The organism is Pseudomonas sp. NPDC047961 (assembly GCF_050272435.1).
Taxonomy (GTDB): Bacteria; Pseudomonadota; Gammaproteobacteria; order Pseudomonadales; family Pseudomonadaceae; genus Stutzerimonas.
In genome coordinates, this window is the sequence record NZ_JBNNMD010000002.1 from 842828 (window position 1) to 957878 (window position 115051).

Consider the following 115051-nt stretch of genomic DNA (forward strand, 5'->3'; position numbering starts at 1 on the left):
CGTGTCGGCGAGGAGGTGTTCGTCCGCTCGATCTCGCAGATTGACTTCGCCAACGAGCGCGTGCACCTGTTCTGCGACGTCGCGCCCGGTGAGGAGCTGATCATGGTCAAGCGCACGCCGCTGGCCGAAACCACCCGCCGCGACTACCAGAAGTTCATGCAGAACAAGCCAGGAAAGCCATTGGTGGGCATCCTCAACGACTGCATCCTGCGCCGGCTGAACAACGAGCAGGCACTGGGCGGCATGGACCCAGTATTCGATGACGTCCCCGTGGCCGGCTACTCGACCTTCGGCGAGATCCTTGGCCTCAACCTCAACCAGACCCTGACCGCGGTGTTCTTCTTCCGCACCAACGGCAAGGATGAGTTCCACGACGAATACACCGACAACTTCATCGCCTACCACGGCGAGTTCAAGGCGTTCTTCCTGCGCCGGCAGATCAAGAAGCTGACCGGCCTGAGCCAGGTGGTGGTCAAGCAGATCGAACAGTTCAAGCGCCAGGACTACAGCAGCGCGGTGGACATCAACGGCCTCGACGAACATATCCGCCCGGTGTTCCGCGGCCTGGCCGACCTTGGCCAGGTGCTGTCCCAGGCTGATCATGAGCGGCAGTCCATGTCCGAGCAGCTGAGCCAGTGCGCCAACGAGCTGCACGGGTCGATGGACGACCTGACGCTGAACATCAACCAGCAGGGCACGGTCATCGAACAGGCTGGCAGCTCGGTCAAGCAGATGGTCCACCAGGCCGACGAGGTAGTCAGCAGCGCCCGCGATCTGGCGCAGTCGAGCCAGCGCATCCAGTCGGTGGTGCAGACCATCCAGCAAATCGCCGGGCAGACCAACCTGCTGGCGCTCAACGCGGCGATCGAGGCAGCGCGCGCCGGCGAGCAAGGCCGCGGGTTCGCGGTGGTCGCCGACGAGGTACGCAAGCTGGCCGAGATCACCGGCAAGAACGCCGAGGAAATCGGCACCGACATCGACCGCCTGGCCAGCGAGATTCGCGCGGTCGCGCAGCATATCGAGACCCAGTCGGCGGGTGTCGGCTCGCTCACCGGGCTGCTCGATGCGCTGGAAAATTCGAGCAACCTCACCGCCGGCACCTCACGCCAGACCAAGGGTGTCGCCGACCGGCTGATTGGCCTGACCGCGCGCTGAGGCGCTTCGCCGGTGGTTAGCGCGTCAGGCGCGCGCGAACCTCAGCGTAGGGATAGGCCTCCAGCGAGGCGAAACCGGGGATCTGCCGCGCCTTGAGTTTGGTGAACACTGGCACGCTGATACCGCAGAGAAAGCGCGTCAGGCATTCGGCGCTGGGCGCATCGCCCTTGAGCTGCGCGTAGCGCTGACTGAATTCGGCGCAGCGGGCGCCGACCTCCATCTCGCCCAGCGGCGCTAATGGCGGCGGTTCCGGCAATTTCGCGACCTGTCCGTTGCAGACAGAGCAATGCCCGCAGTGCTGCGGCGCCTGCAAGTCACCGAAATACCCGGCCAACCGCTGGCTCAGGCATTCGCTGGATTCGAACAGCGCCAGCATGTTGTCGATGCGGGTGATCTCGCTCGCTTCGTGCTGCTTGAAGTATTCATGCAGCTCGATGCTCAAGCCCTCTGCGTCGAAATTCGGATCGAGCAGCGCATAGACGTCGGTCATCTGCTTGCTCTCCAGCTCGATCCAGCCCTTCTCCTGGAAGTACTCCAGCGCCTTGACGACCCGGCTACGGTCGGCGCCGTGTTGCTGATAGAGCGCGTCGAAATCCAGCGTGCACCAGGTCCTTGCCCGCGCCGAGGTGTGCACGATGGCCTCGACGAACTGGCGCCGCTCGCCTTCGAATTCCGCCACCAGCACCTTAGGTTCGAGCAGGTACTTGAAGCGGTACTCGGCGAAATAAGCGAAACGTGGCGCGATGATGCCGCGCAGCTCCAGCTGTACCAGCAAGGTCTTCAGCGGCAACTGGCGGATGTTGCTCTGGTCCGACAGCTGGTTGAGCATCAGCTCCCACTGTCCGCCTGAGCCCGCCTGCAGCAGCTCGTCGAGCACGCAGCGGATGCCCTCGCGTTCCGGCGTGTCGCCATAGACGAAATTCTGCAGCACGCTGAGGCTGTCACGATTGGCCAGCACCAGGCAGTCCGATGGCTTGCCATCGCGGCCGGCACGGCCGATCTCCTGGCTGTAGTTCTCCACCGACTTGGGCAGGTCGTAGTGCACCACGTTGCGGATGTCCGCCTTGTCGATGCCCATACCAAAGGCAATGGTGGCGACGATGCAGTTCAGCTCGCCAGCCATGAAGCGACCCTGGATCGACTCGCGCGCCTCATGCGCCATGCCGGCGTGATAAGCGCTGGCCGGAAAGCCTCGCTGCGCCAGATGCTCGGCGACCTGCTCGGCGGTCTTCTGCTGGGTGACGTAGACGATGGTGGGCTGCCCAGTCTTGTCCTCTAGCCATTCGACCAGCCGGCGCTGCTTGTGGAAACCGCTGACCGGCTCTACCAGCAGATTGAGATTGGGCCGGTAGAAGCCGGTAGTCACCACATCATCCGCGGCGATGGCGAATTTGGCCTGCATGTCGGCGATCACCGGCGGCGTCGCCGTCGCGGTCAGCAGCAGCACCTGGGGAATATTGAACTGGCGCTGATAGTCGGGAAGCTTGAGGTAATCTGGACGGAAGTTGTGCCCCCACTCGGAAATGCAGTGCGCTTCATCGACGACCAGCAGCGAGATCGGCACCTGGCTGATGAAGTTACGGAAACGCTCGTTCTTCAACCGCTCCACCGAAATCATCAGGATCTTCAGTTCGCCGGACTTGGCCCGCGTCATGGTCTCGCTGGCCTGCTCGCGACTTTGCGCCGAATCGATGCTGGCCGCCGCGATGCCGTGCCGATGCAGGAACGCCAGTTGATCCTGCATCAACGCCAGCAGCGGCGAGACGACCAAAGTGAGATGCGGCAACAGCAGCGCCGGCAGCTGATAACACAAGGACTTGCCCGACCCGGTGGGAAAGATCGCCGCCGCCGAGCGCCCGGCCACCACGGCGCGAATGGCCTGCTCCTGGCCGGGACGGAAGCCGTCATAGCCGAATGTCTGTTTAAGCGTCTGTTCGATCATGCTGAGTCACTCCTTTGACTGGAGGCCGGAGGGTAGCAAAAGGAGGGAGACGGTACTGCAAAGCGGCGGGAGGGTAACGGTCAGCCGTCTGGAAAGCGCATCGAGCCGGCCCTACGAGGAACGCAGAACAGACAACAAGCGAAACGGCCAGGTTATTCGGTCAATCGCCTGGATTGGAATCGGCAATTATCGTTAGCAAGCTAGCAAATTTACGATGGCCGGGCTCCTGAAAAACAAGCATAAGCGCCGCCGGATCAGGTGATCCCGCCCGCGAACAGGAACGGACCTACGAACCAGATACAGGATCTCCTGCCATGCGCGTTACCCTTGCTACTGCTGCCCTACTCCTCTCGGCCGCCTCGCTTGCCCATGCCGACAGCGGCGAACCCGAACCTTACACCTACGGCTCCCGACTCGATATTGCCTCGGTGCTTTCCATCAAGATCGAGCCGACACCCTGTTGCGAGGTGACAGATGCCGTCATGACTTATCGGGATTCTGCCGGAGAAGTCCGTAGGCTCGCCTACCGAACGCTTGCCGACAGCTGCAAGAACCAGAACTGACCAGCTACAGTTCCGAACTGGCAGACGCCGATCCGCCTTCAGGCCGATCGGCGCGCTTCGCATCAGACGTAAGCTTGTCCGAGACGATCAGAAACGATTGCGGATGACCACTTCCTCAAGCGGCAGCTTGCCAACACGTGGCTTAGGATCGGCAGCCCGCTTGCCCACCGCGACCATCATCGCGATCACATGGTTGGCCGGCAGGTTGATCAGCTTAGCCACGGCGTCGAAGTCGAAGCCATCCATCGGACAGGAATCCAGGCCTTTTCCACGTGCAGCAAGCATCAGGGTTTGGGCCATCAGGCCGCAGCTGCGCATGGCTTCGTCACGCTGTACTTGGGGCTTGTCGCGGTAGTAGTTGTCGATGGCGCCTGCCATGTAGTCCTGCACTTCGGCCGGAGCACCGTCCCAGACGCGACGGACATTCTTTTCCCAGCTATCGACCTGAGCGCAGACCACCACCAGCATCGAGGCATCGGTCATCTGCGCCTGGTTCCAGCCCACCTCGCGAATCTGCGCGCGCAGTTGCGGATCACTCACCTCAACGAAGCGCACGTGCTGCAGGTTGAAGGCGGACGGGGCTAGGAGTGCCAGTTGCAGCAGCTCGTCCTTTTCTTCACGGCTGAGCTCAAAGCTGGCGTCATAGGCCTTGACGGCGCGGCGGGTCTGGATGGCTTCTTCGATCTGCATGATGTGGCTCCAATAGGGTTTAAACGTGGCCGTTATGCTATGCGCCAACATGCATCGAATCCATCCATGTTGGTTGATGGAAGTTATCAACCGAACCGATGAAGGGTTCGGGTAATGCCTCGCGGTTAGGGACCGCCGCGTTCGCAGCCAACGCGTCAAGGGCGACTGACGCCCATCGGCCATACCGAACTGGCAGAAAGACGCCCACGAAAAAGCCGCCCTAAGGCGGCTTTTTCCATGGCTTAGCGCTACAGCTTAGAGCTGCGGGCCAGCGGCCTTGATGGCGTCAGAGACGTCGAACTTCTTGAAGTTCTCGACGAACTTGTTCGCCAGCTCCTTCGCGGCCTCGTCGTAGGCATTGGCATCGGACCAAGTGTTGCGTGGGTTAAGCAGCTGGGTGTCGACACCAGCGACGGCCTTCGGCACGTCGAGGTTGATGATCGGCAGATGCTCGGTTTCGGCACCGACCAACGCACCGCTCTGGATCGCAGCGATCACGGCACGAGTGGTTGGAATGTTGAAACGCTTGCCGACGCCGTAGCCACCACCGGTCCAGCCGGTGTTGACCAGATAGACCTTGGAACCGAACGCCTGGATGCGCTTGATCAGCAGCTCGGCATAGACGCCGGCCGGCCGTGGGAAGAACGGCGCGCCGAAGCAGGTGGAGAAGGTCGACTTGATGCCGCTGCCCGAACCCATTTCGGTGGAACCCACCAGTGCGGTGTAGCCGGAGAGGAAGTGGTAAGCCGCCTGCTCTTCGTTAAGGATCGAAACCGGAGGCAGAACACCGGTCAGGTCGCAAGTCAGGAAGATCACCGCGTTCGGCTCGCCGCCAAGGTTCTTCTCGGAACGCTTCTCGACGTATTCCAGCGGGTAGGCGGCGCGGCTGTTCTGGGTCAGGCTGTCATCGGTGTAGTCGGCGGCGCGCTCGCCGTTCAGTACGACGTTTTCCAGCACGGTGCCGAACTGAATGGCTTTCCAGATGACCGGCTCGTTCTTCTCGGACAGGTCGATGCACTTGGCGTAGCAACCGCCTTCGATATTGAACACCACGCCGGTGCCCCAGCCGTGCTCGTCGTCGCCGATCAGATGACGCGATTCGTCTGCCGACAAGGTGGTCTTGCCAGTGCCGGAGAGACCGAAGAACAGCGTCACGTCGCCATCGTCGCCAATGTTGGCGGCGCAGTGCATCGGCAGTACGTCTTTTTCCGGCAGCAGGAAGTTCTGCACCGAGAACATGGCCTTCTTCATCTCACCGGCGTAGCGCATGCCGGCGATCAGCACTTTCTTGGCAGCGAAGTTGATGATTACGCAGCCATCGGAATTGGTGCCGTCACGTTCGGGCACGCACTCGAAGTTCGCCACGTTGAGTACCTTCCACTCCTCCTTGCCGGCCGGGTTGTAGGTTTCCGGGTTGATGAACAGTTGGCGACCGAACAGGTTCTGCCAAGCGGTGGCGGTGGTCATCTTGACCGGCAGGTAGTGATCCTCGGCGGAGCCAACATGCACGTGAGAAACGAAGAAGTCCTGGTCGCGGTTGAACGCCTCGACGCGATCCCACAGCGCGTCGAACTTGTCGGCCGGGAACGGACGGTTGATCGGCCCCCAGGCAATGGAGGCCCGGGTGCTGGGCTCCTCGACTATATAGCGGTCAGCTGGCGAACGACCGGTCCGGTGGCCGGTTTTCACGACGAGCGCGCCAGTGGCGGCCAATTCACCTTCACCGCGCTTGATGGCTTCTTCGACCAGTTGAGCGGTGCTGATGTCGATGTATACGGCGTTAGTGGCTTGCGTCATGAGTTTCCCGTCGGCCCTGGGCCGATTCCTCCATGCTTTGAAGCCCACAGAGTAGTGGACTACACCGAAAAAAAGTGCGCGCGATTATGACAGAAATGACGCTGCGCTGGGTATGAGGGCGTGATGGCGAAAAGGTTCCTAGGCCCGGAAAGCCTTCAATGCCGCGTGCCGGATGGACCTTCCGTTCCCGCACCGGCAAAAAGCTGGGCGATGTCGGCCGCGTCGAAGCGGTAGCTATGATTGCAGAATTGGCAATCGATGGTGATGGCCCCGCCCTGCTCCGTCAGCAGCAGTTCGGCGTCGTGCTGGCCGAGACTGACGACTGCATTGGCCGAGCGTTCACGCGAGCAGCTGCAACGGAACACGATCGGCCGTGGGTCGAACAGCCGAACCTGCTCTTCATGATAAAGACGATGCAGGATGGTCTGGGTATCGAGCCCCAGCAACTCTTCGGTCGACAGGGTATCGGCCAGGGTGCGCAGGTGTTGCCAGCTGGCTTCGCGCTCTTCGCCGTCACGGATGCGATCAGCTGGCAGCTGCTGCAACAACATCCCGCAAGCACGGCGGCCATCAGCGGCTAGCCAGAAGCGCGTCGGCAGTTGCTCGGAGGAGGCGAAATAGCTCGACAGACTTTCTGCCAGAGTCGCCCCGTCCAGGGCAACGATGCCCTGATAACGCTGGCCGTTGGCCGGGTCGATGGTCATGGCCAGCACGCCATCGGGCATCAGCTCGGACAAGGTCGCGCCGGCCGTCAGCTGTGCTTCGTCATAACGGGCAATGCCACGCACTTCGCGATCACTCGAACATTCGACCATCAGCAGCGGTACCGCGCCGGCCGAGCGCGCCTGCAAGACCATCAGGCCGTCGAACTTCAAGGTGCCGACCAGCAACGCCGCTGCCGCCAGCAGCTCACCGAGCAGTTGGGCGACGGGCTCCGGATACGCATGCTTAGCCAGCACCTCGGCATAGCTGCGCTCCAGCCCGACCCATTCGCCACGCACGTCGGTGTCATCGAAGAGAAAGCGTTGGGTGTAATCGGAATCGAGCATGGGCATGACCAGAGCAGAGGGCAATCGGGTTGGCGATCAAGACAGACTCAGCGGAACCGCAAAGCCTGACCGGCGCCTAGAGAAGGGACCGCATTCTAGGGTGAAAGTGGCGACCGTCCAACCCGCGGTCATCAACCGGCGTCCGAACGAAATCGCTGCAAGGCGCGACGCTGTTTCTTGCTCGGCTTGCCGTCGGTCTCGACACCCAAGGCGCCGGCCTTGCGCATGGCCGCAGCGTTTTCCCGGCGGGTCAGACTTTCGGCGGTCTCCTCGTAAAGCAGCTGTGCTTCCGGCGCACCTTTGCGCACCGCCGACAAGGCGCGGACCACCACGGTACGCTCATCAAAACCGGCGCGAATCACCAGCTCCTCACCGAGTTTGGGTTCCTTGCTCGGCTTGCAACGCTCGCCCTTGCAGTGCACCTTGCCACCCTCGATGGCGGCTTTGGCCAGGGCCCGCGTCTTGAAGAAGCGCGCCGCCCATAGCCACTTGTCCAGACGGACTTTGCCGTCGTCTTTTTCAGTCATCGTTCAACTCTGCCTAACGTCTCGTTGTCATAGGTTCGTACAGGTAGATGCGGTTGTCATGCACCCCGTCTAGAATGCGCGGAAATCTACTGGATACGTCTTTTTGAACAACCCCGACCCCCAGACAATCCTCGGCTTGCGCGAGTGGATCGCCCTCCCCGAACTCGGCGTGGTCGGCCTGCGCGCAAAGATCGACACCGGCGCCAGCACCTCCGCCTTACATGCCACCGATATCAGCGAATTCAAGCGCAATGGTGAGCGCTGGGTGCGCTTCACCGCCCATCTGGGGACGCTGGTGCAGAGTCGTCACCGCTGCGAAGCGCCGCTGGTGGCGCGCAAGATCATCAAGAGCTCCAACGGACACGTCCAGACCCGCTACGTGGTACGCACATTGTTGGCGCTGGGCGACCACCTGTGGCCCGTCGAATTCACCCTTACCTGTCGCAAGACCATGCGCTATCGCTTGCTGCTGGGGTCAAAAGCCCTGATGGACGGCAAATGGCTGGTCGACCCTGCCCGCACCTACGTGCAGGAAAAACCCCAGACTCTCACTCTTTCCGGTGCCCCATGAAAATCGCCGTGCTGTCGCGCAACCCACGCCTGTATTCGACCCGCCGTCTGGTAGAGGCCGGCCAGCAACGTGGCCATGAGGTGGTCGTCATCGACACCCTGCGCGCGTACATGAACATCGCCAGCCATAAGCCGCAGATCCATTATCGCGGCCGCCCGCTGGAAGGCTTCGATGCGGTGATCCCGCGGATCGGCGCCTCGGTCACCTTTTATGGCTGCGCCGTGCTGCGCCAGTTCGAGATGCAGGGGGTGTTTCCGCTGAATGAATCGGTAGCCATTGCCCGCTCGCGAGACAAGCTGCGCTCGCTGCAACTGCTGTCGCGCCGAGGCATCGGCCTGCCGGTGACCGGTTTTGCCCACTCGCCAGACGATATTGCCGACCTGATCCAGATGGTCAACGGCGCGCCGCTGGTGATCAAGGTGCTCGAAGGCACCCAGGGCATCGGTGTGGTCATGTGCGAAACCGCCACCGCCGCCGAATCGGTGATCGAGGCCTTCATGGGCCTCAAGCAGGACATCATGGTGCAGGAGTACATCAAGGAAGCCGGCGGCGCGGACATCCGCTGCTTCGTGGTCGGCGACAAGGTCATCGCCGCGATGAAGCGCCAGGCCAAGCCGGGCGAATTCCGCTCCAACCTGCACCGTGGCGGCACCGCCAGCCTGATTAAGATCACCCCGGAAGAACGCATGACCGCCATCCGCGCGGCCAAGGTGATGGGCCTCAGCGTGGCGGGCGTCGATATCCTGCGCTCCAACCATGGCCCGCTGGTGATGGAGGTGAACTCATCTCCAGGTCTGGCCGGGATCGAGGAAACCACTGGCAAGGATGTCGCCGGGCTGATCATCCAGTACCTGGAAAAGAACGCCGGCCCGCATCTGACGAGGACGAAGGGAAAGGGCTAAGCGAGCACTGGAAACCGGGAATCGCAGCTTCCACGGATTCCGTAATCGAGAGACTTACGCGGCCAGCAAGAACCGACTCGACAGTAGGGAACCGAAGCCTACGGCTACCTACTGCTTCACCGCATCCCTCGGCAGCAACAACCCCAACGGCAGGCTCACCCGCGCCTCGAGCCCTCCGCCTTCGCGGTTGCGTAACTCGATCACACCGCCATGTTGCGAAGCGATCCGCTTGACGATCGCCAGCCCCAGCCCGGCGCCCTGCCCGCCACGTGCCTTGTCGCCGCGGATGAACGGATTGAATATTTCGCCGAGCTCCCGCGGATCGATGCCCGTGCCCCGGTCAAGCACGCTGAGGACGACATAGGGTGCGTTGCTGTCGCCCGAAACATGGGCGGCCACTTCGACACCATGGCCGCCATAACGCAGCGCATTTTCGATCAGATTCACTAGCAACCGTTTGATCGAAACTCGTCGTAACGCCAATTGCGGCATCGGCTCGACACAGAGGCGAACGGTTTCTCCGTACTGGTTGTAGGGCGCCACGACTTCACGCACCAGCTCGCCCAGGTCGACGCTTTCCACCGGCTCGTCGCTGCCATCGCGAACGAAGGCGAGGAACTGGTCGAGAATCGCGTTCATGTCCTCGATATCGCGAACCATGTCCTCGGTCAGCTCGGCGTCGCTGGACATCAGTTCGAGGGACAACCGCAAGCGCGTCAGCGGCGTGCGCAAGTCGTGCGATACGCCAGCGAGCATCAGCTCCCGCTCGCGGCCAGCCTGTTCTACGTCCTCTGCCATCTGGTTGAACGCGCGATAAACCTCGGTCATCTCGCTCGGCGTGTCGCTGATGGGCAACCGCACGCTACGCCCCTTGCCGATCTGCCGGGCCGCATAGACCAAGCGTTTGAGCGGCAGGTTGAGCTGGCTGACAAAGATCCACGCGGCGGCCGTGGACAGCAGCCCAATGCCGAGGAACCAGCCGAGCACGCTCCAGATCCGCTGACCGCGCAACGGGTATGCGTACAACGGCACTCGCAACCAGTCCGGCCCTAGGCTAGGCGCGCGGACCCAGATGGCTGTGTCAGGCTGAATACGCACCCGCACATCGGTTTCGACACCGAGTTCGGCCTGCATCTGCCGCTGGAAGATTTCCGTGTAAGGCCAGTGATATTCACTGGGCGGCACATCGTCCATCGTAACCCGCTGCAAGCCGGCCGCCTCTGCGATGCGTTCGCGGTTTTCCTCGTCAGCTGCCCAGTAGGCACGCAAGGTCAGCGCCGCACCATGGCTGTATTGGCGATCGACCATGACGTCCTCGTTCATCATCAGGTACACGAGCATCAATACCTTGGAGAACAGGACCACGATCAGCACCATCCACAGGGTGCGAGCGAAGAAGCTTTGCGGGAACCAGAGCGGGGTTTTCATAAACAAGCCGATTTTGACCGCGGGAGGCTGAACCAAGAGGCCAGCGATGTGGGATTTCACAGTGAAGACTGGGTCGGAAGCTGCTCCGCTTTAGCCAACCGAGTCGAACAAGGGTGGTGGGCTAAAGCCCACCCTACGAGGCTGATGGCTCACTTCGTGATCCGTAAGCGATCCAATTATGCAGCCTGAGAAAAGCACTGCATCCCTATCGGGTTCGCAGGGAGCATGAACCGGCTCCTATTTGTTGCCATCAGGCACGAACACGTAGCCGACGCCCCAGACGGTCTGGATATAGCGCGGCTTGGACGGATCCGGCTCGATGAGCCGGCGCAAGCGGGAAATCTGCACATCGATGGAGCGCTCCAGCGCATCCCACTCACGGCCACGGGCCAGGTTCATCAACTTGTCTCGGGTTAGCGGCTCGCGAGCGTGCTGTACCAGCGCCTTGAGCACGGCGAATTCACCGGTGGTGAGCATATGCACCTGATCGCCCTTCTTCAGCTCACGGGTGCCGAGAAACAATTCGTAGTCGCCAAAGGTGACGGTTTCGTCTTCGCTGCCCGGCGCACCCGGGACCTGGGGCGCCTGACGGCGCAGTACGGCGCGGATTCGTGCCAGTAGCTCGCGCGGGTTGAAGGGCTTGGCCAGATAATCGTCGGCGCCCTGCTCCAGTCCCTGAATCCGACTGGCCTCGTCGCCCTTGGCAGTGAGCATGATGATCGGAATCTGATTGCCTCCGGTGCGCAGCCGGTTACAGGCCGACAGGCCGTCCTCGCCCGGCATCATCAGGTCCAGCACTACGAGATGAAACAGCTCGCGGCTGAGCAGACGGTCCATCTGCTCGGCACTTTCCACCGTCCGGACCCGGTAACCCTGCTCATCGAGAAAGCGCTCGAGCAAGCGCCGCAGACGGGCGTCATCGTCAACAATCAGGATCTTTTCGCCTTCGTTGGCAGGTGCGGTGCTGCTCATGAGAACTCCCGGAATGATCGACGGCGCATTATGCGCGCAGTGAAGTAAACGCAACTGACAGCCATTGTTAGCAGATTTTGCGGTGCCTGGCCGAGGGCCGAAAGAATGAGTCGGTGCGCCTGGCTCGGGTTTTTCGTCCGGCTTGCGGCCTCAAATGCTCTGCTGCCCTTATAATCGCGCCCTTTCGCGCAGGCACGGCCTGCATGGTTTGACTGACCCAGGTAGGTTCATGGACAGCATCAACTCCCGCATCGCTGCAGAACTGGGCGTGCGCCCGCAACAGGTTGCCGCCACCGTGGCGCTGCTCGATGAAGGCTCCACCGTTCCCTTCATTGCCCGTTACCGCAAGGAAGTCACCGGCAGCCTGGATGACACCCAGCTGCGTCTGCTGGAAGAACGTCTGCGCTATTTGCGCGAGCTGGATGATCGCCGTGCCTCGATCCTCGCCAGTATCGAGGAGCAGGGCAAGCTCACGCCTGAGCTGAAGCGCGAGATCGACCTGGCCGACACCAAAACTCGTCTCGAAGACCTTTATCTGCCTTATAAGCAGAAGCGCCGCACCAAAGGCCAGATCGCCCTGGAAGCCGGGCTGGGCGAGCTGGCCGATGCGATCTTCGCCGATCCCGAGCTGAACCCCGAAACCGAGGCCGCACGCTTTGTCGATGCCGAAAAAGGCTTTGCCGACGTCAAAGCGGTGCTCGAAGGCGCCAAGTACATCCTGATGGAGCGCTTCGCCGAGGACGCCAACTTGCTGGCCAAGCTGCGCGACCTCCTGACCCACAACGCTACCTTGAGCGCGCGCGTGGTGGCCGGTAAAGAGAACGAAGGCGCCAAGTTCAGCGACTATTTCGAACACGACGAACCGCTCAAGAGCGCGCCGTCTCACCGCGCCTTGGCGATTTTCCGCGGGCGCAACGAAGGCGTGCTTAGCGTCAGCCTGAAGGTGGGAGACGAAGCGCCCGGCACCATGCACCCAGGCGAAGTGATGATCGCTGAGCGCTTCGGCATCGCCAACCGCGGCCGCGCAGCAGACAAATGGCTGGCCGAAGTGGTGCGCTGGACCTGGAAAGTGAAGCTCTACACGCATCTGGAAACCGATCTGCTCGGTGAGTTGCGCGACAAGGCTGAAGACGACGCGATCGGCGTGTTCGCGCGCAACATGCATGATCTACTGCTGGCCGCGCCAGCCGGCCCGCGCGCCACGCTGGGCCTCGACCCCGGGCTGCGCACCGGCTGCAAGGTGGCCGTGGTCGATGCCACCGGCAAGCTGCTGGATACCGCTACCGTCTACCCGCACGCCCCGCGCAACGACTGGGACGGCACGCTGGCGGTACTGGCAAAACTCTGCGCCAAGCACAGCGTGGATCTGATCGCCATCGGAAACGGCACTGCCAGCCGTGAAAGTGACAGGCTGGCCGCCGACCTAATCAAGCAGGTGCCGGGCCTTAAGCTGACCAAGGTGATGGTGTCCGAAGCCGGTGCTTCGGTGTATTCCGCCTCCGAACTGGCCGCCAAGGAATTCCCGGACCTGGACGTGTCGATCCGCGGCGCCGTATCCATCGCGCGCCGCCTGCAGGATCCACTGGCCGAACTGGTGAAAATCGAGCCCAAAGCCATCGGCGTGGGCCAGTACCAGCACGACGTCTCCCAGCTCAAGCTGGCGCGCTCGCTGGATGCGGTGGTGGAAGACTGCGTGAACGCCGTCGGCGTCGACGTCAACACCGCCTCGGTGGCGTTGCTCGCGCGTATCTCCGGCCTGAACACCACGCTGGCACAGAATATCGTCGCCTACCGCGATAGCAACGGTGCGTTCAAAGCCCGCAGCGAGCTGAAAAAGGTGCCGCGTCTGGGCGACAAGACCTTCGAGCAGGCCGCCGGCTTCCTCCGCGTGATGAATGGCAGCAACCCGCTGGACGCTTCGGCCGTGCATCCGGAAACCTATCCGTTGGTCAAACGCATCGCCACCGATACCGGCCGCGACATCCGCTCGCTGATCGGTGACTCCAGTTTTCTCAAGCGCCTCGACCCGAAGCAGTTCACCGACGAAAGCTTTGGCCTGGTCACCGTCAGCGACATCCTTCAGGAACTGGAAAAACCCGGCCGCGACCCACGCCCCGAGTTCAAGACTGCCGAGTTCCAGGACGGCGTGGAGAAGCTCAGCGACCTGACCGCGGGCATGGTGCTCGAAGGCGTGGTGACCAACGTGACCAACTTCGGTGCCTTCGTCGACATCGGCGTGCATCAGGATGGTCTGGTGCACATTTCCGCGCTGTCGGAGAAGTTCGTCAAGGATCCCTACGAAGTGGTCAAAGCCGGCGACATCGTCAAGGTCAAGGTCATGGAAGTGGACATCCCGCGCCAACGCGTCGGGCTGTCCATGCGGATGAGCGATACCCCTGGCGAAAAGGCGGACAACATGCGCGGCGGGGGTAACAACCGTGGCGGCCAGGCGCGTGGCGAGCGCAAGACGGCTAAGCCGGAGACCAAGCCGGAAACCAAGCCGGCACCGGCCAATAACGCCATGGCCGCGTTGTTCGCCAATGCGAAGAATCTGAGGAAATAAGGTGCGCGAAGTCGAGGCAGTGGGCAGCAGCAGCGCCTTCGGGCGCCTGTTGGGCCTGGAAATCATCAAGGCCGACAATGGCGAGGCACTGCTGCGTCTGGCAATGCACGACGGCTTGCGCAACCTGCACGGCAAGCTGCACGGCGGCGCGCTGTTCTCGCTGATCGACACCGCCATGGGCCAGGCCAGCCACAGCCTCAACGGAGGCGAACCTAACAGCGTCACCCTGGAATGCAAGGTCAATTACATCCGCCCGGTGAGCGAAGGTGAACTGACCTGCCGCGCCTGGGTGGTGCACGGCGGGCGGCGCACTCAGGTACTCGAAGCCGAAGTCCATCAGGGTGAAAAGCTGGTGGCCAAGGCGCAGGCGACCTTCTCGGTTACCTGAGTCATCGGACCCGCCGCCCACGGTTCGCTGGAAACGCCCTGGAGCGGTGCATGGTCCAACGCTGAAGGCCTCTTGTAGAGCGTGCAATCCACCCCCATATTGTGCCGACTGACGCGTGAAGGAATTCCCAATTGAGCGATCTTCTCTCCCACCGCCTGGCGCTGCTGGCCGAGCACCACAACCTGTCGCTGCTCTCGCAATGCCTGCATGGGATCGAGCGTGAATGCCTGCGTGTCGACACCGATGGCCAGCTGGCACTGACGCCGCATCCGCGAGCACTGGGCTCGGCGTTGACTCATCCGAAGATCACCACGGACTATTCAGAAGCGCTGCTGGAGTTCATCACCGGCACCGAAACCGATCCGCAAAAGACGCTGACCGAGCTGGACGCGATCCATCGCTACACCTACAGCAAGCTCGGCGACGAGCTGCTCTGGAGTCCCTCGATGCCCGGTCACCTGCCGGACGAGCCGCAGATTCCCATCGCCGAGTACGGCAGTTCGAACATCGGGCGACTGAAATACGTCTATCGCCAAGGCCTGGCGCTGCGTTACGGCAAGACTATGCAGTGCATCGCCGGTATCCATTACAACTTCTCCCTGCCCGAGGCGCTGTGGGCTGCTTTGCAAGCAGATGAGGGCGATGACCGCTCGCAGCAGGACTACCAGTCCTGGCGCTATATCGCACTGATCCGTAACTTCCGCCGCTACAGCTGGCTGCTGATGTACCTGTTCGGCGCCTCGCCCGCGCTGGACGTCAGCTTCATGCGTGGCCGCCCGCACCAGCTCCAGCAGCTCGACGAAGACACGCTGTATCTGCCCTACGCCACCAGCCTGCGCATGAGCGATCTGGGTTATCAGAGCAATGCCCAGGCCGGCTTGACGCCCTGCTATGACGATCTGCCGAGTTATACCAGCAGCCTGCACAAGGCGGTGTCCACGCCTTACCCCGACTACGCGGCGCTGGGCACCAAGGACGCAGAGGGCAACTGGCAACAACTCAACACTAACGTCTTGCAGATCGAGAACGAGTACTACTCGAACATCCGCCCCAAGCGCGTCACCGATACTGGCGAGCGCCCACTGCATGCGCTGCGAGCGCGCGGCATCCAGTACATCGAGGTGCGCTGCCTAGACATCAATCCTTTCCTGCCGCTGGGCATCGACGTCACCGAAGCGCGTTTTCTTGATGCCTTCCTGCTGTTCTGCACCTTGCAGCAGAGCCCTTGCCTGGTAGAAGGCGAATGCCGGGCCAGCAGCGATAACTTCCTCAGCGTGGTCAAGGAAGGCCGCAAACCCGGGCTTGAACTGCGTCGCTGTGGTGAAGGCGTCAGCCTGCAGACATGGGCGAACGAGCTGATTGCGCAGATCGGCCAGGTCGCCGAACTGCTGGACCGCAGTCACGGTGGTGATGAGCATGCTCGCGCCGTCGCCGCGCAACAGGCCAAGGTTGCAGACAGCAGCCTGACACCTTCGGCCCGCGTGCTCGACGAGCTGCAGCGCAACGGCGAGAGCTTCAGCCAGTTCGCGCTGCGGCAGACCCGTCAACACGCCGACGATTTCCGTAGTCGAGCGCTGTCAGATGCCGACATGGCCTGGTTCGACGAAGCCGCACGCAGCTCGCTGGCACAGCAGGCGCAGGTTGAAGCCGCGGACACTCAGGACTTCGACAGCTTCGTCGAGGACTATCAGCGCAGCCTGACCAACCTCAGCGCACCATAAGCACCACTGATCAAGCAGCATGACCGCTCTAGACCGCAGGCTACGGCGGTCCGCGGGAGACGCTGCTGGAAGATATGAACTTTTCCCCTCTTCTCAGGGTTCCAATGTGTGTCTTCGTCGCGCCGATGCAGCGCGCCGAAGCCTCAAGAACAAGAAGAAGAGAGGTACATTCATGTCGCTATTTGACCTGTTGGTGTCCGCTCGCAAGGGCAGCCTGACCACCGCAATCACCATTGCCTTGCTGATCGGCCTGATTCTGCAGATCGACGGACTTATCCCAGACCCCGCGATTCACTTTTCCGCAGATGCGGTCGAGGCTCGCTCAGCGAGCCCCTACGCGACGCCGGACTAAATCGAGGCGGCGCACGACCGCCTCGTCGATCACAGCGCCTTTTCGAAGATCTTCGAATTGCGCTGGAAGTTATAGAGCGAGGCCCGTGCGGCCGGAAGACGCTCGACGCCGCTAGGCTCGAAACCGCGTTCGCGGAACCAGTGCGCCGTGCGTGTGGTGAGCACGAACAGGGTTTTCAGGCCCAACTTGCGCGCCCGCGCCTCGATACGCTCGAGCAACTCGTCACCGCGTCCGCCATGGCGATATTCCGGATTGACCGCCAGGCAAGCCAGCTCGCCCGAGTTGGAATCGGCGATCGGGTAGAGCGCCGCGCAGGCGATAATCAGCCCATCGCGCTCGACGATGCTGAACTGCTCCACCTCGCGCTCGAGCACCTCTCGCGAGCGCCGCACCAGAATGCCCTGCTCTTCCAGCGGGGTGATCAGATCAATCAACCCGCCGACGTCCTCGATGGTCGCCTCGCGCAGCTGCTCGAACTGCTCCTGGGTCACCAGCGTGCCATCGCCGCCGTCGCGGGTGAACAGCTCATTGAGCAACGAACCGTCCTCGGCATAGCTGATCACGTGGCTGCGGCGCACACCGCCCTTGCAGGCTTGCGCGGCGGCATCCAGCAGCTCGGCCTGATAGGTGCCGACGAGGCGTTCGACATAGGCCGGAATTTGTGGCGGGCGCAGCTCGCGCACCAGCTTGCCACTTTCATCGCGCAGGCCGCGCTCGGACCCGTACAGCACCAGCTTGTCGGCTTCCAAATCGATGGCGGCGCGGGTAGCGATGTCTTCGCAGGCGATGTTGAAGATTTCACCGGTCGGGGAATACCCCAGCGGCGAGAGCAGCACGATGGTGCGCTCATCCAGCAGCCGGCCGATGCCCTTGCGATCAACGCGACGCACTTCGCCGGTGTGCTGGTAATCGACGCCATCGTGAACACCGATCGGCCGCGCTGTGATGAAATTGCCGCTGGCTACGCGCAGCCGGGCGCCCTGCATCGGCGAGGCGGCCATATCCATTGAAAGACGCGCTTCAAGCGCAATGCGCATATGCCCGACGGCATCAATTACGCACTCAAGGGTCGCCGAGTCGGTGATGCGCAAGTCGCGGTGAAAGCGCGGCTCAATGCCCCGAGCGGCCAGTCGCGCCTCGATCTGCGGACGTGAGCCGAACGCCAGCACCAGGCGCACGCCTAGGCTGTGCAACAGCACCAGGTCGTGGACAATGTTGGCGAAGTTGGGATGTTCCAGGCCATCGCCGGGCAGCATGACCACGAAAGTGCGGTCACGGTGCGAGTTGATGTAAGGGGATGAATCGCGAAGCCAGGTGACGTAGTTGTGCATTGCAGAAGCCTTAGATAACAGCTTGTCTAGTCCGGAAGCCGGTTCGTGTATGGATGCAGGGAGCAGGCCGCGATCAGATCGCCCGACCTGCCCCTATCCTCGGCCTGGTTGCAAGCAGTAGTGTTCGATCATTCCACGCAACAACTTCACGGTAGGTTCGATCCTGTCGAGATCCAGGTACTCATCCGGCTGATGGGCGCAGGCGATATCACCCGGGCCTAGCACCAGCGTCTCGCAGCCAAGCTGCTGAAGATAAGGCGCTTCGGTGGCGAAGGCCACTGCCTGGGCGGCATGTCCGGTGAGCCGCTCGGCCAGTTTAACCAGCTCGCCATCAGCGCCCTGATCGAAGGCCGGTACGCTGGGGAACAATGGCGCCAGGTCGATCCTCACCTGATGCTTGTCAGCGACTGGACGCAGGCGCCCGGCAATTGCGTCGCGTAACTGATCAGGCTCCATCCCCGGCAGCGGCCGCAGATCGTACTCCAGCGAGCACTGGCCGCAGATGCGATTGGGGTTGTCACCGCCGTGGATGCAACCGAGGTTGAGTGTCGGCTGCGGTACGTCGAACAGCGGATTGTTGTAGTGATCCTGCCATTCGCGGCGCAGCGTCATCAGCTCGCTCATGACGTCATGCATGGCTTCCAGGGCGCTATGACCATAAGCGGGATTGGACGAATGCCCGCTCTGACCTTGGATTTCGATGCCTTCCATCATGATGCCCTTGTGCAGGCGCACCGGCCGCAGCCCGGTCGGCTCGCCAATCACCGCGGCGCGCCCCAGCGGCCGTCCGGCATCGGCCAGCGCGCGGGCGCCGGACATTGAGCTTTCTTCATCGCAGGTGGCCAGGATCAGCAGCGGCTGGCGGAACGGCTGATCGAGCAGTGGCAGTACCGCCTCGATGATCAGCGCGAAGAAGCCTTTCATGTCGCAAACGCCAAGGCCATACCAGCGGTCATCGGCTTCGCGCAGTTGGAGTGGTTCGGCTGTCCACAATTCGGCATCGAAGGGCACGGTATCGCTGTGCCCGGCCAACACCAGCCCGCCAGGCCCGCTGCCGTAGCTGGCGAGCAGGTTGAACTTGCCAGGGGTGACTTCCTGCACCTCACAGCTGAAACCAAGGTCGCCCAGCCAGCCCGCAAGCAGGTCAATGACCGGGCGGTTGGTCTGGTCCCAATGGGCTTGAGTACAGCTCACCGACGGCGCGGCAATCAGCGCGGCAAACTGGTCTTTGAGCGAGGGGATGGGCACCGACGACCTCCTTGGAGACAAAGACGAAGGCGCCCAGTGAAACATGAAACGCGTTGCCGCCGCGCCCCCGAGGGGAAAAAGCAGCGGCAACGCGTCCGATCAGACGAAGATCGCCTTGAGGATGGTGAAGAACACGATCGACAGGAAGGCCCCGGCCGGCAGCGTGATCAACCAGGACATGAAGATCGACCCGACCACACCGAGGTTCAGCGCTCCAATACCCCGTGCGATACCGATGCCCAGGACCGCGCCGACCAGCGTATGGGTGGTGGATACCGGCAGGCCGATGGCGGAGGCACCGACAACGGTAGTTGCGGTCGCAAGTTCGGCAGCGAAACCGCGGCTTGGCGTCAGCTCAGTGATTTCCTTGCCGATCGTGGCGATTACCTTGTAGCCGTAGGTGGCCAGACCGATGACGATGCCCACGGCGCCCAGCAGCAGCACCCAGCCCGGCACCGCAGACTTGGCAGCGATTTCCGCGGCACCGCCCGATTGGATGACGCCGACCACAGCCGCCAGCGGGCCTACCGCGTTGGCCACGTCGTTGGCGCCATGGGCGAAAGCCATGGAGCACGCGGTAAAAATCATCAGAACGGCGAAGACCTTTTCCACGCTGGCGTAGTGAAAGGTCCGATCAGCTTCGACATCAAGCTTGATCCGCGACAGCAGCGCAATCCCCACCAGCATCACCAGCACGCCGATAGCGAACGCCAGAAGGATGCCCTGGCCGCCGCTCAGCGTCAGGCCGACATGCTTGAGGCCCTTGGTAACGGTCATCAACGCCACCATGAAACCGGTCAGGAACATGTACAGCGGCACGAAGCGCTTGGCGTTGAGAAACGGATCATCGGTATTGATGATCAGTTTCTGTACGCTCATGAACAGGCCAAAGGCGACGATGCCGGACAGCAACGGTGTCACCACCCAGCTCGCCACGATGGGGCCAATAGCGTCCCAATGCACGGCATCAGTGGACACACCCACCGCGGCAAAGCCGATCACCGCGCCGATAATCGAGTGCGTGGTGGAAACGGGCCAGCCTTTCATGGTGGCGATCAAGAGCCAGGTGCCGGCTGCCAATAGCGCCGACATCATGCCCAGCACCATCAGATCCGGCGATATGACTTCCGCATCGACGATGCCGTTCTTGATGGTCTCGGTGACCTCGCCGCCCGCCAGGTAGGCACCGCAGAACTCGAAGATCATCGCGACGATGATGGCTTGCTTGATCGTCAGCGCCCGGGAACCCACCGAGGTGCCCATGGCGTTGGCCACGTCATTGGCGCCTACGCCCCAGGCCATGAAGAAACCGAAAGCACAGGCGAGCACGAGAAGTACGAAGCCGTATTCCGCGATAAAGGACATAAGGAATTACCTGTTGAACCAGAAAAGACGCTGGCGCCTCAGCGCGCCAGCAATTGTTCCAGACGGTTGCCGACTCGCTCGGCACGGTCAGCTACGTCACCGATCCATTCGATGATTTTGTAGAGGAACATTACGTCGACTGGAGGCAATTCCTTTTCCAGCTTGAACAGGGCACGGCGAACCGTGATCTGCATGCGGTCGGTTTCGCGCTCGATTTCCTCGAGCTCCTCGACCATTTTCTCGACCAGCGTGGCCTCACGGCCGGCAAAGCCGGTTTCCAGCAACGAGTCCAGCTCCTTCAGCGCTTTCAGCGCCTGGCAGCTGGCGTCTACACTGCGCTGCACGAAGGCCATCATTTCCGGCTGCAGGGCCGGCGGAATGGTCATGCAACGGCCCAGCATCAGACCGGCGATGTCCTTGGCACGGTTGGCAATTTTGTCCTGTACACTCAGCAGCTCCAGCAGATCCGAGCGCGGAACCGGCAGAAACAGGCTCTTGGGCAGATGTTGACGGACGCTCTTCTTGAGCTTGTCGGCCTCGTTTTCCAGTCGGGCCATCTCTTTCTGGATCTGTTCGACCCGTTCCCAATCTTCGGCTGTGATCGCCTGGAACAGCGGTACCAGGTTGGCGGCACATTCGTGAGATTTAGCCATGTGCTGCTGCATCGGCCCGATGGGCGAACGTCCGAACAGGCTGACGAAAGGATTGATTGGCATAGGGAGCACCCCGGCTTCAGAAGGCGGCAAGTATACGGATGACCTCAAAGGGCCGCTACCAAGTGACGTAGGTCACACTCAAACATAGGCATCATCTCGGCACCATGCAGAAAGAAACCGAAATCAAACTGCGCGTCAGTCGCGAAACCCTGGCGGCCCTGCGTGAGCATCCGCTGCTGAAGAAACGCAACAAGAGCGGCTGGCAGCGGCACGAATTGCTCAACCAGTACTTCGACACGCCCGCGCGCGATCTGGCTCAGGCAAAGGTCGCGCTGCGCCTGCGTCGCGACGGCGAGCAGTTCATCCAGACGCTGAAAAGCCGCGGCCAGAGCGTGGCTGGGCTGTCCGAGCGCAACGAGTGGGACTGGTACCTGGACAAGGCCAAACTGGACGTAAAAAAGCTCGCGGATGATTGCTGGCCGGCGAGCCTGGCCGGGCTGGACAAGAAGACACTGAAGCCGATCTTCACCACCGACTTCGTCCGCGAAAAGGCCGAGATTGCCTGGGGCCGTGGCAAGGCCAAGGTGGTCATCGAAGCGGCTCTCGACCTGGGCAAGGTGGTCGTAGGCAAGCAGAGCGAAGAGATCTGCGAGCTGGAACTTGAGCTGCGCCAAGGCGAGCCCGAAGCGCTGCTGGAGCTGGCCGCAGAACTGGCCGCCGACCTTGCGCTGATGCCGTGTGACATCAGCAAAGCCGAGCGCGGCTATCGTCTGTATGACGCCGACAGCTACTCGCTGAACGTGCCAGCACCGCAGCTAGAGGCGAGCATGCCGCTGGACGAGGCCTTTGCCGCGCTGGCCTGGCAGCTGCTGGGCAATAGCCAGCGGTTGGCCGAACAGTACCGCTTCAACGGCCACTGGAAACTGCTCGGCGACTGGCTGCAGCAACTGGTCGAGCTGCGCGCCCTGCTGGGCAGTCTCGGCCAGGCAGCCCCGCGTGCGACCAGCCGCGAACTGCGTGAACAACTCGACGCGCTGATCCAGGAATGGCGGCCCAGGGTCGAAGCCGGACAGGACGACGAAAGCGCACGCAAAAGCGCACCCGAGGCCTTTGCCGCCGAGCTGGCGCAGCCGCGCTGGGGATTGTTCTCGCTGAAAGCCTCGCTCTGGCTGCTGCAGCGCGGCTGGACCGCCGGGCGCAACAATCGTGGCAACCGTCAGGGCGCCGCCGAGCTGGGCAACTGGCTGCCACGCCTGCTCGGGGAGGAAGCCCAGGCACTGCAGTTGCTGCGCTATCAGCAACAGCCTGAAGACCTCGCGGAGCAGCGCCCGCGCATGGAGCGGCTGCTGGTCTGGCTGCACCTGGCTCGGGCCACGCTGGAGCTGCCGGAAGCCGACCGTCTCTATGGCGAACTGGCCAAACTCTACGAGCTGGCCGGACAGCCGTTAAACGACGAGCTGCTCGATGCACGGATAGATCAGGCGCGCGCGGTCTGGACGCTCAAGCCCTGGAAGCTGCTGACAAAAAAATAGGCTCGAGGCTCGTACTAAGCGTAGGGTGGGCCGGGCGGCGCTCCGCTTTAGCCCACCGCTATCGCAAAGCCCCTTACTAGCGCCTGACCTGTGCCCGTCCCTCGAGTCTTGTGGGCTGAAGCCCACGCTACCGAAGCTGGCTATCAAGCGGCTGTAACGGCGGGCGTGCCGCCACCCTTCGACAGTTACGGACGGTCCCGCAAAGTTGAACCGCTCAGGCAGACAGCGCGCTGATTTATCGGCAAGCTTGGCCCTCGTCTCCGCCATGACCGAAGGGCCCCATGTCCGTGTTGAACTCGCCCACCCAGGACCGCTTCCTCGACCTCAATGATCTGCTACGAGATCTGGTCGCCCAAGGACGGTTACTGCAGGAAACTGCTGAGCAATGCATGACCCTGCGGCGCAGTTCGGCGAACAGCCAGCAGCACCCCCTGGAGTTCCTCGGCGCGCAGCAGTTGGACGACCTGGCGCGTCCCGGCAAGAAACTCGATCTGGAAAGCCTCACCGTCTGGCTCGCCGAACAGGCCGGGCAGCCGTACCTGCGCATCGACCCGTTGAAGATCAACGTCGCGGCGGTCACCCCACTGATGTCCTATGCCTTCGCCCAGCGGCACAAGATCCTCGCGGTGGCGGTCGACAGCTCGGCGGTGACCATCGCCAGCAGCCAACCCTTCGTAAAGAGTTGGGAAGCCAACCTCACCCATGTGCTCCAGCGGCCCATCAAGCGTGTGGTGGCCAACCCCGTCGACCTGCAGCGCTTCACCGTCGAGTTCTATCGGCTGGCCAAATCGGTCAGCGGCGCCACCGCGACCGACCAGAAGATCAGCGGCACCGGCAACTTCGAGCAGCTGCTCAACCTCGGCGCCAGCGATCAGGAGCCGGATGCCAACGACGCGCACGTGGTGAACATTGTCGACTGGCTGTTCCAGTACGCCTTCGACCAGCGTGCCAGCGACATCCACATCGAACCGCGGCGCGAACAGGGCACAGTGCGCTTTCGCATCGACGGCGTCCTGCATAACGTCTACCAATTCCCGCCGCAGGTAGCGATGGCAGTGGTCAGCCGTCTCAAATCGCTAGGGCGAATGAATGTCGCCGAGAAGCGCAAACCGCAGGACGGGCGAGTCAAGACCAAGACGCCGGATGGCGGTGAGGTCGAGTTGCGCCTCTCCACCCTACCGACGGCGTTTGGCGAAAAGATGGTGATGCGGATCTTCGATCCGGAAGTGCTGCTCAAGGGCTTTGATCAGCTGGGCTTTTCCGCCGAAGATCTGCGCCGCTGGCAGAGCATGACCGGCCAACCCAACGGCATCATTCTCGTCACCGGCCCTACCGGCTCGGGCAAGACCACCACGCTGTACACCACCCTCAAGCAGCTGGCGACGCCCGAGGTCAACGTCTGCACCATTGAAGACCCAATCGAGATGATCGAGGGCGCCTTCAACCAGATGCAGGTGCAGCACAACATCGACCTGACCTTCGCCAGCGGCGTGCGCGCGCTAATGCGTCAGGACCCGGATATCATCATGGTCGGCGAGATTCGCGACCTGGAAACAGCGGAAATGGCAATCCAGGCGGCACTCACCGGCCACTTGGTGCTCTCGACGCTGCATACCAACGACGCGCCAAGCGCCATCACACGCTTGTTGGAGCTTGGCGTTCCGCATTACCTGCTCCGCGCAACACTGCTCGGGGTGATGGCCCAGCGTCTCGTGCGCACACTTTGCCCACACTGCAAGGCGCCCATAAAGCTCGACGCCGATGACTGGCAGGCCCTGACCAAACCCTGGAATGCCCCACTGCCGGGTAACGCCCATCAGGCGGTGGGCTGCATCGAATGCCGCGACACCGGCTATCGCGGCCGCGCCGGGGTCTACGAGATCATGCTGCTCAACGATGCGATCAAACCACTGATCACCGCCGACACCGACCTCATCGCCCTGCGCCGTCAGGCGTTCAAAGACGGCATGCACAGCCTGCGCCTATCTGGCGCGCAGAAGATTGCTGCGGGGCTCACGACCTTGGAAGAAGTACTCAGGGTCACGCCGCAAAGCGAACAGAAATAGCTGAAAGGAAACCAGCGAGGTGAATGTCGCTTCTCACATCCACCTCGCTCTCTAAACATCGAGCGGCTTTTTTAATTGTCAGTTCTTGACGCAATCAAGGTGGCCGCCTCGCCCGATTCACAGTTCAGGTAAGCCGACGACTGTAGCCACTGCTGATCCGGGTACCAGGAGAACATGAATTGGCCGCCTTTGAGGCTGTCGACCACCATGCGCGCCACTTCTGGGCGAACCGCTGGACAGCCCTGGCTGCGACCGATACGCCCCTGCGTCGCAATCCAGGCCGGATTCACGTAATCGGCCGGATGGATAACGATCGCCCGCTCGCGCGCCAAGTCGTTCACTCCGGGCTCGAGCCCGTCCATACGCAGCGAGTAGCCGTGCTTGCCGCTGTAGCTTTCTGCCGTGCGGAACAGACCGATGCTCGACTGGTGGCTACCTTCGACGTTGGAGAAACGCGTGGCTAGATTTTCACCCGACCCGTTGCCATGCGCGACGAAATCCTTGAGCAAGAGCCGCCCGCGCTGCAGGTCGAAAATCCACAGCCGGCGCTCTGAAGAAGGCAGCGAAAAATCGATGACGGCCAACCGTTTAGCCGGCGTCGCGCCATGGTTCACGGCGCACTGCATGGCCGCGACAGCATGAGTCAACACAACCGGATCGAGGGTCGGAGCCACGCGGGCAAGATCGTCCACCAGCGGCTGATAAGCAGGTGAGGCGGCCAGCAGCGGCATAGACATGAGCAAGCCGACGGCCAAACAGAGGCGGCGAAGCGAAACCATCATTTGTACAGTAACCTCGTCGGGCGCCAATGCCGATCTTCCCTGCCGACCGACGCCCCACTGCTCGCTACCAGGCCCAAACACTAATTGAAGTAGCGAAATTAAATCAGACGGGACCTGCAATGCTCCCACGTCGTCTGATACAACAAGTTCTAGTAGCCTGAACGGGCCTTGTTTTTCCAGGCACCGTGGCTTGTTCAGCGGCGGAGTCTAGCAGTCAGCGGGACCACCAGGAGTGAAGCGTTGTACAAAAAACATACATCAGGTCTGCTTTTCACATTGCTTCTGGCGCCATGGCTGGCGGTGGCGGAACCGGTACCTGAGCCCGCCGGCTCAATTCAGGGTGTCCTGCAGAACCTTCCAAGTGCGTGCGGCCAGCCCCTGGTAGATGTCGATACAACCGCTCTGAAACGGCTTTCTGAGCTCTACCGGCGTAAGCAATTCGATATGTTGTGGACCTCCTATACGCAGATTGACGCACTGTTGGTGCAGATCGAAGCGCTGGTCGATGACGGACTGGAACCTGCGGCTTACCATCCCGAAGCCATTCGTCGGGCGATGCTAACCGCCACACTCGATCCACTGCACCGCGAGTGCAGCGATGTATTAGCCAGCCATGCCTACCTGTCGGCCCTAGGTCACCTTGCCCAAGGACGCCTGCCCCAGGACCGCATCGAGCCCGTCTGGCACAGCCCCGATGCAGCCGCGACGCCGAAGGCCGAGGCGCGCCTGATGTCCATCGCCAGCGAAGGACTGGGGCACTTGGAGCACACATTCAATAAGGCGCGTCCGTCGCTGGAGCAGTACAACAACTTGCGCAAGGCCTATGCGCGGCTGCGCGATCAACCGGAGCCAGAATGGCAGCCGATTCCCGCCGGCCAGACCTTGCGACCAGGCATGTCAGATCCACGTGTGCCACTGCTACGGCAGCGTTTAAGCGCAGACGGCTACCTGCTCGCAACGGCCGCCGCGCCGGGCGCCGACGATCGCTACAGCGACCAGCTGGTGGACGCGCTCAAGGCCTTTCAGCGCCGCCATGCCCTGCAGGACGACGGCATCCTCGGCACCGACACACTGACCGAACTGAACGCCACGCCAGCCAACCGGCTGAATCAGCTACGGGTAAACCTGGAACGGTTCCGCTGGCTATCCGCTGACATCGAGCCCCGCTCGCTGCTGGTCGATATCGCTGGCGGGCGAGTAATTTACTTCCGTGACAGCAGCCCGCAATGGGAAGCACGTATCCAGGTGGGCCGCGATACTCGGCAGACCCCGTCGATCAAATCGATCGTCACGCGAATCACGCTCAACCCGACCTGGACCGTACCGCCGACCATCCTGCGTGAGGACAAGCTACCGCAGATCCGCGAAAACCCGAGCTACCTCGCGCAACACAACATGCAGGTGCTCGATTACGAAGGCCGTGTACTCGATCCGGCCACGATCGACTGGAGCAATCCGGGGCGGATTCTGCTGCGCCAGGCCGCCGGACCCGACAACCCGCTCGGCCGGGTGGTCATGCGTTTCGCCAACCCCTATTCCATCTACCTGCACGACACGCCGAGCCAGGGCCTGTTCGCACGTTCGCAACGGGCGTTCAGCTCGGGCTGTGTCAGGGTAGAATCGGTGATGCAACTGGTTGATTTGTTGCTGAGCGAGGCCGAACGCGAGCGCGTTGCCCAATTGCTTGATACTGGGCTGACCTACGAATACCGCCCGACAGAACCCACACCGATACTCCTGGCCTACTGGACAGCCGAAGCCGACAGCAACGGGCTGCCGCGTTATCGTCCGGATGTCTACCGCCGTGACCAAAAGCTGCTGGCGGCACTGCAAGCGGCCGACCGAGGCCTCGTGCCGCCCGCGATCAACCCGCACTAACGCCTTCCAGCCACGACGACTTGGGAGCTACCGCTCAAGACCAGACCGGCGGCTCTGGCAGATTGCCCGTAGACCGAGGTCTACTTGGCATTGGAACCTGTACAGGTATTTTGCATAGCCACAACCGCCTGCATCTGCGCCGCCGCCTAGCCATTGCAAGCGCTCGGTCGCCGCCGCATGGACACCAAGATCGTTGCCGCCACGGATAGCCGAGCAAACGTTTTGAAGAAGAAAAACACAAGCAATACATGGAACGAAGCTGACCGACTGGCAGCCCTGGCCCGATACCGCATTCTCGACACCCCCGCCGAGGCGGCTTTCGATGATCTGGTGCTGCTTGCCGCCGAGCTGTGCACCACCCCCAGCGCCGCCATCGTGTTCGTCGACAAGGACCGCCAATGGGTAAAGGCCTCGGTCAACATCGAAGGTGGCAACCGCCCTCGAGACGAGGCGCTCTGCGCCCGCGCCATCGGCGGCAGCGAACCGCTGGTGATCGAGGACCTGTCCAACGAGCCGCTGGCTAACGGCATGACGGGCTTCTATGCCGCAGCGGTATTGCGCACTGCTGATGGTCTGCCACTCGGCACACTATGTGTTCTGGACAGCCAGCCGCGGCAACTGTCGGAGCGTCAGCGCGCCCATCTGGAGGCATTGGGCCGTCAAGTCATGGCCCTGCTGGAGCTGCGTCGCAGCCGTGAAGCCAACGAGCGCAACCGGCAGATCATCGACAGCGCAGTCGACTACGCAATTCTCACCACCGACGCCCAGGGCCTCATCACCAGCTGGAACCAGGGCGCCGAACGCATCCTCGGCTGGCAACCGCACGCCGCGATCGGCAGCCACGCCTCGCGCTTCTACATGGACGAAGACGTGGCCAGCGGCGTGCTTGATAAGGAAATGGCAACCGCGGCACGCGATGGTTCGGCGATGAACGAACGCTGGCATGTGCGCAAGGATGGCAGCCGCTTCTGGGCCAGCGGGGTGCAAATGCCGCTCAAGGATGATCACGGTCAGCATCTGGGTTTCGTCCATATCCTGCGCGACCTGACCGAACGCCTGCATGAACAGGCAGCCATTCGCCAAGCTGAAGAGCGCTACCGGGCTCTGGTTGACCTGAGCCCTCAGGTCATCTGGCAGTGCGATGCTGATGGGCAGTTGATCTTCTGCAACCGCTACTGGTGTGACTTTACCGGCCTTAGCGCCGAAGCCTCGGCTGGCATGGGCTGGCTTTCAGCGGTGGCGCCGGACCACCGCGACGCCGTACTGAAGCAATGGCGAGGCGCCCTGAAATCCGGACAGGCCGGCAGCTTCGAAGTCCCGCTGCTGGCAGCCGACGGCAGCCAACGCTGGTTCCAGGGCAGCGGCGCGCCCGTGTACGACTGCGACTGCCGGCTGCTGCACTGGGTATTGGTCGCGCAGGACATTCATGAGCGACGCCTGGCCGAGATCAAACGGCTGGAAAGCGAGGCATTCACCCGTAGCTTGCTGGACGCGGCAAGCGAAGGCTTTTATTCCATCGACACCAAGGGGTTGGTCACCCTGTGCAACGAGGCATTCGTCGGGCTACTCGGATTTTCCAGCAAAGAAGACGTGCTTGGCCGGCAGCTGCATCCGCTTATTCACCATAGTCATCCGGACGGCTCACCCTATCCGCTGGAGGAATGCCCGATTCTGCGCACCGCCACGACCGGCGAGTCGGCACACGTCGAGTATGAGCTGTTCTATCGCGCGGACGGTACCAGCCTGCCGGTGGAATACCGGGTCGCCCCGTTGTACCGGGACAGGGTGCTGCATGGGGCGATCTGCACCTTCACCGACATCAGCGAGCGGACCCGCGGCGAGGCCCAGCAATCCTACCTGCTGGAGTTGAGCGACCGCCTGCAGGACAGCGGCAGTCGTATCGAACTGGCCGACATGATGGCCGATCGGCTTGCCCAGCTGATGGGGGCGGAATGCATCTATCAAGGGCATGTGGATGAGCGCGACGGTCTGATCATCGATCAGCACTGGCCACCGGGCCCCGGCAACTCTCGGTCCGCCTCCTACACGCTTGGAGCCTGTGCACGGACGTTACGCCTGCGCTTATCGCAAGGCCTTATCGTGCCGTTCGAAGACCTCCTCGACGAAGCCGATTGCCATGGCAACTGCGGCGGCCTGCATGAACACCTTGGCTACCGCAGCCTGTTGCTGGCGCCCTTGCTGGAACAATCCGCTAACTGCGCCTTTCTGCTGTTCGGCAGCCGACAGCCACGCCGCTGGAGCCAGGCGGATATTTCACTGGTGCGCGAAGTGGCCGAACGCATCCGCGCGGCCGCTGACCGAGCGCGCGCTCGCGAGGCCTTGCTGGAAGCCGAACAGCGCGTCAGCCTGGCCAACGAGATCGCGGCGATTGGCGTCTGGGAATACGATTTTGAAGGCAACTGCCTGCACTGGGATGCCCAGCTGAAGGCACTCGCGGGCATCGCACCGAACGAACCGGCCCTGACGGTGGATCAATTCCTCGCACGGGTGCACGCTGACGACCGCCACGCACTGCTGCACGCCTTCCGCAACGCGCTCGACGGGGTTGGTGGCGGCGAGCTGAATCTCGAGTACAGGGTGTATGACGAGCGCAACGACCAGTTCCGCTGGCAGACCAATCGCGGTCGTCGTCTGGTAGACAGCGGTGGAAAGGTTCGCCTGCTGGGCACCGCCCGGGACATCACCGCTGAGCGCAACGCTGCCTTGAAGCTGCTGCGCATGAACGCGCTGCTCGAAGAGCAGATACAGGAACGCCAGATCACCGAACAGCGCCAATCGGTGCTCATGGAGCTGGGCGATCTGCTGCGCGGACAACCTGACAGCATCACCATCGTCACGGCTGCCGTGCGTGCACTGGGCACCACACTGCAGGTGACCCGCGCGGCCTTTTTGTCCATCGACCCAGGCGGACAATACGCCACCGTCGAGCGCTACTGGAGCGACGGCGCTCTGGGTGACTACAGCGAGCGCATGTGTTTTGCCGACTACGGTGACTTCATCTACGACCTGCAGCACGACGAGCTGGTGGTGGTCGAAGATGTGCTGCATGACCCACGCACTGCTGCGCAGGCAGCAAGCCTGCGCTTACGGCGCATCCAGAGCCTGGTTTGCGTGCCGCTGCAGGAGCAGGGGGTGCTCAGCGCGGCCTTGATCCTGCTGCAGGATCGACCGCGGCAATGGGCCGAAGACGACATTTCCTTTATTCGGGAAGTCGCTGACCGTGCCTGGACGGCCGACGAGCGCATGCGCGCCGAAACTGCATTGCGCGCCAGCGAGGAGCAATTCCGCACCCTCGCCGATAACATGAGCCAGTTCGCCTGGATGGCCGATCCGGCGGGCCACATCTACTGGTACAACAAGCGCTGGTACGACTACACCGGAACCACACTGGAGGCCATGCGAGCCCTGGGCTGGCGATCGGTCCATCACCCCGACCATCACGCGCGGGTCAGCGCTTCGATGAAACGCGCCGTGGCGATCGGCTCGATCTGGGAGGAAACCTTCCCGCTACGCGGCAAAAGCGGCCAGTACCGCTGGTTCCTGGCGCGCGCTGTACCTATTCGCGACGACTTCGGTCAGGTGACCCGCTGGTTTGGCACAAACACCGACATCACGGCACAGGTAACCGCCGAAGAAGCGCTGCGCGAGCTGAACGACAATCTGGAACGGCGCGTCGCCGAGCGCACGCGCGAGCTGGCCGAGATCAACCATCTGCTGCATCTGGAAATGGGTGAGCGCGAGCGCGCCGAGGACACCCTGCGCCATGCACAGAAGATGGAAGCCATCGGCCAGCTGACAGGCGGCCTCGCCCACGACTTCAACAACATGCTGACCGGGGTGCTAGGCGCCCTCGATTTGATCCAACGCCGAGTCGCCAACGGTCAGGTCAACGATCTCGGTCGCTATGTGGATGCGGCATCCAGTTCAGCCACCCGCGCCGCAGCTTTGACCCATCGCCTGCTGGCCTTCGCCCGGCGCCAGTCGCTGGATCCGCAACCGGTGAACGTCAACCTGTTGGTCGAGTCGATGGAGGACATGCTGCGCCGCACCATGGCCGAGCACATCGAGTTCGATACCCGCCTGCAGGAAAGCCCCTGGCTGGCCTACACCGATGCGCACCAGCTCGAGAACGCCCTGCTCAACCTGGTAATCAACGCGCGCGACGCCATGAGCGAAGGCGGCAGGCTGATCATTCAAACCGGCTCGGTACAGATCAATACACCGCAGCCAGACGGCCCCGAACCCGGCGAATACGTCACGCTCAGCGTGGCCGACAATGGGTCGGGCATGCCAGCCGAAGTGGTTGCCAAGGCATTCGACCCGTTCTTCACCACCAAACCGATCGGCCAGGGCACCGGCCTCGGGCTTTCGATGGTCTATGGCTTCGTCAAGCAGACTGGCGGCCATGTACGCATCGACAGTACACCGGGGCAAGGCACGCTGATCACCTTGTTCCTGCCGCGCAACCGGACACAGGCTGCGCACATCGAAGAGCAAGCCAGCAAACCGGTGGCCGTCAGCGGCGCGCAGGCCGACGAAACCGTACTGGTGGTCGAGGATGAAGCCGCGGTGCGCATGCTGGTGGTCGAGGTCCTGCAAGAGCTTGGCTACCAGGTCCTCGAAGCAGTGGACGGTAACAGCGCACTGCCGCATCTGACGGGTACACAACGTATCGACTTGCTGGTCAGCGATATCGGACTGCCCGGCATTAGCGGGCGTCAGCTGGCAGAAATCGCGCGCCAGCACCGACCGGACCTGCACGTGCTGTTCATCACCGGTTATGCGCCGAACGCACAGGTACGTGGCGAGTTCCTCGGCCCCGGAATGGATATGCTGGCCAAACCCTTCAGCATCGACATGCTCGGCGCCAAGGTTCGCCAACTGATTGAACGCAGCGGATAGCGTCCAAGGAACTCTGCTGATCGCTGCGCACTCTCTAATGGAGGATCAAGCAGAGGCATCCATCATGCGCAAAACACTCCTGGCAGCCGTGACCCTGAGCTGTATCCCTTTTGGTGCGGCGATGGCGGACGAAGGGTTTGTCCGGCAGATTCTATCGTCGGGCGCCACCACCGCTTCCACTTACATGACGTTCCGCGACGACAAGCTGGTCGCCGCGGCACGGGAGGACGCCAGCAGTTTCGTGGCCAGCGATGGAGCCATCCGTGGCCCCTATTTGGAAGCGATGCTGGTGAAACTGCGCAGCGAGCAACCGCAACTACAGGCCAGCGACATGCAGCTGGCGAGCGCGATCCTCGCAGCCGAACAACACTAGGTGACGCAACACCGGCCAGCCGGCCGGTGATGTCGCTCCGCATGTAGCCAAGCGGCAGACCGCGTCGCCATTCGTCCACCCGCAGCATTCGGAGAATCCCATGAAGAAAACCGCATCCGCCGTCTGGCAAGGTGACTTGAAAAGCGGCAAAGGCACCATCAGCACCGAAAGTGGCGCGCTGAAAGATAACCCCTACGGCTTCAACACCCGTTTCGAAGGCGCTCCTGGCACCAACCCGGAAGAATTGATTGGCGCAGCACACGCCGGCTGTTTCTCTATGGCGCTGTCGATGATGCTCGGTCAAGCCGGACTGACTGCCGAGCGAATCAACACCACCGCAGAAGTCACCCTGGACAAGGACGACAAAGGCTTCTCCATTACCGCAATCGCCCTGACGCTCAAAGCCAAGGTGCCGAGCACCGATAACGAGCAGTTCCAACAGATCGCCAACCAGGCGAAGGAAGGCTGCCCGGTATCGCGCGTGCTCAATGCACAGATCAGTCTGAACGCGACCTTGGAAAACTAATTCCACGCAAACGAAAACGCCGCCCCATCGGGCGGCGTTTTCGTTCATGCGGTTGGTGGGTCAGCCGCGGATGTTGTAGATGTCCTTCTCGTTCAGCTCGGCGTAATCGTACAAGCGATTGAGATAGGCACTCTGCTGTTCCCAGACTTTGCTGGCGACTGGATCGGCAGCGGCGGAAGCATCGACCACCTCGGCAGCCACTTCCCGCAGACGGGCCAATACTTCGTCCGGCAGGCGGCGAACTTCAACGCCCTGCGCGCGCAGCTGCTCCATAGCCTCCATGTTCTTCGCGTTGTAGTCGTCGAGCATGTCTCCGTTGACGGCACGGGCCGCGGCACGAACGATGGTCTTGAGATCGTCTGGCAGGGTTTCCCAAGCCTTCAGGTTGACGTCCAGTTCGAAGGTGACGTTCGGCTCCTGCCAGCCTGGCGTGTAGTAGTACTTGGCAGCCTTGTGCAGCCCCAGCGCCAGATCGTTGTACGGGCCAATCCACTCGGTGGCATCGATGGCACCGGTCTGCAGCGCCGTGAAAATTTCACCGGCCGGCATGTTGACCACAGTCCCGCCCATCTTGGTCAGCACTTCGCCGCCCAGGCCGGGGGTACGCATCTTCAGGCCTTGGAAGTCATCAACCGAGTTGATTTCTTTGTTGAACCAGCCCGCCGTCTGCACGCCCGTCGCACCGCAGGCCATGGGCAGTACGCCGAATGGTTTGTAGACCTCTTCCCATAGCTTCATGCCGCCGCCGTGATGCAGCCAGGCGTTCATTTCCTGAGCATTGGGGCCGAATGGCAAAGCGCAGAAGAACTGAGCGGCCGGGACCTTGCCTTTCCAATAATAGGGCGCACCATGACCCATCTCGGCCGTACCACGGGACACCGCATCGAACACCTCAAGTGCCGGCACCAGCTCACCAGCGGCATACACCTTGACCGTGAGCCGGCCATCGCTCATTTCGTTGACCAGCTTGGCGAAGTTTTCTGCGCCAACGCCTACACCCGGGAAGTTCTTCGGCCAGGAGGTGACCATCTTCCAGTTGAATTTCTCGGTGCTTGCGGTGCCTTCGGGCTTGGCAGCGGTTTCGGCTTCCTTATTGCAACCGGCCAGTGCGGTTGCGGCCAGACCAACGCCAGCGGCGGCCAGAATTTGACGACGTTTCATGAGTCACTCCTTGTTGTTGTAATGCTGAATGTCGGAACCCCGAAATCAGGTAGTTCTAGCTATCATATGGCTATCTCTCACTCAAGCGCCGTGACTACGTACAGGCACTACGTACGTAGTACTGCCGGTTGCGACACCTTCGCACAGCCGCCTAGAATCGCCGGCCGCCTGGCCATAACAATAAAGGATCTGCCATGTCGAAACATGCCCCTCCACTGCTCGGTCTCGCTAGAGTGATCGACGCCGTGAACGCCCGCTTCGGACAGGCCTGCGCCTGGCTGACCCTGTTTCTGGTCATCGGAACCGCCATCGTCGTGGTGCTGCGCTACGGGTTCGGCATCGGCGCAACTGCGCTGCAGGAAGCCGTTCTCTACGCACACGCGTTGGTGTTCATGGGTGCCGCCGCCTGGGTTCTGCAACGCAACGGCCATGTCCGCGTCGACATCTTCTATCAGCGTTTCACCCCACGCTACCAGGCATTGGTCGAAGTGCTCGGCACCCTGCTGTTTCTCTTGCCTGTCTGCCTGTTTCTCGGTTGGGCAAGCTGGGACTATGTCGCCAACTCCTGGGCGACGCTGGAAGGCTCCAGCGAATCGGGCGGTCTCAAGTTCGTTTACCTGCAGAAGAGCATCATCCTCGTCCTGGTTGTTTGTCTCATCCTGCAGGGCATTTCCGAAATCATCAAAGCCGCCTACACCATGTCCGGCCGCCTGCCAGAGCAGGAGGTGAAGCATGGCTGAGTTGATGGCAATACTGCTGTTCATCAGCATCTGCGCGGCCTTGATGGCCGGCTACCCGGTCGCGTTTACCTTGGGCGGTGTTTCACTCCTGTTCGCCGGGCTCGGCATCGTTACCGGCACCTTCGATGGCGGTTACCTGAGCGCCTTACCGAACCGTTTGTTCGGCATCATGAACAACCAGACGATGCTCGCGGTGCCGCTATTCGTGTTCATGGGCGTAATGCTGGAAAAGAGCCGGGTTGCCGAAGACCTGCTCGAATCCATGTCGCGGCTGTTCGGCACCCTGCGTGGCGGGCTGGCGATTTCCGTCTGTGTGGTGGGCGCGCTGCTCGCGGCCAGCACCGGCATTGTTGGCGCCACCGTGGTGACCATGGGCCTGCTGGCGCTGCCAACCATGCTTCGCCGCGGCTATGATCCGGCGATTTCGACCGGCACCCTCGCCGCCACGGGCACCTTGGGCCAGATCATTCCGCCGTCGATCGTGCTGGTCTTGCTGGGCGATGTCATGTCCAGCGCCTACCAGCAGGCGCAGCTGAAGATGGGCATCTTCTCACCGAAGACCGTTTCGGTCGGGGATCTGTTCGTCGGGGCCTTACTGCCCGGCCTGCTGCTGGTCGGCATGTATATCCTTTACATCATCGGCGTGGCCATCCTCCAGCCGAAGAAACTGCCGGCCCTGCCGCAGGAAGAGCTCGGCCCGATCGAGTGGGGCAAGTTGATCAATGCGCTGGTGCCGCCGCTGCTGCTGATCAGCGCGGTGCTCGGCTCGATCCTCGCCGGCTACGCAACGCCAACCGAGGCCGCGGCGCTGGGTGCGCTCGGTGCGATGGTCTTGGCCCTCTACAAGGGCAAACTGAACTTCGGCCAGCTGCGCGAAGTGGCCTATGGCACCACCGAAATCAGCGCCATGGTGTTTCTGATCCTGATTGGCGCCTCGCTGTTCTCGCTGGTGTTCCGCGGCTTCGGTGGCGAAGTGCTGATCGAGGATGTCTTCGCTCAGCTACCTGGCGGCGTGCTCGGCGCCTTCTTCGTGGTCATGCTGGTGATCTTCCTGCTGGGCTTCATCCTCGACTTCATCGAGATCACCTTTGTGGTCGTCCCGATCGTCGGCCCGGTGTTGCTGGCCATGGGGCTCGATCCGGTGTGGCTCGGCGTGATGATCGCGCTGAACCTGCAGACCTCGTTCCTCACGCCCCCTTTCGGCTTCGCGCTGTTCTACCTGCGCGGCGTGACGCCGAAATCAGTGCCCACCAGCACGATCTACAAAGGCGTGGTGCCGTTCATCCTGATTCAGCTGCTGCTGTTGGTGATTGCCTACCAGTTCCCTGGGCTGGTCACCTGGCTACCCGAGCAGATTTACGGCCAATAGTCCCCGCAGACGCCCGTTTCGACGGGCGTCTGGCTTTTCGGCAGCCGTTTTCGGCGCGATCATAACCATGAAGCCGCCATCGCCGAGCCCCCATGTCCACCGCCTCATTCAGCTACGCACAACTGGCCGAACGCTTTCAGCAGCTCGATGAGTTTCTGTTGCAGCACCAACCGTTGTGGCGCCCGCGCCCCTTCACGCACATGCGTCTCGGCTGGGAATCCGAACACCCTGAGCTGGCCCTTTGGCTGCGCGGCCGCTCGCTGGAAGACGCTGAAGCCGCGCACAACCAGCCCGCACAGCTGCTCGCACCCGCCCCGTTTCCACAGCTGGCTGCGCGGGCCATCGCCCTGAGCTGCATGGACGAGATGCCCTCCTCACCCATCCGAAACACTGACGCGAGCCAGCTGGCCGACGTGCCCGGACGCAAGTGGCTGCAGATCCAGGCATTCGACGCGGCCCTGACGTTCAGTGAAGTCCCGCACCACTGGGTCGACTGGTGCGCAGGCAAAGGTCATCTGGGGCGCCAGCTGGTCAGGCGCGGGGGCGAGCTGACGTGCGTTGAGTGGGATCAGGCTTTGGTTACAGCCGGCGCCCACCTCAGTCAGAAGCTGGGCATCGACGCAAATCACCGACAGCAGGACGTGATGGCCGACGACGTGGCTGCACGGCTCAATCCCACCACAACGCCGATAGCGCTACATGCCTGTGGCGATCTGCACGTTCGTATGATCAACCTGAGCATCGCGCAACGCTGCCAGCAACTGGCAATCGCACCCTGCTGCTACAACCGGATCCAGACAAATCGTTACCAGCCCTTGTCGACGCTTGGGCGGCAATCAAGCCTTGAGCTCTCCCGTGACGACCTCGGCCTGCCACTCAGCGAAACCGTCACTGCCGGCGCGCGCGAACGCCGTCAGCGCGACCAGTCGATGGCCTGGCGCCTGGGTTTCGATCTGCTCCAACGTGAGCTGCGCGGCAAAAACGATTATTTGCCCACACCCTCGCTTCCCAGTAGCTGGCTGAAAAAGCGATTCGCACAGTACTGCCGTGACCTGGCGACGCTAAAGCAACTAGCCGAACCGCCGGAGCAGAACTGGGACGCGCTTGAACGGCGCGGCTGGCAGCGCCTGGCCGAAGTACGCAATCTGGAACTGCTGCGCGGTCTGTTCCGACGGCCGCTGGAACTCTGGCTGCTGCTCGACCGCGCGCTGCTACTGGCCGAAAACGGCTATGCGGTACGCCTGGGAACGTTCTGCCCTGCTGAGCTGACACCGCGCAATCTGATGCTGATTGCCGAGCTTGAGGCGCGATTCGCAAGCACTTGAATAAACTCATGCAAACAACTGGCAACAAACAGTTTACTCGCCGCGAGCAATGGCTATAATGGCGCCCATCTTTTAGCCGGTATAGCTCAGCTGGTAGAGCAACTGACTTGTAATCAGTAGGTCCCGAGTTCGACTCTTGGTGCCGGCACCATATACAGAAAGGCCCACAGCAATGTGGGCCTTTCTCGTTTCTGCTTTGGGCTATCACCGGGCTAGCAGCGAAACGGAAAAATGTTTCTTTGCGCTGCCTTTCGCGGACGGCTCCATGTTGCACACGTCGTCTCCGCACGAGAGAGCTGATATCAATGTGCCCTTCTGGATCACGCGACCTAGCCTAGCAGCCGCTGCAATGAGGGCCGGTGGTCCGGCCCGTAGTTGCTAACCGAATTTTGGCCTATAGACCGTCGTCAACGAGTCCAAATGTTCGAGCATCGTCGCACTTCTGGCCTGCTCCATCGCGGTGCTCTTGTCCAATTCGACATGGATATGCTCCAGCAGCCGATCGCGATTGACGCTAAACGGATCAAGCTTGTCGATCAGGTAGACCAACAGCGTCGAAAGGATCGTCGACGTCGCGCCTACGATCACAGCCGTGGCGATGTCGGCAAAGGGGGTAATGAACGGTATCGCCATGAGGTATTTACTGACGATCTCCTCAAGCATGACAGCGCCCACGACGACCCCACCGCCGACAAGGACCTTGAGAGCTGCATCTAGCGCCTGGTTGAGCGTCATACCTTGAGGGCGTAGCAGCAGTGTCTTGCCGGCTTCGATAAGCGAGAGGGTACCCTCGCGGATCATGCGTACCGCCCGCTTAGCAGTTGTCAAAAACGCGTTGATCAGGACGGTGACCAGATTGGAGAGAAAGCCAGCTAGAAAGCCTGTGCCGGCCGCAGCCAGCGCATCCTTCCAGCGAGCAACAATACGCCCGGTAATGCGGCCTAGGCGTATTCTGAGTTCTCGGCGCACGGATCGAGTGCTGGATCCGTTGCGGTACCAGTCGCCGATTTCATCGAAGGAGGCCGAGAAGAACTCGACCAGCACCACGCCGATCGCCGCCTGGAAAGCCATCTTGCCTCCTTCCTTGGCTGAGGTTTCGATGCAGTCCTTTCGGAATTTCTCACTCTTATAGTACGCCTCGTTGATTTTGCTGTCGTACTCCTCGCGCGCCATGCGCTCCTTCTCCAAGAGCAGCTCCGGATTTTTATCGATCTTTTCCTGCTCAGTCAGCTTGTTGAGCTTGTTCTTTTCGCTTTTAGTCAGTGGCTCGCCGGAGCTTTCTTTTTCGCGCAGAGCGGCGAGATCGGTGTTGCGTTTTTCACGCGTTCTCTCAAGATATTTTAGAAAGTCTGCAGTCGAGCGCTCACCTTTCGCAGAGTTTGTTGTCTGCGTGGTCGAATTGAGGTTTGAATCGCTGTTCGCCAGTTCAACACCATCCAACTCGGCAAGAACACGACCGGGATCAGTGTGGATTTCTTTGGCAGATATGGTGTGATCGAGGCTCTGGCTTTCCTTCAAGCCAAGGGTGTCACCGGTGTAAGCGTCTTTCAACTCACCCTTTTCCCGTTTCCCAGTCTCGCTCCGGTTTCGTTCGACGTAGTGCGTGTCCTTGTTGTGGTACTTCCTGTCGTCATAAGGCTCGTTCGCTTTGTATGCGTCTTCTGCTTTCTTGGTCGCATAAACCTCGTTGCGAGCGTTGTGAATGGTATCTACGTTGCCGCCGACCTTGTCGTACGCGCTAAGCATCCTGCCCAGCCCGAAAGGCACCACGATGGCCTGCAGGGCGCCGCGCCGGCTTTCTACAAGAAGCTGATCGAAGCGCTCAGCGTTAAAAGCTGCTGTCAGGGCGTTGAGCCGGACCTGAGCCTGCGCGTATGTGGCAGCCGGAGGGAGTTCTAAAGATAGTGCTTGGTTGACCCGACCGATAAACTGATGGTCGACAGGCGCATGCATGACCTGATCGATTTCAGCGGCGCTTGGCATGCTGATGAGCTGGGTAGAGTTTTGGCGCTTAGCGCGAGCCTGCTGACGCCGCATGACGCGTTCGATACGAGAAGACATGACTGCTCTCCTTTAAGCTGCAGCGCGCAGAAGGTTCCAACGCCGGCGAAAGTTATGCTTGTCCGGTGAGATCGTCGAATCGATCTCGACGATTTCTGTGATGATCTCGTCGAAGAGGTGCCAGGTATCACGATCAGCAACCTCTTTTGCAAATGCATGCGCGGTGCGCACAGCTGGAGGGTTCTCCAATACGTCCCGCAGCTTTAATCGGATGTGGCTGGGCAGCTTCACTGACATCATGCCAGCTACGTACTCGTCGACCAGGTCGCGTTCACGATCACCAACGCGGCCGGTGGAAGCTGCGCAGGAATAGCCGACTGTGGCCAGGGCGACGGCCAGCTTGAACATGTCGTTCGTTTCAGCGAATCTGGCCGCAAGGGACTCGTAGTGCGCATCGTTCTGCTTGAGCGTCTCGTCGTACTTTGCCTTCTCCCGGGCAGCGCCGTTCTTCTCACCGCGTGCCTCGGCCGCCTTGTTCTCTTTCTTGTTCCAGAAATGCGATACGGTACCGGTTGCCAATGCAGAGGCTACTGCGGCTGCGGCCATTTTTGCGATAGTGCCGATGCTCATGTGGCTTTCCTTGCTGTCAGGTGAGGCCACTATAAAGCATGGCAAATTGATGATAAATCGCCACCAGTCAGCTCGTGCCCTCGCCTGGTTGCAGGTTTTCAGTGCGGATCGGTTCTGAGCAAGCTTGAAGGATCTATGGTGGACCGCTTCCGCCTGATGCAGAGGGCCGAGCAACGTAATAGCCTGGGTTGAAGACGTCGGCGACACCGGCGACACCGGCGACAGGCCCCGAGCCTCCGATGGTTTGGACTGGCGACGCGCCGGCGACTCGTGGCGACTACTTGCCAGCCATCGAGACAAGCATGTCGCCGGGCGTCGCCAGTTTGTCGCCCCTATGCTGGTTAGGATCTACTGGCTCAGTCGCCGCGGTCGCCGCGGTCGCCAACAATGGGTTGAGCCGGAACCGCTTGCCGTCATCTGTGAACACCTGACGATGCTGCACCAGCAGGGCCAGTAATTGGTCGCGCTGCTTGGCACTCTTCCTGACAGAGCGTGGCCCCTCCCGTTGCAGCTTTCGGGCATCAAAGCTGTGCCAACAGTTGTCACTCAGCCAGTCGATCAGGCGCTGCGCTTGCAGCACATGGGGGGCTACGCTTGCTGGAGTTGTTAACCGCAGTGTCTCAAATAAGTACCAGCTCACGAGCCTGGCAGCACGCTCAATGATTGGCCCCGTCAATGCCCCGGCTTTCTCCACGATGGCGAGCACACCTGCAATTCGCAAGATGTATTCCCCGCCTTTAGCGGCAGTGGGCTTTATCTCCTGCAAATCACCGCTTCGGCCCAAACCAGCTTCGATAGCATCGTAAGCTTCGACCCAGAGAGCTTTGGCTTCCGCATCCATTATCAGCGCTGGCGGATCAAGATCCCCCTGATCATTTGTGAGAGGCTCCAGAGCTAGAAGATGGGCCATCCGTTCCCAGTAACATAGAAGACGCGGATCTCGGTACGGTTCGGCGAGCCGATAGAAGCGGGATCCCGCCAGCGACGCTGGCCAAGAGATCAAGAAACGGCCAAGAAAGCCTTGCCCTTGCATGATTGGATTGCCGAGCACTTGCTCCGCAATGATCGGCTGGATCATTAAGTGAGCGCTCAGCCGGCAACCGCTACGCGATGCGCTCTCGCCTTCGGCGGCTCGGGTTCTGATAATAGGGGCCCCGTCCCATAGCTTCGATAGCCCCGCCACGCTTTTCATCATGTTTTCTGGCCTGCTAGCGTGCCCACCGAAAAATTGCGCCCCTTCGTCGCTGAAAAGCCCCTGGGACGGATAGCCCCGTAACAGAGTCTTTTGTAGCCCTTCCAGCGTCGGCTCTTCGGCCAGGATGAACGGTAGAGGAGGCGCTTCGGGCTCTTCCAATCCGCCCAGCTCGGCAGCGATGGCTCCGGGATCGCCCTTCCCCTTATCGAGAACCACGGCTCGGGCACGTTGATAAGCTTCAAGCCGGTCCCGGTACTGTCGTTGCTCGTCCGCGTAGAGTTCCAACAGCGCACGTTGCCTGTCGTGGTGCGACCGCAGGGCCAAGCGGTCGGCTGCGGATTTCCGATCTCCAGATTCCGCTACGGTCAGTACGAATATCGATAATGGAATGGGCTGACCGTCGCGCTGCGCATTACCATGCGGCTGCGCAGCCATTGCAGCGGCCGCCAGGATGGATTGAGCGGCTAGCGCCTCGGGAACCTGTATGGCTTCGACGATAGCGGCAGCAGCATTTCCCAGAACTTCTCCGAGGGCATCCAAAGGATAAGGGGCGGCGGACTCGATGTCTTGCAGCAAAGGCAGCGGTTCCTCGTACGTCGCTTCGGTCATCAGCGGCACGCTCATACTCGCCCCTCCCGCCACAAACTGAGGTCGTTAAAATCTGTTAGCGTGAGCGGAGCGCCCTCTGGCCAGGCCGGAAAAACCAACCCGCAACCAAGCATCGCCGCCGCTTTAGTTGCAGCGGTTCGGCCCGGATTGCCCTCGGTCTGCCGATCATCGTCACCGGCAACAACCAAAACAGCGTCTTGAAAGCGGCGGCTTAGCTCTAATCCGGCCTGCAGCAGATTGCCGGCATTCATGGCGCAGGCGACAGGTGCGCCAGTTGCCTCATGCAGCGTCGCCCCGGTTGCCCAGCCTTCACAAAGGTAAAGCGGAAGACCGGGCAACAACGCCCCCACAGGGGAGTAACATCCATTCACTCGTCCGCCAGGCAGGAATCGCTTGCCGCCGTCTGGGTAGATGCGCTGCAGGTTCGCCAGTTGGCCATTGTGGTACAGCGCTACGAGCAACATGTCGCCGAGTTGGCGCAGACCACGAGGCTGCACGCCTTTTCGGGCCAAATAAGGGTGGCGAGGGTCGGCTGGCACGGCCTGGTTCCAAAGCCGTGCTGCTTGAACCACCGTAGCCTGCTGCCGCTGACATTGTTCAGCTTCCCGCTGACGCCTTGCCTGCTCCATCCGTACTCTGAGTAACTCGCAGTCCAAAGGGTCGGCGGGTTTACGGCTGCTCCACGAGTGGAAACCACCCGTCTTCCAGCTGCCAAAAACGCCGAAAGCGACTCCGTCCGCGTGAAGCGCGTACCAACCATTTTGGGTCCCGGCGCGGTCCCCCGGCACCCGGAAGCGATGGATCTGACCGTCACCAATCGGAGTTAACTCAATCGGACCAAAGACCCTTGCAACAGCGTTGCGAAATTCAATAACCGAATCAGCCATCGTGTGCGTCTCCGGTGTTTAACGAACTGCGGCGAGCAAGATAATCCGCAAGGTCACTTATGCGATAACGCACCGCACGGCCGATCTTCAAGAATGGCAACTGCTGAGCGCCATTGTGACGCCACGTAGCAAGCGTATCCTTCTCAATACCCAAAACTACGGCGGCAACCTCAGAATCAACTAACAGTGCAACCGCCTTCTCCTGAATCCCGAGGTAAGACGCAATCTCCCCTCGAATGCTTTCAACCAGCTCTTTCTTATCCAACTTCATGATGGCTCCTTATGTACGGTCACATACCGTCCATCACAGTCTTCTATGAAGCATCACCATGTTGTTCCGGCTAATTAACGGTTTTCCTAAATTAGCCCCATACAAGAGGAGCGCATGATGCGCGCTGATAGGCTTATGTTCCCGTAAGCCGCATCGCAAACAGCGGAGCCCATATACCGATATGGCGGCAATTAAAATTGTCGAGGCCTAGCCCCTGACCAAACTTCTTTGAGCGTTGCCGGCTAATTCAATTAAATCGGCAATTAGACAGATCCACTACCCATCCCGACTATATATATTGCCCACGTCGCGTAAGCAAAAGCTGCTGTTTCTGGCGCACGCCAACAGTAGCCTGACCATGAGGCACAGATGCAGACAATATTAATTGCCGGCATCACTGTCTCCTTAGCGGCAAAGCAATCATTGTCGGTACCAACCATGCCGGCAATAAATAACTTACTGCCTACATGGGTTGAATATATATGCATGACGAAGCGTTGACTAAGCGACAAATTTCGCAGCGAAAAGAGGACGAGGAAGACCTGGCATTTCTGTTGTCTCTTGAGGGGGCCGAGCTGGATTTCATCGACTGGGAACGCTGCATGAGGTTTAGCCGGCGGCGGATGAAGCGGGCCTTGAAAATTCTTGCTCAGCGCGTAGCGGATGATTTCTGGGTGACAAATTGGCAACACCGCCTGGGAGATGGCGTCCCTAAAGAGTTCGGTCAGTATGGGGTGCGTATTGTGGATCGCGAGTGGACGATCTATGCGCAGTGGTATCGCTTGGAGGTGAAAGGCAGCCCGCAGTGCCTTAAGAAGCGGATGGACAGCATCCAACCGTCCAAGGGCTCGCATCGCGTCAGTGAAAAACAGTTCGGGCATGCGAAGGACTGGGAACTGGAGGCAATCATGAAGGCTGAAGAAAAGCTTGAGAAGGTTCGTCGCTGCGCTAATCGTCTTGAAAATATCCGTCTTCAGTTAAGCAGCGTCGTGCAGCTGATGAAGGGGCTTAGGGAAACGACGGATGGGACGCTTCCTGAGATGTAGAGCAACGACCTGCTATTCGCAAAAAACACCGAGAGGCCCACAAGCGGGCCTCTTCGCGTTTAGGCATCGCGTCGGAGTCAAGCCTAGACATCCTACAAAGCGCTAAAAAAGCACCATAGATATTTTGGGTATCCGGATTTTTTGGTTGATTGGCTCATATCATGATGACGGAACCAACCATCAGCTCAGCGGATTACCTGGTTGATGACGACTCTTCTTCACGGCCCCTGCAAGTTTGCAGCAACGCCCAGGTTCGCATGCCGAGATACGCAGTGAGGCTTCGCGATCAACACACCATGCATTCACAATGTCACTGCAAGGTCCGGCATGTCTCTGCTCAGTCCTTACGGCCTGAGCTAGCCCTATACAGCTGTTGTTTGCTCTCCTCGCTGATCCCCGTCAGGATGCCGCAGGCATTGATCTCCCGACCCTCGTTGCAACTCGCCCTCAGTGAAACGAGTTGTTGCTCAAGCGCTTGCAGAGCAGTTATCTGCGACCGCACATGAGAGATGTGGTCATCGAGCATGGCGTTGACGGCGGTACAAGGCTGGCGAGGGTCGTCCTGATAGCTCTGTAGCTCGCGAATCTCTGTCAGTGACAGGTCCAGAATTCGGCAGCGGCGGATAAAGGCAAGCCACTCGCCATGCTTCTCGGTATAGACACGGTAACCATTCTCCTGCCGTTCTGGCGGCGGCAACAGGCCCTGCTGCTCATAGAAGCGGATCGTCTGCGTGTCGATACCCGCTATCTGGGCTAACTGACCAATGCGCATCAGGCTTACTCCTCAACGGATCATCTGTCCCATTGACCTTATAGTAGCTATATAGTTTTTAATACTAGCAATCTATGTTGGTTAACTGGAGCCGTATCGTGAGTAAAGCCTGTGGTGGCCCATGTAGCTGCGATGCAACGCCTGCAGCGGATACCGATATGCCGGTCTCCTCCGAAGCGTCAGGGGAATGGGTCAGCGTGTATGCTGTGCCGAAGATGGATTGTCCCTCAGAAGAACGGATGATCCGCTTGGCGCTGAACGGCTTTGATGAGATTCGAACGCTGTCCTTCGACTTGTCGAACCGCCGATTGGAGGTCGTGCATGACGGCGAGGCTGAGCCCATTACCGCGAAACTGGCGACCTTGGGGCTAGGCGCCTCTCTTCAGGAAACCGTCATTGCCGACCCAGAGACGATCAAGGCCGCTGAGAGCTCGGCAGTCTCTGCTACGCAGGAGTCAGGCACTCTGCGCGTGTTGCTCGGTATCAATGCGATCATGTTCGTGGTGGAAATGACTGCTGGCCTGATCGCCCAGTCTACCGGCCTGATCGCTGATTCCCTGGATATGTTTGCCGATGCAGCCGTCTATGGCCTGGCTCTCTATGCCGTAGGGCGCAGTGCGAAAATGCAGGTACGTGCCGCGCATCTGGCAGGGGTACTGCAACTGATTTTGGCTATCGGCGTACTCGTCGAGGTGGTGCGACGCTTTGTTTTCGGTAGTGAGCCTGAATCGCTGATGATGATGGCGATCGCCTTCGTCGCGTTGATCGCCAATACCGGTTGCCTGCTGTTGATATCCAAGCACCGCGAAGGCGGCGCGCATATGAAGGCAAGCTGGATATTCTCGGCCAATGATGTGGTGATCAACATGGGCGTCATCGCCGCCGGTGCCTTGGTCGCCTGGACGGGGTCCAGCTACCCTGACCTGATTATCGGTACCATCGTGGGCCTGATCGTCCTCAACGGCGCTCGGCGCATCCTGGCGCTCAAGGGGTGAGGCTGCACGGTACGCAGCTATCGATGCCTGGGACACTTGATCGAAGTGGCTGTACAAGCGCGCTAGGCCTGAACGACAGCATATAGCGCGAAGGCTCGGAGCCAGCAAGGTAGCGTATCTAGGAATCAATTAAGGAAGGAAGATGATGGATAGTATCTGGCTGGTACTCGGCCTGGCGCTGTTGCCCGCCTTAGGCAATTTTAGTGGTGGGCTCGCTGCGGAGGCCTCCCGAACTACCGGGCGCCGTCTCAATTACGCCCTTCACGGCGCTGCCGGCCTCGTCATTGCGGTGGTGGCGGTTGAAATCATGCCGCGCGTGCTAGAGAACCTCTCAGCCTGGGTAATCGCCCTCGCTTTCGCGCTGGGCGGCATTGCTTACGTAGGTATCGAGAAGCTCGTTGAGAGTCTCCAGAAGCGACAAGGCCAGCAGGGAGAAGGCGGTCAGACGAGTGTCTGGATGATCTATATCGCCGTATCCATCGACCTGTTCAGCGATGGCCTCCTGATCGGGGCGGGGTCGGCGGTCTCACCGTCGGTCGCGATAATCCTGGCGGCGGGTCAGGTTCTCGCCGATGTTCCTGAGGGCTTTGCGACGATCGCCACCATGAAAGTTAAAGGAATCCCTCGTAGCAAGCGGATACTGCTCTCTGCTTCCTTCGCGATTCCTGTGCTCTCGGCAGCCGTCTTTGCTTACTTCGTACTCAGGAACCAGCCGGAGGCATTTAAGCTAGCGGCACTGACGTTCACGGCAGGCCTTCTCACGGTCGCTGCCATCGAAGATATGGTCTCCGAGGCTCACGAGAGCGGTGACGATACGCACATCTCACCGCTGGCTTTCATAGGCGGCTTCGTCCTGTTCGTTCTGGTATCAGCGGGCTTGGAAGGGGTGGTATCGCAAAGCTAACGTACTGCTCCCCAACACAGCCACTGTCGTGCTGGCCGAATACGAAGCAGCTCCCAGCTTACGGCGCACCTAGTCGAGTCCAGAAACATTCACTTTGCCACCCTGGCCAGCCGGCCGAATGAATTGACGCAGCTTGATTAAGCGGAGCAAGAAAGCATGAGCCACAGGGTTGATCCTGGATTCGGAGGCGAGAGAGCATTGGGTGATAAGTGCGCGCTACCCTCTAGCCTATACACGGGCGTGCGCTATAAGCCGCTTCTGACAGGGGGGATGGCTCTACTTGCTGGAGGCGCCATGCCGCTTGCCTTTGCCCCTGTGGGCTGGGCATGGCTTGCGGTGATCGCTCTGGCAACATTTTTTGTCCTGACCGCGCAGTCTTCAAGGCGTCAGGCGCTGTGGTCGGCCTACCTCTTTGGCCTTGGCTACTTCGGCGTGGGTGTCTCCTGGGTCTTTATCAGCATTAGCCAGTACGGCAATGGCCCCGTGGTGGCGGTGTTAGTCACGGCGGCCTTTGTCTCGCTGCTCGCCCTCTTTCCATGGGGCGTCGCGTACCTCGTGCGCTGCCTGCGCCCTGAGATGGATGCAATGGCACTCTGGCTAGGGCTACCTGCGGCATGGGTGCTGAGTGAATGGATGCGCACCTGGTTCTTGACCGGCTTTCCCTGGCTCTTCATTGGCTACAGCCAGACCGACACCACACTTGCCACTATCGCTCCCGTCTTTGGCGTGCTTGGCGTGAGTTTACTGGTGGCACTTCTCGCTGGCGGGCTTGCCTGGGTTGTCCAGGGGCCAAGCCTGCGCCGTGCTGCGGTAGTCGGTGCCGTGTTAGTCGCTACCCTCGCCGGCTTGCAACTGCTGGATCGTGAATGGACGCAGCCAGCCGCTGACCCGATCGATGTCGTCCTCTTGCAAGGAAACATCGCGCAAGACAAGAAATGGGACCCGAGATACCGGGACATCACACTTGAGCGCTATCAGGCGCTTACCGCGCAGCATCTCGGAGCCGATATCGTGATCTGGCCAGAAGCGGCAATCCCGATGTGGCATGACCAGGCCAAAGCATATCTTGCTGAGCTTGAGGCGTTAGCCGATCAGGCAGGCACATCGTTAATGATTGGCGTCCCGGTACGCGAGGCGGAGGGCCGTACCTACAACGCCGTGGTAAGCCTCTCCGATCCCTCAGGCTTCTACTACAAACGCCACCTGGTGCCCTTCGGTGAATATGTTCCGTTTCGGGATCTTTTGGGGTCGGCCCTCGACGTGCTCGGGGCGCCCATGTCCGACTTCACACCGGGACGGGAAGCGCACGTCCTGAATGCAGCAGGGGTGCCCGTAGGGGCACTCATCTGCTACGAGGCGGTCTTTGGTGCCGAAGTCACTGAGCTTCTGCCCGAAGCGCAGTTACTGGTGAATGTCAGCAACGATGCCTGGTTCGGCAGCTCGCTCGGCCCCCTCCAGCATTTCCAGATGGCACGCATGCGTGCCATCGAAACCGGACGTGACCTTCTTCGAGCCACGAACACCGGTATCACAGCAGCCATCAATCATGAGGGCAAAGTGCTCAAGCGTGCTCCGCAGTTCGAAGTGGCCACCCTCAGCGCCGAAGTGACACCGCGAACTGGCGCGCCCCCTTATGTGCGCTGGCGGGATTGGCCTGTCCTTGGCCTGACCGCACTCGGACTCGGCCTGCTCCTGCTCCGTCGAATTCGTCGGCATCATCGGTTGGGTACATGACGCTTGTTATTTAGCAGCGAGCAAATTCTAGATTGGGTCAGGAGGAAGGGGATATGTCTACTTATGGCAGTCGGCTCGCAGAGAAAGCCCACGAGCCGGGAAAGGCGATGCGCTGGCTGTGGCTCTCGCTCCTGTTACTGTTTGTCGATCAGGCGAGCAAGTACCTTGCCAGCACCATGCTAGCGCATGGTGAAAGCGTGCCTGCCGCACCCTTCTTCAATTGGGTCCACCGCCACAATACGGGGGCGGCCTTCAGCTTTCTCGCGGATGTCGGCGGTTGGCAGCAGCCGCTTTTCATCGGACTGGCCCTGGTTATCTCGATATTACTGGTGTACTGGCTTTGGCGTTCACCACGCGTACTGAGTTATCGGCTCGCCCTCAGTGCGATCCTCGGCGGCGCGTTGGGCAATGTCGCAGATCGCTTGCGGTTAGGCTACGTAGAGGATTTTCTCGATTTTCACTATGCCCAGTGGCACTGGCCATCGTTCAACCTAGCGGACGTATGGATCTTCCTCGGTGTCGCCCTCTTTATTTGGGCGGAAATACGACATCAACCAGGCAGCCGCCGCCGCTGAATCGCCTAGCGTCTTCGCTATCGCATGCTTGACTTCCGGGATAGGCGCGTCCTGGGCCTTGATAAGGCGGCACGCCTTCATGAGCCAGCTGTACGTTCCTGATGCACGACTGCTGCCAAGGGCTCTGCTGCATCCTAACCAATCTGGAAGAGCGCACCCTGCTGGACCTGCTACCCGGTCGTCAGCAAGAGAGGGTGACAAGACGCCTCATGAGCATGGCCAACCGCCACCAGGTCGAGATCGTCAGCATGGACATGTGGAAGCCCTACCGCCGCGCCTTCCAGACGGTGCTGCCACAGGCCCGTATCGTGGTCGATAAGTTCCACGTCGTGCGCATGGCCAACGAGGCCTTAGAGAAGATCCGCAAAGGCCTAAGGAAGGAGTTGAAGCCCAATCAGCGCCGGACCCTCAAAGGTGACCGGAAAATCCTGCTGAAGCGCGCTCACGACGTTTCAGACCGCGAACGGCTCATCATGGAGACCTGGACAGGAGCATTCCCCCCAGCTCTTGGCGGCTTACGAGCACAAGGAGCGCTTCTACCATATCTGGGACTGTACCAATCGGCGTGGTGCCGAACAGGCTCTCGCCACCTGGATTGACAACATCCCTCAGGGGCAGAAGGAGGTTTGGAAGGATCTCGTCAGCGCCGTCAGTGGCTGGCGTGAAGAGATGCTGACCTACTTTGAGACCGACATCCCGATCACCAACGCTTTCACGTAGTCGATAAACCGCCTAGCCAAGGACAAAAACCGTGATGGCCGGGGCTATTCGTTCGAGGTAATGCGAGCCCGGATGCTCTATACCACCAAGCACAAGAAGAAGGCGCCACAAGTCAAGGAATCCCCGTTTCTGGGCAGAGCCACCATGACCTACAACATGGGACTCCCCGAGCCTGAGAAGAACTTCGGTGTCGATCTATCAACCTTCTGGAAGGACTAAGGGTTGGATGGGGCTGGAAGGCCCATCAACCACTTAATCCGGATACCCGATATTTTTTAGGCAACAATTGCCTACTTGACGCAACTTAAATTTGGTGCCACGATGCATCCATGGTCAGCCAAGGAGCACGCCACCATGCAAGCCACCCATCACTGCAAGGCGCGCCAAGCCCAGCGCGGCATTCCACTCAACATGATCGACTATGTTCTCGCCCACGGGACGCAGAGCAGGGACAAGGTTGTCTTCGGAGACCGGGAGGCAAAGCAGCGGCTCGCTGAACTGGACGAAGAGCGCCGCATGCTCATGAAGCTCAAAGACAAGGGAGGCGTTGTGGTGGTGGCGGATGGAGACACGGTCATCACAACTTACAACCTCTCGCGCCGCCCTTAACCCAGCAAAAGAAGATCCTTATGAACGAAAAACTTATTCGCCAGCTATTAGACGTGGCCCGTGCGCTCGACCTGCCGCACTCGGCTGCCGTCTCGCTGATCCTGCAGCTGTTGTGCTGGCGAAAGCTTTCTAATGAAGAGACTGCCATTCCAGCAGAGCTTCGCTTTAATCAAATGCTGAGCTGCGAGACTCGCGAGCAATTCGAAGCGCTGCAAGAGGTGCAGAGCTATACCCCATACGAATTTTTAGATGCGAGTGTATGGCAGTACCTGCGCGGCTCTAGAGATCTCGGGCCGCTGCTGGAGAAAATATGCTCGCTGGAGACGCAGGGGCTCCTCGATGAGCTCGTCCTAGATGACGTTGGCTTCTGGCTACTTGATCGGTACGACGGCGGTCTCGCTGTCGCACCAAGTCTCTGTGATCTGTTGATCAAGCTTGCTCAGGTTTCAGTTAGGCACACTGTATATCTCCCTTGGGAGAACGCGGGCCAAATCGGATCCAGGGTAATCCGTTCCGGCGCGCATGCAATTGTCGAGGCTAAAAACCCTACGCATACCGCACAGGTGCTAGGTCTGGCCAGTGTCAGAGGCTGGGATATGCACGACACTGACCCCATAGGAGTTCCCGCTGCGCTTGAAGCCGGCAATCTGATCCGCTTTGAGAAAGCGATATCTGTACCTCCGATGGGCCTGCGCTACGCACGAGAAGTCTCGGAAAATGACCTATGGGATCGCTTTCCTGAAAAAACTCCCGTCGGCGCTGTCTTGCAGATCCGGCACCTGCTAGCTCAAACCAGCGGACGTATCGTGGTGGTGGTGCCCAACTCCATACTGTTCGCTTCTGGAAGCGAGCGTCTGTTACGCGAGCGGCTAGTCAATACTGGTCAGTTGGAGACAGTGATCGGCTTGCCAGCAGGTCTCTGCGTCGCGACCCACATCCCACTCTCCATCTTGGTGCTGAACGCATCTGGTGGCGCTGAGAATGTTTGCTTCGTGAACGCTGCCACCCAGATGTTTACGGAAAACGCGACGAGAAAGCGTACCGAGCTGAAGGACATCGATACATTGGTGGCTTTAGCCATCGATCGAGAACCCAGCGAGCATGCTGTCTCTGTCAGCACAGAGGCAATTGCAGCGAATGATTTCTCGCTCGAAGTTACGCGTTACGTACTGGATGAGTCCGCCCGCCAGCTGGAAGCTAGCCTCGCTCGCTACCCGCTAGGTAAGCTCGGAGATTTCTTCAACATCATCCGACCACGCCAGCATGCGACGTCAGCCAAGGGCGCTCCCGTGTTTGAAGTTCAGGCCCAGGATATCCCTGCTTATGGCTACATTCGCAGCGCGAGTAAGGAAGCGTTGTTCGATTTGAGCTCAGCCAAAGCGTCGACGTATTTTATCAAGCCAGATGATGTCCTGGTGACCTTCAAGGGAACCATTGGCAAAGCGGGGATTGCACGGGACGTACCGAAGGTCGATGAGGGTGGATGGATCGCTGGGCAGTCCCTAGCCATCCTGAGGAGCCAACGCCCTGAGCTTTATCCACCCAAATCACTGCTGCTCTACCTCCGCTCAGCCGTCGGGCAGGCATCGCTCAACCGCATAGCCGTGGGCGCCACCATCCCTTCGATTCAACTCTCGGCGCTCAAGGATTTGGAGATACCGGTGCCGTCCGCTTCAGAGATGGCAACGATGGCGCACGCTTTTGAGCAACAAGCTCAGATTCAAGAAGAAATACAACAGTTGCGAGCTAAGCAGGCAGCGATCTCAGCCGAGTTCTGGACGCTGTAAGCACCTACTCCCAACCATAACGAACGGATACGCCTCCAGGCTGAGCCTGGTGGTTCAAGCAATCGACGGAAGAAATCAGCCCTATGGCAATCAAAAAATCAGAACTTTACTCCTCCCTTTGGAAGTCCTGCGACGAGCTGCGTGGCGGAATGGATGCCTCTCAGTACAAAGACTACGTCCTCGTACTGCTATTTGTGAAGTACGTTTCCGACAAGTACGCCGGTGATCCGAACTCGCTGATCGATGTGCCGGACGGCGGCAGCTTCGCGGACATGGTGAAGCTCAAGGGCGACAAGGAAATCGGCGATAAAATCAATCAGATCATTGCTCGTCTGGCCGAGGCCAATAACCTTACAGGCGTCATCGACGTAGCCGATTTCAACGACCAGGACAAGCTCGGCAAGGGCAAGGAGATGGTCGACCGTCTTTCCAACCTGATCAGCATCTTCAACTCGCCGGGTCTCAACTTCAAAGACAACCGTGCCCAGGGCGACGACATCCTTGGCGATGCCTATGAATATCTGATGCGGCATTTCGCTACCGAATCCGGCAAGAGCAAGGGGCAGTTCTATACCCCGGCCGAAGTGTCGCGCATCATGGCCCAAGTCATCGGTCTGGCCGGTGCTACCGATAGCAAGCAGAGCATTTATGACCCGACCTGCGGCTCGGGCTCCCTGCTGCTAAAGGCGCACGATGAGGCCAAGAGCACTACTGGACTGGATCTCGCCATTTATGGCCAGGAAATGGACAACGCCACCAGCGCCTTGGCCAAGATGAACATGATTCTGCACGACTGCCCTACGGCCGAAATCTGGAAGGACAACACACTGTCCGCTCCGTACTTTAAGGATCCACTGGGCAACCTGAAGCTGTTCGACTTCATCGTTGCCAACCCGCCGTTTTCCACCAAGGCCTGGAGCAACGGCTTCAACCCGGGCGAGGATGATTACAACCGCTTTAGCTATGGCATTCCTCCGGAAAAGAATGGCGATTAGTGCTGATTGAACACGAAGCGGAGGCTAGCAAGAAGATCAAAGCCGCGCAGAAGGTGCTGGATGCTAAGGTGCATGACCGCTATGCCCAGCTTAGTGAGGAAGAGCTGAAAACGTTGGTGGTAGATGAAAAGTGGCTAGCTACCTTGGCGGTCGATGTTCAGACCGAGATGGATCGCGTGTCCCAGGCCCTGAGTGGCCGTATTCTTGAGCTGGCCGAGCGTTATGCAACGCCGCTGCCTGCGCTAAATGCTGAAGTTGAAATGTTGACCACTAAGGTCAATGCGCATCTGGCAAAGATGGGGTTTGCGGTATGAATCAGGCAGCCGGATTATGCAGTGCAAGCGAGGCAATCGTGCACAGAGATGCCTGGGAGGAGATATTACTCGACTCCGTAGCCAAACGTGGCAGCGGCCACACCCCTGACAAAAAGCACCCCGAGTACTGGGGCGGCTCGATCAAGTGGCTTTCTCTTCAGGACTCGGCCCGACTCGACAAACTTTACATTGATGACACAGCCGCGACGATAACTGCTGAGGGTATCAAGAACTCCTCCGCCGTTATCCATCCCAAAGGGACTGTGGTGCTCAGTCGAGATGCAGGGGTCGGAAAAAGTGCAATCATGGCTGACAACATGGCTGTTAGTCAGCACTTCATGGCTTGGACTTGCAGCCCGCGGCTGAATAACCACTTCCTGTACTACTGGCTCCAATCAAAGAAGTCCGAGTTTGAGCGCATTGCCAACGGAAACACTATCAAAACAATTGGCCTGCCATATTTCAAAGAGCTAGCCATCCCTCTTCCGAAAGCCAATGAGCAAAGGCGCATCGCATCCGCTCTGTCGGATATGGACGCCCTGATTGCCAGCCTGAAGCAACTGGTCGCAAAAAAGCGCGATATCCAGCAAGCTACTATGCAACAGCTCCTCACCGGCGAACGCCGCCTTCCGGGATTTAATGGTGAATGGGAAGTTAAAACGCTAGGAGAGGTTTTCTTCATATCCACGGGCAAGTCGAAAAGCGCCTGCATCTCTGCCCATGGGGATCATTGGATTGTTGATATGGGGTCAGTTTCTACGGATGGAAAGCTTATTGTTTCCAAACGAACGAGCTTAAAAGCAGATTTCCTTAATATCGGCGATTTGATAATGCCAAAAGATGATATTGGGGGCGGCGGCATCATAGGAAGGGTCGGCTTCATTGACGCCAATGATACATACGTATTGGGCGACCACCTCTATCGCCTGCAAGCAAGATTGGGTAATCCGCTCTTCCTATCATTTGTAATAAATGGCTTCCCTATTAATAGCGCACTCCGGAGAAAAGTTATTGGAAGTGCTCAGCTTGGTCTTAGTCGGCGGAGCGTGGAAGAGCAAAAAATATCACTGCCCTCGCTTGAAGAGCAAGCCGCCATTGCGACTCTGCTCTCCGACATGGATACGGAACTCGCTGCCCTCGAAAGCCGCCGCGAAAAGGCCCGCCTACTTAAGCAAGGCATGATGCGGGAATTGCTGACCGGCCGAATTCGGTTGGTTTAGGGCAAGGGAGCCGTCGATGAGCGAGACCAGCAACCGCGTAACCCTCGATACCTTACTGAGCCTTTTGGAACTGGGCGAGGACCAGGAAGCCGAGTTCAAGTCGGCAGCCGGTGGCTTGCCCAAATCTTTGTGGGAAAGCCTGTCGGCGATGGCCAATAGCGAGGGCGGCACCATCGTGCTGGGCGTCGCCGAGCGCCGGGGACTATTTGAGATCGAACCCTTGCGCAACGTCGAGGTACTTAAAAAGGCCTTCTGGGACGCTCACAACAACCCACAGAAGCTCAGCATGCCGCTGTGCCAAGAAGGCGACGTGGCTTTGATTCCTGTCGGTGAAGGCGCGGTGATGATGATCCATGTTCCGCGCGCACAACTGAGCGCCGTGAGCGATTGCTGCATGACTTCTACCGGGTCGAGTTGAAGCGCCGGGTGCCCCAGCTGTTAGAGAGCTGGCAGCCTCGGTTAGGGGTAGATGTCTCGGCCTGGGGTATCAAGCGGATGAAGACGAAATGGGGGACATGTAACATTGAAGCCAAGCGCATTTGGCTGAACCTAGAGCTCGCGAAAACGCCTGTGCAGTGTCTGGAGTACGTGTTGGTGCACGAAATGACGCACCTTCTTGAACGTCACCATAACAACCAGTTCATTGGCTTGCTTGACCAGCAGCTGCCCCAATGGCGCGTATTACGTGACGAGCTCAATAGGTCAATGTTGCCGGCATTTTAAACAGCATCGGGTAGGCTTTGCTCCAATCAGGCCCTAATTGAGCATAAGCTTAGCGATGCAAGTCTCGCACAGAAAAAGCTTTCAGAAGCTAATTCAGAAAGCTTTGTGTTTATGCTGACGTACCAGACCTAATCAGGCTTATCGAGATTTGCAATTAGTTATGTTGCCCGTCTGATAACAATATGTGTTGACGCTTTGAGGCACTCCGAAATTGGGGACCGTAGAAATGCTGTTACCCATAACGCTTTTGAGCGCTGACTGGCCCGATTGATTGAAGCTTGCCGCAGTTTGGTTAAAAGAATTTACTAGATTAGATAGCTCTTGAGACTGCCGGGCGGCATTGGCTGCCTGTAGCTGGCCTATCCGTTCAGCCTCTGCCCTTTGACCTTCTCGTACGCGGGCAAAGCGCTCGTCACGGCTAGCTGCTACTTTTTGAGCGATCTTATTGAACTGCTTAAGCTCTCCGTCATCATCGCAGATATCTTTGTAGTGCGCGAATTGGTCGAAATCATTAACGCTGCGAGAACAGGCGCTAGTACGGTACGCGCTGACCATCGCCATCGCCTCATCTGCGTTCTGTTTTGCCTCATTGGTTCTTGCTGTAATCTCAGCTTCTGTTTTACCTAGAAACTGATAGTACGAGCTATGGGGCGTCACCAGTCGGGGAGCTCCGGTTGTTACATCAAGTACTTGGACCGCCCCGTTTCTATATCGTGCATATGTAAGGCCCATCGGGCGCTCATTCTGATACATGCCTGCTTCCAGCGATACTGAAACAGCTGGATCTAAAAATCTTTTAATCACTAGTGCGTAACCGGTCGGGTAATCTTTTCTTAGGATTGTGGCTCCATCTCCGATAGAGTCTATCTGAGCGTACTTCACTCCATCCGGCTGTAAAGCCGCAGTAATGATGACTGCTCCTTGGTTAGTCGTAAGACTATCCGAGCCCCTCAGGATAACTGCGCCCTTTTTAGGGTCGCCAAATAAAAATTCTTTTGAATCATAGAGGCTATGGAGGTAATACGTCGGCACAGCTTTTCCGCCTGGATACTTTCCAATCGCAGATAGGCTTTTGCCTTCCTTTACGAGCATTTCTCGCCCTAGCCCATGCGCGTACCCTGACTCGCACTCGCCGTCCCAAAGAACAAGTGTCGTTTGAGAAGCTTTGCTATCCGCTTCATAAATTCTGCACGCAACGTTTTTATTTGAAGGCTGGATCCACTCGCCAACCGGCTCTTTGTAAGCGTCAACCGGCGCATAAACACTAAGCTCATTGATCAAGCGATGCGTGTCGTGCTCGCTGAAGCTCGGAACGCTTGAGCAACCGCCAATAGATAACAGAGCTGTTGTAATAACTAAAATTCGTTGCTTCATCCGTGATGTACTCGTGCTGGGGCGATAGTGATAGGGTCTCACAGCCGCAAATAGATGGCCGACTGCTACTACGCAGATCATATAGCGTTTGCCAAAGAAATACAGGGCGGCCACCTGCTCCGGTCTCACGAACGGACTAGCCCTCACCGCATCAGCAATCGCTTCAACCCACCTGGATAGAAACCTTCTCCCCATTAGCGCCGAGACGCTCTTGCTGCTTCTAACGGATGGGTTAGATTGATTTCAGATGCAGCCCGGACCGCAGGCCAAGCGGTCGGACCAGCCGGCGGTGTCCTTAACACCGGCAGCGCGTCATGAGCTTTAGCCTCACGGGCTAGCCTCCGGCTCAGGGACGCGCGCAACTCCACGCAAAAAACAAGGCGAACCTCATGGATCAGATCTACCAACATGTTGAAGACATAGTGACGCTTGCCGAGGTACAGGACGGCTTCTTCGAGATCGAAGTGACCGTTCTTGTTCGACGCAAAGGGGGTACCGAGAGCGACTTCATCCGAATGCAACTTGAGAACTTCAATGGCGGCACCCGCCAACTGACAGTGAAACAATCCCGGTCCGATACCGCTCTGTGGTTTTAGTATGAGCTGGATGAGTAGATTATGTTCCTGGCTGCCAAGCAGCAACCGGCACCAAGAAGGATATATAACAGTTATTTATCCCATAGGCGCAGGAAGCGTGGTGATACACGACTCACTAAGCAGCGCAGGAACGACTGACATAACGCCAACCGTAAGCTCATTGGATGCCGCAGAACAGAATAACTGTCAATTTTGTGATACTTGGAATTCTGAGTTTGAAATCAACCCGGCGACCGGGCTTCCAATGTCGGGAATGCTCGATGTCGACGGAAATCCTTACGGGCTCGGCTCGCTGGATTTTGCCACAACTATGGAGGATGAGTTCAGCTGGGAGGACTAGCAGATCTTGGCTAGGTTCGGGCCATAGCCGTAGCGTTTATTTATCGCCAAGCCCAACGACTCGGAACCATTGGTTATCGTTCGAAGAAGGCCTTTTTTATTCCGCTACCGACTCCTCCTCTGGGGCATAGCTTTTCTTTCCACCGTTGGCGATCTGGAGCATTGCTTGCGTTGCCGTTTCCACGGACTGTCGGACCGGATCAAGATCGAGACGGGCATATATAAGGGTTGCCTTTAGGCTCTTCTGATTCAAGCTCTTTCCGATTATAGGGAGGGTTGCCCCCGTCTTTGCCTGCCAGCTCGCAAGAGTACGGCGTAAATCATGAATGCGCAGATCGGTCATATCATAGAGAGCAGGGTCGACTTGCAATGCTTTCGCTAGTTTGAGCAGGCGCCTTTCGGCTGTAATCGGCGCTGTGGCCACTTGCTCTTCAGCCTGCTGACGCCCCTCGGCGTCCAGCTTACCGAGCCGCTCCAATGTATCCAGCAATCGAAGTAAGCTCGCATGACGCAGCACAGCCGCCCAAGCTTTTTTGGGCTCCACTAGATGACCGGTTTTCCCCGTCCCGGGAAAAACGAAGGGTGAACCCTTAGCGCTGCGTTTACGAAGCTTCAATATCTCGATGGCCTCGTTGGACAAGGTGACATTCTGTGGCGTACCGTTTTTGGTCATATCAACACGCCAGACACGGCTCTCAAAATCTATGTCGTGCCAAGTCATTGCCTGTACATTCGAGCGGCGGGCGCCCGTAAGTAGCGCGAGCAGGAAAAAGTGCCCCTGAGCGGACTTGTTCAGAGCCCCAAAAAGGTAAGGTAGCTCAGATGCTTGGGCGAACCGATCGCGCTCAACGATCTCGTTCTTTTGAATCCGGCCGGCGGGGTTGATACCGGAGAAGTGCTCATGGTCAGCCGCAAAGTTAAATACGGATGAAATGATCGCGACCGCCTTGTCCGCCTGCCGGGGGCTATTTTTGCTCACCTGACGGTGGATGGAGGTCACCGCAGAACGCGTTACCTGCGACAGCTTGGCGTTAGCTATCGAGCCCATATGAAGCCGCGCGGTGTCGAGGTAGTCTTTCTTTGTGCGCTCCGTTATATGGGCCCCGTTACGCTTACGCTTCTTTTCAAGCATCTCCGAGAGCATCGCGTTAAAGGTTGGCTCCTGCCGTATCGCACGTCGGGCTGCGGCCGGGTCTGCACCTGAAGCGAATTTTCCTAGCACTTTCTGCGCCTCCGAACGCGCCTGCTCAACAGTCATCTCCGGAAAGCCCCCAAGCTTTACCCAACTCATCGACGCACCGGCTCGCTTGACGACGTAGAACGTGCGAGACCCAGAAGAAGTGACTCGCATCGCCAGTTTTGGGATCTCGATGTCGTACACCGTGAGCCGCTTGCCCGCTTCAGGCGGCTCCACCGCCAACAACGCCCGTTTGGTGAACTTCAACTTCATCGCTCGCTCCTTCTCAGCGGTCACGCAGGCTATCGCCGGGCTAGCACTGGCTATCAATTTTTGTCTATTAGCATCAAATAATAGAGCCATCAGAAGAGCCTGCAACCCGCGTCACACTAGCGTTTATCACGTTCGATCCATGACCATCAGTATGCGGAGCCCCAAACTTGTAATCAGTAGGTCCCGAGTTCGACTCTTGGTGCCGGCACCATACGAAACAACAGAAAAGGCTCACCGCATGGTGGGCCTTTTTTGTTTCTGTTCAGCGCTCCCGGTGCCGGAAACACGTCGCTGACGCAGCGCCGCCTTGTGAGAGGCCCAGATACCTCGTTGCGATGAATCGGGCTGGAGAATCCAGCCCTGCGGCCGACATAGCGGCGTATGACGCCATCTTGTCTGGCGCTTTGATATCTCCCTTATGGTTTCGCTTGATGTTTCTCACACCTTTACGCAGCTTGCGAGCGCGTTTCGCCATCGTCGTCGCCCTGGTCGTATTCGTGCTCAGCTGCATTTTCGGCACCGCCATCGGTGAGTCTTCCATTTCACGGTTGAAGGAATGGACGGGACAACAGCTCGGAGAAGCTGCGTTCTCGATGGTTGATCGCCTTGACCGCGACATGAACGGTCGCTCCAAAGAGCTGACCGTACTCAGTGAACTCCAAGCGCTTCGCAACCCAGAAAATGTTGGTGAAGCCCGCACGCTTCTCAATCATCTGAGCGATCACTTTCCCAGCTACTCCTGGATCGGCCTCACAAACGCCCGCGGCAAGGTGGTCGCTTCCACCGATAGCCTGTTGGAGGGCGTGGACATCTCGGCCAGACCCGTATTCCTCAACGGGGTGGAAAACACCTTTATCGGTGACGTACACGAGGCGGTGTTACTGGCCAAACTGCTGCCGAACCCGTCGGGCGAGGCGATGAAATTTGTCGACATAAGCATGCCGGTACGCGATGACTCGGGGGCCCTGGCAGGTGTGCTGGCCACCCATCTCTCCTGGGAGTGGGCAGATGAGGTTGGCAGATCATTGTTTGAACCACTGCAAAAGCGTTTGCCTGGGTTGGAGTTTCTTGTCGTTAGCAAAGACAGGACGGTGCTGCTCGGCCCGAGAGAAATGATCGGTAAACCTATCGGAATCAAGCTCGGGGACCGTCCCGTGCAGAATTGGTCCGTGGTGCATTGGCCAGACGGCACAGAATATCTGACGGGATTTGCCGAAAGTGTCGGCTTCGAGGACTACCCCGGATTGGGTTGGACCGTCATTGCTCGCCAGCCCGCAAACATCGCGTTTGCCGAAGCACGCCAGTTACGCAATGAGATTTTCATCTGGGGCGCCATGCTGTCCTTGGCCTTCGCTGTCATCGGCTGGTTTGTCGCGGGAATGATTACCCAGCCGCTACGAGAGATCGTTGACGCAGCGGCCCGCATTTCGGAAGGGGCCGCAGTCCGGATTCCGCTACTGAAAAGCACGCAGGAAGTCGAAGCCCTCAGCGTTGCGATACGGCATCTGGTGGACAGCCTGACCCGAAAAAGAAGTCAGCTGGCGTTGGTCGAAGGGATTGCCTATCGCGATACCGTGACCGGACTGCCGAACCGGGCAGCGCTGCAGAAATACGTAGAAGCTGTAAGGACCGAAGAAGAACGGCAATCGAGCTTCGGCGTTCTGTGCCTGGACCTCGACGGTTTCAAGCCGGTCAATGACCTCTTTGGCCATGCCGTAGGCGATGCGCTCCTGCATGAGGTCGGGCTGCGGCTTTCGGCTTCGATCCGCGACGGAGACATCGCGGTGCGGCACGGTGGAGATGAGTTCGTCCTGCTTCTGCGCCTGCGCAAAGGCGAATCCGTGCGCAATGTGCAGCGCGCGGCCGATCGCATGATCGCCAGGCTTGCCGAGCCGGTATCGCTGGCGGGCGAATCTATCAACATCGGTTGCAGCGTCGGCGGCGCGCTCTGGTCAGGCGGTGACTTTGCCGACGCACTTCGGTCAGCTGACGAAGCGCTATACCGCGCCAAAGGCGCCGGTAAAGGACGAGCGAGCTTTAGCGTTGCCAACAAGGGTGAGGCTAAGGCGCCGGCGCCGCAGGCAGTCTGATAAACCTAGGCGTGAGGGCAGCTGCCATGTTCAGCCGCTTGGCAGGGTCGACGGGAAAAGCAGGGACCGTTAGTCGGTAAGAACCAGCCCGGTAACGCCGATCAATATTCAATTTCCCGCGCTCGACCTCTGTAGAGGCCGAGCCGGTAGATCGGTCCAGAAGCTAAACAAAAGTTCAGGCGGTGGGCTTGTCCTTCGCCTCATCTTCTTTCTGCTTTGTGCGTCCTGTTAGGAGAGTACTGGGGCTTGAGTAATCGGTGGTCCTGGCCGCCCTGTCTCGATCAGCGTTCCGGTAATCGAGCAAGGCGCCCGTCCCCAGTACACCGAGGCTGAGGAGTGCACACAACGCTATCTGAAAGGCGTTCATTTCGAAAACTCGAGGAATGGTGGAGAAGGTGCGCCAATACTGCCGCCCCACTATGCAATACCTGCTCCGTCCGGCAATCCATTAGATCTAGGTCGAGTAGCGACTGAAGTGTGTATGGTTTTGAGGGCTTAACGTCACTGCCGCTTCTTGCGTCGGCGCGAACACTTATCGACACAACAGCCGACCAAATGACTTGATACAAATCGGGCCGAGTGCTCGGGCCTCGCCAGGATGGTTTGTGGCTATGATTTTGCTCCCCATCCGATTCCGGCGTGGGTTCTGATCGCAAACCTTCTTGAGAGTCTTGATGGAATCGCTTATTCAGCTTTTTTCCGAACCTACCACCTGGGTGGCTCTGGCCACGTTGATTGCCATGGAAGTGGTACTTGGTATCGATAACCTAATCTTCATCTCCATCCTGACCAACAAGCTTCCCGAGCATCAGCGCGAGCGTGCCAGACGCATCGGTATCGGCTTGGCGTTGGTGCTGCGGCTGGGCCTGCTAGGTACCGTAGCCTGGATTGTTCAGTTGACCGAGCCGGTAATCGAACTGTTCGGAAACGCCTTGTCCTGGAAGGACATGATTCTGATTGCGGGTGGTTTGTTTCTGTTGTGGAAGGCCACGAAAGAAATTCACCACACCATGGACCCAACCCCTGGCGGCGACATGTTTGAGGGCAAGCCGCTCGAGAACGCGGTCACGATGGGTTTCAGTGCAGCCATCGCGCAGATACTGCTACTTGATCTGGTGTTTTCCATCGACAGCATCATTACTGCGGTTGGCATGACCGAACATGTCTCGATCATGGTGATCGCTGTCGTCGTCGCAGTGACCGTGATGCTCGTTGCCGCTAATCCGTTGGCCAAGTTCATCAACGATAACCCTACGGTTGTGATGCTCGCCCTGGGCTTTCTGATCATGATCGGTATGACGCTCATTGCCGAAGGCTTCGGCGCGCATGTACCGAAGGGCTATGTGTATGCAGCAATGGCATTCTCGGCCGGTATAGAGGTGCTGAACATACTGTCCCGACGCGCCAAGCGAAAGCCGCCTGAGTCGGCTCGTTAGAACCATTCTGTCGATGTCCGGCCTAGCTGGGCGTACTAGGGCTGCGTAACCACAGGAGCGAGGTTAGTTCGGATGCCCAGCGCCAGCAGCCTGCACACAGCAACCGGCCATGCAATTTAGCCGCACGTAGCTCCCGCACCACCGGTAAGCCAGAAACAAAAAAGCCCCGCATCAAACGATGCGGGGCTCTTCTGTTTGGGCTGAGTCCTGTCCCTTCGGCCGCTCCGAGCAGCGATTCCTTGCGTCAGTCCTGACGCTTCGCGAGTCCTTCGCGGCAGCCTTGCACCAGCTGAAAGTCACTTCGCTGGTCGCCGAGCTAGGCGTTCCATGGCACACCGAAATGGGTCAGGGAGCGGCTAGCAGCGGCAGCAGGGTTAAGAGGGGCAGTGATGGCAAAAGTTCCACTTTTAGAATGAAAAGGCCATCAGATTAATCACAGCGAGACGAATCGGTGCCTTCGATTGGCCATCAGCCCCGACTGGCTGCGTTCGGCGAGGCAGGTTTTCACCTAGTCATCTCTCCTGTAATCAGCCAGACATTTGCCGGCAGCCGATTCGCTCTAGAGGCTCTTGGCCAGCCTTTAGTGGATTGCACCGCGATCCATTTCCAAATGTCTGCGTCCGGAACATGCCAGACAAAACGCGGTCTGCTGTGCGTCGCCACTCCAGCGCAACTGAAGGCAATGCTTGCCACCACGGAGCCAGCCTTGAGGAGCCGAGCCACTCGATGAGCGCTATCACCACCCTCTTCCACAAACTCAAGCTGTACCTGTTCAATGCTTCATGGATGATGGCGGAGCGGCTGCTGAACATCGGCGTGGGCTTTCTCATGGCGATTGTGCTGGCCCGCTATCTGGGACCGGAACAGTTCGGGATTCTCGCTTACGCCATTTCCATGACCGCGATCTTCGCCTCGGCCGGTCACATGGGACTGGCAGGCCTGGTGGTGCGCGAGGTGGTGAAGCAGCCGGACAAGGTTCCGGAGACGCTGGGCACCACCTTCATGCTTAAGCTGACCGGCATGACCCTCGGTTTCATTCTGGTCTTCGTTTACGCGTGGATGTTCGAAGAAGTTGGCGGCACCGAGTTCTGGATGCTGCTGATCGTCGCCTCGGCGATCTTCTTCCAGACGTTCGACGTGGTGGAATACTGGTTTCAGTCCCAGGTGCAGGCCCGCTATCCGGCCATCGCCAAGTCCAGCGCAATACTGCTCTCGGCAGGCCTCAAGCTGTTGATGGTCGTCAGCGGCGCCGGCGTCATAGCCTTCGCCTTCGCGCATACCGCGCAGTTCATCATCGCCGCGGTGATCCTCGCGCTGCTCTACAAAGGCACCACCACGGTCTCGCTGATGAGCTGGAAGGCCAGCTTCGCTAAGGCCAAGGAGCTGCTCAGCCAGGGCTGGATTCTGTACCTTGGTTCGATCTTCGCAGTGATCTACATGAAGATTGATCAGGTCATGCTCAAGTGGATGGTGGGTGCCGAGGAGGTGGGCGTTTATGCCGTGGCCGCACAGCTCTCCGAGGCCTGGTACTTCCTGCCAATCGCCATCGTCGCGTCGTTCTTCCCCAAGCTGATCAAGCTGCATGCGGCCGACCTGGCGCTATTCAACAAGCGCTTCCAGCAGCTCTTCGACGTCCTGTTCATTCTCGCCATTGCCGTGGCGGTGCTGGTGTCGCTCGTCGCCGAACCTGTGATCGCCCTGCTGTTCGGCGACGAGTACCAGAACTCCGCCTCGATCCTCACCATCCATATCTGGGCCGGCGTGTTCATCTTCATGCGCGCGGCGTTCAGCCGTTGGATCTTGATTGAGGGCGCACTGATGTTTTCGCTGATCACCCAGGGCCTCGGCGCGCTGGCCAATGTCGGCCTCAACCTGCTGCTGATCCCTCGTTACGGGGGTGAAGGCGCCGCCATGGCCACGCTCATTTCTTATGCGGTTGCTTCGTACGCTGCACTGCTGGTGCACAAGAAGACCCGCCCGGTGTTTTACATGATGACTAAGTCGATGTTCAGCCCGGTCCGTTACGCATTCAACGCCGTAGGAGCCACCCGATGAGCCTCATGTCGCTCGCCAGAGCCTTGCCTGATCCCGTCAAGAACGCCATCAAGGCAACCCGGGATAACACTGGCCTGGCCCTGGTCCGCCTGTTTTCCTCCAGCGGCTTCCTGTCTTCTGTCTATTACTGCCTGATCAGCCGTGAGTTCGACCGGGAGCACCGTGCGGTGCTGCTGGGCCGACTGCATTTCGCTCAGCGCATGCGCGGCAAGGGCGAGAACGATGCTTTCCTGCGGCGCAACGTGCATCGCCTGGAGAAGGGACTGATCATGCGTCCGCGACGCAGCACCTTTGCCGAGGATTACATCGGCCCGACGGTTCGCTGCTATGCCGATGCGACCCGGGCCGGCGTGGTCAACGGCCAACAGCGCTGGGCCAACGATGTACTTACTGACTATTTCTCAGCCGTTGGCAGCACGCCGCGCATCGACTCGGCCAAGCGCGCCTTCACCAGCACCGAGAACCCCGACCAAACCAACCGCTGCGTGCCCTATCCCCACAGCCAACTGCCGGACTGCCCGGTTAGCTATGACGAGCTGATGGTGCTGTTCCGCCGTCGCCGCTCGGTTCGCTGGTATCAGGACAAGCCGGTCAGCAATGAGCTGGTCGAACAGGCGGTAAGCGCCGCGGCTCTGGCGCCATCGGCCTGCAACCGCCAGCCGTTTCGCTTCTATGTCAGCAACGGCAAGGAAAAGGCCGCCGAGGTCGCCAAGTGCGCCGGCGGCACGGCGGGTTTCCACGACAATTTGCCCTGCGTGATCGCAGTAGTCGGCGACCTGGGCTGCTATCCAGAGGCACGCGACCGCCACGTGGTCTATATCGACGGCTCGCTGGCTGCCATGCAGCTGATGCTGGCACTGGAAAGCCTGGGCTTGTCGAGCTGCTCGATCAACTGGCCTGACGTCGAAGAAAGAGAACGTCAACTGGCGAAAATACTGGGCTTGGCCTACCAGGAGCGTACCGTGATGCTCCTCGCGGTGGGCTATGCCGATCCAACGGGAGGGATTCCATATTCGGACAAGAAGACCGCAGACGACTTGATTGTATTCAACTGAGGTAAGCGATGATTATCGAGATCAGAAAGGCAGGCTTCGTCAATAAAGGCGCTGAGCTGATGTTGCACGCGGCGTTGCAGAAACTGAGGACCCGGTATCCGGACGCTACCTTCGTGATGGCCCCGACCCCGAAAAAAGCCGAGCAGCCGTTCCGCAAGCTGGTCCAGCTGGGTTTCTATCCCAAGGCTTGGCTGTGGCGCTACGGCATCCAGTGGGGCACGCTGGCCAACTTTGCGCCACGTCCGCTGCGCGAGATGTACGGCGTGGTGCTGGATAAAGAAGTCGACGTGGTCATCGATGCGGCGGGCTTCGCCTACAGCGATCAGTGGGGCGAGGATCCTTGTGCGGAGCTGGCGCAGTCAACCAAGCGCTGGCACAAGAACGGCACCCGGGTGATCCTGATGCCACAAGCGCTTGGGCCGTTCAAATCGGAGAAAAACCGGGCGGCAATGAAAACGGTGGTCGATAACGTCGACCTGATTTTCCCTCGCGAGCGCGTGTCCTACGAGCATCTCACCGAGCTGGTGGGTGAGCAGGCGAAGATCAAGCAATCACCGGACTTCACCAACCTCATCACCGGTGTGCTGCCGCAGGGCTTCGATACCGAGCAGAACCGTTTCTGCATCGTCCCCAACTGCCGAATGCTGGACAAGACCGACCAGAAGACGCGCGATGCCTACCTGCCGTTCCTGATCAGCTGCACGCGCTACTTGCTGGAAAAGGGCGCCAAGCCTTTCGTGCTGGTGCACGAAGGCAAGGACGATCAGCGCCTGGCTGACGAACTGTCAGCGGCGGTAGGCGGCATTCCAATCGTCAAGGAGAGCGGCGCACTGGAAATCAAAGGCATCCTCGGCGCCTGCAGCGGCACCCTGGGCAGTCGTTTCCACGGGCTGGTCAGCGCGCTATCCCAAGGCGTGCCAGCCTTGGCCACGGGCTGGAGCCACAAGTACCAGATGCTGTTCGAAGACTACGGTTTCCCTGAAGGCCTGGTTCAGGTCACCACCGATGAGGCGGAAATCAAGCGCAAGATCGACCTGGTGACGGATGATGCCGCGCGGATCCAGGCGTTGATCCAGACCCGTACCGCTCAGCTCAAGCAACAATCCGAGCAGATGTGGCAGCAGGTCTTCGCCGTGATCGATCAGTGTCAGCGTACACACCAGACGCAGCACCACACCGCTGGCGCGGCCTGAGTGACCACCGTGGCGCCGCGAACGGGCGTCACGGTCTACTGTTTTTTGCTGGCGAACCGCTGACGAATCAGCCGGTACAGGTAGTAGAGCACCATCAACACTACAATCGCGGTGGAAACCGGATTGAGGTACTCCGAGACCTTCTGGTACTGCGACTCAAGCAGGTAACCGGCCAGCGCCAGCAGCGCCGTCCAGATCAGCGAACCCAGCGTCGAATAGATCAGGAATTTGGTCATCGACATTCCGGCGATACCCGCTGGCACCGAAATCAGGGTGCGCACCGCCGGAATCAGGCGACCAAAGAACACCGCGCCCTTGCCGTGGCGATCGAACCATTCGCTGGCCTTATCGACGTCCTCCGGCGACAGGGTCAACCAGTGCCCCCAGCGTTCGGCAAAATGCTTCATGCGCTTCTGGCCGAGTTTGGCGCCGGCGTAGTACCAGGGCAGCGCACCGACCACTGAGCCAGCAGTGCCGACCAGAATCACCGCGATGAAGTTGAGATCACCCCGTGCCGCGACGAAGCCCGCCAGTGGCATGATCAGCTCCGACGGGATGGGCGGGAAGATGTTCTCCAGCAACATCAGCAGGAAAACCCCGACGTAGCCCAATGCCGAAACGATTTCCACGATTTTGTCGAACATCGGTTACCTCTTCTTTTGCGGTAAAGGGGTCTGCGCGGACGGCTCGGTGCGGGTTGGGGCGGGCTTATCGAGCGCCCCGGCCACCTTTGCCGGCAACGACGCGTAGTAATCGGCCAGTGCCTGCATCTGCTCCGGCGTGAGCCGCTGCGCGGCGCTGTGCATGATATGGGCGTACCCCGTACCGCCACGCTTACCCGCCGTGAACAGCTCCAGCTGCAAGTTCAGGTAGCGAGCGTACTGCCCGGCGATGTTCGGATACATCGGATTGCGAGGACCGTCCTTGGGCCCGTGGCAGTGGACGCAGGACGGGATGCCGCGTTCACGCACACCGCGCTCCGCCAGCGACAGGCCCTGGGCCAGGATGTCCGGCGTCGGCTCTGGAGCGTCCGTGCGACTGACTGGCGGCAGATCGGCGTAATGCTGCGCCAGTGCTTCGAGCACCGCCGGCTCCAGACCTGCGGCGATCGGCTGCATGATGCCACTATGCCGCTCGCCGCTTGCGTAGGCCTGCAGCGCACCGAGCAAATATGCCTCGCTCTGCCCGGCCAATCGGGGGAACGCGCCCTCGCCCCGGCCGCCGCCATCTTCGGCATGGCAACGGTTGCAGTTGGCCAACACCGGACCGAGCGGATCCTTCAGCGGCCGCAGATGATCGGGCGTGACGGGTTTGGCGGTCTCTTCGCTGCGCCCGCCCAGCGCAAGCTGCTTATAGCGCTCTGGCGACATGCTCGGCATCGCCTGGAGGAATGCCACCACGGCCCAGACCTCATCGTCCCTTTTCTGCGCGGGCCAGGCCGGCATGGCGGTGAATTTCACGCCATTCTTCACAATCCAGAACAGCTCCTGCGGCTCCCAGTGCTCGATCCGCGGCGGCAAGTAAGGCGGCTCGGGGGTCATCTGCTGGACGATCAGCGAACGTTCCTGGCCGGGGCCGCCATGGCAGGCCAGGCAGCCCGTGTGATAGTGCCCAGCCCCCTTGAGCACCAACGCCGGATCGTCCAGCGGCGGCACCTTGATGCCCATCGACTGCGTGCTCACCGCACGACGCATGGCGTAGTGCAGCATCCAGCCGGTCGCCTTCCAGTGACCCGAGCTGGCACTGATCGAGACCAGTCCCAGCGAAACCAGCACGAACGCGCCCGTCCCCGCCAGCGCTGCCATCAACGCGATGGCCGCCACAACGCGCTTCCACGAGCCACCGGTCAGCCAGCACAGCCAGCGCCGCAGCGGCGCCGAGCATCGCCGGACCATGCGTTTAGCTGACTGAAAAGGCATTGCGCTTGTCCTGTAAAAGCCCGAAAAGCAGATACAACCCGCCGATGAGATAGGCGCTGCCGCCAAAAGCCAACATGATCACGCCGCCCATCTGTTGATCCTCGAGCGGGCTCATGCCTGAGAGTGCCGAGCCGGTGTGCTCGAACAGCGGTCGGCTCGACATCGCCAGCAGCACGCCGAGCAGCGTCATGTGCATCGAGGTCAGCAGCAGGCCGGCAATGCCGGCCAGCGCGCGCTGATGACGCACACCGCCAAATGCCGCGAGCCAGACCAACAGCCCAACGAACAGATAGCTGCCCTGTTCCAACAACTCCGCCGATTGCGAGGTGCGCGCCGCATGGTGCAGCGCCGGCATGTGCCAGGCCCAAACCACGAACAACTCGATCACCGAAGCCAGGATCGGCGAGAACAGAAACGGGATGTGATTGGAGAAATCAAACCGGCCGCCAGCAAGGCCGATCGCCAGTAACGGCGCCGCCACCGCCACCACCATCACGTGCATCAGCATATGGCCGACGAACAGCCGATCGGCCATGTCGGGCAAGGGCCCGAGCCAGACTGCCCCCAGCGTGGTCAGGCCGAGCATGAACGACAGGCGCCGCCAGATCATGCGCAGCTCCTGATGAACACCACGCTCAAGGCGACGAAAATCGTCGCCACGAAGCTCAGGCCGCTCAACAGCAGCGTCGAAAATCCAAGGAAGCGATGGCGATCGCCGGGCGTGTCGAAATCATGCGGCGCCGTTGCATGCCCAAAGGAGTGGTGACGCCAGCCTTTCCAGCCGGTCAATCCAATGCCGACCAGCGCGATCAATGTCAGCACGCCGATGGCGAGGCGAATGTCGCCCAGCTCGCCGCTGCGGCCCGCCACCTTCGCGCACCACACGGACACAGCCAGATAGGACAGCAGAAAATGCGCCGCCCAGATGGTCGGGCTGAAGGTGATCAGCCAGAGGGTGTCGCGCTCTTGCGGCGGTGCTTCAGGGGCTTGCTGATCGCCATTCCGTTGCTGTTCGCTCAGGTTTTCACTCATAGCACCTCCGGAAAGCCGGCGATGACCGCGACGGTCACGCCGACGGTGATGAGCATGAAATGCCAGTACAATGCGATATTGCGGATATCGATGTCATGCACCGCCGTCATCCGGCCGGCCGCACGTCGCGCCAAGCAATAGAGCTGCATGATCAGGCCGATGGACAGGTGTATCAGGCACCAGAGCACCAGCACCCACACCGTGGCGGGATAGACATTGCTGGTGGGATCGAGGCCGCTGAAATGCGGCCCGGCCCACATGGAGTATGCCCCCGCCAGGGTGCAGATCGCCGCCAACCCCAGCGAGCCGTAGAAGCCCGCCGCCTGATCGCGAAAGTTGCAGCGGCGCGCCAGCAGCGTCAGCGCCCAGGAGGCGGCGATCAATCCCAGTCCCAGTACCGGCCAGAACACGCCGGGGCCGGCGGCATCGGCGGGCGGGAAATTCTCATGCACGGTCCAGAAGAAGAAGTAGCCGAACACCAGACTGCCGAAGGCGCTCATGTCGCCGATCATGGTGATAAAGGTGGCCCACCAGCCCACCGACTTTGCGCCGGAGGCATAGAGCGGCACCGTCACGTCCAGGCCGATATCCTTTTTCGGCTTTTCCGGAATCACCGCCGTGCCGGTCCACAGCCAGATGAGGATGGTGATCAGCGCAAGGCCACCGCTGACCAGCGCCGCGACGTACCAGCTGTAGGTCGCGAAGATGAACAGGCCGCCGGTGAAGATCGCCGCCCACATGCTCAGGAAAGTCGGGCCCGGCACGCGCAGGCACTGGATCGGCTCGGCATCGATGATGCTGCTGATCAGGGTCTCGCGTTTGCCCTCCTCGGCGTCGGGCAGGTAAAAGCGCCCAGCATCGACGTCGCGCATCAGGTCCGGCTGGTCCCACAGTGGGTAGCGGCTCTTGATGATCGGAATCGAACGCGCGCCCCAGGGCATGCCGGGCATTTCTGCGAGCCATTCGAGGGTCCCGGCGTTCCACGGATTGCGCTTGCTGTAGGGCTGCTTGCCCTTGGGCCGCATGACGTCCCAGACCAGCACCGCGACGCCGGCGGCGAGGATGAAGGCGCCCACCGTCGACACCATATTCAGCACGTCAAAGCCCATACCCGGCGCGTAGGTGTAGACGCGCCGCGGCATCCCGAGTAGACCGGTGAAGTGCATGGGCAGGAAGGCGATGTTGAAGCCGATGAACATCAGCCAGAAGGCGATCCGCCCGAGCCGGTCGGACAGCGTCTTGCTGCGCGCCAGCGGGAAGAAGTAGTAGAGGCCAGCGATGACCGGGAACAGCATGCCGCCGATCAGCACGTAGTGCAGATGCGCGACGATGAAATAGGTGTCGTGCGCCTGGAAGTCGAACGGCGCCAGCGCCACCATCACACCGGTCAGGCCGCCCAGCACGAAGATCGCCAGCGCACCGGCGACGAACAGCATCGGCACCGATTTGACGAAGCGTCCCGCCAATGCTGTCGCGAGGAAACAGAAGATCTGCACCCCAGTGGGGATCGCCACCGCTTCGGACGCTGCCGAGAAGAAGGCCAGCGAGATGCCCGGCATCCCGGTGGTGAACATGTGGTGGACCCACAGCCCGAAACTGATGAAGCCGGTGCCGACCGCTGCCAGCACGATGAAGCTGTAGCCAACAATGGGCCGCCCGGCAGCGGTGGGCACGATGGTCGCCACCAGCGCCACGGCAGGCAGGAAGATGATGTAGACCTCGGGGTGGCCGAAGATCCAGAACAGGTGCTGCCAGAGCAGCGGGTCGCCGCCACGGCTGGCATCGAAGAACGGCCAGTCAAATGCGCGCTCCAGCTCGAACAAGAGGTCGCCCGCGATCAGCGGTGGAAACGCGAACAGGATCATTCCCGCGACCACCAGGATGTACCAGGAATACAGCGGAATCAGGTTGATGCGCATACCCGGCGGCCGTGTTTTCAGCACGCCGACGATCAACTCCACCGCCGCCGCGATCGAAGACACTTCGATGAATGACAGCCCGAGCAGCCAGATATCCGCGCCGAGGCCGTCCTGATAGGTGGTGGTGAGCGGCGGGTACATGAACCAGCCACCCTGCGGCGCGACGCCGAAAAAGATCGAGCCACAAACGAACACGCCACCAATGATGAAACACCAGAAGCCATACGCTGACAGGCGCGGGAACGGCAAGTCTCGTGCGCCGAGCATCTGCGGCAGGATCAGGATGGAGAAGGCCTCGAAAATCGGCACGCCGAAGAGAAACATCATCACCGAGCCGTGCAGCGTGAACACCTGGTTATAGGTTTCGGCCGACAGGAAATCGTTATTCGGCACCGCCAGCTGAGCGCGAATCAACATCGCCAGCACGCCGGCAAAGAGGAAAAACAGGAAGGACACGCCGGTGTACCAGAGGCCCACCTCGGTGTTGTTTACCGCAGACCAGTAACGCCAGCCGGTGGGTGTCTTCCAGGCTGCGGCCAGGCGTTCGGCCTGCCCTTTGGCGCGGGCTTCGTCCTGCGGGTCGCGGTATGCAATCGGCTCGCTCATTCAAGGCCCTTCAGGTAATGCGCCATGGCGCTCAGCTGTGCCTCAGGCAGCATGCCGAAGGCGGGCATTTTCACGTCTGGCTTGATCGCGCTGCTGTGGCCGATCCAGCGCCGGAAGGCGTCGACATCAGCCGGCAGCGTGCCGGCTGCCAGGGTCAGGCGGCTGCCGACGTGGGTCAGGTCGGGCCCGACCGTGCCGTCGGCGGCAGTGCCGCGAATTTGGTGACAGGCACCGCAGCCATTGGCGAGAAAGGCCTGCTGGCCCGCCTGCTGCAATTCCGTTTCCGGTTGCTGCGCGGGCTTGGCCTGTTCGGCTAGCCATTGATCGAAGGCCTCACGGGTCATCACCACTACGGCGAAATTCATCAGCGCATGGGAGGTGCCGCAGTATTCGGCGCAGGCGCCACGGAAGGTGCCGGTCTCGGTCGGCTCCAGCACCAGCTCGTTGACCCGACCGGGGATCATGTCGACCTTGCCGCCCAGCGATGGGATCCAGAACGAGTGGATCACGTCCGGGCTGGTCAGGCTGAAGGCCACCCGCTCACCCACCGGCAGTCTTATTTCATTCGCCAGTTCAACGGCCTCCCCCGCATCGGTCCGGTAGCGCACCCGCCACCACCACTGCTCACCCGACACATCGACACGCAGGGCGACATTCTCGGAAGAGCGCAGTTGCGGCATCAGCATCAGCCCGTAAATCAGCAGGCCGGTCAGAACCACGACGGGAAAAATGATGCCGCCACCGATGATCAGCCAACGGGCACTGCGGATACCGTGAGCTTCCGGGTGTGCCTGGGTGGCATACAGGGCGATGCCCATCACCACCAGCCAAATGACCAGCGCACCGCCCGCCATCCACCAGAACAGCGTGGCGATGCTCTGCGCGCCGGCACCAGCGGGGTTCAGCGCCGATTGCTGGCCGTCGCACCCCACCAGCACCGCACTCAACAGCAACAGGCAGACGCCACGCGGCTGCAAGCGTGCTGTGGTGAGGTCGTTTGTTAGGGTCAGCCGCATGGTCCGCCTCGCTGTGGGTCACGTTTTGTGACACTCCTCAGGCGGGAAAAGTTGGATAACCGGTCGAATTTGTAAGCGGTGGACCCTTAAGTCGTTGCGCTTGTCCTAAAAAACAAGGAAATCGACTTTGGAGAACGCATGGCCACAGACAGACGACACCGACGCTACCTTTTGACCTTGGTCGGCCTGTTCCTGTTGATCTGGGGTGCGCTGGCGATCGATCCGTTCAACCGCCATGACTGGCTGCTGGAGAACCTTTTGGTGGTGGGGTTGGCAGCGGCCTTATTGCTGGGGCACAAGCACTACCTGCCCTCCCGCAGCGCCGCGACGCTGATCTTCCTTTATCTCTGCATTCATCAGCTTGGCGCTCATTACACCTACGCCAACGTGCCTTACAACGATTGGTGGCAGGCGCTGACCGGCGAAGGCTTGAATGAACAGCTGGGTTGGGAGCGCAATCAGTTCGACCGCCTGGCACACTTCAGCTATGGGCTGCTGCTGGCCTATCCGATGCGTGAACTGCTGGTTCGCATGGGCCTGCGCCCTGGATTCTGGAGCCTGGTACTGCCGATAGACATCGTGCTGTCGACCTCGGCGATCTACGAGCTGATCGAGTGGGCAGGCGCGGAAGTCTTAGACGGCGGCCTGGGGCGCACCTTTCTCGCCACTCAGAATGATCGCTGGGACCCACAGAAGGACATCGCCCTGGCGGCCGGCGGCGCGCTGATCGCCATGATCATTACCGGAATCGTCAGCCGAACACGGCGCCGGCATGGCGACTCGGCCGAATGACGACTGTCGCCGGTCTCACGGACGGGCGGTGTCTCCAAGCCGCTCGGGCGACTCGGATGGCTCGGGATCTGTGGTCACGCCGATCCGGCGCAGGTACCACTGATGAGCCACGTATGCGCAACCCCAGCCAAGCAGAACGCCAAGGGTATTAGCGAGCATGTCGCCCAGCGACGCCTGTCGATTGGGCAGCAGGCTCTGCCCTACTTCGATCAGCGTGGCCGCCGCCAGGCTTGCCGCCACGGCCCAGAACACGCTCCACTGCGGAAAGGCCAGGCGCAGCGAGAACATCAGCGCGGCGAAGCCAAGCATGTGATGCAGCTTGTCCTGCTGGTCGAACACCTGGGGAACCGGTTCCGGCCGCAATCCGCTGAAGAGGATGACCGCTAGCACCGCGAGGAACGGCAGGACGCGCAAGTAATTCATAGGCAATCGGTAGCTCTTGCTGAGATCGGGAAGGTGGAGTTGGCAGGGCCCGAATCGCGGGCGTGATGAAGACGTCAACAAAGGCGGCGTAAGATAGCAGCCCCTCGACGCGGCGCGTACCGAGCATGGTCGTCGGCGTGCACGCTATGGAGGTCGGAAGCGGTCGATAGTTCGTGCCGGCCTGTAACAAATTGCGCCCCTATCGACCAACTGCCCATATTCGAAGCCTCAGAGACCTAAACGTAACCTCGTGATCGAGGTCCGAACTGTTAGGATCTGGGCAATGCTACGGGGAACGGCGTATGTCGCCCCGCTACCAGCACTACGGGATACCACTTTGACGCACCCCACTTCGCTGCCAGGCAGTCTGCAGCGGCAGCCGACACAGGACGCCCACGCCACACTCACCATTGGCGGCGACTGGACCCTGCAGCATTATGCGACGCTGCGGCGGGAGATAGAGCGCACGCGCCGCCAGGTCACAGACACCGATCGGGTCGAACTCGATTCGCTTGGCGAGCTGGATACCGCGGGCGCCGGGCTACTGATCGAACTGATCGGCCCCGCACGGGTGGCCCGCCTGAGCGACTGGGCGCCGCAGCTGCCGGCGGAACGCCAAGCCTTGTTGAAAACCGTCGCCGCCGCGCTGGACCAGCCAGAAGCCGAGCAGGCGCCGGCCACCAATGGCTTTGCCGATGTGCTGGCCCATGTTGGACGTACCGTGTCGGGGGTCTGGAATCAACAGCGCACCCTGCTCGGCTTCATTGGCCTGACCCTACAGACCCTGTTCACCGTGCTCCCCAACCCGCGGCGCTGGCGGGTAACCGCGCTGGTGGCGCACATCGAGCAAACCGGGCTGGACGCGATCCCCATCGTCGCCCTGCTGACCTTTCTGGTCGGTGCGGTGGTGGCCTTTCTAGGCGCCACGGTGCTGGCCGACTTCGGCGCGACCATTTATACGGTCAACCTTGTTGCCTTCTCGTTTCTAAGAGAATTTGGCGTGCTGCTGGCGGCGATCCTGCTAGCCGGGCGCACCGCGAGCGCCTTTGCCGCACAGATCGGGGCGATGAAATCCAACGAGGAAATCGACGCCATCCGCACCCTTGGCTTGAGCCCCATCGAGCTGCTGGTACTGCCACGGGTGCTGGCGATGCTGATCACGCTGCCGATCCTGACCTTTATCGGCATTCTCAGCGGCATCGTCGGCGGGCTGGTGGTCTGCTCCTTGGCGCTGGACATTTCGCCCGCCATGTTCTTCACCATCTTGCAGCGCGACATTCCGCTCAACCACTTTCTGGTCGGCATGGCCAAGGCGCCAGTGTTCGCCTTCCTGATCGCAGTGATCGGCTGTCTGGAGGGCTTCAAGGCCAGCGGCAGCGCGCAGTCGGTGGGCGAACACACCACCTCCAGCGTGGTGCAATCGATCTTCATGGTGATCCTGCTCGATGCGGTCGCCGCCCTGTTCTTCATGGAGATGGGCTGGTGAGGACAGACGAACCCGTGATTCAGGTCCAGGGCCTGGTCAATCGCTTCGGCAAACAGGCGGTGCACGTCAATCTCGACCTGGATATCCGTCGCGGCGAGATCCTTGGGGTGGTCGGCGGTTCTGGCACCGGGAAGTCGGTGCTGCTGCGCAGCATCGTCGGCTTGCGCCGGCCCAATGCCGGTAGCGTGAAGGTGTTCGGTGAGAACCTGCTGAAGCTCTCGACCCAGCGCCGCTCGGAAGTCGAGCGGCGCTTCGGCGTGCTGTTCCAGCGCGGCGCCCTGTTCACCTCGCTCAACCTCCAGGAAAACGTTGCCTTGCCGCTGATCGAGCACATCGGCCTCAAACGCGCCGATGCCGAACATCTGGCCCGGCAGAAGCTGGCGCTGGCTGGTCTGCCGCCGGAAGCCGCCTGCAAATATCCCGACGAGTTGTCCGGCGGTATGGTCAAGCGCGCCGCCCTGGCTCGCGCGCTGGCGCTGGATCCGGAGGTGCTGTTTCTCGATGAACCCACTGCGGGCCTCGACCCGATCGGCGCAGCAGCCTTTGACCAGTTGATCCTGACCCTGCGCGATGCGCTGGGCTTCAGCGTATTTCTGGTCACCCACGACCTCGACACGCTGTACACCATCTGCGACCGCATTGCCGTGCTGGCGCAAAAACGCGTACTGGTGGTCGACACGCTGGAAAAGGTCGCCGCCACTGACGACGAATGGATTCGCGAATATTTTCACGGCCCTCGTGGCCGCGCCGCGCACGAAGCCGCGCAACGGTTGGAGAAACCATAATGGAAACTCGCGCCCATCATGTATTGATCGGACTGTTTACCGTGGCAGCCGTCGGCTGCGCCCTGCTCTTCGCCCTGTGGCTGGGCAAATCCAGCATGGACCGGGAATACAGCTATTACGTTATCGGCTTCAGCCAGGCCGTCAGCGGACTGTCGAGTGGCAGCTCGGTGGAATACAGCGGCATCAAGGTCGGCGATGTCACCGAGCTGTGGCTGCAGCCAGACGACCCGCGCAAGGTTCGAGCGCGGATCCGCGTCTACGCCGGCACGCCCATCAAAACCGATACCCAGGCGCGCCTGGCGCTGGCCAATATCACCGGCAGCATGGTCATACAGCTGCACGGCGGTACCCCGGATGCCCCGCGGCTCGAAGGCGACCGCGAAGACCCACCGCTGATTATTGCAGACCCGTCCTCACTCAGCGCACTGCTGGAAAACGGCGAAGACCTGATGAGCAACATCAACAACCTGCTGCTCAGCGCCAACCAGATCTTCTCCGAGGAGAACACCACGCGCCTGAGCCGCACGCTGGAGCACCTGGAACAGGCCACCAGCGTGCTCTCGGAGCAACGCGGCGATCTGTCCCAGACACTCCAGCAATTCAACCAACTGAGCCAACAGGCCAATACCGTGATGGGTGAGCTGTCGAGCCTGACACGCAACGCCAATGACCTGCTCGATGATCAGGGCCGCAGCGTGCTGGACAGCGCAGCGCAGTCAATGAGCGCGCTGGACCGCACCACCTCGCGCCTGGATACCCTGCTCGAAGAAAATCAGGGCGCGCTGAACAATGGCATGCAGGGCTTCAACGAACTCGGCCCGGCGATCAACGAATTGCGCAGCACCCTCGGTGCGCTGCGCCGGGTCACCCAGCGACTGGAAGACAACCCGAGTGGTTTCCTCCTCGGCCGCGACAAACTGCAGGAGTTCAACCCATGAGCCTTCGCCAATCCCTGTCCCGCTTTGCGCTGCTCGGGCTGCTCTCGGCCCTCGCCGCCTGTTCGGTGCTGCCGGAGTCCGAGACCCTGCGAATCTTTTTGCTGCCGACCACACCGATGCCGCAGCAAGCCAGCGAGCCGACCATCCAGCAGGCGCTGCGCATCAACACACCGCAGGCCAGCCGCATTCTCTCTGGCCAGCGCATCGCCGTCGTGCCGCAGGGCAACGAGATCAGTGCCTACGGCGGCGCACGCTGGAGCGACGCTGCGCCGGTGCTGCTGCGCGACCGCCTGATCGAAGCCTTCCAGCGCGACGGGCGCATGCCTTCAGTAAGCAACGAAGACGTCAATCTCTATGCGGACCTCAGCCTGCACAGCGATCTGCGCGCCTTCCAGACCGTCTACATCGACGGCAAGCCGGTGGTGGTGATTACCCTCGATGCGCGGCTGGTCAATCGCAACGACCAGCGCACCCTGGCCAACCGCCGCTTCGAGGTCCGTCAGCCGAGCGCCGACCCCAGCGTGGAAAGTGTGGTCGAGGCCTTCGGCCAGGCCAGCGACCGGCTCAGTGCCGATATTCTCGAATGGACGCTGAGCCATGCCCGACAACTGCCCTGAGCAACTGCCGTACGGTAGGCGTTAATCGCCTCGGAATTGATCCAGATACACACAAGTAGCGTATTAGAGCGCCTAAGATGACTCCGGACGATTAATAGCCGGAGCAGAGTCATGAGTCAGCCACGCACCCGAGCCGCACTCAAGGTTCTCGCAGCCGCCGCCGTGATTGCCGTCATCGGGGCGCTGCTGTGGAGCGAATTGCGCCCCAGCGGTCTCGGCGAAGGGTTCGCCAGCGGTAATGGTCGCATCGAAGCGACCGAGATTGATGTCGCCACCAAGAGCCCAGGCCGGGTGATTGAAATCCTCGTGGACGAGGGTGATTTCGTCCAGCCGGGCCAGGTACTGGCGCGTATGGATACCGATGTGCTCCAGGCGCAACTGAACCAGGCGCGTGCGCAGGTCCGCCAGGGCGAGAATGCCATCCTCACCGCAGAGGCCATGGTCGCTCAGCGGGAAAGCGAGCGCGCCACCGCCGAAGCCGTCGTCACCCAGCGGCGAGCCGAACTGACCGCAGCCCAGAAGCGCCACCAACGGACCGAAACCCTGGTCGCGCGCAACGCCATGGCGCGACAGCAGCTCGACGATGACCTGGCCGCGATGCAAAGCGCCCAGGCGGCGCTCGCCGCCGCACGCTCACAAGTGGTGTCTGCCGACGCCGGCATTGCCGCGGCGAAATCCCAGGTGATCGAGGCGCGCTCGGCTGTCGAGGCGGCACAAGCCGGCGTTGAGCGACTGCAAGCGGACATTCGCGACAGCGAACTGAAGAGCGACCGGGTGGCTCGCGTGCAATACCGCGTGGCGCAGCCCGGCGAAGTCCTCGGCGCGGGGGGCAAGCTGCTCAATCTGGTCGATCTGGCCGACGTCTATATGACCTTCTTCCTACCCGAACGCCAGGCCGGACGCGTGGCGATCGGTGCCGAGGTACGGCTGGTGATCGACGCCGCCCCGCAGTACGTGATTCCGGCCAAGGTCAGTTATGTGGCCAGCGTGGCGCAATTCACACCCAAGACCGTGGAAACCGAAAGCGAGCGCGAAAAGCTGATGTTCCGGGTCAAGGCGCGCATCGATCCCGAACTGCTCAAGCGTCACATGGAACAGGTCAAAACTGGTCTGCCGGGCATGGCCTATCTGAAGCTCGATGCTGAAAGCGAGTGGCCCGCCGATCTGCAGATCAATGTAACGCCATGAGCGAGCCGCTCGATTCGGTGGTGCAGGTTGCCGGGGTCAGCCTGCAATACGGCAAGACGCGCGCTCTGGATGAGCTGACGCTGACCTTGCCCGCACGATGCATGGTCGGCCTGATCGGCCCCGATGGGGTGGGCAAGTCCAGCCTGCTGGCGTTGATCTCCGGGGCGCGCAAGCTGCAGCAGGGCTCGATAGGCGTACTCGGCGGCGACATCGCCGATCCCGGGCACCGGCGCAGGGTCTGCCCGCGCATCGCCTACATGCCTCAGGGGCTGGGCAAGAATCTGTATCCAACACTCACCGTTTTCGAGAATCTCGAATTCTTCGGCCGCTTGTTCGGCCAGGCGGGCGAAGAGCGCCGCTGGCGCATTGCTGAACTGACCCGCAGCACGGGCCTCGCGTCCTTTCTCGAACGGCCAGCGGGCAAACTCTCCGGCGGCATGAAACAGAAGCTCGGCCTCTGCTGCGCCCTGATCCACGACCCCGATCTGTTGATCCTCGACGAGCCCACTACCGGCGTCGATCCGCTGTCACGTGCACAGTTCTGGGAGCTGATCGAGCGCATCCGCCGCGAGCGCCCACAAATGAGCGTACTGGTGGCCACCGCCTATATGGACGAGGCGCAGCGCTTCGACCATCTGGTGGCGGTGGACGCCGGCCGCGTGCTGGCCACCGGCACGCCAGCCGAATTGCTGGCGCGCACCGCCAGCGACTCTCTGGAGCAGGCCTTCATCCGGCTACTGCCGGACGCCAAACGCAATCAGCATCGAGAACTGGTCATCCCGCCGCAGCCGCATAGCGACAGCATTGCGATCGAGGCCCACGGTCTGACCATGCGCTTCGGCGATTTCGTCGCGGTGGACCAGGTCAATTTCCGCATCGCCCGTGGCGAAATCTTCGGCTTCCTCGGCTCCAACGGCTGCGGCAAGACCACCACCATGAAGATGCTCACCGGCCTGCTGCCGGCCAGCGAGGGCGAGGCGCTGCTGTTCGGCAAGCCGGTGGACCCGCACGACATGCAGACCCGCCAACGCGTGGGTTACATGTCCCAGGCTTTCTCGCTGTACAGCGAGCTGACCGTGCGGCAAAACCTCGACCTGCACGCCCGGCTGTTCCACCTGCCGGCCGAACGGCGCGGGCCGCGCGTGCAGGAGATGCTCACGCGCTTCGATCTCACCGGCGACGCCGACAGTCTGCCCAGTCGCTTGCCGCTAGGCGTGCGCCAGCGCCTGTCGCTAGCGGTGGCGGTGATCCACAATCCGGAAATCCTGATTCTCGACGAGCCCACTTCCGGCGTTGATCCGGTTGCCCGCGACGGCTTCTGGGAACTGCTGGTTCAGCTGTCACGTGAAGACGGCGTGACCATTTTCATCTCGACCCATTTCATGAACGAGGCACTGCGCTGCGACCGCATTTCGTTGATGCATGCCGGCCGGGTACTCGACAGCGACACGCCGCAGGCGCTGATGACCAAGCGCGGGCTGCCGACGCTCGAAGCGACCTTCATCGCCTACTTGGAGGAAGCCGCGGCGGCGCATGCCGGCGAACAGCCGGCAGCCACCTCAACCGCTACGCGCGGCCCGATCGAAGCGACCAGCAACAGCGCCCGCCAGGCTCGTTTCAGCCTGCGTCGGCTGCTCAGCTACACCCGCCGCGAGGCCATGGAACTGCGCCGCGACCCGATACGTGCAACGCTGGCGATGCTCGGCAGCGTGCTGCTGATGTTCATCATGGGTTACGGGGTCAGTTTCGATGTGGAAAACCTGACCTATGCCGTGCTCGACGGTGACCAGACCACCACCAGCCAGCATTACCTGCAGAACATCGCCGGCTCGCGCTACTTCTTGGAAAAGCCGGCGCTGGCCAGCCATGCCGAACTGGACGCACGCCTGCGCAGCGGCGACATCAGCCTGGCGGTGGAAATCCCACCCAACTTCGGCCGCGATCTCAAACGCGGGGCCGTGCCTCAGGTCGCGTTCTGGATCGATGGCGCCATGCCTATGCGGGCCGACACCATCAAAGGCTACGTGCAGGGCATCCATCTGACCTACCTGCAGCAACTGGCCCGCGAAGCCGGCGTGGACGGGCAGCTGGCGCCGGCCGACGTCGCCATCCGCTACCGCTACAACCCCGATGTACAGAGCCTTCCAGCCATGGCGCCTGCGATGATTCCGCTGCTCTTGATGATGATTCCGGCGATGCTCACCGCCTTGGGTGTCGTGCGCGAGAAGGAGTTGGGCTCGATCACCAACTTCTACGTCACCCCGACCACCCGCCTGGAGTTCCTGCTCGGCAAGCAGCTGCCCTACATCGCCCTGGGCATGTTCAACTTCGCCACCCTAGCACTGCTGGCAGTGTTCGTCTTCGGTATCCCGATCAAGGGCAGCATCCTGACCCTCTGCCTCGGCGCATTGCTTTACGTAACCTGCGCCACCGGGCTGGGTCTGTTGATGTCGTCGATCCTCAACAGCCAGATCGCGGCCATCTTCGGCACCACCATCGTCACCCTGCTGCCGGCGATTCAATTTTCCGGGCTGATCCACCCGACCTCGGCAATGGAAGGGTTCGGCGCCTTTATCGGCAAACTCTATCCCACCAGCCATTTTCTGATCATCAGCCGCGGGGTGTTTTCCAAGGCGCTGGGCCTGGTCGACCTGTACCCGTATTTCATCCCGATGCTCCTGGCGATTCCGCTGCTGACCCTGCTCAGCGTCGCCGGCCTGCGCAAGCAGGAGAAATAGCATGGCCAACGTCCGGCGCAAGCTCAGCAACATCATCCAGCTCGGCCTCAAGGAGCTGCGCAGCCTCTACCGCGATCCCGCAATGTTGGTGCTGATCATCTATTCGTTCACCCTGGCCATCTACGAAGGCGCCACCGCCGTGCCCGAGGCGCCGCACCGCGCCAGCATCGCCGTGGTCGACGAGGATCGTTCGCAGGCCTCGCTGCGCATCGTCAACGCCTTCCAGCTGCCCTACTTCATTGAGCCCAAGGCCATCACCCTGCAGCAGATGGACAGCGGCATGGATGCCGGTCTCTACACCTTCACTCTGAACATACCGCCGAACTTCCAGGCAGATTTACTGGCCGGTCGCCAGCCGACAATCCAGCTCAATGTCGACGCCACCCAGGTCAGCCAGGCGTTCACCGGGGCCGGTCAGATCCAGCAGATCATCGCCAGCGAGACCGCTGACTTCGTCCGCCGCTACCGCAGCGTTGATGCCCTGCCGGTCGAGGCCGTCGTGCGCACGGCCTTCAACCCCAACCTGAATCGGGCCTGGTTCGGCGCCGTGAACGAGGTGATCAACCAGATCACCATGCTGGCGATCATCCTCACTGGCGCCGCACTGATCCGCGAGCGCGAACACGGCACCATCGAGCATCTGCTGGTGATGCCGGTGACGCCGTTCGAGATCATGGTCGGTAAGGTCTGGGCGATGGGATTGGTGGTGTTGGCCGCCGCGGCGTTCGCGCTGCGCTTCGTGGTCGAGGGTTGGCTCGACATTCCGATTCAGGGCTCGCTGCTGCTGTTTGCCAGTGGCGCCGCGCTGCACCTGTTTGCCGCGACGTCCATGGGCATCTTCTTCGGCACGGTGGCGCGCTCCATGCCGCAACTGGGTCTGCTGGTAATCCTCACGTTGATCCCGCTGCAGATCCTCTCCGGTGGCGTGACCCCGCGCGAGAGCATGCCTGCGCTGATCCAGCACATCATGCTGGCGGCACCGACCACCCATTTCGTCGAACTGGCGCAGGCCATTCTCTTCCGCGGCGCCGGCGTCTCGGTGATCTGGCCACAACTGCTGGCGCTGCTGGCGATCGGCGCGGTGTTCTTCCTTGGCGCGCTGTCGCGGCTGCGGCAGTCGTTGCGTTAGCGGTCGTAGCCGGTAGACGGGTCAACCTCGGGCGACGGCTGCAGTTCGACCTCGAATACTGAATCGCACGCCGCGTGCTCGACGCCGGACAGCGCACCGACGAGCCGTAACTGGTGCTCAAAGGTCGACTGGATCTGCGAGACCCGCGACACCATGCGGCGGCTAGCAATGCGCACGGCAGGGTCTTCGCTGGCCATCATCTCGAACGAGAAGGTGGTCACGGCCTCGCTCAGTTGCGACAGGCTGCGCGCTGTCATGCTCAGAAACTCGGCGAGTTGCTCGTTACAAGTGTGCATTCCATTGCCACCTAACAGTTGATATCAGCATGATGTTACTGCATTTTCGCCACCTGACTGCATCGCCTCTTTGGTCGAATAACCCTAACGGCAGGGTTGAGTCCAGACGCGTTTGCGTCATGCACGGCAACTCATGAACAAAACAGGCGAATCGCCCTGCCAGGCTTGGCAGGGCTCTGGCCAGCGGTTTGCCGGAATAATGCGCTCAGTCACCTTCACAGCCGTTCGAAGCTCAGCGCCATGGACGGGAATTTTTGTATTTTCGGCGGGTCTATCGTGCCGACATGCCAAGAGCCTGTAGCTCTGTAGCGCGCCAAGGAAGCCACTCAATCATGCGCATTCTCGTAACCGGCGGAGCCGGATTCATCGGCTCTGCTCTGATCCGCCATCTGATCAAAGACACCGGGCACAGCGTCCTTAACCTGGACAAGCTGACCTACGCCGGCAATCTCGAGTCGCTGGCCGATGTCCACAGCAGCGACCGAAACCAATTCATTCAAGCCGACATTGCCGATCGCGAGCGCGTCAGCGAAGCGCTGCTGGAATTCCAGCCGGATGCCATCATGCACCTGGCCGCCGAATCCCATGTCGATCGCTCGATCGACGGCCCGGCCGAGTTCATCCAGACCAACATCGTCGGCACGTATCAGCTGCTCGAGGCAACACGTGCCTATTGGCAGTCGCTGCCAGCCGAGCGCCGCGAAGCCTTCCGCTTCCACCACATCTCCACCGACGAGGTGTACGGCGACCTGCATGGCGTCGATGACCTGTTCACCGAAACCACACCCTACGCGCCCAGCTCGCCCTATTCGGCCAGCAAGGCCTCGTCGGACCATCTGGTTCGCGCCTGGCAGCGCACCTACGGCCTGCCAGTACTGATCACCAATTGCTCGAACAACTACGGGCCGTATCACTTCCCCGAGAAGCTGATCCCGCTGGTGATTCTCAACGCGCTGGATGGCAAGCCGCTGCCGGTCTACGGCAACGGCACCCAGGTACGTGACTGGCTGTTCGTCGAGGACCATGCGCGCGCCCTGTTCAAGGTGGTCAGCGAAGGCCAGGTCGGCGAGACCTACAACATCGGCGGTCACAACGAGCAAAAGAACATCGACGTGGTGCGCGGCATCTGCGCCCTGCTCGAAGAGCTGGCGCCGCATAAGCCCGAAGGCCTTGAGCGTTTCGAGGATCTGATCACCTTCGTCAAGGACCGCCCCGGTCACGACCTGCGCTACGCCATCGACGCCAGCAAGATCGAGCGCGAGCTCGGTTGGGTCCCGCAAGAGACTTTCGAGACCGGCCTGCGCAAGACCGTGCAGTGGTATTTGAACAACCTCGAATGGTGCCGTCGCGTCCAGGACGGCAGCTATCAACGTGAGCGCCTCGGCGCCTTGGAGCAAAGCGCATGAAAGGAATCATCCTCGCCGGAGGCTCCGGCACCCGTCTGCACCCCATCACCCTGGGCGTATCCAAGCAGCTGCTGCCGATCTACGACAAGCCGATGGCCTACTACCCAATATCGGTGCTGATGCTCGCCGGGATTCGCGACATCCTGCTGATTTCAACGCCGCAGGACCTGCCGCAGTACAAGAACCTGCTGGGTGACGGCAGCCAGTTCGGCGTGAACATCAGCTACGCCGAGCAGCCGTCGCCGGACGGTCTGGCCCAGGCCTTCTTGATCGGTGAAGAGTTCATTGGCGACGACTCGGTGTGCCTGATCCTCGGCGACAATATCTTCCATGGTCAGCACTTCACCGAGAAGCTGCAGCGTGCTTCGGCACAGAAGAAAGGCGCCACGGTATTCGGCTACTGGGTCAAGGATCCGGAGCGCTTCGGCGTGATCGATTTCGACGAAACGGGCAAAGCCCTGTCCATCGAAGAAAAACCGGCGAAACCGAAGTCCAGCTATGCCGTGACCGGTCTGTATTTCTACGACAACGACGTCATCGAGATCGCCAAGTCGATCAAGCCCTCGCCGCGCGGAGAGCTCGAAATCACTGACGTCAACAATGCCTACCTCAAGCGCGGCGACCTGAATGTAGAGCGCTTCGGCCGCGGCTTCGCCTGGCTCGACACCGGCACCCACGACAGCCTCCTCGAAGCCTCGCAGTACGTGCAGACCATCGAGCACCGTCAAGGCCTGAAGGTCGCGTGTCTGGAAGAGATCGCCTATCAGCACAAGTGGATCGACCGCGAACAGCTCTTGCAGCGCGCCGATGCCCTGGGCAAGACCGGCTACGGCCAGTACCTGTTCAAGCTGGCGGGTGAAGACGCATGAAGGTCATCGAAACCGACATTCCCGATGTGCTGATTATCGAGCCCAAGGTCTTCGGCGACGAACGCGGTTTCTTCTACGAGAGCTTCAACGCGGCCGCTTTCGAAGCGGCCACGGGGCTCAAGCGCCAGTTCGTTCAGGACAATCATTCCAAGTCCCAGCGCGGCGTGCTGCGCGGCCTGCACTATCAAATTCAGCAGCCCCAGGGGAAGTTGGTGCGGGTCGTGGCCGGCGAAGTATTCGATGTCGCGGTGGATCTGCGCAGCAGCTCGCCGACGTTCGGTCGCTGGGTCGGCACCCGCCTGAGTGCCGATAACCCGCGCCAGCTGTGGGTCCCGGAAGGCTTTGCTCATGGTTTTATGGTGCTCAGCGAGAGCGCCGAATTCCTCTACAAGACCACCGACTATTACGCGCCAGCCCATGAGCGCTCGTTGCTCTGGAATGATCCGCAGATCGGCATCGACTGGCCATTCACCGAGCCGCCCCAGCTTTCGAAGAAAGACATCGACGGCAAAGTACTCAGCGAAGCGGAGCTGTTTGCATGAAAATCCTCGTCACCGGTAGTTCGGGGCAACTGTCTCGGGAGCTGCAACTGGCGCTTGCCGGTGAAGGAAAAGTGCTCGCGCTGGGTCACAAGCTGCTGGACCTGGCCGAGCCGGCACAGATTCGTCGACAGGTTCGCCTTTTGCGTCCCGACCTGATCATCAACGCGGCCGCGTACACCGCGGTTGACCCCGCGCAAGACGACCGTGAGCGAGCCTTTGCAGTGAACGCTATCGGCCCTGGCGTGCTCGCAGAGGAAGCGGCAGCCCTGGGTGTACCGCTGATCCACTATTCCACCGACTACGTCTTCGACGGCCGCAAGAACGGGCCCTACAGTGAAGAAGATGTGCCGGCTCCGCTGAGCGTATACGGAGCGAGCAAACTGGCCGGTGAACAAGCAATTCAGGCCGTCGGCGGCGACCATCTGATCCTGCGCACCAGCTGGGTCTACTCGTTGCACGGGCGCAACTTTCTGCTGACCATGCGACGCCTGCTTCAGGAGCGCGACTCGCTGTCGGTGGTCGACGACGAGATCGGCGCGCCAACCTGGGCCGGCACCATCGCAGCGGTCACCGCGGAGATGGTACGCAAACGGCGCAGCGGTGCAGGTGGGCCCAGCGGGCTCTATCATCTGACCGCCAGAGGGGAGACGTCTTGGTACGGCTTCGCCTGCCACATCGCTCAACATCTTCAGAGCCAGGGCCTGCTGCGCGCAAGGATCGAGCCGATCCTGTCTGCCAATTACCCCACGGCTGCTCAGCGGCCGCTCAATTCCCGCCTCAGCTGCGCGCGCCTGCAGCGCGATTGGCAGATCACTTTGCCAAACTGGGAAACCGCCCTGCAGCAGTGCCTTGGCACTATGCCCCGTGCTCAAGCGGATCACAGCGCACCGGCTGCGCAAAGCGTCTGATAGTACCGACGCCGGCCCAGGCGACTGTACCGCTCACCCAGCCGCAAGCACCAAAGCGGGTCGGACGTGCATAATGGCGCCCGAACCACAGGCGCATCTGCATGACTTCACCCAATTCCCCCCGCCGCCCTCGCTGGCGCAACCTGGCCGTGGTTGCATTGTTGTTGGCGCCGCTGCTGTGGCCGCTGCAGCAACTGGCCAACCGTTATTACAGCAACGAGCTGATCGAGCAGAACCGCCAGACGCTCGATCTCTACGTCGCCAACCTGCTCGGCTCGCTGCGCCGCTACGAAGTGCTTCCGCGCATCCTCGGTGACCTGCCGACCCTGCGCACGGCGCTGCGCCAGCCCGACAACCCAGCCGCCAAGGACCAGGCCAATCGCCTGTTGGATCAGCTGCGCAAGGAAACCGGCGCCGATGTGATCTATCTGATGGCGCCGGACGGCGACACGCTGGCCGCGTCGAACTGGAACGAGGAAGACAGCTTCATCAGTCGGAATTTCGCCTTCAGGCCCTATTTCCGAGAAGCCATGGCCGGCCAGCTTGGCCGCTTCTTCGGCCTCGGCACCACCTCGGGCAAGCGCGGCTACTACTTCGGGGCCGCTGTCCGCGACGGCGACGAGATCCTTGGCGTGCTGGTGGTCAAGGTGGACCTGGACCATACCGAGACGCTATGGGGCAGCACGCCCGAGCAACTTATGGTGACCGACAGTTTCGGCGTGGTGATCCTCACCTCGAAACCGGAATGGCGGTTCCGCGCCAGCCGTGCGCTGGATATCGAGGAGCGCGAGCAGATCGCCTCTGAACGCCCCTACCCAACGCTAGAACCCCGTGACCTGACGCTCGATATCGATACCTGGCTGATTCAGAGCCGTGAACTCAAGGAAACCGGTTGGACGGTGCGCATCCTGGCCCCGATCAGCCTGGTCGAACGACCCGTGCAGACGGTCGTCGCGATCGGCGCCGCCACCCTCGCAGCGCTCTTGCTGTTGCTTGGCCTGCTGATGCAGCGACGTCGCCATTACCTCGAGCGTATCGCCCTCGATGCCAAAGCGCGGCAACAACTCGAGCGCCGCGTGCAAGAACGGACCTACGACCTGGAAGCCCTGAACAGCCGACTCAAGGAAGAGGTGCTGGAACGCGAGCAAGCTCAGCAGGAGCTGGTCCGCGCCCAGGACGAGTTGCTGCAGGCCGGCAAGCTGTCGGCGCTCGGCACCATGTCAGCGAGCATCAGCCATGAACTCAACCAGCCGCTTGGAGCGATTCGCAGCTATGCCGACAACGCCGGCGTCCTGCTCGACCAGCAGCGAAACGACGAGGCGCGCGACAATCTTCGGCTGATCAGCGAGCTGACCGCGCGCATGGCTTCGATCATCGCTCATCTGCGTGCCTTCGCCCGCCGCGACCGCCATGCCCCGGAGCGAGTTGCGCTGCAGCCGGCGCTGGACGACGCGCTGGCGTTGCTGGCCAAGCGGCGTCAGGCCATGGGCGTAGAACTGATTCGTGACCTACCGGACGCCACACTCTGGGTTCAGGCCGGCGAGACGCGACTACGGCAGATTATCTCCAACCTGTTGAGCAACGCCTTGGACGCCCTGGTCGAGCGCCCGCCGGTGCGTCGTATCTGGCTGCGCGCCGAGCGGCAGGGCGAGGGTGTGCTGCTGACCTTGCGCGATAACGGACCGGGCTTTTCCGACGAGGCGATGCAACGGGCCCGCGAGCCCTTCTTCACCACCAAGACCAGCGCTCAGGGGTTGGGCCTGGGACTGGCCATCTGCGATACCCTGGCCCGAGCCCTGGACGGTGAACTGATCCTGGCCAACCATCCAGAGGGCGGCGCGCAGATCAGTCTTTACCTGCATTGCGCTGACCCCGGTGTCGCCTTTCCAAGCGAGGACTAGCATGACCCACCCGATCGACCCGCAGACTCAGGTCATCCTGGTCGATGACGATCCCCATCTGCGTAAGGCACTGAGCCAGACCCTCGACCTCGCCGGGCTAAAGGTGCTCAGCCTGAGCGACGCACGCGGCCTTCCAGGCATGCTGCCAGTGGAGTGGGGTGGCGTAGTGGTCAGCGACATCCGCATGCCCGGCATAGACGGCCTGGAGCTGCAACAACAGCTACACGCGATCGACCGCGAGCTACCGGTTCTGCTGATTACCGGCCATGGTGATATCCAGCTGGCGGTTCAGGCCATGCGCGCCGGTGCCTATGACTTTCTTGAAAAACCCTTCCCCAGCGAGGCACTGCTCGACAGCGTTCGTCGCGCCCTCGCCCTACGCCAGCTGGTGCTCGACAACCGCAGCCTACGCCTGGCCCTGGCCGACCGTCAGCAGTTGTCGACCCGTCTGCTCGGCCAATCACCTGCCATGCAGCGCCTTCGTGAGCAGATCGGCGCGCTTGCCGGGACCCAGGCCGACGTACTCATCCTTGGCGAAACCGGCGCGGGAAAAGAGGTGGTAGCCCGTGCGCTGCACGACCTTTCAAGTCGCCGCAACGGGCCGTTCGTGGCGATCAATGCCGGGGCGCTGGCCGAGTCGGTGGTCGAAAGCGAGCTGTTCGGGCACGAAGCCGGAGCCTTTACCGGCGCGCAAAAACGCCGTATCGGCAAGTTCGAGTTCGCCAACGGTGGCACCCTGTTCCTAGACGAGATCGAGAGCATGAGCCTGGATGTCCAGGTAAAGCTGCTGCGCATGCTGCAGGAGCGGGTCGTCGAGCGACTCGGCGGTAACCAGTCGATCCCGCTGGACATCCGGGTGATTGCCGCAACCAAGGAGGATCTGCGCCACGCCGCCGACCAGGGCCGCTTCCGCGCCGATCTCTATTACCGCCTGAATGTCGCCCCCCTGCGCATCCCGCCGCTGCGCGAACGCAGCGAGGACCTGCTGTTCCTGTTCCAGCATTTTGCCGAGACCGCCGCGAGCCGCCACGCCCTGCCGATCCGTGAGCTGCGTCCGGAGCAGCGTGCACAGCTGCTTCGGCATGCCTGGCCGGGCAATGTGCGTGAATTGCAGAACACCGCAGAACGCTTCGCGTTGGGGCTTGAACTGGGTCTCGATGATCCCACTCATGCTGCTGAAGCCAGCGGTACCGAATCAGCCCACGGGCTTGGCGAGCAAGTAGACGCGTTCGAGCGCGCCCTGATCGCAGCCGAACTCGCGCGGCCCCATAGCTCGCTGCGCAGCGTTGCTGAGGCCCTGGGTCTGCCGCGCAAGACGCTGCACGACAAACTGCGCAAGCACGGCCTGGTGTTCAATGATGCTGGCGGAACCCCGCCCGAGGATAACGAATAGCTGGCGGATTTCCGCCAAGCCTTCCTACACTGCAATCAAATCATAGTGTCCATGGCCAAGCCGACATGGTTTGGACATTTTTATCTGGCTGAATGGCGGCGTCTTGCCCTGGTATTGCAACCTGACGAAACCTGCGAGCTAGACGCATTAGGCTGAGAAACATTCGTCAGTATTTAGCCATCATGCGAGTAAACTTCCGCCTCACGGGCGCCAGTTGCATGCATCTGGCACAGCACTTGCTCCCGCAAACTCAATGAACCGGCAAGTCCAGCCGCAATCCGGCGCGGCGATTTATTCAATGGCGCCTAGACTTGTCTTGCTGGTTACAGCCGAGCTCCTGCCTGATTGCAGCGGCTCATCCACAACAAGAGGAAACACAACAATGTTCAAGCTGACTGCCACAGCGCTCGCCTGTGCTCTGTCCCTCGGTATCGCAAGCCTGGCCCAGGCCGCCGACCCGATCCTGATCAAGTTCTCCCACGTAGTTGCCGAAAACACCCCGAAAGGTCAGGGTGCCGTCATGTTCAAGAAGCTCGTTGAAGAGCGTCTGCCCGGCAAGGTGGAAGTCCAGGTTTACCCGAACTCTTCCCTGTTCGGCGACGGCAAGGAAATGGAAGCGCTGCTGCTGGGCGACGTACAGCTGATCGCTCCGTCGCTGGCCAAGTTCGAGCATTACTCCAAGGGCGTTCAGGTGTTCGACCTGCCGTTCCTGTTCGACAACATCCAGGCGGTTGACCGCTTCCAGCAGAGCGATGCCGGCCAGAAGCTGCTGAGCTCGATGGAAGACAAGAACATCACCGGCCTGGCCTACTGGCACAACGGCATGAAGCAGCTGTCCGCCAACAAGGAACTGCGTGAGCCGAAAGACGCCCGTGGTCTGAAGTTCCGCGTACAGGCCTCCGCCGTACTGGACGAGCAGTTCAAGGCCCTGCGCGCCAATCCGCGCAAGATGAGCTTCGCCGAGGTCTACCAGGGCCTGCAGACTGGCGTGGTCAACGGTGCCGAGAACCCTTACTCGAACATCTACTCCCAGAAGATGCATGAAGTGCAGAAGCACATCACCGAGTCCGACCACGGTCTGCTCGACTACATGCTGATCACCAACACCAAGTTCTGGGAAGGTCTGCCGGAAGACGTTCGCACCGAGCTGGACCAGATCATCGACGAAGTCACCGTTGAGGTGAACAAGCAGGCCGATGACCTGAACCAGAAAGCCAAGCAGGACATCCTGGCTGCTGGCACCACCGAAATCCTCGTCCTGACTCCAGAGGAGCGTACCAAGTGGCGCGAAGCCATGAAGCCCGTTTGGAGCAAGTTCGAGAACGACATCGGTGCCGACCTGATCAAGGCCGCCGAAGAAGCCAACAAGGCCCAGTAAGGCCTTGCCGGAGGGCAGCCACAAGCTGCCCTCCGCGTTCCAACTAGAGCAATACCAGCCACATCGACAGACCAGTGAAAAGACAACCTAGCCAGGCAATACCTACGGCGCGGTGATCCCGAGCCAGCTGCCTGTACAACAAGAGTTTTTCATTGCTCTGTCACCCGGTTACCCCACCGGCCCATGGCGCACGTTCTGTACGCCCACCGAAACAATGCAATCCATCAGGAGATGTCATCCATGAACGCCCTCTGGCGCGTCTGGGACCACTTCGAAGAAGCGTTTATCGCCTTCCTTCTGGCCGCCATGACCTTGGTGACCTTCGTTTACGTGGTCTTGAACAACCTCTACACCGTTTTCTACAGCCTCGGCGATCGCTACGAGGGTGCCAGCGAGCTGTACTTCGCCATTGGCGACTTCACCATCGGCCTGGCGCAAGAAATGACCTGGAGCACGGCACTGACCAAGGCACTATTCGCCTGGCTGATCTTCTCCGGCCTGGCATACGGTGTGCGCACAGCCGGCCATATCGGCATCGACGCACTGGTCAAACTGGCGCCGCGCCATGTCCAGCGCTACATCGGCTTTGTTGCCTGCCTGTTCTGCCTCGGTTATGCAGGCCTACTGGCGTTTGCCAGCTTCAATTGGATCTCGGCACTGTTCACCGCCAACATCGGCGCGGAAGACCTCGGTCATTTCGGCGTCAAGCAATGGCACATCGGCATGATCGTGCCGATCGGTTTCGCCATGGTCTTCATCCGTTTCGCTGAAATCTTCGTGCGCATCGTACGTAACGAGCAAACCGGCCTGGGCCTGGCAGACGAAGCCGCCGAAGCCGCGAAACTGGGCGCAGAGGAGCCGAAATAAATGACCATCCTGTTCCTCTTTGTCGCGCTCTTCGCGCTGATGTTCATCGGTGTGCCGGTGGCCGTTTCCCTCGGCCTGGCCGGTTCGCTGACGATCCTCCTGTTCAGCCCGGATTCGGTCACCTCGCTGGCGATCAAGCTGTTCGAGACCTCTGAGCACTACACGCTGCTGGCGATACCATTCTTCCTGCTGGCTGGCGCATTCATGACCACCGGCGGTGTCGCCAAGCGACTCATCGACTTCGCCAACGCCAGCGTCGGCCATATCCGCGGCGGCCTGGCCATCGCGGCCGTACTGGCCTGCATGCTGTTTGCTGCGCTGTCCGGTTCCTCTCCGGCAACGGTCGCCGCGGTGGGCTCGATCGCGATTGCCGGTATGGTCCGCTCCGGTTACCCGCAGGCATTCGGCGCCGGCATCGTCTGTAACGCCGGTACGCTGGGCATCCTGATCCCGCCGTCGATCGTCATGGTGGTCTACGCCGCCGCCACCGAGACCTCCGTGGGCAAGCTGTTCATGGCGGGTGTCGTGCCGGGTCTGCTGCTGGGGCTCGGACTGATGATCGCCATCTACATCATCGCGGTGAAAAAGAACCTGCCGGCGCTGCCGCGAGCGACGTTCCGCGAATGGCTGTCTGCCGCACGCAAGGCCATCTGGGGCCTGCTGCTGATGGTGATCATCCTCGGCGGGATCTATTCCGGCATGTTCACGCCGACCGAAGCGGCGGCGGTAGCCGCGGTGTACTCGGCCTTCATCGCGCTGTTCGTCTACAAGGACATCACGATTCGTGATTGCCCCAAGGTACTGCTGGAGTCGGGCAAGCTGACCATCATGCTGATGTTCATCATCGCCAACGCCATGCTCTTTGCGCATGTGCTAACCACCGAGCAGATCCCGCAGCAGATCACCGCCATGGTGCTCGAAGCCGGACTGCAACCGTGGATGTTCCTGCTGGTGGTGAACATCGTGCTGCTAGTGGCCGGCGCCTTCATGGAACCGTCAGCGATCATCCTGATCCTGGCGCCGATCCTGTTCCCGATCGCCGTGCAGCTGGGCATCGACCCGATCCACCTGGGCATCATCATGGTGGTCAACATGGAGATCGGTCTGATTACGCCGCCGGTGGGCCTGAACCTGTTCGTTGCCTCCGCGGTAACGGGCATGCCGGTGACTCAGGTGATCCGCGCCGTGATGCCGTGGCTCGCGCTGCTGCTGACCTTCCTGATGATCATCACTTACGTGCCGGCCATTTCCCTGGCGCTGCCAAACCTGCTCGGCATGTAACGCGCGCTGGCAACACCGTTTCCCTTTAGCCCGGCTCGCGCCGGGCTTTTTTTGGTCTGCGCTACAGGGCGAGTACATCCGCGGGACGCCGGCGAAACCAGCCCGTCAGCGAGAGGCGGTCGGTATGGGTGACCAAGACTTCGTGAGGGAAGTCACCCGACAGGAAAACCAGCAAATCGCCCGCAAGCGGTGGAACGTCGCGCTGCGATCCATCAGCGAAATGCATGCGCAACTCACCGCCATCAGCCGGTTGCCAGTCCGGGTTGAGGTAGACCACTGCGGTGACGCAGCGGCTGTCGTCATCGCGGAAGCGATCCAGATGGGTCTTGTAGAAGGCACCCGGCGGGTACAGGGCGAAATGGCATTCGAACTCTTCCAGGCCAAGAAACAGCGTCTGGTTCAGACGTTGTCGAAGCCCATCCATCAACTCCAGGTAGCTGTCACACAACTGCGACTGTCCCGGTTCCAGCCACTGGATCTGGTCACCCCGGATACCTTCGCGAATCGTCAGCGCGTCGCCGCGGCCAATACCGGCCGGAGCCAGGTCACCTTGTAATTCGCGCTTGCGGCACTCCGCTGCCAAACCAAGGGTCAGATCGTCTGACAGGAATGAATGACGCAGCGACCAGCCATGCTCGGCAAGGTCGTCAATGATGGGATCGAACTGCAAGGAAGAAACTCCGAAAGGATTGTTTCGGAGTCTAGCAGCAGCGCTTTCGCGCCTCGACAGCAGCCGTCAGGGCGCTGAAAATAAACGGCCCGCCAACAGGAGCTTCCATGCGCGCTTTAATCGCTTGTGTATTACTTGCCTTCAGCTGCAGCAGCCTCGCAGACACCTACGACGAGCTGTACGAAACCGCCGGCTGGACCGAACAACGCGCCAATTTCAGCGATGCCCTGACGGCCGCTCAACAACGCTACAAGAACACCCTGCCGCCAGCCGTTTACCAGGCGCTGGTAACGAACAGCAACCGCCGTTTCGCGGTCAACGCCATCGATCAGCGGGCCAAGCAGGCGTTGCGCGACAACCTCGCCAATCCGCAACCAGCGCTGGATTTTTTCCAGTCGCCGCTAGGCCATAAGGTGGTCGCCGCCGAGACCCTGGCCGGCCGCCGCGAGCAGTTGGCTCGATACGAAAACGGAATCCCGCGCATCGAAGCCGGCAGCAACCGGCAGCTGCTGATCCGCCATCTGGCTCAGGCGATACCCGCCGCCGAAGCCGGGGCGGAGGTCAGTCTGGCATTGGCTGGCGTCGCGGCCGACAGCCTCAGCCAGATGATTCCGGGCCTGCTTGGCGGTGGCCAGGCGCAGGGGCTGCTGGAAAGCCAGCGCGAGCGTCTGCAGCAGCAGGTCGAGAGCGATCTGGACAACACGCTGCTATACATCTATCGCGACCTCTCCGACGCCGAACTGGAGGAATTCGTCCAGTTCGCCCAGTCAGAAGTAGGACAGCGCTATTACAGCGCAGCCCTACAGGCCCTGCGTGCCGGGCTCGCAGTCGGCGTGAGCGGCAACGAGACTCAGGCTTAGGCGTCCTTCCAGCCAGCGCCCCAATCTACTTCAAGCGTTCACTGAGAAACCCGAAGTATTCCCGGCGCAAGGCTTCCTGCTCGTTGACTAGGTGATGCCGCGCCGAGGGCAGCCGAAGAATTTCCGGAGCGGCGAATTTGTCTTGCAGGACCGGCAGGTTGTGTTGCCAGTCGACCGTCATATCGGCCTCCCCCTGAACGATCAGCGGACTGTGTGGACTGGCGGGCGCGCCTTCGATACGCTGAATCCAGCGTGACAGCGCGCCCACCCAGGCAGTCGGCAAGATATCCGGCTGCAGCGGATCGCTGGACTGGATGAACTGGAGAAACGCCGGATCGCCCGAGTTTTCACTGAAGCGCCGCGGGATCTGTTTGACGAAGCGCCGCATCACCTCATAGCTGAAGCGTGACCATCCCCAGGCCCGCGGTCGCACCAAGGGCGCCAGCAGAATGCTCTGCCCCAGCGCAGGGTGGACCTGCTGGCACAGCAGGTAATCCAGCACGATGGCCGCGCCCGTGCTCTGGCCCAGCAGATGCCAGGGTTGCGGCATCTCCATCGCAGCAGCTTCGTGCAACAGGCCCTGCAGCACCGCCTGGTATTCCTCGAATTCGTTGATACTGGCGCGTGGCCCGCTGGACAGTCCATGCCCCGGCAGGTCGCAGGCGAGCACGGCGAAGCCCATGCGCAACCCCCAATCCACCACGTGTCGGTACAGGCCCATGTGGTCGTAGTAGCCGTGCAGCACCAGCAACGTCGCCACCGGCTGTTCGGGATACCAGGCCTGAGCCACCACCTCATAGCCGTGCACCTGAAAGCGCCCCAGGTGCCGCTGGATACCGCCCTGGTGAGGCAGATCCAGCCCGTAATAGGCCTGATAGAAACGTGCATCGGCGGTCAGCTCGGCTGCATGGCGAAGCGGGCTTAATTGCGCGCGGAGAGCGTCGGGATCGATTCGCGAAGGCATGAACGGTTTTCTTGCTAGGGGTAAGCGGGATATTCAGCTCTGCAGCGCGACGTGGCAAGCTGGCGCATCCATCCAAGAGCTCCGTCATGTCCGTACGCAACAAGTATCTGATCGCGGCACTCGTTGCCCTGCTCTGGGGTGGCGCCATGCTGGCCGCCTTCTGGTGGTTCGAGGCACGCTACCTGCGACCCTTCGAGACCGAGCGGGCCGAGCTGTTCTCGGGCGACCAGCTGGCATTGCCCGAGTCGCTGAGCGGTGCCGGGCCGGTTCGAGTGGTGCACTTCTGGGATCCAGCCTGTCCCTGCAACGCTGGCAATCAGCAACACCTGGCCGAGCTGCTGCAACGCTTCGGTGGCCGGGGCGTCAGCTTTTACGCGCTGCAAAAGCCGGGTAGCCAGGGCCGTTTGCCGGACCAGTTGGCCGGTCTGCAGGCGCTCGCTGATGTGCCGGGAGCCAGCAGCCTACCTGCCAGTCCGGCAGTGGGGATCTGGGATGCCAGTGGACGGCTGATCTACATCGGCCCCTACAGCGAAGGGGCCGTGTGCAGCTCCGACAACAGCTTTATCGAGCCCATCCTCGAGGCGGTGCTGGCTGGCCGTCCGGTCAAGGCGACGCACTCGCTCGCGGTGGGTTGTTTCTGCGACTGGGTGCCTTCGCCGAGCGCTGAATCCTCAGCAGACCAGCGGTCAGCAGCTAATCGCTGACCGCTAGCAGCGGCGGTCAGCTGTGCGCCGAGGGTGGCGTCATTACCTTGCGACTGTCGATCACCTGACGCCAGGTCGGGTTGGCATTGCTGTCATCCATCGCCTGGCGCATCGCACGTATACGACGCTTCTCGGCGCGACGGCCGACGTACCAGGCAATGAAGGTCGCCAGCGACACCACCAGCAGGATCAAGCTGGCAACTGCGTTGATCTCAGGCTTCACACCGAGGCGCACCGCCGAGAAAATCTCCATTGGCAGCGTCGTTGCGCCTGGACCGGAGACGAAGCTGGCCAAAACCAGATCATCCAGCGACAGGGCGAACGAGAGCATGCCACCGGCCGCCAGTGACGGCGCGATCATCGGCATGGTGATCAGGAAAAACACCTTCCAAGGCCGTGCCCCGAGGTCCATCGCTGCTTCCTCGATGGACTGGTCAAGTTCGCGCAACCTAGCCATCACGACCACGGCGACATAGGCCGAGCAGAAGGTGGTATGGGCGATCCAGATAGTGACGATGCCGCGCTGGGCGGGCCAGCCGATCAGCTGCGCCATGGCCACGAACAAGAGCAGCAACGACAGACCGGTGATCACTTCCGGCATCACCAGCGGCGCCGTGACCAGACCGCCAAACACGGCGCGCCCACGAAAGTTGGGTATACGCGTCAGCACGAAGGCGGCCATGGTTCCCAGCGCAACCGCAGCAATGGCAGTGTAAAAGGCAATTTCCAGCGACCGCATGACCGCGCCCATCAGCTGGCTATTGTCCAGCAGCCCGGCGTACCACTTCAGCGACCAGCCGCCCCACACCGTGACCAGCCGGGACGCGTTGAACGAGTAGATGACCAGCAGCACCATCGGCAGGTAGATGAACAGCAGCCCGAGCACCAGGATCAGGTTGGAAAAGCTGTAACGCTTCATAGCTTGCCCTCCAGTTCCTTGGTTTGGTTGCGGTTGAACAGAATGATCGGTACCAACAGGATCGCCAACATCACCACCGCCAATGCAGACGCTACCGGCCAGTCGCGGTTATTGAAGAACTCCTGCCACAGCACCTTGCCGATCATCAGCGTCTCCGGCCCGCCGAGCAGTTCGGGAATCACGAATTCGCCCACCACCGGAATGAATACCAGCATGCAGCCGGCGATGATGCCGTTCTTGGACAGCGGCACGGTGATCTTCCAGAAGCTGGTCAGATTGCGCGCACCGAGGTCAGAGGCAGCCTCCAGCAAGCTGAGGTCATGCTTCACCAGGTTGGCGTAGAGCGGCAGGATCATGAATGGCAGGTAGGAATACACCACGCCGATATAGACGGCGAGATCGGTGTTCAAGATGCGCAGCGGCTCGTCGATCAGGCCCAGTCCCTGCAGCAGGCCATTGAGAATGCCGTTGCTGCTGAGAATGCCCATCCAGGCGTAGACGCGGATCAGAATGGCCGTCCAAGTCGGCATCATGATCAGCAACAGCAGCACGGTCTGCAGGTCCTTGCGTGCTCGAGCGATGGCGTAGGCCATTGGATAGCCCACCAGCAGGCAGATCAGCGTGCTGAAAAAGGCAATGCGCAGCGAGCCGGCGTAGGCCGCCCAGTACAGATCGTCCTCGCTGAGGAAGATGTAGTTGCCGAGGTTGATGATGATCTGCAGCTGCTGCTCGGCGTAAGCAAAAACCTCCGTGTACGGGGGAATCGCTACATCGGCTTCGGCAAAACTGATCTTCAGCACGATCACGAACGGCAACAGAAAGAACAGCGCCAGCCATACGAAGGGTACGCCGATGACCAGTCGACGCCCCGGGTTCAGACGCGAGCGGCTCATGCCTGCAACACCACGCCGCTGTCGTCCCACCAGTAGACAAACACCTCCTCCTCCCAGGTCGGCAGCTTCACGTGTCGTTCGGCGTTGGCCATGAATGCCTGCAGGATGCCGCCGGATGGCATCTGGATGTAATAGACCGAATGACCGCCCAGGTAGGCGATGTCATAGACCACACCCTTAGACCAGTTATAGCCAGGCCGTTGCAGCTCAGGGAGTTCGGTGCCGATCAGCAGCTTTTCGGGGCGAATTGCATAAGTGATCTGCTTGTCCTGGGCGCGAGTGCTGATGCCGTGACCGACGTAGATCGGGTTTTCCAGGCCAGGGCAGGCGATAACAGCATGGTCTTCCATGTCCTCGACCAACTCGCCGTCGAAGAGGTTGACGTTGCCGATGAACTCGCAGACCAAGCGGCTCGCCGGGGTCTCGTAGATGTCCATCGGGCTGCCGACCTGAGCGATCCAGCCGAGGTGCATGATGGCGATGCGCTCGGCCATGGTCATGGCCTCTTCCTGGTCGTGGGTGACCATCACGCAGGTTACGCCGACGCGCTCGATGATCTGCACCAGCTCCAGCTGCATCTGCGAGCGCAGTTTCTTGTCCAGCGCGCCCATCGGTTCATCCAGCAGCAACAGCTTGGGTCGCTTGGCCAGGGATCGGGCCAAGGCAACACGCTGACGCTGGCCACCAGAGAGCTGATGCGGCTTGCGCTTGGCGTACTGGCTCATCTGTACCAGATTGAGCATTTCATCGACGCGCGTCTTTACCTCATCTTTCGACAGGCCATCCTGCTTCAGGCCGAAGGCGATGTTCTGCTCGACACTCATGTGCGGGAACAATGCGTAGGACTGGAACATCATGTTGATGGGCCGCTCGTAGGGCGGCATATCGGTGATGTCCTGGCCGTCGAGGAAGATCCGTCCTTCAGTGGGCCGCTCGAAGCCTGCCAGCATGCGCAGCAAAGTGGACTTGCCCGAGCCCGATCCTCCAAGCAGGGCAAAGATTTCGCCTTGGTGAATGCTCAACGAGACATCATCGACCGCCACCGTTTCGTCGAACTTCTTGGTGACGCGGTCGATCTTCAGCAGCACCTGCTTGTTCTGGCTCTCACCGGTGAGGGCCTTTTTGTAGGCGCTGGAGGCAACGGCCATGCGCAAACTCCCGATTGGAATAATGGACCCGGACGGCGCCGGGAAATGACACGCTGTAAGGCAAGACGGAAGACCAGCAATGGCTCCCGCCTTGCCCGGTGTTGCTATTGGCCGGACTTCACCTTGGTCCAGGTGCGGGTCATCAGGCGGTTGATCTTCTGCGGCAGCTCTGCGGAGACGTACAGGCGATCCAGCACAGCTTGCGGCGGATAGACCGACGGATCGTTACGCACCTCCTGGTCCATCAGTTCACCCGCCTTGATGTTGGGATTGGCATAGCCAACATAATCACTGACCGATGCGATCACCTGGGGGTCGAGCAGGTAATTGATGAAGGCATGGGCTTCGTCGACATTCTGTGCGTCGGCCGGAATGGCCAGCATGTCGAACCAGAGATTGCCGCCTTCTTTGGGAATGGCGTAGGCAATGTCGATGCCTTTACCGGCTTCGTCGGCGCGCGCGGCCGCCTGGAAAATGTCCCCTGAGAACCCGGCGGCGATGCAGATGTTGCCGTTGGCCAAGTCCGATATGTATTTGGATGAATGGAAATAACGGACGTACGGGCGAATTTCGAGCAACTTCGCCTCAGCTTTCGCGTAGTCGTCCGGATCGGTGCTGTTGGGATCCAGGCCCAGGTAGTTGAGCATCGCCGGGATCATCTCATCAGGCGAGTCGAGCAAGGCAATGCCGCAGCCGGCAAGCTTCTTGGCGTTCTCCGGCTCGAACAGAACGGCCCACGAATCTACCTTCTCGATACCCAGCGCAGCGGTGACCTTTTCAACGTTGTACCCGATGCCATTGGTGCCCCAGAGATAGGGCGCGGCGTAGGCATTGCCCGGATCGTTCTTCTCGAGCTGCTTGAGCAGTGCGGGATCCAGGTGTTCCCAGTTGGGCAGCTTTCCCTTGTCCAGTTTCTGGAAAGCGCCAGCGCGAATCTGTTTGCCGAGGAAATGGTTGGAAGGCACCACCACGTCATAGCCGGTACGACCAGCGAGCAGTTTGCCTTCGAGGGTTTCGTTTGAATCGAAGACGTCATAGACCGGCTTGATACCGGTCTTCTCTTCGAATTCTTCCAGCGTTGTTTCGCCGATGTAATCGGACCAGTTGTAGATATGCACCGTGGCAGCCTGAGCGGATGCAGCACCGCTGACCGCAGCGGCTATAAGAAGCGACTTCAATGTCGAGCGCATGAGAGTGTCCTCTTAGTGCAGACCGCGCGATCAGTGGCGAAAGGCGGGCTATTTATTGGAAAAACCTCTAAAAATCAACTGGCGCGTTGTAAATGGCGAGACGGTCAGGCTCAAAGGGTGCGCTACAGCCAGACCGCAAGCCAGAATTGCAAATCTGAACTGGCCCTTTCGAGGCCCTGATGAGTGCCTCGCGCAGACTTGCAAGCAGGCCTGGCGAGGCGGCTGGATCAACGACCGGATTTGATCTTGGTCCAGCTGCGGGTCATGGTGCGCTGGGTCTTCGGATCAAGGTCCGGGAAGGTGTAGAGCTTTTGCAGCACGGCCTGGCTCGGGTAAACGCCCGGGTCGGTACGAATCGCTTCATCCACCAGCGGCGTGGCCGCCGCGTTGCCGTTGGGGAACTGCACATAGTTGGTGATGGAGGCCATCACCTCAGGCTTCATCAGGTAATTAAGGAAGACATGGGCGTTGTCGACATTGTTCGCATCAGCCGGGATCGCCAGCATGTCGAAGAAGGTGCCTGCGCCTTCCTTGGGAATGTTGTAGTTGACCTTGACCGTATTGCCGGCTTCTTCGGCACGCGCCTTGGCCTGGTAGATGTCACCGGAGTAGCCGATGGCGACGCAAACGTTGCCGTTGGCCAAGTCCGAGATGTACTTCGAGGAATGGAAATAGGCCACGTTCGGACGGATCTGCATGAACAGCTCTTCCGCCTTCTTCAGCTCGTCCTTGTTGGTGGTGTCAGGCTTGTAGCCCAGGTAATGCAGCGCAGCGGGAAGGATTTCGGTGGGTGAATCGAGAAACGAGACGCCGCAGGATTTCAGCTTTTCCATGTTTTCCGGCTTGAACACCAGGTCCCAGGAATCAACCGGTGCGTCTTCGCCCAACGCGGCCTTGACCTTCTCCGGGTTGTAGCCGATGCCGATGGTGCCCCACATGTAAGGCACTGCGTACTGGTTGCCTGGATCGCTCGGCTGCAGCGCCTTGAGCAGGTCCTTGTCGAGGTTTTCCCAGTTCGGCAGCTTGCTCTTGTCGAGCTTCTGGAACACACCCGCCTTGATCTGCTTGGCCAGGAAGGGGTTGGACGGTACGACTACGTCATAGCCGGAGCTGCCCGCCAGCAGCTTGGCCTCCAGGACTTCGTTGCTGTCGAACACGTCGTAGACGACCTTGATCCCGGTTTCCTTGGTGAAGTTCTCCAAGGTGTCTTCGGCGATATAGTCGGACCAGTTATAGACGTGCAGCACCTTGTCTTCGGCCTGCGCAGCGCCGGCAACCGCGCCAGCCAGCGTCATCGCAAGTAGGGTCTTGGCAAAGGGTTTCATCCGTGCAGCTCCTGTTGTAGTCATATGTTGGGCTGTGGACAGGTCACACAGGGCGGCGGCGACGCCTACCCCGTTGTGCCTGGTGCAGCTAATGGCTATGCCGGCATCGACACACCCTCGGTAAGTCAGGCCAAAGCACGCGCGCAGTCTGGCAAGGTCAATGGCTGTTTTTCAACCGCTTGCATGCGCTTCGCTTGCATACTTTTCCAGTCGATCCTTGGTGCCGGTAGCATCCTGCCGGCGCCCTGCACGCTCAACCCCGCGCATCTTTCAGCGTTGCGTCCAGGCACAGCCGGACCTTGCCGATCAGCTCGTCAATCTGCTCTTCGTTGATCACCAGCGGTGGCGAAATGATCATGGTGTCACCGACTGCGCGCATCACCAGGCCGTTGCGGAAGCAATGCTCCCGACAGAGCATGCCCACGCCAGGGTCAGCGAAGCGCTCACGGGTCTTCTTGTTTTTCACCAGCTCCAGCGCGCCAAGCATGCCGACACCACGGGCCTCACCAACCAGCGGGTGCTCAACCAATTCATGCCAGCGAGACTGCAAATAAGGTGCCGTCTTGTTCTTGACCCGCTCGACGATCTTCTCCTCGCGCAGAATACGGATGTTCTCCAGCGCTACCGCAGCCGCTACCGGGTGTCCCGAATAGGTGAAGCCGTGATAGAACTCGCCCCCTTCGTTGAGGGTGTGCACCACTTCGTCGCGCACCACCACGCCGCCCATGGGCAGATAGCCGGATGTCAGGCCCTTGGCGATTGGCATCAGGTCCGGCGCATTGCCGTAGTAGTCGCTGCCGAACCACTCGCCGGTTCGCCCGAAGCCACAGATGACTTCGTCGGCAATGAACAGGATGTCGTAGCGGGCGAGGATCTCGCGGATTTTTGGCCAGTAGCTGTCCGGCGGAATGATCACCCCGCCGGCGCCCTGGATCGGTTCGGCGATAAAGGCGGCCACCTTGTCTTCGCCAACTTCGAGGATCTTCTGTTCCAGTTGCTCAGCCATGCGAACGCCGAATTCTTCCGGATCGAGGTCGCCGCCTTCGCCAAACCAGTAGGGCTGATCGATATGCTCGATGCCAGGGATCGGACCATCGCCCTGCTCGTGCATGGCCTTCATGCCGCCGAGGCTGGCGCCAGCAATGGTTGAGCCGTGGTAGCCGTTCCAGCGGCCGATCACCACCTTCTTCTGCGGCTGCCCCTTGATCGCCCAATAGTGGCGCACCATGCGCAGCACGGTGTCGTTAGCTTCCGAGCCGGAGCCGGTGAAGAACACATGGTTCATGCCTTCCGGCGCGATCTCGGAGATGGCTTTGGCCAAGGCCAGCGCCGGCGGGTGGGCAGTCTGGAAAAAGAGGTTGTAGTACGGCAGCTCACGCATCTGCCGAGTGGCCGCTTCGACCAATTCTTCGCGGCCGTAGCCGAGGTTGACGCACCAGAGCCCGGCCATGGCATCGAGGATCTTGTGGCCTTCGCTGTCCCAGAGGTAGACGCCCTCACCCCGCGTAATGATGCGCGTGCCCTTGGCATTGAGCGCTTTGAAGTCGGTGAACGGCGGAAGGTGATGGTCGCGGCTCAGGGCTTGCCATTGCAGGGTTTGCGAATCGCTCATCAATCACCTCTTGATATTGGTTGCTTGGTCCGGTGGATGAACAGAGCGTCATCCACCCTACGGCTGTTCGTTACACCGAGAGCATCAGGAATTCCCGCTCCCAGGAACTGATGACGCGGTGGTAGTTTTCCTGCTCGGCGCGCTTGACCGCGATGTAGCCGGTGATGAACTTGGGGCTCAGGTACTTCTCCAGCGGTCGGCAGTTCTCCATTCGTTCCAGTGCCGCTTCCAGCGTCAGCGGCAGGCGCAGATTGCGGCGCTCATAGCCGCGACCCTTGACGGGCTGGCTTGGCGGTAGCTCCTCGACCATGCCGATGTAGCCGCACAGCAGGCTGGCGGCGATGGCCAGATAAGGGTTGGCATCGGCGCCCGGCAGGCGGTTCTCGACGCGACGGTTCTGCGGATCGGAATCCGGCACTCGCAGGCCGACGGTACGGTTCTCCTCGCCCCATTCGACGTTGACCGGTGCCGAGGTGTCGGGCAGGAAGCGGCGGAACGAATTGACGTTCGGCGCGAACAGCGGCAGCAGTTCGGGAATGTATTTCTGCAGGCCGCCGACGTGGTACAGGAACAGCTGGCTCATGGTGCCGTCGCTGTTGGAAAAGATGTTGCGCCCGGTTTCGAGGTCCACGACGCTCTGGTGCAGGTGCATCGCACTGCCCGGCTCGCCCGTCATGGGCTTGGCCATGAAGGTGGCGGCGACGTTGTGCTTGAGCGCGGCCTCGCGCATGGTGCGTTTGAACACCAGAATCTGATCGGCCAGGTGCAGCGCCTCGCCATGACGGAAGTTGATTTCCATCTGTGCGGTGCCTTCCTCGTGGATCAGGGTATCCAGATCCAGCCCCTGGGCCTCGCACCAGTCGTACATGTCCTCGAACAGCGGGTCGAACTCGTTGGCCGCGTCGATGGAGAACGACTGCCGGCCCGTCTCCTGCCGGCCCGAGCGGCCGATCGGCGGCTGGAACGGCAGGTCCGGGTCTTCGCAGCGCTTGGTCAGGTAGAACTCCATCTCCGGTGCGACGATGGGCTGCCAGCCTTTATCGGCGTACATCTTCAGCACACGCTTCAAGATATTGCGCGGCGAGATTTCGATGGGGTTGCCCATCTTGTCGTAGGTGTCGTGGATCACCTGTGCGGTGGGCTCGATGGCCCAGGGCACCAGGAAAACCGCGTCCGGGTCGGGCCGGCAGAACATGTCGATATCGGCGGGATCGAGCAGCTCGTAATAGATATCGTCCTCTACATAATCGCCAGTCACGGTCTGCAGCAATACGCTTTCCGGCAGGCGCATGCCTTTTTCGTCGAGGAACTTGTTGGTGGGTGAGATCTTGCCGCGGGCGATGCCCGTTAGGTCGCTGATCAGGCACTCCACCTCGGTGATCTTGCGTTCTTTCAGCCAGCCGGTGAGCTGGTCGAGCTTGCTGGACATATCGACCTCAGAAATAAATGAAACGAGCGCCGGGCCGGCCCGCGCTCAGCGCCGTCCTGCGCGTTCCTGGCAGGCGCGGGCAAAGCCCTCGAACAACGCCAGGTAATAAGGATGCTCATGCACCTTCCATTCCGGATGCCACTGCACGCCGAGGGCAAAGCTTCGCGCACCCTCGACGGAAAACGCCTCGATCAACCCATCGGGTGCCAGCGCCTCGATGCGCAAGCCCTCGCCGAGCCGCTCGACGCCCTGCCCGTGCACCGAATTGACATCAATCTGCGCGGGTAACCCGAGGCGCTGCAGCAATCCGCCCGGTTGGACGTGCAACGGATGACTTAGACCGTACTGCACCTCGACTGGATCCTCGGCGCGCTCACGGTGATCGGCATAAGGCCCGGCCTCGTGAACCTTCTGGTGCAGGCTGCCGCCAAAAGCGACGTTCATTTCCTGAAACCCGCGGCAGACGCCGAATACTGGAACACCCGCATCCACCGCCGCACGAATAAGCGGCAGCGTCAGTTGATCACGTGATGGGTCATGGGCGGTGCCCTCGGTGCTGGCCGGGCCGCCATAATGGTGCGGTTCGACGTTGGACGGTGAGCCGGTAAAGAGCAGGCCGTCTACGCTATCCAGTAATGCAGCTGGGTCGATCAGATCGCCGAGTGCCGGGATGACCAGCGGCATGCCGGCTACAGCCGCCGCGCGCAGGTACTTGTCGCCGGCGATATGGAAACTGTGGTGGCCGATCTGCCTGGTACAGGCGGAAACGCCGATCAATGGCACGCGAGGCATGGGATACTCGTCTTTCCAGATGGGGCTCTTCGGAGAGTAGTCTTGTTCGTTTTTATAGACAATAGCCGAGGGGTACCGCTTCGCAAAGCCATGTCAGCGTTTCGGGATCGTTCTCCGGACTGCCCCGAAAACGCCCACTGTGGGCCTCGAAGAGGCATTTCGGGGCACTATTGACAGCAGCAGGGCTTTTCGATTGACTCCAAGACAAGCTGTTTGATGATTGAAATTTTTAACAATTAAGGTGCTTCATCATGCTTCCGCCGCCGCGTGCCGTTCAGCTCAACGAAGCGAACGCATTTCTAAAGGAACACCCGGAGGTCCAGTACGTCGACCTGCTGATCGCAGACATGAACGGTGTCGTCCGGGGCAAGCGCATCGAGCGCGCCAGCCTGCACAAAGTGTATGAAAAAGGCATCAACCTGCCGGCCTCGCTGTTCGCCCTCGACATCAATGGCATCACCGTGGAGAGCTCCGGCCTCGGAATGGACATTGGTGACTCCGACAGGACCTGTTTCCCCATTCCCAACACGCTCAGCAACGAGCCTTGGCAGAAACGCCCCACCGCCCAGCTGTTGATGACCATGCACGAGCGTGACGGCTCGCCATTCTTCGCCGATCCACGAGAAGTGCTGCGTCAGGTAGTGAGCAAGTTCGATGAACTGGGCCTGACCATCTGCGCCGCGTTCGAGCTGGAGTTCTACCTGATAGACCAGGAAAACGTGAACGGTCGCCCGCAACCGCCGCGCTCGCCTATCTCAGGCAAACGCCCCCACTCCACCCAGGTCTACCTGATCGACGATCTGGACGAGTATGTCGACTGTCTGCAGGACGTGCTCGAAGGCGCCAAGGAACAGGGCATTCCAGCCGATGCCATCGTCAAGGAAAGCGCCCCGGCGCAGTTCGAGGTCAACCTTCATCACGTCGCCGACCCGATCAAGGCTTGCGACTACGCCGTGTTGCTCAAGCGGTTGATCAAAAACATCGCTTACGACCATGAAATGGATACGACCTTCATGGCCAAGCCCTACCCGGGCCAGGCCGGCAACGGGCTACACGTGCATATCTCGCTGCTGGACAAGAACGGCAACAATATTTTCGCCACCAGCAATCCGCTGGAAAGCGAAACGCTGCGCCACGCCATCGGCGGCATTCAGCAGACCATGGCCGCCTCGATGGCTTTCCTCTGCCCCAACGTGAACTCCTATCGCCGCTTCGGTGCCCAGTTCTACGTGCCGAACGCACCTTGCTGGGGCCTGGACAACCGCACTGTGGCGCTGCGCGTCCCGACCGACAGCCCCGATGCCGTACGCATCGAACACCGGGTTGCCGGCGCCGACGCCAACCCCTATCTACTACTGGCCAGCGTGCTTGCCGGCATTCACCACGGTCTGACCAACAAAATCGCGCCGGACGAGCCGATCGAGGGCAATTCCTACGAGCAGGTCGAGCCGAGCCTTCCCTCCAACCTGCGCGATGCCCTGCGCGAGCTGGATGACAGCGAGATCATGGCGCGCTACATCAGCCCGCAGTACACCGACATTTTCGTGGCCTGCAAGGAAAGCGAGCTGGAAGAATTCGAACACTCGATCTCAGACCTGGAATACAACTGGTACCTGCACACCGTCTGATACCACGCCCCGCACCATCGCGTGCGGGGCTCTCAGCCGCCCAAGGAAGCGCTGCTGTGATCGGGTAACCCCGCTGCCATCTACACCGCCATCAGTAAAAAATCTAACCGGCCCAACCTAACGCAAGGTCACGCGCCACGATTTTCGGTCAACGGAGATCGCTCACGGGGACGCCCGAGTCCTGGCAGTTGCCCGATGGCGTAGCCTAAGGCGCTGAGGTTGTAGGGTTTGGTCACGACCGGAACCTGATCGAAGCGCTCCGGGATTGCGGTACGGGCGCCATAACCGGTGGCGAACAGGAAAGGGTGCTGCTCGGCTTCAAGCTCGGCGGCAATACCCAGGCTGGTTTCCCCGGCCAGATTGACGTCCAGCACTACCAGATCGAACGGATCGAGCCGCAAAGCGCGCCGCGCATCGACCAGCGAGCCGGCGATTTCCACCTGGACGCCGGCGTCTTCGAGCATGGTCTGCGCGTCGAGGGCAATCATCATGCTGTCTTCGACCAGCAACAACCTGAGACCGGCGATGGGGCTTGCCGGGCGTGCCTTGACCAGGTCCGTCTGAGGTTGCTCGGTGCCCAGCGATACATGCTGAGGTGGAATGCGGAATCTGGCGAACAGCCCTTCCGGTCGGAACTCCACCCGCGCGTCCCCCTGCAGTTCGAAGGGAACGGTGCGCTCGGTGACGATGCTCCCGAAGCCGCGTCGAGTCGGTGGCTTCACCTCTGGCCCGCCGCTTTCATTCCACTCCAGCTCCAGCCCCCGGCCCTCCACAAGCTGCCAACTTACAGTCAGCTGGCCCTCGGGCACGCTCAGCGCGCCGTACTTTGCGGCGTTGGTCATCAGCTCGTGAAGCACCAGTGCCAGGGTTTGATAGCCCCGCACATCCAGCGCTACCGCGCGACCGGCTAAGTGGATGCGCTCGTCCAGTTCGTCGCGGCCGTTCCAAGCTCGGGCTTCGGATTCGAGCAACGCACGCAGTTGCGTCGAGGCGCCAGCAGGTGCGTTGATCTGATCGTGCGCGCTGGCGAGTGCCTGGATGCGTCGCTCTACCTCTTGGGTGAATTCCTCCACCGAGGTCGCCTGTTGAGCACTCTGACGCGTGGTAGCGAGTACCAGGCTGAGAACGTTCTTGACCCGATGATTGAGTTCGGCAATCAGCAGAGACTGGCTGTCTTGCGCCTGTTGACGTTCCGAAGCGATCAATTCAGTGCGACGAAGAATGACTTCCAGCAAGGCCACCCGAAGGGTTTCGGCGACTCGCAGCTCACTGGCGGTCCAAGGGCGCGCATGGCCTCGCACGGTCTCCCGCCAGGCCTCGAAACTGCTGCGCGGATTGAGCGTTCCGCGAACAGGATCCCGCTGCACGGCTTTGTCAGGGTTGCCGCCCCAGGTGACGGTCTGGATAACTTCGCGGCGGAAGAACAACAGGTAATCCTGCGCGACCCGCGAAATGGGGATGGCGAGCACACCACTGGCGAGATCAGCGAAGCTGGCGGCGGGCGCGAAGTGCTCCGCGAGCGATGAGGTTGCGTAGATGCGATCCACAGGCTTCCGCCCGAGAAAGGCGATCAGTTCCCCAACCGCTTCGTCCGGTGGCAGTACGCCCTCGCCGTTGAGGCGACCGTTCGACCAGACCGCCACGCCATCGCACGCAATCATGCTGTGCAGCATGCCCGCGTAGCGGTTCAGGTCTTCGAATACGGTATCGCGAGGGGACATCGCCTCCAATAGCTGATCGTGCGCATGCTGCGCGTCGGTCACCCGCTGCTGCTCCTGCTGTTGCTCGCGCACATCGATCTGCAGCGAAAGCATCTGGCCGAACAGCTCGGCTGCCGAGCAGAGGGCGCCGCTCAGGTAGTGCGGCTCACTGTGATGGCAGGCGATCAGCCCCCACAGTTGGTCCCCGCGCATCAGGCTGACCGTGAGCGTGGCGCGCACATTCATATTGCGCAGGTACTGAACATGCACAGGCGACACGCTGCGCAGCGCCGCCAATCCCAGGTCCAAGGGTAGTCCTTCCGGACTGCGGCCCGGCAGAACCGGCACCGGTTGATAGTTGACGTCCGGGATCAGCCTGAGTGGCTGACGCCGATACAGTTCGCGCGCCTGTGCAGGAATATCGGTCGCCGGATAGCGAAGTCCCAGATAGGAATCGCTGCCGTACCGCACCGCCTCGGCCACCACCTCACCCGACTCGTCTGGCAGAAAACGATAGATCATCACCCGGTCGTAACCGGTAACGGCGCGCACTTGCTGCGCCGCGAGCGTCAACAGCCGCTGCACAGTGGGCGCCCGACGCAACCGACCGGCCAGCCCTCGCAATAGCGTCACGCCGTTTGCGCCTGCCCCCATCACGCTCGGCGCTGCTTCGATCACGGCCAGGCCGTCGACCATATGCACCGTCATGTCGTAGCGATGCGCGCTGTCATCAAGCGCGAGGCAGTCCAGACGCTCTGCGGAGCCAGACAGCATCGCCGTCTGCAATTGATTGCGCACGGAGTGAACTGTTTCGATCGGAAAGACGGAATCAAGCGGCCGGCCCAACAGCGACTGCGGGTCGACGTCGGCTAAAAAGCTCGAGGTGTTCGCCGAAACGTGCGCGATGGTCCAATCCGGCAGGGTGCAGCCTAGTAGCAGGCCGTGTGGTTGGATGGTCCCCGGAATGTGGATGGGCTCCTGGGCACAATCAACCGGGGCGACGGACAGATGGAACTCGGTCGTCAATGCGAAACTTCTCCTGCAGCTGCTGAGGGCCAGGCCCAACAGAGACCCGTTCAGGAAGCTGAGACATGCATCGGCAGCATTCGCTCAAAAAAACCGCCCGACGTAGCAACAGGCCGTCGGACCGAGATCGCTCGAGGCTAGCTCATTGAAGGAACAGCCCCCGCATCGGGCCAGACGACGAAGCGAAACTGACGATTGCTTCATACCGCGTCATGGCTTCCAATGCCGTCCATGACCAAGCCCGATGATCAAAAGGCTGTCCCCGGACGGCGACCACGCGCCAGCAGCCAGGCACGCATCGCCCAGATTCTCGCCGCCGCACGCGAGCTGCTGGCCGGACAGGGCGTGGCCGGCCTTTCCATCTACAGCGTGGCGGAACACGCCAGAATCCCGCCTTCCTCCGTCTATCACTTTTTCGCCAGCGTGCCGGCGCTGCTCAATGCCTTGACCGCTGATGTGCATGCCGCCTTCCGGGCAAGCCTCGCCGAGCCGGTGGATCACGACCGCCTGGGCTGTTGGCGCGACCTGTCCCGGCTTGTCGAACAGCGCATGCTGGCCATCTATCAGCACGACGCAGCCGCCCGGCAGCTGATTCTCGCGCAGCACGGGCTAAGCGAAGTGACCCAAGCCGACCACCAGCACGACATCGAACTCGCTGGGTTGATGCAGGTCCTTTTTGAAAGGCATTTCGAACTCCCGACATTGCCCGGAGATGTCGATGTGTTTGCCTTGGCACTGGAACTGGGAGACCGGGTCTACGCGCGATCGGTGCATCTGCACGGCAGCATCACGCCGCGCATGGCAGAAGAAGGCATGCGGGTATTCGATGCCTACCTGGCACTCTATCTGCCGCCCTATCTGCCAAAGCGCACCCAGATCTAGCCGATAGATATCGGTTTTTATTCAAGCATCCTGGGCATAAGCTGACCGAATGCGCTTTCAATCCAGATAATTATCGAATAGATTTCGCATCGCCCCACAGGGCCGCCCTTACGCCAGCATCCGCGAGGTTTTCCATGTCCCGTATCGTTTCTGTCGCCGCCACCCAGATGGCCTGTTCCTGGGATCGCGAAGCGAACATCGCCAACGCTGAGAAGCTGGTCCGCGAGGCAGCCGCCAAGGGCGCACAAGTCATCCTGATTCAGGAGCTCTTCGAGACTCCGTATTTCTGCCAGAAGCCGAACCCGGAATATCTGCAACTGGCCACTTCGGTGGAAGACAACCCGGCCGTACAGCATTTCCAGAAAGTAGCCGCTGAATTGCAGGTGGTGCTGCCGGTGAGTTTCTTCGAGCTGTCGGGGCGGGCGCGCTTCAACTCGATCGCCATCATCGATGCTGACGGCAAGGTGCTCGGCGTCTACCGCAAGAGCCACATTCCGGACGGCCCCGGCTACCACGAGAAGTACTACTTCAACCCGGGCGACACCGGTTTCAAAGTTTGGAACACCCGCTACGCCAAGATCGGCGTGGCCATCTGCTGGGACCAGTGGTTCCCCGAAACTGCGCGCAGCATGGCGCTGATGGGTGCCGAACTGCTGTTCTACCCAACAGCTATCGGCAGCGAGCCACACGATTCGACCATCACCTCGCGCGACCACTGGCAGCGCGTACAACAGGGCCACGCCGGTGCCAACCTGATGCCGCTGATTGCCAGCAACCGCATCGGCCGCGAAGAGCAGGACGGCTACGACATCACCTTCTATGGTTCCTCGTTCATTGCCGATCAGTTCGGCGCGAAGGTCGAAGAAATGGACGAGACCAGCGAAGGCGTGCTGGTGCATGAGTTCGACCTCGATCAGCTCGAACACATTCGCAGCGCCTGGGGCGTGTTCCGTGATCGCCGTCCGAATCTGTACAGCCCGATCAAGACGCTGGACGGTTCGCTGGAGTCCTGACCCGCCTTTTATCGGCAATCGACTCAGCCGCACTCCTTTTGTTGCGGCTGAATCGTGCTTCACGTGGTCAGATGTCCGCTAACTGATAAAAGCCGAACGCATCGCAGATTGTTGTCCTTTCACAGGTAAAACGATGACCACCCTGACCACCACCCCGCGTGCCGACGATTACCACATGCCTGCCGAATGGGCGCCGCACAGCCAGACCTGGATGGTATGGCCGCAGCGGCCCGACAATTGGCGCGAACAGGCCACACCGGCGCAGGCCGCGTTCACTGCTGTGGCCAAGGCCATCGCACGATTCGAGCCCGTGACCGTCGGCGTCACCGCCGCGCACTACCAGACCGCCCGTGCGCAACTGAACGATCCGCGAATTCGCGTGGTGGAAATCAGCAGCGATGACGCCTGGGTACGCGATACCGGCCCGACCTTTGTAATCAATGGCAAGGGCGGCCTGCGTGGCGTGGATTGGACGTTCAACGCCTGGGGCGGCCTCGAAGGCGGTCTGTATGGCGAGTGGCAGCGTGACGACGAAGTGGCGCAGAAGATCCTCGAGATCGAGCGCTGCGGCCGTTACCGCACGGAGGGCTTCGTGCTGGAAGGCGGCTCGATCCATGTCGACGGTGAAGGCACCCTGATCACTACCGAGGAATGCCTGCTCAACCGCAATCGCAATCCGCACCTGTCACGCGAAGAAATCGAGCGGGTACTGTCCGACTACCTGGCGATCGACAAGGTCATCTGGCTGCCGCACGGCCTGTTCAACGATGAAACCGACGGACACGTGGATAACTTTTGCTGTTTCGTCCGCCCAGGCGAAGTGCTACTGGCCTGGACGGACGACCGCGACAACCCCAACTACGAACGCTGCCAAGCCGCGATGCAGGTGCTGGAGGCGGCGACGGACGCCTGGGACCGTCAGCTGATCGTGCACAAGATGCCGATACCGGGGCCCCTGCATGCCACCGACGAGGAGTGTGCCGGTGTGGTCCCGCTGGTTGGCAGCCAGCCGCGCGACCCATCGATTCGCCTGGCCGGCAGCTATGTGAACTTCCTGATCGTCAACGGCGGCATCATCGCGCCCTCGTTCGACGATCCGCTCGACGCCGAAGCCGAAGCTATCCTCAGCCGGCTATTTCCGCAGCATCAGGTGGTCATGGTGCCGGGTCGCGAAATCCTGCTTGGCGGTGGCAACATCCACTGCATCACTCAACAACAGCCCGCTGCATCGAGCCGCGCCTCGGCGTAGCGATTACGGCAGGAGTCGCCGCCATGCGTTTCGGAGCCATTCTGCTGGGTGTGCTGATGGCGCCGTCCGCGCAGGCTATCGAGGCCTATTCGTGCCGCAACGGCTTCTTCCCGGCGTTTGCCGGTCAGGTGCGCCACGCCGAAGTAAC

General features: G+C 60.7%; 98 protein-coding genes, 1 tRNA gene and 3 pseudogenes (2 of these 102 cut by a window edge). 62 read left to right on the plus strand and 40 right to left on the minus strand.

Annotated features, from left to right (window positions below; translation table 11 throughout):
• Together ACQKIK_RS10095 and ACQKIK_RS10100 are read left to right on the plus strand one after the other, a co-directional pair.
• A pseudogene (locus ACQKIK_RS10095) lies at positions 1-288 on the plus strand (FIST signal transduction protein); its annotated part reaches 867 nt to the left of the window's first position; the annotation flags it as partial.
• A gap of 492 nt (positions 289-780) precedes the next feature.
• A pseudogene (locus tag ACQKIK_RS10100) lies at positions 781-1155 on the plus strand (methyl-accepting chemotaxis protein); the annotation flags it as partial.
• A 16-nt stretch (positions 1156-1171) separates the two neighbouring features.
• On the opposite strand, the gene ACQKIK_RS10105 reads toward ACQKIK_RS10100, so the two are convergent.
• Positions 1172-3097 (minus strand): RecQ family ATP-dependent DNA helicase, encoded by a 1926-nt coding sequence (locus ACQKIK_RS10105; RefSeq protein WP_499135798.1) that lies wholly within the window; start codon positions 3095-3097, stop codon positions 1172-1174.
• 314 nt (positions 3098-3411) lie between these two features.
• On the opposite strand from ACQKIK_RS10105, the gene ACQKIK_RS10110 reads away from it, so the two are divergent.
• Positions 3412-3660 carry a DUF2790 domain-containing protein gene (locus ACQKIK_RS10110; protein ID WP_499135799.1) on the plus strand — a complete coding sequence of 83 codons (249 nt, stop codon included), beginning with the start codon at positions 3412-3414 and terminating at the stop codon, positions 3658-3660.
• 87 nt (positions 3661-3747) lie between these two features.
• On the opposite strand, the gene ACQKIK_RS10115 is transcribed toward ACQKIK_RS10110, so the two are convergent.
• From ACQKIK_RS10115 to ACQKIK_RS10130, 4 genes are all read right to left on the minus strand, one after another.
• The gene (locus ACQKIK_RS10115) at positions 3748-4350 is read right to left on the minus strand and encodes a nitroreductase family protein (RefSeq protein WP_499135800.1); all 603 of its coding nucleotides are present in this window, start codon (positions 4348-4350) and stop codon (positions 3748-3750) included.
• Between the two features lie 255 nt (positions 4351-4605).
• The gene (locus ACQKIK_RS10120) at positions 4606-6147 is read right to left on the minus strand and encodes a phosphoenolpyruvate carboxykinase (RefSeq protein ID WP_045423348.1); all 1542 of its coding nucleotides are present in this window, start codon (positions 6145-6147) and stop codon (positions 4606-4608) included.
• Positions 6148-6302: 155 nt separating this feature from the next.
• Entirely contained in the window at positions 6303-7196 is an 894-nt protein-coding gene (gene hslO, locus ACQKIK_RS10125; RefSeq protein ID WP_499135801.1) for an Hsp33 family molecular chaperone HslO, read from the minus strand.
• Positions 7197-7327: 131 nt separating this feature from the next.
• On the minus strand, positions 7328-7723 hold the full coding sequence (locus ACQKIK_RS10130) for an RNA-binding S4 domain-containing protein (RefSeq protein WP_499135802.1): 396 nt from the start codon (positions 7721-7723) through the stop codon (positions 7328-7330).
• Between the two features lie 103 nt (positions 7724-7826).
• Here ACQKIK_RS10130 and rimB point away from each other — a divergent pair, with 103 nt between their 5' ends.
• Together rimB and rimK are read left to right on the plus strand one after the other, a co-directional pair.
• Positions 7827-8294, plus strand: a complete 468-nt coding sequence (rimB, locus tag ACQKIK_RS10135) for a retropepsin-like aspartic endopeptidase RimB (RefSeq protein ID WP_499135803.1) — start codon at positions 7827-7829, stop codon at positions 8292-8294.
• Positions 8291-9196 carry a 30S ribosomal protein S6--L-glutamate ligase gene (gene rimK, locus ACQKIK_RS10140; RefSeq protein WP_019340871.1) on the plus strand — a complete coding sequence of 302 codons (906 nt, stop codon included), beginning with the start codon at positions 8291-8293 and terminating at the stop codon, positions 9194-9196. The genes rimB and rimK overlap by 4 nt, the downstream gene beginning before the upstream one ends.
• A 108-nt stretch (positions 9197-9304) precedes the next feature.
• Here rimK and ACQKIK_RS10145 read toward each other — a convergent pair whose 3' ends face one another.
• The gene (locus tag ACQKIK_RS10145; RefSeq protein ID WP_045431486.1) at positions 9305-10624 is read right to left on the minus strand and encodes an ATP-binding protein; all 1320 of its coding nucleotides are present in this window, start codon (positions 10622-10624) and stop codon (positions 9305-9307) included.
• 237 nt (positions 10625-10861) lie between these two features.
• Positions 10862-11596 (minus strand): osmolarity response regulator transcription factor OmpR, encoded by a 735-nt coding sequence (ompR, locus tag ACQKIK_RS10150; protein ID WP_064480944.1) that lies wholly within the window; start codon positions 11594-11596, stop codon positions 10862-10864.
• A 229-nt stretch (positions 11597-11825) separates the two neighbouring features.
• On the opposite strand from ompR, the gene ACQKIK_RS10155 reads away from it, so the two are divergent.
• The 4 genes from ACQKIK_RS10155 (at position 11826) to ACQKIK_RS10170 (ending at position 16620) form a co-directional block, all read left to right on the plus strand.
• Positions 11826-14159 carry a Tex family protein gene (locus tag ACQKIK_RS10155; RefSeq protein ID WP_499135804.1) on the plus strand — a complete coding sequence of 778 codons (2334 nt, stop codon included), beginning with the start codon at positions 11826-11828 and terminating at the stop codon, positions 14157-14159.
• A 1-nt stretch (position 14160) separates the two neighbouring features.
• Positions 14161-14547 carry a PaaI family thioesterase gene (locus ACQKIK_RS10160; protein ID WP_127840457.1) on the plus strand — a complete coding sequence of 129 codons (387 nt, stop codon included), beginning with the start codon at positions 14161-14163 and terminating at the stop codon, positions 14545-14547.
• Between the two features lie 131 nt (positions 14548-14678).
• Entirely contained in the window at positions 14679-16268 is a 1590-nt protein-coding gene (gene gshA, locus ACQKIK_RS10165) for a glutamate--cysteine ligase (RefSeq protein ID WP_127840458.1), read from the plus strand.
• A 172-nt stretch (positions 16269-16440) separates the two neighbouring features.
• On the plus strand, positions 16441-16620 hold the full coding sequence (locus tag ACQKIK_RS10170; protein WP_045423332.1) for a hypothetical protein: 180 nt from the start codon (positions 16441-16443) through the stop codon (positions 16618-16620).
• A 29-nt stretch (positions 16621-16649) separates the two neighbouring features.
• Here the strand turns inward: ACQKIK_RS10170 and argA are convergent, their stop codons facing one another.
• From argA to ACQKIK_RS10190, 4 genes are all read right to left on the minus strand, one after another.
• A complete protein-coding gene (gene argA, locus ACQKIK_RS10175; RefSeq protein ID WP_127840459.1) occupies positions 16650-17951 on the minus strand; it encodes an amino-acid N-acetyltransferase in 1302 nt (433 codons plus the stop codon).
• A gap of 93 nt (positions 17952-18044) precedes the next feature.
• Positions 18045-19199 (minus strand): acetylornithine deacetylase, encoded by a 1155-nt coding sequence (argE, locus tag ACQKIK_RS10180; protein WP_127840460.1) that lies wholly within the window; start codon positions 19197-19199, stop codon positions 18045-18047.
• Between the two features lie 99 nt (positions 19200-19298).
• Entirely contained in the window at positions 19299-20564 is a 1266-nt protein-coding gene (locus ACQKIK_RS10185) for an inorganic phosphate transporter (RefSeq protein ID WP_046163379.1), read from the minus strand.
• A 38-nt stretch (positions 20565-20602) separates the two neighbouring features.
• A complete protein-coding gene (locus tag ACQKIK_RS10190; protein WP_045164191.1) occupies positions 20603-21280 on the minus strand; it encodes a TIGR00153 family protein in 678 nt (225 codons plus the stop codon).
• Between the two features lie 104 nt (positions 21281-21384).
• Between ACQKIK_RS10190 and ACQKIK_RS10195 the strand changes: the two genes are divergently transcribed.
• Both ACQKIK_RS10195 and tfpB read left to right on the plus strand, forming a co-directional pair.
• Positions 21385-22752: a CYTH domain-containing protein gene (locus ACQKIK_RS10195; RefSeq protein ID WP_127840461.1), complete on the plus strand. Its 1368-nt coding sequence runs from the start codon at positions 21385-21387 to the stop codon at positions 22750-22752.
• Positions 22753-23033: 281 nt separating this feature from the next.
• On the plus strand, positions 23034-24818 hold the full coding sequence (tfpB, locus tag ACQKIK_RS10200; RefSeq protein ID WP_499135808.1) for a type IV pilus assembly ATPase TfpB: 1785 nt from the start codon (positions 23034-23036) through the stop codon (positions 24816-24818).
• Positions 24819-24889: 71 nt separating this feature from the next.
• On the opposite strand, the gene ACQKIK_RS10205 is transcribed toward tfpB, so the two are convergent.
• Complete coding sequence (locus ACQKIK_RS10205; RefSeq protein WP_499135906.1) at positions 24890-25600, minus strand: murein L,D-transpeptidase catalytic domain family protein; 711 nt, start codon at positions 25598-25600, stop codon at positions 24890-24892.
• A 240-nt stretch (positions 25601-25840) separates the two neighbouring features.
• On the opposite strand from ACQKIK_RS10205, the gene ACQKIK_RS10210 reads away from it, so the two are divergent.
• The 4 genes from ACQKIK_RS10210 to ACQKIK_RS10225 all read left to right on the plus strand — a co-directional run bounded on the left by ACQKIK_RS10210 (position 25841) and on the right by ACQKIK_RS10225 (position 33300).
• On the plus strand, positions 25841-27478 hold the full coding sequence (locus ACQKIK_RS10210) for a L,D-transpeptidase family protein (RefSeq protein WP_499135809.1): 1638 nt from the start codon (positions 25841-25843) through the stop codon (positions 27476-27478).
• 177 nt (positions 27479-27655) lie between these two features.
• Positions 27656-32401 (plus strand): PAS domain S-box protein, encoded by a 4746-nt coding sequence (locus ACQKIK_RS10215; protein WP_499135810.1) that lies wholly within the window; start codon positions 27656-27658, stop codon positions 32399-32401.
• A 64-nt stretch (positions 32402-32465) separates the two neighbouring features.
• Positions 32466-32774 carry a DUF2388 domain-containing protein gene (locus tag ACQKIK_RS10220; RefSeq protein WP_499135811.1) on the plus strand — a complete coding sequence of 103 codons (309 nt, stop codon included), beginning with the start codon at positions 32466-32468 and terminating at the stop codon, positions 32772-32774.
• A gap of 100 nt (positions 32775-32874) precedes the next feature.
• Positions 32875-33300 (plus strand): OsmC family protein, encoded by a 426-nt coding sequence (locus ACQKIK_RS10225; RefSeq protein ID WP_499135812.1) that lies wholly within the window; start codon positions 32875-32877, stop codon positions 33298-33300.
• Between the two features lie 60 nt (positions 33301-33360).
• Here ACQKIK_RS10225 and ACQKIK_RS10230 read toward each other — a convergent pair whose 3' ends face one another.
• Entirely contained in the window at positions 33361-34461 is a 1101-nt protein-coding gene (locus ACQKIK_RS10230) for a TRAP transporter substrate-binding protein (protein ID WP_064480951.1), read from the minus strand.
• Positions 34462-34655: 194 nt separating this feature from the next.
• Here ACQKIK_RS10230 and ACQKIK_RS10235 point away from each other — a divergent pair, with 194 nt between their 5' ends.
• The 4 genes from ACQKIK_RS10235 (at position 34656) to ACQKIK_RS10250 (ending at position 38046) form a co-directional block, all read left to right on the plus strand.
• Entirely contained in the window at positions 34656-35201 is a 546-nt protein-coding gene (locus tag ACQKIK_RS10235) for a TRAP transporter small permease subunit (RefSeq protein WP_499135813.1), read from the plus strand.
• Positions 35194-36570 carry a TRAP transporter large permease gene (locus ACQKIK_RS10240; RefSeq protein ID WP_499135814.1) on the plus strand — a complete coding sequence of 459 codons (1377 nt, stop codon included), beginning with the start codon at positions 35194-35196 and terminating at the stop codon, positions 36568-36570. Before ACQKIK_RS10235 ends, ACQKIK_RS10240 begins: the two co-directional genes overlap by 8 nt.
• A gap of 92 nt (positions 36571-36662) precedes the next feature.
• A complete protein-coding gene (locus tag ACQKIK_RS10245) occupies positions 36663-37895 on the plus strand; it encodes a methyltransferase (RefSeq protein ID WP_499135815.1) in 1233 nt (410 codons plus the stop codon).
• A 75-nt stretch (positions 37896-37970) separates the two neighbouring features.
• Positions 37971-38046, plus strand: a tRNA-Thr gene (locus tag ACQKIK_RS10250).
• 227 nt (positions 38047-38273) lie between these two features.
• Here the strand turns inward: ACQKIK_RS10250 and ACQKIK_RS10255 are convergent.
• From ACQKIK_RS10255 to ACQKIK_RS10275, 5 genes are read right to left on the minus strand one after another with little or no spacing between them, the layout of a single operon-like run.
• The gene (locus ACQKIK_RS10255) at positions 38274-39956 is read right to left on the minus strand and encodes a hypothetical protein (protein WP_499135816.1); all 1683 of its coding nucleotides are present in this window, start codon (positions 39954-39956) and stop codon (positions 38274-38276) included.
• A 12-nt stretch (positions 39957-39968) separates the two neighbouring features.
• On the minus strand, positions 39969-40826 hold the full coding sequence (locus ACQKIK_RS10260) for a hypothetical protein (protein ID WP_499135817.1): 858 nt from the start codon (positions 40824-40826) through the stop codon (positions 39969-39971).
• Complete coding sequence (locus ACQKIK_RS10265; RefSeq protein ID WP_499135818.1) at positions 40804-42345, minus strand: YfjI family protein; 1542 nt, start codon at positions 42343-42345, stop codon at positions 40804-40806. The genes ACQKIK_RS10260 and ACQKIK_RS10265 overlap by 23 nt, the downstream gene beginning before the upstream one ends.
• Positions 42342-43217 carry a toprim domain-containing protein gene (locus ACQKIK_RS10270; RefSeq protein WP_499135819.1) on the minus strand — a complete coding sequence of 292 codons (876 nt, stop codon included), beginning with the start codon at positions 43215-43217 and terminating at the stop codon, positions 42342-42344. Before ACQKIK_RS10270 ends, ACQKIK_RS10265 begins: the two co-directional genes overlap by 4 nt.
• Entirely contained in the window at positions 43210-43488 is a 279-nt protein-coding gene (locus ACQKIK_RS10275; protein ID WP_499135820.1) for a helix-turn-helix domain-containing protein, read from the minus strand. Before ACQKIK_RS10275 ends, ACQKIK_RS10270 begins: the two co-directional genes overlap by 8 nt.
• A 482-nt stretch (positions 43489-43970) precedes the next feature.
• On the opposite strand from ACQKIK_RS10275, the gene mobI reads away from it, so the two are divergent.
• The gene (gene mobI / locus ACQKIK_RS10280) at positions 43971-44534 is read left to right on the plus strand and encodes a conjugative transfer protein MobI(A/C) (RefSeq protein WP_499135821.1); all 564 of its coding nucleotides are present in this window, start codon (positions 43971-43973) and stop codon (positions 44532-44534) included.
• A gap of 337 nt (positions 44535-44871) precedes the next feature.
• Here mobI and cadR read toward each other — a convergent pair whose 3' ends face one another.
• Positions 44872-45306 carry a Cd(II)/Pb(II)-responsive transcriptional regulator gene (gene cadR, locus ACQKIK_RS10285; protein WP_008175821.1) on the minus strand — a complete coding sequence of 145 codons (435 nt, stop codon included), beginning with the start codon at positions 45304-45306 and terminating at the stop codon, positions 44872-44874.
• A gap of 98 nt (positions 45307-45404) precedes the next feature.
• Between cadR and ACQKIK_RS10290 the strand changes: the two genes are divergently transcribed.
• From ACQKIK_RS10290 to ACQKIK_RS10345, 12 genes and pseudogenes are all read left to right on the plus strand, one after another.
• The gene (locus tag ACQKIK_RS10290) at positions 45405-46301 is read left to right on the plus strand and encodes a cation efflux transmembrane domain-containing protein (protein WP_008928737.1); all 897 of its coding nucleotides are present in this window, start codon (positions 45405-45407) and stop codon (positions 46299-46301) included.
• Between the two features lie 142 nt (positions 46302-46443).
• On the plus strand, positions 46444-47205 hold the full coding sequence (locus tag ACQKIK_RS10295; RefSeq protein ID WP_217351207.1) for a ZIP family metal transporter: 762 nt from the start codon (positions 46444-46446) through the stop codon (positions 47203-47205).
• Positions 47206-47499: 294 nt separating this feature from the next.
• Positions 47500-48939 (plus strand): apolipoprotein N-acyltransferase, encoded by a 1440-nt coding sequence (gene lnt, locus ACQKIK_RS10300; RefSeq protein ID WP_009686176.1) that lies wholly within the window; start codon positions 47500-47502, stop codon positions 48937-48939.
• A gap of 107 nt (positions 48940-49046) precedes the next feature.
• Entirely contained in the window at positions 49047-49514 is a 468-nt protein-coding gene (lspA, locus tag ACQKIK_RS10305) for a signal peptidase II (protein WP_028697018.1), read from the plus strand.
• 128 nt (positions 49515-49642) lie between these two features.
• Positions 49643-50453: pseudogene (locus ACQKIK_RS10310) on the plus strand (ISL3 family transposase); the annotation flags it as partial.
• Positions 50454-50588: 135 nt separating this feature from the next.
• The gene (locus ACQKIK_RS10315) at positions 50589-50843 is read left to right on the plus strand and encodes a DUF4258 domain-containing protein (RefSeq protein WP_499135823.1); all 255 of its coding nucleotides are present in this window, start codon (positions 50589-50591) and stop codon (positions 50841-50843) included.
• A 20-nt stretch (positions 50844-50863) separates the two neighbouring features.
• Complete coding sequence (locus tag ACQKIK_RS10320; protein WP_499135825.1) at positions 50864-52630, plus strand: N-6 DNA methylase; 1767 nt, start codon at positions 50864-50866, stop codon at positions 52628-52630.
• A gap of 83 nt (positions 52631-52713) precedes the next feature.
• A complete protein-coding gene (locus ACQKIK_RS10325) occupies positions 52714-53625 on the plus strand; it encodes a type I restriction-modification system subunit M (protein ID WP_499135826.1) in 912 nt (303 codons plus the stop codon).
• On the plus strand, positions 53625-53939 hold the full coding sequence (locus ACQKIK_RS10330; protein ID WP_499135827.1) for a hypothetical protein: 315 nt from the start codon (positions 53625-53627) through the stop codon (positions 53937-53939). The genes ACQKIK_RS10325 and ACQKIK_RS10330 overlap by 1 nt, the downstream gene beginning before the upstream one ends.
• Positions 53936-55159, plus strand: coding sequence for a restriction endonuclease subunit S (locus ACQKIK_RS10335; protein WP_499135828.1), 1224 nt, complete (start codon positions 53936-53938; stop codon positions 55157-55159). The genes ACQKIK_RS10330 and ACQKIK_RS10335 overlap by 4 nt, the downstream gene beginning before the upstream one ends.
• 16 nt (positions 55160-55175) lie before the next feature.
• Entirely contained in the window at positions 55176-55577 is a 402-nt protein-coding gene (locus ACQKIK_RS10340; RefSeq protein WP_499135829.1) for an AlbA family DNA-binding domain-containing protein, read from the plus strand.
• On the plus strand, positions 55574-55882 hold the full coding sequence (locus ACQKIK_RS10345) for a M48 metallopeptidase family protein (protein ID WP_499135908.1): 309 nt from the start codon (positions 55574-55576) through the stop codon (positions 55880-55882). Before ACQKIK_RS10340 ends, ACQKIK_RS10345 begins: the two co-directional genes overlap by 4 nt.
• Before the next feature lie 138 nt (positions 55883-56020).
• Here the strand turns inward: ACQKIK_RS10345 and ACQKIK_RS10350 are convergent, their stop codons facing one another.
• Entirely contained in the window at positions 56021-57256 is a 1236-nt protein-coding gene (locus tag ACQKIK_RS10350; RefSeq protein ID WP_499135830.1) for a hypothetical protein, read from the minus strand.
• Between the two features lie 389 nt (positions 57257-57645).
• Here ACQKIK_RS10350 and ACQKIK_RS10355 point away from each other — a divergent pair, with 389 nt between their 5' ends.
• Positions 57646-57852: a hypothetical protein gene (locus ACQKIK_RS10355; RefSeq protein WP_499135831.1), complete on the plus strand. Its 207-nt coding sequence runs from the start codon at positions 57646-57648 to the stop codon at positions 57850-57852.
• 436 nt (positions 57853-58288) lie between these two features.
• On the opposite strand, the gene ACQKIK_RS10360 is transcribed toward ACQKIK_RS10355, so the two are convergent.
• Entirely contained in the window at positions 58289-59641 is a 1353-nt protein-coding gene (locus tag ACQKIK_RS10360; protein ID WP_499135832.1) for a site-specific integrase, read from the minus strand.
• Positions 59642-60072: 431 nt separating this feature from the next.
• Between ACQKIK_RS10360 and ACQKIK_RS10365 the strand changes: the two genes are divergently transcribed.
• The 5 genes from ACQKIK_RS10365 to ACQKIK_RS10385 all read left to right on the plus strand — a co-directional run bounded on the left by ACQKIK_RS10365 (position 60073) and on the right by ACQKIK_RS10385 (position 67470).
• Positions 60073-61731 carry a diguanylate cyclase domain-containing protein gene (locus ACQKIK_RS10365; RefSeq protein ID WP_064480954.1) on the plus strand — a complete coding sequence of 553 codons (1659 nt, stop codon included), beginning with the start codon at positions 60073-60075 and terminating at the stop codon, positions 61729-61731.
• A gap of 674 nt (positions 61732-62405) precedes the next feature.
• The gene (locus ACQKIK_RS10370; RefSeq protein WP_064480956.1) at positions 62406-63167 is read left to right on the plus strand and encodes a TerC family protein; all 762 of its coding nucleotides are present in this window, start codon (positions 62406-62408) and stop codon (positions 63165-63167) included.
• A gap of 726 nt (positions 63168-63893) precedes the next feature.
• Complete coding sequence (locus tag ACQKIK_RS10375) at positions 63894-65222, plus strand: flippase (RefSeq protein ID WP_064480957.1); 1329 nt, start codon at positions 63894-63896, stop codon at positions 65220-65222.
• Positions 65219-66277, plus strand: a complete 1059-nt coding sequence (locus tag ACQKIK_RS10380; RefSeq protein WP_064480958.1) for a nitroreductase family protein — start codon at positions 65219-65221, stop codon at positions 66275-66277. Before ACQKIK_RS10375 ends, ACQKIK_RS10380 begins: the two co-directional genes overlap by 4 nt.
• 8 nt (positions 66278-66285) lie before the next feature.
• Positions 66286-67470: a polysaccharide pyruvyl transferase family protein gene (locus ACQKIK_RS10385; protein ID WP_064480959.1), complete on the plus strand. Its 1185-nt coding sequence runs from the start codon at positions 66286-66288 to the stop codon at positions 67468-67470.
• Positions 67471-67505: 35 nt separating this feature from the next.
• On the opposite strand, the gene ACQKIK_RS10390 is transcribed toward ACQKIK_RS10385, so the two are convergent.
• From ACQKIK_RS10390 to coxB, 6 genes are read right to left on the minus strand one after another with little or no spacing between them, the layout of a single operon-like run.
• The gene (locus ACQKIK_RS10390) at positions 67506-68114 is read right to left on the minus strand and encodes a DedA family protein (RefSeq protein ID WP_046163366.1); all 609 of its coding nucleotides are present in this window, start codon (positions 68112-68114) and stop codon (positions 67506-67508) included.
• 3 nt (positions 68115-68117) lie between these two features.
• On the minus strand, positions 68118-69389 hold the full coding sequence (locus ACQKIK_RS10395) for a c-type cytochrome (RefSeq protein ID WP_196766721.1): 1272 nt from the start codon (positions 69387-69389) through the stop codon (positions 68118-68120).
• Positions 69370-69975 carry a cytochrome c oxidase assembly protein gene (locus ACQKIK_RS10400; RefSeq protein WP_256586128.1) on the minus strand — a complete coding sequence of 202 codons (606 nt, stop codon included), beginning with the start codon at positions 69973-69975 and terminating at the stop codon, positions 69370-69372. Before ACQKIK_RS10400 ends, ACQKIK_RS10395 begins: the two co-directional genes overlap by 20 nt.
• A gap of 20 nt (positions 69976-69995) precedes the next feature.
• Complete coding sequence (locus ACQKIK_RS10405) at positions 69996-70421, minus strand: hypothetical protein (RefSeq protein WP_064480962.1); 426 nt, start codon at positions 70419-70421, stop codon at positions 69996-69998.
• Positions 70418-72946 (minus strand): cytochrome c oxidase subunit I, encoded by a 2529-nt coding sequence (gene ctaD, locus ACQKIK_RS10410; protein ID WP_064480963.1) that lies wholly within the window; start codon positions 72944-72946, stop codon positions 70418-70420. The genes ACQKIK_RS10405 and ctaD overlap by 4 nt, the downstream gene beginning before the upstream one ends.
• Entirely contained in the window at positions 72943-73962 is a 1020-nt protein-coding gene (coxB, locus tag ACQKIK_RS10415; protein ID WP_064480964.1) for a cytochrome c oxidase subunit II, read from the minus strand. The genes ctaD and coxB overlap by 4 nt, the downstream gene beginning before the upstream one ends.
• Before the next feature lie 138 nt (positions 73963-74100).
• Here coxB and ACQKIK_RS10420 point away from each other — a divergent pair, with 138 nt between their 5' ends.
• Positions 74101-74754: a DUF2238 domain-containing protein gene (locus ACQKIK_RS10420; RefSeq protein WP_064480965.1), complete on the plus strand. Its 654-nt coding sequence runs from the start codon at positions 74101-74103 to the stop codon at positions 74752-74754.
• A gap of 15 nt (positions 74755-74769) precedes the next feature.
• Here the strand turns inward: ACQKIK_RS10420 and ACQKIK_RS10425 are convergent, their stop codons facing one another.
• A complete protein-coding gene (locus ACQKIK_RS10425; RefSeq protein ID WP_064480966.1) occupies positions 74770-75177 on the minus strand; it encodes a VanZ family protein in 408 nt (135 codons plus the stop codon).
• 283 nt (positions 75178-75460) lie between these two features.
• Between ACQKIK_RS10425 and ACQKIK_RS10430 the strand changes: the two genes are divergently transcribed.
• The 7 genes from ACQKIK_RS10430 to ACQKIK_RS10460 all read left to right on the plus strand — a co-directional run bounded on the left by ACQKIK_RS10430 (position 75461) and on the right by ACQKIK_RS10460 (position 84058).
• A complete protein-coding gene (locus ACQKIK_RS10430) occupies positions 75461-76663 on the plus strand; it encodes an MlaE family ABC transporter permease (protein WP_064480967.1) in 1203 nt (400 codons plus the stop codon).
• Complete coding sequence (locus ACQKIK_RS10435; RefSeq protein WP_045423267.1) at positions 76660-77448, plus strand: ABC transporter ATP-binding protein; 789 nt, start codon at positions 76660-76662, stop codon at positions 77446-77448. Before ACQKIK_RS10430 ends, ACQKIK_RS10435 begins: the two co-directional genes overlap by 4 nt.
• On the plus strand, positions 77448-78386 hold the full coding sequence (locus ACQKIK_RS10440; protein WP_045423264.1) for an MlaD family protein: 939 nt from the start codon (positions 77448-77450) through the stop codon (positions 78384-78386). The genes ACQKIK_RS10435 and ACQKIK_RS10440 overlap by 1 nt, the downstream gene beginning before the upstream one ends.
• A complete protein-coding gene (locus tag ACQKIK_RS10445; RefSeq protein WP_064480968.1) occupies positions 78383-79003 on the plus strand; it encodes an ABC-type transport auxiliary lipoprotein family protein in 621 nt (206 codons plus the stop codon). The genes ACQKIK_RS10440 and ACQKIK_RS10445 overlap by 4 nt, the downstream gene beginning before the upstream one ends.
• Positions 79004-79114: 111 nt before the next feature.
• Entirely contained in the window at positions 79115-80191 is a 1077-nt protein-coding gene (locus ACQKIK_RS10450; protein ID WP_045423260.1) for an HlyD family secretion protein, read from the plus strand.
• A complete protein-coding gene (gene rbbA, locus ACQKIK_RS10455; RefSeq protein WP_499135837.1) occupies positions 80188-82929 on the plus strand; it encodes a ribosome-associated ATPase/putative transporter RbbA in 2742 nt (913 codons plus the stop codon). The genes ACQKIK_RS10450 and rbbA overlap by 4 nt, the downstream gene beginning before the upstream one ends.
• 1 nt (position 82930) lies before the next feature.
• A complete protein-coding gene (locus ACQKIK_RS10460) occupies positions 82931-84058 on the plus strand; it encodes an ABC transporter permease (protein ID WP_045423256.1) in 1128 nt (375 codons plus the stop codon).
• On the opposite strand, the gene plzR is transcribed toward ACQKIK_RS10460, so the two are convergent.
• Positions 84055-84354 (minus strand): PlzR type 4 pili assembly inhibitor, encoded by a 300-nt coding sequence (gene plzR / locus ACQKIK_RS10465; protein ID WP_499135838.1) that lies wholly within the window; start codon positions 84352-84354, stop codon positions 84055-84057. The genes ACQKIK_RS10460 and plzR overlap by 4 nt on opposite strands.
• 332 nt (positions 84355-84686) lie before the next feature.
• Between plzR and rfbB the strand changes: the two genes are divergently transcribed.
• The 9 genes from rfbB to dctM all read left to right on the plus strand — a co-directional run bounded on the left by rfbB (position 84687) and on the right by dctM (position 94899).
• Positions 84687-85760, plus strand: coding sequence for a dTDP-glucose 4,6-dehydratase (rfbB, locus tag ACQKIK_RS10470; RefSeq protein WP_499135839.1), 1074 nt, complete (start codon positions 84687-84689; stop codon positions 85758-85760).
• A complete protein-coding gene (gene rfbA / locus ACQKIK_RS10475) occupies positions 85757-86629 on the plus strand; it encodes a glucose-1-phosphate thymidylyltransferase RfbA (RefSeq protein WP_045423251.1) in 873 nt (290 codons plus the stop codon). Before rfbB ends, rfbA begins: the two co-directional genes overlap by 4 nt.
• Positions 86626-87171, plus strand: a complete 546-nt coding sequence (rfbC, locus tag ACQKIK_RS10480; protein WP_499135841.1) for a dTDP-4-dehydrorhamnose 3,5-epimerase — start codon at positions 86626-86628, stop codon at positions 87169-87171. Before rfbA ends, rfbC begins: the two co-directional genes overlap by 4 nt.
• Positions 87168-88079 (plus strand): dTDP-4-dehydrorhamnose reductase, encoded by a 912-nt coding sequence (gene rfbD, locus ACQKIK_RS10485; RefSeq protein ID WP_499135843.1) that lies wholly within the window; start codon positions 87168-87170, stop codon positions 88077-88079. The genes rfbC and rfbD overlap by 4 nt, the downstream gene beginning before the upstream one ends.
• Positions 88080-88180: 101 nt before the next feature.
• Complete coding sequence (locus ACQKIK_RS10490; protein ID WP_499135844.1) at positions 88181-89980, plus strand: sensor histidine kinase; 1800 nt, start codon at positions 88181-88183, stop codon at positions 89978-89980.
• A gap of 1 nt (position 89981) precedes the next feature.
• The gene (locus ACQKIK_RS10495; RefSeq protein WP_499135846.1) at positions 89982-91373 is read left to right on the plus strand and encodes a sigma-54-dependent transcriptional regulator; all 1392 of its coding nucleotides are present in this window, start codon (positions 89982-89984) and stop codon (positions 91371-91373) included.
• Between the two features lie 382 nt (positions 91374-91755).
• Entirely contained in the window at positions 91756-92751 is a 996-nt protein-coding gene (gene dctP / locus ACQKIK_RS10500; protein WP_499135847.1) for a C4-dicarboxylate TRAP substrate-binding protein DctP, read from the plus strand.
• 240 nt (positions 92752-92991) lie between these two features.
• Positions 92992-93618: a TRAP transporter small permease gene (locus ACQKIK_RS10505; RefSeq protein ID WP_499135848.1), complete on the plus strand. Its 627-nt coding sequence runs from the start codon at positions 92992-92994 to the stop codon at positions 93616-93618.
• Complete coding sequence (gene dctM / locus ACQKIK_RS10510; RefSeq protein ID WP_499135849.1) at positions 93619-94899, plus strand: C4-dicarboxylate TRAP transporter large permease protein DctM; 1281 nt, start codon at positions 93619-93621, stop codon at positions 94897-94899. It abuts the gene before it with no gap.
• 61 nt (positions 94900-94960) lie between these two features.
• On the opposite strand, the gene ACQKIK_RS10515 is transcribed toward dctM, so the two are convergent.
• A complete protein-coding gene (locus ACQKIK_RS10515) occupies positions 94961-95569 on the minus strand; it encodes a 2OG-Fe(II) oxygenase (RefSeq protein WP_499135850.1) in 609 nt (202 codons plus the stop codon).
• Between the two features lie 107 nt (positions 95570-95676).
• Here ACQKIK_RS10515 and ACQKIK_RS10520 point away from each other — a divergent pair, with 107 nt between their 5' ends.
• The gene (locus tag ACQKIK_RS10520; protein ID WP_499135852.1) at positions 95677-96429 is read left to right on the plus strand and encodes a hypothetical protein; all 753 of its coding nucleotides are present in this window, start codon (positions 95677-95679) and stop codon (positions 96427-96429) included.
• A 25-nt stretch (positions 96430-96454) separates the two neighbouring features.
• On the opposite strand, the gene bipL is transcribed toward ACQKIK_RS10520, so the two are convergent.
• Complete coding sequence (bipL, locus tag ACQKIK_RS10525) at positions 96455-97393, minus strand: phospholipase BipL (protein ID WP_499135853.1); 939 nt, start codon at positions 97391-97393, stop codon at positions 96455-96457.
• 86 nt (positions 97394-97479) lie between these two features.
• On the opposite strand from bipL, the gene ACQKIK_RS10530 reads away from it, so the two are divergent.
• A complete protein-coding gene (locus tag ACQKIK_RS10530; protein ID WP_499135854.1) occupies positions 97480-98097 on the plus strand; it encodes a DUF6436 domain-containing protein in 618 nt (205 codons plus the stop codon).
• A gap of 16 nt (positions 98098-98113) precedes the next feature.
• Here the strand turns inward: ACQKIK_RS10530 and ACQKIK_RS10535 are convergent, their stop codons facing one another.
• The 8 genes from ACQKIK_RS10535 to ACQKIK_RS10570 all read right to left on the minus strand — a co-directional run bounded on the left by ACQKIK_RS10535 (position 98114) and on the right by ACQKIK_RS10570 (position 107405).
• Positions 98114-99016, minus strand: coding sequence for an ABC transporter permease subunit (locus ACQKIK_RS10535; RefSeq protein ID WP_499135856.1), 903 nt, complete (start codon positions 99014-99016; stop codon positions 98114-98116).
• Positions 99013-99909 (minus strand): ABC transporter permease subunit, encoded by an 897-nt coding sequence (locus ACQKIK_RS10540; protein ID WP_045423220.1) that lies wholly within the window; start codon positions 99907-99909, stop codon positions 99013-99015. The genes ACQKIK_RS10535 and ACQKIK_RS10540 overlap by 4 nt, the downstream gene beginning before the upstream one ends.
• Positions 99906-101057: a polyamine ABC transporter ATP-binding protein gene (potA, locus tag ACQKIK_RS10545; RefSeq protein WP_045423218.1), complete on the minus strand. Its 1152-nt coding sequence runs from the start codon at positions 101055-101057 to the stop codon at positions 99906-99908. The genes ACQKIK_RS10540 and potA overlap by 4 nt, the downstream gene beginning before the upstream one ends.
• 104 nt (positions 101058-101161) lie before the next feature.
• Positions 101162-102247 carry a polyamine ABC transporter substrate-binding protein gene (locus tag ACQKIK_RS10550; RefSeq protein WP_127840491.1) on the minus strand — a complete coding sequence of 362 codons (1086 nt, stop codon included), beginning with the start codon at positions 102245-102247 and terminating at the stop codon, positions 101162-101164.
• A gap of 227 nt (positions 102248-102474) precedes the next feature.
• Positions 102475-103572 carry a polyamine ABC transporter substrate-binding protein gene (locus tag ACQKIK_RS10555; protein WP_045423213.1) on the minus strand — a complete coding sequence of 366 codons (1098 nt, stop codon included), beginning with the start codon at positions 103570-103572 and terminating at the stop codon, positions 102475-102477.
• A gap of 253 nt (positions 103573-103825) precedes the next feature.
• Positions 103826-105184 carry an aspartate aminotransferase family protein gene (locus ACQKIK_RS10560; protein ID WP_499135858.1) on the minus strand — a complete coding sequence of 453 codons (1359 nt, stop codon included), beginning with the start codon at positions 105182-105184 and terminating at the stop codon, positions 103826-103828.
• Between the two features lie 70 nt (positions 105185-105254).
• Positions 105255-106613, minus strand: a complete 1359-nt coding sequence (locus ACQKIK_RS10565) for a glutamine synthetase family protein (protein ID WP_045423208.1) — start codon at positions 106611-106613, stop codon at positions 105255-105257.
• Positions 106614-106658: 45 nt separating this feature from the next.
• Positions 106659-107405, minus strand: a complete 747-nt coding sequence (locus ACQKIK_RS10570; RefSeq protein WP_045423206.1) for a gamma-glutamyl-gamma-aminobutyrate hydrolase family protein — start codon at positions 107403-107405, stop codon at positions 106659-106661.
• A gap of 251 nt (positions 107406-107656) precedes the next feature.
• On the opposite strand from ACQKIK_RS10570, the gene ACQKIK_RS10575 reads away from it, so the two are divergent.
• Positions 107657-109033 (plus strand): glutamine synthetase family protein, encoded by a 1377-nt coding sequence (locus tag ACQKIK_RS10575; RefSeq protein ID WP_045423203.1) that lies wholly within the window; start codon positions 107657-107659, stop codon positions 109031-109033.
• 128 nt (positions 109034-109161) lie between these two features.
• Here ACQKIK_RS10575 and ACQKIK_RS10580 read toward each other — a convergent pair whose 3' ends face one another.
• A complete protein-coding gene (locus ACQKIK_RS10580) occupies positions 109162-111759 on the minus strand; it encodes an HWE histidine kinase domain-containing protein (protein ID WP_499135860.1) in 2598 nt (865 codons plus the stop codon).
• Positions 111760-111990: 231 nt separating this feature from the next.
• Between ACQKIK_RS10580 and ACQKIK_RS10585 the strand changes: the two genes are divergently transcribed.
• The 4 genes from ACQKIK_RS10585 to ACQKIK_RS10600 all read left to right on the plus strand — a co-directional run.
• A complete protein-coding gene (locus ACQKIK_RS10585; RefSeq protein WP_499135861.1) occupies positions 111991-112641 on the plus strand; it encodes a TetR/AcrR family transcriptional regulator in 651 nt (216 codons plus the stop codon).
• Between the two features lie 134 nt (positions 112642-112775).
• On the plus strand, positions 112776-113654 hold the full coding sequence (gene aguB, locus ACQKIK_RS10590) for an N-carbamoylputrescine amidase (RefSeq protein ID WP_499135862.1): 879 nt from the start codon (positions 112776-112778) through the stop codon (positions 113652-113654).
• 133 nt (positions 113655-113787) lie between these two features.
• Positions 113788-114903, plus strand: coding sequence for an agmatine deiminase (gene aguA, locus ACQKIK_RS10595; protein WP_045423196.1), 1116 nt, complete (start codon positions 113788-113790; stop codon positions 114901-114903).
• Positions 114904-114926: 23 nt separating this feature from the next.
• Positions 114927-115051 carry the 5' portion of a hypothetical protein gene (locus ACQKIK_RS10600; protein WP_463309406.1) on the plus strand. Its footprint extends 553 nt past the window's final position, so only the first 125 of its 678 coding nucleotides appear in the window; it begins with the start codon at positions 114927-114929; its stop codon lies off the right edge, out of view.

Excerpts from the sequence above, each read along its gene's own strand:
- dctP (WP_499135847.1), top strand. The coding sequence starts at position 91,756 with ATGTTCAAGCTGACTGCCACAGCGCTCGCCTGTGCTCTGTCCCTCGGT.
- ACQKIK_RS10340 (WP_499135829.1), top strand. The coding sequence starts at position 55,176 with ATGAGCGAGACCAGCAACCGCGTAACCCTCGATACCTTACTGAGCCTT.
- ACQKIK_RS10360 (WP_499135832.1), bottom strand. The coding sequence starts at position 59,641 with ATGAAGTTGAAGTTCACCAAACGGGCGTTGTTGGCGGTGGAGCCGCCT.
- ACQKIK_RS10275 (WP_499135820.1), bottom strand. The coding sequence starts at position 43,488 with ATGAAGTTGGATAAGAAAGAGCTGGTTGAAAGCATTCGAGGGGAGATT.
- ACQKIK_RS10155 (WP_499135804.1), top strand. The coding sequence starts at position 11,826 with ATGGACAGCATCAACTCCCGCATCGCTGCAGAACTGGGCGTGCGCCCG.
- ACQKIK_RS10185 (WP_046163379.1), bottom strand. The coding sequence starts at position 20,564 with ATGTCCTTTATCGCGGAATACGGCTTCGTACTTCTCGTGCTCGCCTGT.
- rfbA (WP_045423251.1), top strand. The coding sequence starts at position 85,757 with ATGAAAGGAATCATCCTCGCCGGAGGCTCCGGCACCCGTCTGCACCCC.
- ACQKIK_RS10115 (WP_499135800.1), bottom strand. The coding sequence starts at position 4,350 with ATGCAGATCGAAGAAGCCATCCAGACCCGCCGCGCCGTCAAGGCCTAT.
- ACQKIK_RS10420 (WP_064480965.1), top strand. The coding sequence starts at position 74,101 with ATGGCCACAGACAGACGACACCGACGCTACCTTTTGACCTTGGTCGGC.
- ACQKIK_RS10365 (WP_064480954.1), top strand. The coding sequence starts at position 60,073 with ATGTTTCTCACACCTTTACGCAGCTTGCGAGCGCGTTTCGCCATCGTC.
- ACQKIK_RS10375 (WP_064480957.1), top strand. The coding sequence starts at position 63,894 with ATGAGCGCTATCACCACCCTCTTCCACAAACTCAAGCTGTACCTGTTC.
- ACQKIK_RS10400 (WP_256586128.1), bottom strand. The coding sequence starts at position 69,975 with ATGCTCGGCCTGACCACGCTGGGGGCAGTCTGGCTCGGGCCCTTGCCC.
- ACQKIK_RS10490 (WP_499135844.1), top strand. The coding sequence starts at position 88,181 with ATGACTTCACCCAATTCCCCCCGCCGCCCTCGCTGGCGCAACCTGGCC.
- aguB (WP_499135862.1), top strand. The coding sequence starts at position 112,776 with ATGTCCCGTATCGTTTCTGTCGCCGCCACCCAGATGGCCTGTTCCTGG.
- coxB (WP_064480964.1), bottom strand. The coding sequence starts at position 73,962 with ATGCGGCTGACCCTAACAAACGACCTCACCACAGCACGCTTGCAGCCG.
- cadR (WP_008175821.1), bottom strand. The coding sequence starts at position 45,306 with ATGCGCATTGGTCAGTTAGCCCAGATAGCGGGTATCGACACGCAGACG.
- ACQKIK_RS10335 (WP_499135828.1), top strand. The coding sequence starts at position 53,936 with ATGAATCAGGCAGCCGGATTATGCAGTGCAAGCGAGGCAATCGTGCAC.
- rimK (WP_019340871.1), top strand. The coding sequence starts at position 8,291 with ATGAAAATCGCCGTGCTGTCGCGCAACCCACGCCTGTATTCGACCCGC.
- ACQKIK_RS10370 (WP_064480956.1), top strand. The coding sequence starts at position 62,406 with ATGGAATCGCTTATTCAGCTTTTTTCCGAACCTACCACCTGGGTGGCT.
- ACQKIK_RS10215 (WP_499135810.1), top strand. The coding sequence starts at position 27,656 with ATGGACACCAAGATCGTTGCCGCCACGGATAGCCGAGCAAACGTTTTG.
- ACQKIK_RS10385 (WP_064480959.1), top strand. The coding sequence starts at position 66,286 with ATGATTATCGAGATCAGAAAGGCAGGCTTCGTCAATAAAGGCGCTGAG.
- ACQKIK_RS10535 (WP_499135856.1), bottom strand. The coding sequence starts at position 99,016 with ATGAAGCGTTACAGCTTTTCCAACCTGATCCTGGTGCTCGGGCTGCTG.
- ACQKIK_RS10430 (WP_064480967.1), top strand. The coding sequence starts at position 75,461 with ATGCTACGGGGAACGGCGTATGTCGCCCCGCTACCAGCACTACGGGAT.
- ACQKIK_RS10265 (WP_499135818.1), bottom strand. The coding sequence starts at position 42,345 with ATGAGCGTGCCGCTGATGACCGAAGCGACGTACGAGGAACCGCTGCCT.
- ACQKIK_RS10380 (WP_064480958.1), top strand. The coding sequence starts at position 65,219 with ATGAGCCTCATGTCGCTCGCCAGAGCCTTGCCTGATCCCGTCAAGAAC.
- ACQKIK_RS10555 (WP_045423213.1), bottom strand. The coding sequence starts at position 103,572 with ATGAAACCCTTTGCCAAGACCCTACTTGCGATGACGCTGGCTGGCGCG.
- ACQKIK_RS10505 (WP_499135848.1), top strand. The coding sequence starts at position 92,992 with ATGAACGCCCTCTGGCGCGTCTGGGACCACTTCGAAGAAGCGTTTATC.
- ACQKIK_RS10355 (WP_499135831.1), top strand. The coding sequence starts at position 57,646 with ATGGATCAGATCTACCAACATGTTGAAGACATAGTGACGCTTGCCGAG.
- ACQKIK_RS10205 (WP_499135906.1), bottom strand. The coding sequence starts at position 25,600 with ATGATGGTTTCGCTTCGCCGCCTCTGTTTGGCCGTCGGCTTGCTCATG.
- ACQKIK_RS10350 (WP_499135830.1), bottom strand. The coding sequence starts at position 57,256 with ATGAAGCAACGAATTTTAGTTATTACAACAGCTCTGTTATCTATTGGC.
- plzR (WP_499135838.1), bottom strand. The coding sequence starts at position 84,354 with ATGCACACTTGTAACGAGCAACTCGCCGAGTTTCTGAGCATGACAGCG.
- ACQKIK_RS10450 (WP_045423260.1), top strand. The coding sequence starts at position 79,115 with ATGAGTCAGCCACGCACCCGAGCCGCACTCAAGGTTCTCGCAGCCGCC.
- rbbA (WP_499135837.1), top strand. The coding sequence starts at position 80,188 with ATGAGCGAGCCGCTCGATTCGGTGGTGCAGGTTGCCGGGGTCAGCCTG.
- ACQKIK_RS10460 (WP_045423256.1), top strand. The coding sequence starts at position 82,931 with ATGGCCAACGTCCGGCGCAAGCTCAGCAACATCATCCAGCTCGGCCTC.
- argA (WP_127840459.1), bottom strand. The coding sequence starts at position 17,951 with ATGCACAACTACGTCACCTGGCTTCGCGATTCATCCCCTTACATCAAC.
- ACQKIK_RS10395 (WP_196766721.1), bottom strand. The coding sequence starts at position 69,389 with ATGCCTTTTCAGTCAGCTAAACGCATGGTCCGGCGATGCTCGGCGCCG.
- ACQKIK_RS10575 (WP_045423203.1), top strand. The coding sequence starts at position 107,657 with ATGCTTCCGCCGCCGCGTGCCGTTCAGCTCAACGAAGCGAACGCATTT.
- ACQKIK_RS10245 (WP_499135815.1), top strand. The coding sequence starts at position 36,663 with ATGTCCACCGCCTCATTCAGCTACGCACAACTGGCCGAACGCTTTCAG.
- lnt (WP_009686176.1), top strand. The coding sequence starts at position 47,500 with ATGCCGCTTGCCTTTGCCCCTGTGGGCTGGGCATGGCTTGCGGTGATC.
- ACQKIK_RS10255 (WP_499135816.1), bottom strand. The coding sequence starts at position 39,956 with ATGTCTTCTCGTATCGAACGCGTCATGCGGCGTCAGCAGGCTCGCGCT.
- ACQKIK_RS10560 (WP_499135858.1), bottom strand. The coding sequence starts at position 105,184 with ATGAGCGATTCGCAAACCCTGCAATGGCAAGCCCTGAGCCGCGACCAT.
- rfbB (WP_499135839.1), top strand. The coding sequence starts at position 84,687 with ATGCGCATTCTCGTAACCGGCGGAGCCGGATTCATCGGCTCTGCTCTG.
- bipL (WP_499135853.1), bottom strand. The coding sequence starts at position 97,393 with ATGCCTTCGCGAATCGATCCCGACGCTCTCCGCGCGCAATTAAGCCCG.
- ACQKIK_RS10225 (WP_499135812.1), top strand. The coding sequence starts at position 32,875 with ATGAAGAAAACCGCATCCGCCGTCTGGCAAGGTGACTTGAAAAGCGGC.
- ACQKIK_RS10295 (WP_217351207.1), top strand. The coding sequence starts at position 46,444 with ATGATGGATAGTATCTGGCTGGTACTCGGCCTGGCGCTGTTGCCCGCC.
- ACQKIK_RS10190 (WP_045164191.1), bottom strand. The coding sequence starts at position 21,280 with ATGCCAATCAATCCTTTCGTCAGCCTGTTCGGACGTTCGCCCATCGGG.
- ACQKIK_RS10105 (WP_499135798.1), bottom strand. The coding sequence starts at position 3,097 with ATGATCGAACAGACGCTTAAACAGACATTCGGCTATGACGGCTTCCGT.
- ACQKIK_RS10325 (WP_499135826.1), top strand. The coding sequence starts at position 52,714 with ATGGCAATCAAAAAATCAGAACTTTACTCCTCCCTTTGGAAGTCCTGC.
- ACQKIK_RS10425 (WP_064480966.1), bottom strand. The coding sequence starts at position 75,177 with ATGAATTACTTGCGCGTCCTGCCGTTCCTCGCGGTGCTAGCGGTCATC.
- ACQKIK_RS10550 (WP_127840491.1), bottom strand. The coding sequence starts at position 102,247 with ATGCGCTCGACATTGAAGTCGCTTCTTATAGCCGCTGCGGTCAGCGGT.
- potA (WP_045423218.1), bottom strand. The coding sequence starts at position 101,057 with ATGGCCGTTGCCTCCAGCGCCTACAAAAAGGCCCTCACCGGTGAGAGC.
- ACQKIK_RS10320 (WP_499135825.1), top strand. The coding sequence starts at position 50,864 with ATGAACGAAAAACTTATTCGCCAGCTATTAGACGTGGCCCGTGCGCTC.
- ACQKIK_RS10315 (WP_499135823.1), top strand. The coding sequence starts at position 50,589 with ATGCAAGCCACCCATCACTGCAAGGCGCGCCAAGCCCAGCGCGGCATT.
- rfbD (WP_499135843.1), top strand. The coding sequence starts at position 87,168 with ATGAAAATCCTCGTCACCGGTAGTTCGGGGCAACTGTCTCGGGAGCTG.
- lspA (WP_028697018.1), top strand. The coding sequence starts at position 49,047 with ATGCGCTGGCTGTGGCTCTCGCTCCTGTTACTGTTTGTCGATCAGGCG.
- hslO (WP_499135801.1), bottom strand. The coding sequence starts at position 7,196 with ATGCTCGATTCCGATTACACCCAACGCTTTCTCTTCGATGACACCGAC.
- ACQKIK_RS10540 (WP_045423220.1), bottom strand. The coding sequence starts at position 99,909 with ATGAGCCGCTCGCGTCTGAACCCGGGGCGTCGACTGGTCATCGGCGTA.
- ACQKIK_RS10170 (WP_045423332.1), top strand. The coding sequence starts at position 16,441 with ATGTCGCTATTTGACCTGTTGGTGTCCGCTCGCAAGGGCAGCCTGACC.
- ACQKIK_RS10130 (WP_499135802.1), bottom strand. The coding sequence starts at position 7,723 with ATGACTGAAAAAGACGACGGCAAAGTCCGTCTGGACAAGTGGCTATGG.
- ACQKIK_RS10120 (WP_045423348.1), bottom strand. The coding sequence starts at position 6,147 with ATGACGCAAGCCACTAACGCCGTATACATCGACATCAGCACCGCTCAA.
- ACQKIK_RS10145 (WP_045431486.1), bottom strand. The coding sequence starts at position 10,624 with ATGAAAACCCCGCTCTGGTTCCCGCAAAGCTTCTTCGCTCGCACCCTG.
- ACQKIK_RS10220 (WP_499135811.1), top strand. The coding sequence starts at position 32,466 with ATGCGCAAAACACTCCTGGCAGCCGTGACCCTGAGCTGTATCCCTTTT.
- ACQKIK_RS10565 (WP_045423208.1), bottom strand. The coding sequence starts at position 106,613 with ATGTCCAGCAAGCTCGACCAGCTCACCGGCTGGCTGAAAGAACGCAAG.
- ompR (WP_064480944.1), bottom strand. The coding sequence starts at position 11,596 with ATGAGCAGCACCGCACCTGCCAACGAAGGCGAAAAGATCCTGATTGTT.
- ctaD (WP_064480963.1), bottom strand. The coding sequence starts at position 72,946 with ATGAGCGAGCCGATTGCATACCGCGACCCGCAGGACGAAGCCCGCGCC.
- ACQKIK_RS10195 (WP_127840461.1), top strand. The coding sequence starts at position 21,385 with ATGCAGAAAGAAACCGAAATCAAACTGCGCGTCAGTCGCGAAACCCTG.
- ACQKIK_RS10230 (WP_064480951.1), bottom strand. The coding sequence starts at position 34,461 with ATGAAACGTCGTCAAATTCTGGCCGCCGCTGGCGTTGGTCTGGCCGCA.
- ACQKIK_RS10445 (WP_064480968.1), top strand. The coding sequence starts at position 78,383 with ATGAGCCTTCGCCAATCCCTGTCCCGCTTTGCGCTGCTCGGGCTGCTC.
- aguA (WP_045423196.1), top strand. The coding sequence starts at position 113,788 with ATGACCACCCTGACCACCACCCCGCGTGCCGACGATTACCACATGCCT.
- mobI (WP_499135821.1), top strand. The coding sequence starts at position 43,971 with ATGCATGACGAAGCGTTGACTAAGCGACAAATTTCGCAGCGAAAAGAG.
- ACQKIK_RS10495 (WP_499135846.1), top strand. The coding sequence starts at position 89,982 with ATGACCCACCCGATCGACCCGCAGACTCAGGTCATCCTGGTCGATGAC.
- ACQKIK_RS10270 (WP_499135819.1), bottom strand. The coding sequence starts at position 43,217 with ATGGCTGATTCGGTTATTGAATTTCGCAACGCTGTTGCAAGGGTCTTT.
- ACQKIK_RS10440 (WP_045423264.1), top strand. The coding sequence starts at position 77,448 with ATGGAAACTCGCGCCCATCATGTATTGATCGGACTGTTTACCGTGGCA.
- ACQKIK_RS10235 (WP_499135813.1), top strand. The coding sequence starts at position 34,656 with ATGTCGAAACATGCCCCTCCACTGCTCGGTCTCGCTAGAGTGATCGAC.
- ACQKIK_RS10570 (WP_045423206.1), bottom strand. The coding sequence starts at position 107,405 with ATGCCTCGCGTGCCATTGATCGGCGTTTCCGCCTGTACCAGGCAGATC.
- ACQKIK_RS10240 (WP_499135814.1), top strand. The coding sequence starts at position 35,194 with ATGGCTGAGTTGATGGCAATACTGCTGTTCATCAGCATCTGCGCGGCC.
- tfpB (WP_499135808.1), top strand. The coding sequence starts at position 23,034 with ATGTCCGTGTTGAACTCGCCCACCCAGGACCGCTTCCTCGACCTCAAT.
- dctM (WP_499135849.1), top strand. The coding sequence starts at position 93,619 with ATGACCATCCTGTTCCTCTTTGTCGCGCTCTTCGCGCTGATGTTCATC.
- ACQKIK_RS10405 (WP_064480962.1), bottom strand. The coding sequence starts at position 70,421 with ATGAGTGAAAACCTGAGCGAACAGCAACGGAATGGCGATCAGCAAGCC.
- ACQKIK_RS10110 (WP_499135799.1), top strand. The coding sequence starts at position 3,412 with ATGCGCGTTACCCTTGCTACTGCTGCCCTACTCCTCTCGGCCGCCTCG.
- rfbC (WP_499135841.1), top strand. The coding sequence starts at position 86,626 with ATGAAGGTCATCGAAACCGACATTCCCGATGTGCTGATTATCGAGCCC.
- ACQKIK_RS10520 (WP_499135852.1), top strand. The coding sequence starts at position 95,677 with ATGCGCGCTTTAATCGCTTGTGTATTACTTGCCTTCAGCTGCAGCAGC.
- ACQKIK_RS10390 (WP_046163366.1), bottom strand. The coding sequence starts at position 68,114 with ATGTTCGACAAAATCGTGGAAATCGTTTCGGCATTGGGCTACGTCGGG.
- ACQKIK_RS10530 (WP_499135854.1), top strand. The coding sequence starts at position 97,480 with ATGTCCGTACGCAACAAGTATCTGATCGCGGCACTCGTTGCCCTGCTC.
- ACQKIK_RS10585 (WP_499135861.1), top strand. The coding sequence starts at position 111,991 with ATGACCAAGCCCGATGATCAAAAGGCTGTCCCCGGACGGCGACCACGC.